This window comes from Trinickia symbiotica (genome assembly GCF_002934455.1).
In the GTDB taxonomy this organism is placed as follows: Bacteria; Pseudomonadota; Gammaproteobacteria; order Burkholderiales; family Burkholderiaceae; genus Trinickia; species Trinickia symbiotica.
Window position 1 is genome coordinate 1 of record NZ_PTIR01000003.1, and the last position, 114,052, is coordinate 114,052.

105 protein-coding genes and 6 pseudogenes (1 of these 111 cut by a window edge) are annotated in these 114,052 nt (G+C 62.4%); 42 read left to right on the forward strand and 69 right to left on the reverse strand.

Annotation, left to right across the window (positions count from 1 at the left end; translation table 11 throughout):
• Window positions 1-95: 95 nt before the first annotated feature.
• A pseudogene (locus B0G57_RS06135) lies at window positions 96-524 on the forward strand (diguanylate cyclase); the annotation flags it as partial.
• Between the two features lie 46 nt (window positions 525-570).
• Here the strand turns inward: B0G57_RS06135 and B0G57_RS06140 are convergent.
• Window positions 571-1,422 carry a helix-turn-helix transcriptional regulator gene (locus tag B0G57_RS06140; RefSeq protein WP_102606811.1) on the reverse strand — a complete coding sequence of 284 codons (852 nt, stop codon included), beginning with the start codon at window positions 1,420-1,422 and terminating at the stop codon, window positions 571-573.
• A gap of 182 nt (window positions 1,423-1,604) precedes the next feature.
• Between B0G57_RS06140 and B0G57_RS06145 the strand changes: the two genes are divergently transcribed.
• Entirely contained in the window at window positions 1,605-2,489 is an 885-nt protein-coding gene (locus B0G57_RS06145; RefSeq protein WP_102607073.1) for an SDR family oxidoreductase, read from the forward strand.
• A gap of 151 nt (window positions 2,490-2,640) precedes the next feature.
• Here the strand turns inward: B0G57_RS06145 and B0G57_RS06150 are convergent, their stop codons facing one another.
• The 3 genes from B0G57_RS06150 to B0G57_RS06160 form a co-directional block, all read right to left on the reverse strand.
• Window positions 2,641-3,651 carry an aldo/keto reductase gene (locus tag B0G57_RS06150; RefSeq protein ID WP_223258620.1) on the reverse strand — a complete coding sequence of 337 codons (1,011 nt, stop codon included), beginning with the start codon at window positions 3,649-3,651 and terminating at the stop codon, window positions 2,641-2,643.
• Window positions 3,652-3,719: 68 nt separating this feature from the next.
• On the reverse strand, window positions 3,720-4,784 hold the full coding sequence (locus B0G57_RS06155) for a LacI family DNA-binding transcriptional regulator (protein ID WP_102606812.1): 1,065 nt from the start codon (window positions 4,782-4,784) through the stop codon (window positions 3,720-3,722).
• 42 nt (window positions 4,785-4,826) lie between these two features.
• Window positions 4,827-5,699, reverse strand: coding sequence for a phytanoyl-CoA dioxygenase family protein (locus B0G57_RS06160; RefSeq protein ID WP_102606813.1), 873 nt, complete (start codon window positions 5,697-5,699; stop codon window positions 4,827-4,829).
• A 297-nt stretch (window positions 5,700-5,996) separates the two neighbouring features.
• On the opposite strand from B0G57_RS06160, the gene B0G57_RS06165 reads away from it, so the two are divergent.
• From B0G57_RS06165 to B0G57_RS06175, 3 genes are all read left to right on the forward strand, one after another.
• Complete coding sequence (locus tag B0G57_RS06165; protein ID WP_199189623.1) at window positions 5,997-7,013, forward strand: ABC transporter substrate-binding protein; 1,017 nt, start codon at window positions 5,997-5,999, stop codon at window positions 7,011-7,013.
• Between the two features lie 128 nt (window positions 7,014-7,141).
• Window positions 7,142-8,095, forward strand: coding sequence for an ABC transporter permease subunit (locus B0G57_RS06170; RefSeq protein WP_399276993.1), 954 nt, complete (start codon window positions 7,142-7,144; stop codon window positions 8,093-8,095).
• 2 nt (window positions 8,096-8,097) lie between these two features.
• Window positions 8,098-8,868: an ATP-binding cassette domain-containing protein gene (locus B0G57_RS06175; protein ID WP_102606815.1), complete on the forward strand. Its 771-nt coding sequence runs from the start codon at window positions 8,098-8,100 to the stop codon at window positions 8,866-8,868.
• A gap of 92 nt (window positions 8,869-8,960) precedes the next feature.
• On the opposite strand, the gene B0G57_RS06180 is transcribed toward B0G57_RS06175, so the two are convergent.
• Window positions 8,961-9,536 (reverse strand): TetR/AcrR family transcriptional regulator, encoded by a 576-nt coding sequence (locus B0G57_RS06180; RefSeq protein WP_102607076.1) that lies wholly within the window; start codon window positions 9,534-9,536, stop codon window positions 8,961-8,963.
• 145 nt (window positions 9,537-9,681) lie between these two features.
• Here B0G57_RS06180 and B0G57_RS06185 point away from each other — a divergent pair, with 145 nt between their 5' ends.
• Window positions 9,682-10,371: a glutathione S-transferase gene (locus B0G57_RS06185; RefSeq protein WP_102607077.1), complete on the forward strand. Its 690-nt coding sequence runs from the start codon at window positions 9,682-9,684 to the stop codon at window positions 10,369-10,371.
• A gap of 176 nt (window positions 10,372-10,547) precedes the next feature.
• On the opposite strand, the gene B0G57_RS06190 is transcribed toward B0G57_RS06185, so the two are convergent.
• The 7 genes and pseudogenes from B0G57_RS06190 to B0G57_RS06215 all read right to left on the reverse strand — a co-directional run bounded on the left by B0G57_RS06190 (window position 10,548) and on the right by B0G57_RS06215 (window position 14,066).
• Window positions 10,548-11,342 carry a hypothetical protein gene (locus B0G57_RS06190; protein WP_146013347.1) on the reverse strand — a complete coding sequence of 265 codons (795 nt, stop codon included), beginning with the start codon at window positions 11,340-11,342 and terminating at the stop codon, window positions 10,548-10,550.
• A gap of 158 nt (window positions 11,343-11,500) precedes the next feature.
• Window positions 11,501-12,196, reverse strand: a complete 696-nt coding sequence (locus tag B0G57_RS06195; RefSeq protein ID WP_102606817.1) for a glutathione S-transferase C-terminal domain-containing protein — start codon at window positions 12,194-12,196, stop codon at window positions 11,501-11,503.
• 332 nt (window positions 12,197-12,528) lie between these two features.
• On the reverse strand, window positions 12,529-12,633 hold the full coding sequence (locus B0G57_RS31580; protein ID WP_146013348.1) for a DUF1016 domain-containing protein: 105 nt from the start codon (window positions 12,631-12,633) through the stop codon (window positions 12,529-12,531).
• Window positions 12,630-12,773 (reverse strand): annotated as a pseudogene (locus B0G57_RS31585) (transcriptional regulator); the annotation flags it as partial. The gene B0G57_RS31580 and the pseudogene B0G57_RS31585, both read right to left, overlap by 4 nt.
• Before the next feature lie 38 nt (window positions 12,774-12,811).
• The gene (locus tag B0G57_RS06205; protein ID WP_102606818.1) at window positions 12,812-13,153 is read right to left on the reverse strand and encodes a 4Fe-4S dicluster domain-containing protein; all 342 of its coding nucleotides are present in this window, start codon (window positions 13,151-13,153) and stop codon (window positions 12,812-12,814) included.
• Between the two features lies 1 nt (window position 13,154).
• Complete coding sequence (locus B0G57_RS06210; RefSeq protein WP_102606819.1) at window positions 13,155-13,469, reverse strand: hypothetical protein; 315 nt, start codon at window positions 13,467-13,469, stop codon at window positions 13,155-13,157.
• Between the two features lie 12 nt (window positions 13,470-13,481).
• Complete coding sequence (locus B0G57_RS06215; protein ID WP_189595319.1) at window positions 13,482-14,066, reverse strand: RNA polymerase sigma factor; 585 nt, start codon at window positions 14,064-14,066, stop codon at window positions 13,482-13,484.
• Between the two features lie 241 nt (window positions 14,067-14,307).
• On the opposite strand from B0G57_RS06215, the gene B0G57_RS30825 reads away from it, so the two are divergent.
• Complete coding sequence (locus B0G57_RS30825; protein WP_146013349.1) at window positions 14,308-14,550, forward strand: hypothetical protein; 243 nt, start codon at window positions 14,308-14,310, stop codon at window positions 14,548-14,550.
• A gap of 3 nt (window positions 14,551-14,553) precedes the next feature.
• On the opposite strand, the pseudogene B0G57_RS06220 reads toward B0G57_RS30825, so the two are convergent.
• A pseudogene (locus B0G57_RS06220) lies at window positions 14,554-14,711 on the reverse strand (SAM-dependent methyltransferase); the annotation flags it as partial.
• A gap of 23 nt (window positions 14,712-14,734) precedes the next feature.
• A complete protein-coding gene (locus tag B0G57_RS06225; protein ID WP_102606821.1) occupies window positions 14,735-15,385 on the reverse strand; it encodes a TetR/AcrR family transcriptional regulator in 651 nt (216 codons plus the stop codon).
• 113 nt (window positions 15,386-15,498) lie between these two features.
• On the opposite strand from B0G57_RS06225, the gene B0G57_RS06230 reads away from it, so the two are divergent.
• The 3 genes from B0G57_RS06230 (at window position 15,499) to B0G57_RS06240 (ending at window position 18,260) form a co-directional block, all read left to right on the forward strand.
• Entirely contained in the window at window positions 15,499-16,392 is an 894-nt protein-coding gene (locus tag B0G57_RS06230; protein ID WP_102606822.1) for an NAD(P)/FAD-dependent oxidoreductase, read from the forward strand.
• Between the two features lie 140 nt (window positions 16,393-16,532).
• Complete coding sequence (locus B0G57_RS06235) at window positions 16,533-17,396, forward strand: class I SAM-dependent methyltransferase (RefSeq protein WP_102606823.1); 864 nt, start codon at window positions 16,533-16,535, stop codon at window positions 17,394-17,396.
• A 462-nt stretch (window positions 17,397-17,858) separates the two neighbouring features.
• Window positions 17,859-18,260, forward strand: coding sequence for a hypothetical protein (locus B0G57_RS06240; protein WP_102606824.1), 402 nt, complete (start codon window positions 17,859-17,861; stop codon window positions 18,258-18,260).
• An 83-nt stretch (window positions 18,261-18,343) separates the two neighbouring features.
• Here the strand turns inward: B0G57_RS06240 and B0G57_RS06245 are convergent, their stop codons facing one another.
• Window positions 18,344-18,763, reverse strand: a complete 420-nt coding sequence (locus B0G57_RS06245; RefSeq protein ID WP_102606825.1) for a DUF1810 domain-containing protein — start codon at window positions 18,761-18,763, stop codon at window positions 18,344-18,346.
• 184 nt (window positions 18,764-18,947) lie between these two features.
• Between B0G57_RS06245 and B0G57_RS06250 the strand changes: the two genes are divergently transcribed.
• The 5 genes from B0G57_RS06250 to B0G57_RS06275 all read left to right on the forward strand — a co-directional run bounded on the left by B0G57_RS06250 (window position 18,948) and on the right by B0G57_RS06275 (window position 23,829).
• Window positions 18,948-19,388: a hypothetical protein gene (locus B0G57_RS06250; protein ID WP_102606826.1), complete on the forward strand. Its 441-nt coding sequence runs from the start codon at window positions 18,948-18,950 to the stop codon at window positions 19,386-19,388.
• Between the two features lie 288 nt (window positions 19,389-19,676).
• Window positions 19,677-20,438: a DUF3348 domain-containing protein gene (locus B0G57_RS06260; protein WP_317615661.1), complete on the forward strand. Its 762-nt coding sequence runs from the start codon at window positions 19,677-19,679 to the stop codon at window positions 20,436-20,438.
• A gap of 10 nt (window positions 20,439-20,448) precedes the next feature.
• Window positions 20,449-22,530, forward strand: a complete 2,082-nt coding sequence (locus B0G57_RS06265; protein ID WP_102606829.1) for a DUF802 domain-containing protein — start codon at window positions 20,449-20,451, stop codon at window positions 22,528-22,530.
• Window positions 22,527-23,174, forward strand: a complete 648-nt coding sequence (locus B0G57_RS06270) for an OmpA family protein (protein WP_102606830.1) — start codon at window positions 22,527-22,529, stop codon at window positions 23,172-23,174. Before B0G57_RS06265 ends, B0G57_RS06270 begins: the two co-directional genes overlap by 4 nt.
• The gene (locus B0G57_RS06275) at window positions 23,167-23,829 is read left to right on the forward strand and encodes a DUF2894 domain-containing protein (protein ID WP_102606831.1); all 663 of its coding nucleotides are present in this window, start codon (window positions 23,167-23,169) and stop codon (window positions 23,827-23,829) included. The genes B0G57_RS06270 and B0G57_RS06275 overlap by 8 nt, the downstream gene beginning before the upstream one ends.
• 99 nt (window positions 23,830-23,928) lie before the next feature.
• Here the strand turns inward: B0G57_RS06275 and B0G57_RS06280 are convergent, their stop codons facing one another.
• From B0G57_RS06280 to B0G57_RS06290, 3 genes are all read right to left on the reverse strand, one after another.
• The gene (locus B0G57_RS06280; protein ID WP_102606832.1) at window positions 23,929-25,656 is read right to left on the reverse strand and encodes a pyrrolo-quinoline quinone; all 1,728 of its coding nucleotides are present in this window, start codon (window positions 25,654-25,656) and stop codon (window positions 23,929-23,931) included.
• 247 nt (window positions 25,657-25,903) lie between these two features.
• A complete protein-coding gene (locus B0G57_RS06285) occupies window positions 25,904-26,152 on the reverse strand; it encodes a hypothetical protein (protein WP_102606833.1) in 249 nt (82 codons plus the stop codon).
• Window positions 26,149-27,408, reverse strand: a complete 1,260-nt coding sequence (locus B0G57_RS06290) for an alkaline phosphatase family protein (protein ID WP_102606834.1) — start codon at window positions 27,406-27,408, stop codon at window positions 26,149-26,151. Before B0G57_RS06290 ends, B0G57_RS06285 begins: the two co-directional genes overlap by 4 nt.
• Window positions 27,409-27,590: 182 nt before the next feature.
• Between B0G57_RS06290 and B0G57_RS06295 the strand changes: the two genes are divergently transcribed.
• Window positions 27,591-28,268, forward strand: coding sequence for a J domain-containing protein (locus B0G57_RS06295; protein ID WP_102606835.1), 678 nt, complete (start codon window positions 27,591-27,593; stop codon window positions 28,266-28,268).
• A gap of 69 nt (window positions 28,269-28,337) precedes the next feature.
• On the opposite strand, the gene B0G57_RS06300 is transcribed toward B0G57_RS06295, so the two are convergent.
• Together B0G57_RS06300 and B0G57_RS06305 are read right to left on the reverse strand one after the other, a co-directional pair.
• The gene (locus tag B0G57_RS06300) at window positions 28,338-29,642 is read right to left on the reverse strand and encodes an MFS family transporter (RefSeq protein WP_102606836.1); all 1,305 of its coding nucleotides are present in this window, start codon (window positions 29,640-29,642) and stop codon (window positions 28,338-28,340) included.
• Window positions 29,643-29,955: 313 nt separating this feature from the next.
• A complete protein-coding gene (locus B0G57_RS06305) occupies window positions 29,956-30,336 on the reverse strand; it encodes a DUF5594 family protein (RefSeq protein ID WP_102606837.1) in 381 nt (126 codons plus the stop codon).
• 200 nt (window positions 30,337-30,536) lie between these two features.
• Here B0G57_RS06305 and B0G57_RS31590 point away from each other — a divergent pair.
• The 3 genes and pseudogenes from B0G57_RS31590 to B0G57_RS06320 form a co-directional block, all read left to right on the forward strand.
• Window positions 30,537-30,647 (forward strand): annotated as a pseudogene (locus B0G57_RS31590) (CoA transferase); the annotation flags it as partial.
• Window positions 30,648-30,907: 260 nt separating this feature from the next.
• Entirely contained in the window at window positions 30,908-33,307 is a 2,400-nt protein-coding gene (locus B0G57_RS06315; RefSeq protein ID WP_102606838.1) for a glucose/quinate/shikimate family membrane-bound PQQ-dependent dehydrogenase, read from the forward strand.
• A 167-nt stretch (window positions 33,308-33,474) separates the two neighbouring features.
• Window positions 33,475-34,164, forward strand: coding sequence for a response regulator (locus tag B0G57_RS06320; RefSeq protein WP_223258621.1), 690 nt, complete (start codon window positions 33,475-33,477; stop codon window positions 34,162-34,164).
• 166 nt (window positions 34,165-34,330) lie between these two features.
• Here the strand turns inward: B0G57_RS06320 and B0G57_RS32100 are convergent, their stop codons facing one another.
• The 3 genes from B0G57_RS32100 to B0G57_RS06335 all read right to left on the reverse strand — a co-directional run bounded on the left by B0G57_RS32100 (window position 34,331) and on the right by B0G57_RS06335 (window position 37,218).
• Window positions 34,331-34,462: a hypothetical protein gene (locus B0G57_RS32100; RefSeq protein WP_262984465.1), complete on the reverse strand. Its 132-nt coding sequence runs from the start codon at window positions 34,460-34,462 to the stop codon at window positions 34,331-34,333.
• A 124-nt stretch (window positions 34,463-34,586) separates the two neighbouring features.
• On the reverse strand, window positions 34,587-35,969 hold the full coding sequence (locus tag B0G57_RS06330; protein WP_102606839.1) for an LLM class flavin-dependent oxidoreductase: 1,383 nt from the start codon (window positions 35,967-35,969) through the stop codon (window positions 34,587-34,589).
• A gap of 10 nt (window positions 35,970-35,979) precedes the next feature.
• A complete protein-coding gene (locus B0G57_RS06335) occupies window positions 35,980-37,218 on the reverse strand; it encodes an SfnB family sulfur acquisition oxidoreductase (protein WP_102606840.1) in 1,239 nt (412 codons plus the stop codon).
• Window positions 37,219-37,478: 260 nt separating this feature from the next.
• Between B0G57_RS06335 and B0G57_RS06340 the strand changes: the two genes are divergently transcribed.
• The 4 genes and pseudogenes from B0G57_RS06340 (at window position 37,479) to B0G57_RS06355 (ending at window position 41,998) form a co-directional block, all read left to right on the forward strand.
• Window positions 37,479-38,516, forward strand: a complete 1,038-nt coding sequence (locus B0G57_RS06340; RefSeq protein ID WP_223258622.1) for a sugar ABC transporter substrate-binding protein — start codon at window positions 37,479-37,481, stop codon at window positions 38,514-38,516.
• Window positions 38,513-40,057 (forward strand): sugar ABC transporter ATP-binding protein, encoded by a 1,545-nt coding sequence (locus tag B0G57_RS06345; protein WP_102606841.1) that lies wholly within the window; start codon window positions 38,513-38,515, stop codon window positions 40,055-40,057. The genes B0G57_RS06340 and B0G57_RS06345 overlap by 4 nt, the downstream gene beginning before the upstream one ends.
• Window positions 40,045-41,010: pseudogene (locus B0G57_RS06350) on the forward strand (ABC transporter permease); the annotation flags it as partial. The gene B0G57_RS06345 and the pseudogene B0G57_RS06350, both read left to right, overlap by 13 nt.
• Complete coding sequence (locus B0G57_RS06355; protein ID WP_102606843.1) at window positions 41,003-41,998, forward strand: ABC transporter permease; 996 nt, start codon at window positions 41,003-41,005, stop codon at window positions 41,996-41,998. The pseudogene B0G57_RS06350 and the gene B0G57_RS06355, both read left to right, overlap by 8 nt.
• Before the next feature lie 32 nt (window positions 41,999-42,030).
• On the opposite strand, the gene B0G57_RS06360 is transcribed toward B0G57_RS06355, so the two are convergent.
• The 20 genes and pseudogenes from B0G57_RS06360 to glnT all read right to left on the reverse strand — a co-directional run bounded on the left by B0G57_RS06360 (window position 42,031) and on the right by glnT (window position 64,906).
• Entirely contained in the window at window positions 42,031-43,746 is a 1,716-nt protein-coding gene (locus B0G57_RS06360; RefSeq protein ID WP_223258623.1) for an ATP-binding protein, read from the reverse strand.
• A 16-nt stretch (window positions 43,747-43,762) separates the two neighbouring features.
• Complete coding sequence (locus B0G57_RS06365; RefSeq protein ID WP_102606845.1) at window positions 43,763-45,280, reverse strand: ATPase domain-containing protein; 1,518 nt, start codon at window positions 45,278-45,280, stop codon at window positions 43,763-43,765.
• A 268-nt stretch (window positions 45,281-45,548) separates the two neighbouring features.
• Entirely contained in the window at window positions 45,549-46,718 is a 1,170-nt protein-coding gene (locus B0G57_RS06370) for a porin (RefSeq protein WP_102606846.1), read from the reverse strand.
• Between the two features lie 145 nt (window positions 46,719-46,863).
• The gene (locus tag B0G57_RS06375) at window positions 46,864-47,949 is read right to left on the reverse strand and encodes an ABC transporter ATP-binding protein (protein ID WP_104489566.1); all 1,086 of its coding nucleotides are present in this window, start codon (window positions 47,947-47,949) and stop codon (window positions 46,864-46,866) included.
• Between the two features lie 15 nt (window positions 47,950-47,964).
• Window positions 47,965-48,759, reverse strand: a complete 795-nt coding sequence (locus B0G57_RS06380; RefSeq protein ID WP_102606848.1) for an ABC transporter permease — start codon at window positions 48,757-48,759, stop codon at window positions 47,965-47,967.
• A 66-nt stretch (window positions 48,760-48,825) separates the two neighbouring features.
• Window positions 48,826-49,707 carry an ABC transporter permease gene (locus B0G57_RS06385; protein ID WP_102606849.1) on the reverse strand — a complete coding sequence of 294 codons (882 nt, stop codon included), beginning with the start codon at window positions 49,705-49,707 and terminating at the stop codon, window positions 48,826-48,828.
• 54 nt (window positions 49,708-49,761) lie between these two features.
• Entirely contained in the window at window positions 49,762-50,793 is a 1,032-nt protein-coding gene (locus tag B0G57_RS06390; RefSeq protein ID WP_102606850.1) for an ABC transporter substrate-binding protein, read from the reverse strand.
• Between the two features lie 64 nt (window positions 50,794-50,857).
• The gene (locus B0G57_RS06395) at window positions 50,858-51,172 is read right to left on the reverse strand and encodes an NIPSNAP family protein (RefSeq protein WP_102606851.1); all 315 of its coding nucleotides are present in this window, start codon (window positions 51,170-51,172) and stop codon (window positions 50,858-50,860) included.
• Window positions 51,173-51,186: 14 nt separating this feature from the next.
• Complete coding sequence (locus B0G57_RS06400; protein WP_104489567.1) at window positions 51,187-52,659, reverse strand: aldehyde dehydrogenase; 1,473 nt, start codon at window positions 52,657-52,659, stop codon at window positions 51,187-51,189.
• Between the two features lie 41 nt (window positions 52,660-52,700).
• On the reverse strand, window positions 52,701-53,744 hold the full coding sequence (locus B0G57_RS06405; protein ID WP_102606853.1) for an LLM class flavin-dependent oxidoreductase: 1,044 nt from the start codon (window positions 53,742-53,744) through the stop codon (window positions 52,701-52,703).
• 67 nt (window positions 53,745-53,811) lie between these two features.
• On the reverse strand, window positions 53,812-54,768 hold the full coding sequence (locus B0G57_RS31300) for a flavin reductase family protein (protein ID WP_199189625.1): 957 nt from the start codon (window positions 54,766-54,768) through the stop codon (window positions 53,812-53,814).
• A gap of 18 nt (window positions 54,769-54,786) precedes the next feature.
• Window positions 54,787-55,653: pseudogene (locus B0G57_RS31305) on the reverse strand (alpha/beta fold hydrolase); the annotation flags it as partial.
• The gene (locus B0G57_RS06415; RefSeq protein WP_102606855.1) at window positions 55,643-56,230 is read right to left on the reverse strand and encodes an amino acid synthesis family protein; all 588 of its coding nucleotides are present in this window, start codon (window positions 56,228-56,230) and stop codon (window positions 55,643-55,645) included. The pseudogene B0G57_RS31305 and the gene B0G57_RS06415, both read right to left, overlap by 11 nt.
• Window positions 56,231-56,470: 240 nt before the next feature.
• The gene (locus tag B0G57_RS06420) at window positions 56,471-57,172 is read right to left on the reverse strand and encodes a GntR family transcriptional regulator (RefSeq protein WP_189595320.1); all 702 of its coding nucleotides are present in this window, start codon (window positions 57,170-57,172) and stop codon (window positions 56,471-56,473) included.
• A gap of 135 nt (window positions 57,173-57,307) precedes the next feature.
• On the reverse strand, window positions 57,308-59,050 hold the full coding sequence (locus B0G57_RS06425) for a bifunctional protein-serine/threonine kinase/phosphatase (protein WP_102606857.1): 1,743 nt from the start codon (window positions 59,048-59,050) through the stop codon (window positions 57,308-57,310).
• Window positions 59,047-60,480 carry an APC family permease gene (locus B0G57_RS06430; protein ID WP_102606858.1) on the reverse strand — a complete coding sequence of 478 codons (1,434 nt, stop codon included), beginning with the start codon at window positions 60,478-60,480 and terminating at the stop codon, window positions 59,047-59,049. The genes B0G57_RS06425 and B0G57_RS06430 overlap by 4 nt, the downstream gene beginning before the upstream one ends.
• Window positions 60,481-60,534: 54 nt before the next feature.
• On the reverse strand, window positions 60,535-61,896 hold the full coding sequence (locus B0G57_RS06435) for an FMN-binding glutamate synthase family protein (RefSeq protein ID WP_102606859.1): 1,362 nt from the start codon (window positions 61,894-61,896) through the stop codon (window positions 60,535-60,537).
• A gap of 18 nt (window positions 61,897-61,914) precedes the next feature.
• A complete protein-coding gene (locus B0G57_RS06440; protein ID WP_102606860.1) occupies window positions 61,915-62,604 on the reverse strand; it encodes a GltB/FmdC/FwdC-like GXGXG domain-containing protein in 690 nt (229 codons plus the stop codon).
• Window positions 62,592-63,500, reverse strand: coding sequence for a class II glutamine amidotransferase (locus tag B0G57_RS06445; RefSeq protein ID WP_102606861.1), 909 nt, complete (start codon window positions 63,498-63,500; stop codon window positions 62,592-62,594). The genes B0G57_RS06440 and B0G57_RS06445 overlap by 13 nt, the downstream gene beginning before the upstream one ends.
• 11 nt (window positions 63,501-63,511) lie before the next feature.
• A complete protein-coding gene (gene glnT / locus B0G57_RS06450) occupies window positions 63,512-64,906 on the reverse strand; it encodes a type III glutamate--ammonia ligase (protein WP_189595321.1) in 1,395 nt (464 codons plus the stop codon).
• A gap of 137 nt (window positions 64,907-65,043) precedes the next feature.
• Here glnT and B0G57_RS06455 point away from each other — a divergent pair, with 137 nt between their 5' ends.
• A complete protein-coding gene (locus B0G57_RS06455; protein WP_102606862.1) occupies window positions 65,044-65,646 on the forward strand; it encodes a helix-turn-helix domain-containing protein in 603 nt (200 codons plus the stop codon).
• 288 nt (window positions 65,647-65,934) lie between these two features.
• Here B0G57_RS06455 and B0G57_RS06460 read toward each other — a convergent pair whose 3' ends face one another.
• From B0G57_RS06460 to B0G57_RS06505, 10 genes are all read right to left on the reverse strand, one after another.
• Window positions 65,935-66,900 (reverse strand): LysR family transcriptional regulator, encoded by a 966-nt coding sequence (locus B0G57_RS06460; RefSeq protein ID WP_102607082.1) that lies wholly within the window; start codon window positions 66,898-66,900, stop codon window positions 65,935-65,937.
• A 380-nt stretch (window positions 66,901-67,280) separates the two neighbouring features.
• The gene (locus tag B0G57_RS06465; RefSeq protein ID WP_102606863.1) at window positions 67,281-68,069 is read right to left on the reverse strand and encodes an ABC transporter ATP-binding protein; all 789 of its coding nucleotides are present in this window, start codon (window positions 68,067-68,069) and stop codon (window positions 67,281-67,283) included.
• Between the two features lie 2 nt (window positions 68,070-68,071).
• Window positions 68,072-69,436: an ABC transporter substrate-binding protein gene (locus B0G57_RS06470; RefSeq protein WP_102606864.1), complete on the reverse strand. Its 1,365-nt coding sequence runs from the start codon at window positions 69,434-69,436 to the stop codon at window positions 68,072-68,074.
• Window positions 69,437-69,493: 57 nt separating this feature from the next.
• Window positions 69,494-70,549, reverse strand: a complete 1,056-nt coding sequence (locus tag B0G57_RS06475) for a branched-chain amino acid ABC transporter permease (protein ID WP_102606865.1) — start codon at window positions 70,547-70,549, stop codon at window positions 69,494-69,496.
• Window positions 70,550-70,556: 7 nt separating this feature from the next.
• Window positions 70,557-71,438 (reverse strand): branched-chain amino acid ABC transporter permease, encoded by an 882-nt coding sequence (locus tag B0G57_RS06480; RefSeq protein WP_102606866.1) that lies wholly within the window; start codon window positions 71,436-71,438, stop codon window positions 70,557-70,559.
• An 11-nt stretch (window positions 71,439-71,449) separates the two neighbouring features.
• Window positions 71,450-72,241, reverse strand: a complete 792-nt coding sequence (locus B0G57_RS06485; RefSeq protein ID WP_102606867.1) for an ABC transporter ATP-binding protein — start codon at window positions 72,239-72,241, stop codon at window positions 71,450-71,452.
• An 86-nt stretch (window positions 72,242-72,327) separates the two neighbouring features.
• Complete coding sequence (gene sfnG, locus B0G57_RS06490; RefSeq protein ID WP_102606868.1) at window positions 72,328-73,434, reverse strand: dimethylsulfone monooxygenase SfnG; 1,107 nt, start codon at window positions 73,432-73,434, stop codon at window positions 72,328-72,330.
• Between the two features lie 38 nt (window positions 73,435-73,472).
• The gene (msuE, locus tag B0G57_RS06495) at window positions 73,473-74,054 is read right to left on the reverse strand and encodes an FMN reductase (RefSeq protein WP_102606869.1); all 582 of its coding nucleotides are present in this window, start codon (window positions 74,052-74,054) and stop codon (window positions 73,473-73,475) included.
• A gap of 52 nt (window positions 74,055-74,106) precedes the next feature.
• The gene (locus B0G57_RS06500) at window positions 74,107-75,312 is read right to left on the reverse strand and encodes an acyl-CoA dehydrogenase family protein (protein ID WP_102606870.1); all 1,206 of its coding nucleotides are present in this window, start codon (window positions 75,310-75,312) and stop codon (window positions 74,107-74,109) included.
• A gap of 44 nt (window positions 75,313-75,356) precedes the next feature.
• Window positions 75,357-76,598 (reverse strand): acyl-CoA dehydrogenase family protein, encoded by a 1,242-nt coding sequence (locus B0G57_RS06505; protein WP_102606871.1) that lies wholly within the window; start codon window positions 76,596-76,598, stop codon window positions 75,357-75,359.
• 342 nt (window positions 76,599-76,940) lie between these two features.
• Between B0G57_RS06505 and B0G57_RS06510 the strand changes: the two genes are divergently transcribed.
• From B0G57_RS06510 to B0G57_RS06530, 5 genes are all read left to right on the forward strand, one after another.
• The gene (locus B0G57_RS06510) at window positions 76,941-78,128 is read left to right on the forward strand and encodes an NAD(P)/FAD-dependent oxidoreductase (RefSeq protein ID WP_102606872.1); all 1,188 of its coding nucleotides are present in this window, start codon (window positions 76,941-76,943) and stop codon (window positions 78,126-78,128) included.
• A 10-nt stretch (window positions 78,129-78,138) separates the two neighbouring features.
• Window positions 78,139-78,729 carry a HutD/Ves family protein gene (locus B0G57_RS06515; RefSeq protein WP_102606873.1) on the forward strand — a complete coding sequence of 197 codons (591 nt, stop codon included), beginning with the start codon at window positions 78,139-78,141 and terminating at the stop codon, window positions 78,727-78,729.
• A 27-nt stretch (window positions 78,730-78,756) separates the two neighbouring features.
• Window positions 78,757-79,506 carry an electron transfer flavoprotein subunit beta/FixA family protein gene (locus B0G57_RS06520; RefSeq protein WP_102607083.1) on the forward strand — a complete coding sequence of 250 codons (750 nt, stop codon included), beginning with the start codon at window positions 78,757-78,759 and terminating at the stop codon, window positions 79,504-79,506.
• Window positions 79,507-80,436 carry an electron transfer flavoprotein subunit alpha/FixB family protein gene (locus tag B0G57_RS06525; RefSeq protein ID WP_102606874.1) on the forward strand — a complete coding sequence of 310 codons (930 nt, stop codon included), beginning with the start codon at window positions 79,507-79,509 and terminating at the stop codon, window positions 80,434-80,436. It abuts the gene before it with no gap.
• Between the two features lie 428 nt (window positions 80,437-80,864).
• Entirely contained in the window at window positions 80,865-82,190 is a 1,326-nt protein-coding gene (locus B0G57_RS06530; protein ID WP_102606875.1) for an MFS transporter, read from the forward strand.
• A 73-nt stretch (window positions 82,191-82,263) separates the two neighbouring features.
• Here the strand turns inward: B0G57_RS06530 and B0G57_RS06535 are convergent, their stop codons facing one another.
• On the reverse strand, window positions 82,264-83,613 hold the full coding sequence (locus tag B0G57_RS06535) for an LLM class flavin-dependent oxidoreductase (protein WP_102606876.1): 1,350 nt from the start codon (window positions 83,611-83,613) through the stop codon (window positions 82,264-82,266).
• A gap of 138 nt (window positions 83,614-83,751) precedes the next feature.
• Window positions 83,752-84,975: an acyl-CoA dehydrogenase family protein gene (locus tag B0G57_RS06540; RefSeq protein WP_102607084.1), complete on the reverse strand. Its 1,224-nt coding sequence runs from the start codon at window positions 84,973-84,975 to the stop codon at window positions 83,752-83,754.
• 286 nt (window positions 84,976-85,261) lie between these two features.
• Between B0G57_RS06540 and B0G57_RS06545 the strand changes: the two genes are divergently transcribed.
• Window positions 85,262-86,107 (forward strand): MetQ/NlpA family ABC transporter substrate-binding protein, encoded by an 846-nt coding sequence (locus tag B0G57_RS06545; RefSeq protein ID WP_189595322.1) that lies wholly within the window; start codon window positions 85,262-85,264, stop codon window positions 86,105-86,107.
• A gap of 44 nt (window positions 86,108-86,151) precedes the next feature.
• On the opposite strand, the gene B0G57_RS06550 is transcribed toward B0G57_RS06545, so the two are convergent.
• A complete protein-coding gene (locus tag B0G57_RS06550; RefSeq protein WP_102606877.1) occupies window positions 86,152-87,051 on the reverse strand; it encodes a helix-turn-helix domain-containing protein in 900 nt (299 codons plus the stop codon).
• Between the two features lie 195 nt (window positions 87,052-87,246).
• Between B0G57_RS06550 and B0G57_RS06555 the strand changes: the two genes are divergently transcribed.
• Window positions 87,247-88,134, forward strand: a complete 888-nt coding sequence (locus B0G57_RS06555; RefSeq protein ID WP_102606878.1) for an NmrA family NAD(P)-binding protein — start codon at window positions 87,247-87,249, stop codon at window positions 88,132-88,134.
• Between the two features lie 42 nt (window positions 88,135-88,176).
• Here the strand turns inward: B0G57_RS06555 and B0G57_RS06560 are convergent, their stop codons facing one another.
• Window positions 88,177-88,767, reverse strand: a complete 591-nt coding sequence (locus tag B0G57_RS06560) for a hypothetical protein (RefSeq protein ID WP_223258625.1) — start codon at window positions 88,765-88,767, stop codon at window positions 88,177-88,179.
• 358 nt (window positions 88,768-89,125) lie between these two features.
• On the opposite strand from B0G57_RS06560, the gene tauA reads away from it, so the two are divergent.
• The 3 genes from tauA to tauC are packed head-to-tail and all read left to right on the forward strand — an operon-like array spanning window position 89,126 to window position 91,820.
• Window positions 89,126-90,127 carry a taurine ABC transporter substrate-binding protein gene (gene tauA, locus B0G57_RS06565; protein WP_102606879.1) on the forward strand — a complete coding sequence of 334 codons (1,002 nt, stop codon included), beginning with the start codon at window positions 89,126-89,128 and terminating at the stop codon, window positions 90,125-90,127.
• Window positions 90,128-90,169: 42 nt separating this feature from the next.
• Complete coding sequence (locus B0G57_RS06570) at window positions 90,170-90,952, forward strand: taurine ABC transporter ATP-binding protein (protein WP_102606880.1); 783 nt, start codon at window positions 90,170-90,172, stop codon at window positions 90,950-90,952.
• Between the two features lies 1 nt (window position 90,953).
• Window positions 90,954-91,820, forward strand: coding sequence for a taurine ABC transporter permease TauC (tauC, locus tag B0G57_RS06575; protein WP_223258626.1), 867 nt, complete (start codon window positions 90,954-90,956; stop codon window positions 91,818-91,820).
• 162 nt (window positions 91,821-91,982) lie between these two features.
• On the opposite strand, the gene B0G57_RS06580 is transcribed toward tauC, so the two are convergent.
• A complete protein-coding gene (locus tag B0G57_RS06580) occupies window positions 91,983-93,386 on the reverse strand; it encodes an FAD-binding oxidoreductase (RefSeq protein ID WP_102606881.1) in 1,404 nt (467 codons plus the stop codon).
• Window positions 93,383-94,366 (reverse strand): isopenicillin N synthase family dioxygenase, encoded by a 984-nt coding sequence (locus tag B0G57_RS06585; RefSeq protein ID WP_102606882.1) that lies wholly within the window; start codon window positions 94,364-94,366, stop codon window positions 93,383-93,385. Before B0G57_RS06585 ends, B0G57_RS06580 begins: the two co-directional genes overlap by 4 nt.
• 241 nt (window positions 94,367-94,607) lie before the next feature.
• Between B0G57_RS06585 and B0G57_RS06590 the strand changes: the two genes are divergently transcribed.
• The 5 genes from B0G57_RS06590 to hutC are packed head-to-tail and all read left to right on the forward strand — an operon-like array spanning window position 94,608 to window position 98,510.
• Window positions 94,608-95,435 carry a transporter substrate-binding domain-containing protein gene (locus B0G57_RS06590; RefSeq protein WP_102606883.1) on the forward strand — a complete coding sequence of 276 codons (828 nt, stop codon included), beginning with the start codon at window positions 94,608-94,610 and terminating at the stop codon, window positions 95,433-95,435.
• A gap of 37 nt (window positions 95,436-95,472) precedes the next feature.
• Window positions 95,473-96,123 carry an amino acid ABC transporter permease gene (locus B0G57_RS06595; RefSeq protein ID WP_102606884.1) on the forward strand — a complete coding sequence of 217 codons (651 nt, stop codon included), beginning with the start codon at window positions 95,473-95,475 and terminating at the stop codon, window positions 96,121-96,123.
• Between the two features lie 10 nt (window positions 96,124-96,133).
• Window positions 96,134-96,796, forward strand: a complete 663-nt coding sequence (locus tag B0G57_RS06600; RefSeq protein ID WP_102607088.1) for an amino acid ABC transporter permease — start codon at window positions 96,134-96,136, stop codon at window positions 96,794-96,796.
• Window positions 96,797-96,816: 20 nt separating this feature from the next.
• Window positions 96,817-97,686 (forward strand): amino acid ABC transporter ATP-binding protein, encoded by an 870-nt coding sequence (locus tag B0G57_RS06605; protein ID WP_102606885.1) that lies wholly within the window; start codon window positions 96,817-96,819, stop codon window positions 97,684-97,686.
• Window positions 97,687-97,688: 2 nt separating this feature from the next.
• Entirely contained in the window at window positions 97,689-98,510 is an 822-nt protein-coding gene (gene hutC / locus B0G57_RS06610) for a histidine utilization repressor (protein ID WP_189595326.1), read from the forward strand.
• 9 nt (window positions 98,511-98,519) lie between these two features.
• Here the strand turns inward: hutC and B0G57_RS06615 are convergent, their stop codons facing one another.
• Window positions 98,520-98,936 carry a CBS domain-containing protein gene (locus B0G57_RS06615; RefSeq protein ID WP_158256605.1) on the reverse strand — a complete coding sequence of 139 codons (417 nt, stop codon included), beginning with the start codon at window positions 98,934-98,936 and terminating at the stop codon, window positions 98,520-98,522.
• Window positions 98,937-99,506: 570 nt separating this feature from the next.
• On the opposite strand from B0G57_RS06615, the gene B0G57_RS06625 reads away from it, so the two are divergent.
• Window positions 99,507-99,992 (forward strand): universal stress protein, encoded by a 486-nt coding sequence (locus B0G57_RS06625; RefSeq protein ID WP_102606888.1) that lies wholly within the window; start codon window positions 99,507-99,509, stop codon window positions 99,990-99,992.
• Window positions 99,993-100,056: 64 nt separating this feature from the next.
• Here B0G57_RS06625 and B0G57_RS06630 read toward each other — a convergent pair whose 3' ends face one another.
• The 3 genes from B0G57_RS06630 to B0G57_RS06640 are packed head-to-tail and all read right to left on the reverse strand — an operon-like array spanning window position 100,057 to window position 105,181.
• A complete protein-coding gene (locus tag B0G57_RS06630) occupies window positions 100,057-101,709 on the reverse strand; it encodes an efflux transporter outer membrane subunit (protein WP_102606889.1) in 1,653 nt (550 codons plus the stop codon).
• 5 nt (window positions 101,710-101,714) lie between these two features.
• On the reverse strand, window positions 101,715-103,859 hold the full coding sequence (locus tag B0G57_RS06635; RefSeq protein ID WP_102606890.1) for an ABC transporter permease: 2,145 nt from the start codon (window positions 103,857-103,859) through the stop codon (window positions 101,715-101,717).
• Window positions 103,860-103,873: 14 nt separating this feature from the next.
• Complete coding sequence (locus tag B0G57_RS06640; RefSeq protein WP_102607090.1) at window positions 103,874-105,181, reverse strand: efflux RND transporter periplasmic adaptor subunit; 1,308 nt, start codon at window positions 105,179-105,181, stop codon at window positions 103,874-103,876.
• Window positions 105,182-105,509: 328 nt separating this feature from the next.
• Between B0G57_RS06640 and B0G57_RS06645 the strand changes: the two genes are divergently transcribed.
• Entirely contained in the window at window positions 105,510-105,701 is a 192-nt protein-coding gene (locus B0G57_RS06645) for a DUF2964 family protein (RefSeq protein ID WP_102606891.1), read from the forward strand.
• A gap of 141 nt (window positions 105,702-105,842) precedes the next feature.
• Here B0G57_RS06645 and B0G57_RS06650 read toward each other — a convergent pair whose 3' ends face one another.
• The 6 genes from B0G57_RS06650 to B0G57_RS06675 all read right to left on the reverse strand — a co-directional run bounded on the left by B0G57_RS06650 (window position 105,843) and on the right by B0G57_RS06675 (window position 113,447).
• Window positions 105,843-106,796, reverse strand: a complete 954-nt coding sequence (locus B0G57_RS06650; RefSeq protein ID WP_102606892.1) for a 1-phosphofructokinase family hexose kinase — start codon at window positions 106,794-106,796, stop codon at window positions 105,843-105,845.
• A 417-nt stretch (window positions 106,797-107,213) separates the two neighbouring features.
• Window positions 107,214-109,610, reverse strand: coding sequence for a phosphoenolpyruvate synthase (ppsA, locus tag B0G57_RS06655; protein WP_102606893.1), 2,397 nt, complete (start codon window positions 109,608-109,610; stop codon window positions 107,214-107,216).
• Between the two features lie 29 nt (window positions 109,611-109,639).
• Entirely contained in the window at window positions 109,640-110,116 is a 477-nt protein-coding gene (locus B0G57_RS06660) for a hypothetical protein (protein WP_102606894.1), read from the reverse strand.
• A 236-nt stretch (window positions 110,117-110,352) separates the two neighbouring features.
• Window positions 110,353-111,441, reverse strand: coding sequence for a hybrid sensor histidine kinase/response regulator (locus B0G57_RS06665; protein ID WP_399277000.1), 1,089 nt, complete (start codon window positions 111,439-111,441; stop codon window positions 110,353-110,355).
• Window positions 111,441-111,887: a response regulator gene (locus B0G57_RS06670; protein ID WP_102606896.1), complete on the reverse strand. Its 447-nt coding sequence runs from the start codon at window positions 111,885-111,887 to the stop codon at window positions 111,441-111,443. The genes B0G57_RS06665 and B0G57_RS06670 overlap by 1 nt, the downstream gene beginning before the upstream one ends.
• 27 nt (window positions 111,888-111,914) lie before the next feature.
• A complete protein-coding gene (locus B0G57_RS06675; protein WP_223258628.1) occupies window positions 111,915-113,447 on the reverse strand; it encodes a sensor histidine kinase in 1,533 nt (510 codons plus the stop codon).
• Window positions 113,448-113,977: 530 nt separating this feature from the next.
• On the opposite strand from B0G57_RS06675, the gene B0G57_RS06680 reads away from it, so the two are divergent.
• Window positions 113,978-114,052, forward strand: the 5' portion of a protein-coding gene (locus tag B0G57_RS06680) for a DUF3564 family protein (RefSeq protein WP_102607092.1). The gene runs 300 nt beyond the window's last position; the window shows 75 of its 375 coding nt (coding positions 1-75); the start codon lies at window positions 113,978-113,980; the stop codon falls past the right edge of the window.

Consider the following 114,052-nt stretch of genomic DNA (forward strand, 5'->3'; position numbering starts at 1 on the left):
CCGCATGATAGCGACGGCCGCGACCTCAGCAGGTCAGCCGCCGAACACCGGCAAATCTAGTTGTCGCCACCGGCAAAAGTAATTGTCGCCAGACAGACATCGATTTCTTCAAGTCGTACAACGACTATTACGGTCACGTGCAGGGCGACGAATGTCTCAAGCGCATCGCACGCGTGCTTGGCGAAGCTGCCGGTCCAAGCGCGTTCCTGGGCCGCTATGGCGGCGAGGAATTCGTGCTCGTGCTCGCGGAAACCGATGCCGATGAGGCCGTGCGCGTCGCAGAGCGTTGCCGCAAGCTGATCGCGGATGAGGCCATCGCCCATCTGCGCTCGCCACACGGTCAGCGAGTCACAGCGAGCTTCGGAGTGGGCACCGTTGCGCCTAACGAAGGTATTGACGTCACTTCGTTCATCAATCTGACAGACGCACAGCTCTATCAGGCCAAGGAGCAGGGACGCAATCGCATTTCGGCGGTGGACCGGGCACGTATCGGCGGCGAAGGATTCAAGCTGCAGTCGCGCTGATCCTTTGATAGCGACGCAACGTCCGATAGGTTTTGCGCTGGGCCGGTCAGCGGGATGCCTTTTGATGCTTTTCGATCAGCGAGCGAACCACGTCGGTGTCCGCGGGCGTCGCAGGGGAATAGATGACCATGCTGAGGTCGGGACGGCCATCGATGACGAAAGACGAATGCTCGAACACGAGCGGTCCGCCCTGTGGATGCAGCAGTTGTTTAGTGCCTTCACCGAAAGAGCGAACGTCATGGGTCTTCCACAGCATCGCGAACTCTGGACTGGCTCGGCTAAGCTCCTCTACCAGCGCCGCCACGCTCGCAGCCGCGTCGGTCGCTGCCGCGCGTGCCGCATCGGCCCGGAAGACCGACACCAGCAGCCGAGCAACGCTGTCCCAGTCGGATTGAAAGTCTCGGACCTGCGGATCGCAGAAGATGCGCCGCAGGATATTGCGCTGTGACGGGTCCAGCTCGTCGTAGTTGAAAACAACCCCTGCGGCGTGATTCCAGGCAACGAGATCCCACGTCAGCGTCTTCACGTAGGCCGGGCTATAGACCAGCGCGTCGAGGACACGCTGAATGCGTGGGGAAATGCTTTCGGTTTCCTGATAACGGACTTCCGGCGGTCGCCCCAAGGCAAGCAGGAAAAGATGCTCGCGCTCGGCATCCGTCAGCATCAGCGCGCTCGCGATCCGGTCCAGCACCGCGGCGGACGGCGGTCCGCCGCGCCCGCGTTCGAGCCAGGTGTACCAGGTCACGCTGATGTTGGCCCGCTGGGCCACTTCCTCACGACGCAAACCGGGCGTGCGTCGCCGACCGCCGGCAATCCCGAAGGCAGCAGGATCGAGCCTCGTGCGGCGATCCTTCAAATAGGCCCCAAGGGCGTTGTCGTTCGTGGCTGGTCTGCTCATCCGGTTAGGAACTACACCCGTATAAGTTAACTTCTTTACCCGGATCGATTATGAGCCGAGAGTTAGCCCCGGTCTAGTTTCGATCGGTTGCTTTCCATCTTTCGAACCTGTTCCCATCGCTGTTTATCGCCATTTTCAGCGTGGGCAACTTATTTCCGCAATTCCAGAAGGAGATTTTGATCATGCGTGTGTTTGTTACTGGTGCAACCGGCTGGGTTGGCTCGGCCGTCGTGAACGATCTCATCGCCGCTGGCCATCAGGTGATTGGCCTTTGCCGTTCGGAAGAGAAGGCGGCAGCGCTGGCCGCTACAGGCGCAGAAGTCCTGCGCGGCACGCTGGAAGATCTCGACATCCTGCGTCGCGGCGCCGCGGCTGCGGACGGCGTGATCCACACCGGCTTCAACCACGATTTCTCGAAGTTCGCGGAGAACTGCCTGGTGGACAAGCTCGCCATCGAGACGATCGGCGGTGTGCTCGAAGGTTCGGACCGTCCGTTGCTCGTGACGAGCGGCACCGGGCTGCTGGCGCCGGGTCGTCTCGTGACCGAGGACATGGTGCAGGCTTTGGATCCCGCATGGCCTCGCGCTTCCGAAGAGGCCGCCATCGGACTGGCGGCGCGCGGGGTACGCGCGTCGGCGGTGCGCCTTCCCCCGTCGGTGCATGGTCATGGCGATCACGGCTTCGTGCCGAGGCTGATCGACCTCGCACGGGAAAAAGGCGTCTCTGTCTATGTCGGCGATGGTTCTAATCGCTGGGCCGCGGTGCATCGCCTCGACGCGGCGCGGGTCTTCCGGCTGTCCCTCGAACGCGGCGCGCAAGCGGGCCCCTTCCATGCCATCGCCGAAGAGGGCGTACCGTTCAAGGCAATCGCCGAAGTGATCGGCCGACGCCTCAACGTCCCCGTCGTTTCGAAGTCGCCTGAAGAGGCGGCGGAGCATTTCGGCTGGTTCAGGTTCGCAATGATGGACATGCCGGCGTCGAGCGAGCGAACCCGGTCCCTGCTCCGCTGGAACCCGCAACAACCCGGGCTAATCGCCGATTTTGACCACCCGGCCTATTTTTCGTAGCAGCGCACTCGAATGGTGGCGCCATCAGCGTCTATTTCCATCTCGGCAAGCCGGGACTAGCCCCCATCATCCCCTGGTCCTACCGCTTGCCGGTGCAATGACATGTCCGCGCGCTGCGGGGTAGCCGTTAAGCTCTCGCCCCGAGGCGCTATCAACGAATGGGCTCCGGCGCGTGCGCCGGGATCAGTCCGTCAGCCTTCAGCATCCGCCAGAGGTCGGCTGGAATCTGCGCTGACATCTCTTTCACGTTTTCGCAAACCTCGTCCGGGTTCCGTGCGCCGGCGATGACAGCGCAAACCGCCTCCGGAGCGCTGCAAAACTGCAACGCTGCGGCCTTTAGGCTTACGCCGAACTGAGCACAGCGCGCTCCGATCAGAGCAGCCTTTTCGACCATTTCAACGGGCGCCGTCGAATATTCGAACGTCGTACCCCCTGCGAGAAGTCCCGAGTTGTAGGGGCCGCCGACTACCAGTTTTGCTCCGCGCTGTTCGCATGCGGGAATCAGGCTGTCCAGCGCCGATGTATCGAGCAACGTATATCGACCAGCAAGCAGGAACACATCCGGGTCCGAATCAATCAGCGCCCTGATGCAGGGTTCCACTCGGTTGACGCCCAAACCCCATGATCTGATCACGCCCTGCGCGCGCAGGTCGGACAGCGCTCGCGCCGCGCCGTCCATTGCGGTGCGATACTGAGTTTTCCAATCGGGGCCATGCGTGTCTTCCGCGACATCGTGGATATAGACAACATCGATCCGATCCATACCGAGGCGCTCGAGGCTGTCCTCGATGGAGCGATATGCGCCGTCCGATGAATAGTCGTACTCGACGCGGAAAGGCAGACCGAAGACATAGCCATTCTGGGCAGACGGCACTGAATCGTCCGGAACGAGGATTCGGCCAACCTTAGTGGACAGCACGAACTCCTGCCTCGGCAATTCGCGGAGTATTTGGCCCAGGCGTCGTTCCGAGAGGCCCGTACCGTAAAACGGCGCGGTGTCGAAATACCGGACGCCGCTTTTCCATGCCGCGGATATCGTCTGCGCCGCGAGCTCTTCGGATACGGGCGAAAACAAATTGCCCAGAGGCGCACCCCCAAACCCGATCGGTCCGGGAATCGTGACGCCGCTTGTGGGCTGCACCGCTTCTATTTGGCTTTCCACTATGTACTCCTTTCCGCGAGCAACTGCTCGGCGGCGCTGGCATTTTTAGAGCGAGACTTTTTCCGCGATTACTGGCCCGCGGTTACAGAGACCACCGGGCTTGCGGAACTAACCACCGAATCGCCCCTCGAGGGTGGACTTTTACATGACTGACGGACGACGAGCTCTGGCGAAAAGACCATGTGTCGGGGGCTGCGGTCGTCTCCATTGATGCGCTCGATCAGCATCCGGAGAGCGGCTTGGGCCATCGAGTCGACCGGCTGGCGTACGGTCGTCAGCGCAGGGGAAAATGCGCTTGCCCATGGAAAATCGTCAATTGCGGTAACCGATACGTCCTCAGGACAAGCAACGCGCTTTTCGGCCAGTGCTCGCATTGTGCCGATCAACATCTGGTTGTTGGCAACAAAAATAGCGGACGGCGGCTCCGGCAGATCCATGAGCTCAAGCGCGGCTTGGTAGGCTTCCGGCTCGCCGAATGCGCCTTGACGAACATACTCGGGCACGACCGGCACGTTTGCGGCTGCCAGCGCATGCTCGAAGCCGCGCAAGCGGTCGCGACCGGGCACGAGATAAGTAGGCCCGGCGATGATGGCAATGCGCTTGTGGCCGAATTTCAGAATATGTTCGACAGCAAGGCGTGCGGCGCCCATGTTGTCGAGCGCGACCGAGTCCCACTCATTGGAGAGCACCACATGGTCGACTACCACGATCGGCATGAAGCCAGAGTCGGAGCGGAGCTCGTCATACGACCGTTCAGGTGCCGAAGCACAGAGGATTGTGCCGACGGCCAGATGCGCGCGCAGCATGCGCAAGTAGGCACGCTCCTGTTCGAAATCCCGATCGCTGTCGAACAAGAGGACTGAGTAGCCCAGCGCATGCGCGCGTTTCTGGATACAGTGGACCAACTCGGTGAAGAACGGGTTCGTGATATCCGGCACGACAAGGCCTAGAAGCTTGGTCGTGCCTTTCTTCAGGCTGCTCGCGATCGTATTCGGGGCATATCCCAACGTCTTGACTGCGGAGCGAACACGCGCCGTCAGATCCGGGCTCACATATGTCGAGCCGGACAAGACCGCCGAGACGGTCGCCACGCTGACTTCCGCGAGGCGTGCCACATCCTTCATTGTTGCCATGATTCTTGTTCCACGAAGTGGTGCGCTGGGCTTCTCGCTCGTTTAGTTCCACCATCCGGCGTGCTCGCGCTTCGGCTGCCGAAGAACGCCATCCGGGGTACGGGGTGGCTCAATCTCGAGCAGGAACCGATGCGCCGGCGGCATGCGCTCATAGAGCTGAGACGTCAGGTGGTCAATCTGGACGAGTTGTTGGGGAAGATCCCGTCGAGTGTACGTCAGATGCAGCACGCGGCGGTTCGCATCGTTCTTTTTCAGCGTGCCGCTGTGCCAGCCTGACGCGTTCATGACGAACACGCTGCCTGCGCGACCAGTCAGATGAACTTCACCGGGATATGGCGCGTCGAGGTCCGCGGGAATTCGCTCGCGGTCCTCTTCCGAAATGGGCCCCGGCTCCCAGTCGCCTTGGTTGACGACGGGCACATTGATCGGCGCCCATTTATGGGAACCCGGCACGACTCGGGTCGGTCCGTTTTCCAGCGTCATGTCGTCAAAGAGAACGATGGCGTTGACCACCCACCAGTCGTCAGCGAAATACTTGGGCACGTCAACGTGCAGCTGTTGATGGCCGAACCCTTTTATCGGATCCCGCAAGTTGGCTCCATGCACCTTGATCTCGCCGAGTAGGCGGTGCGCCGCGGCCAACACCGGCTGAAGCTCCAGGCATTGATCGAACGCCGGGCTCTTATTGAAGATATTCGATATGCGACGTGCACCGGGCTCAACGTGCACTTCATGCCCCCCTGTCAGGCGCTCGATTTGATGGAGTCGCTCGAATTCCCTGGCCATCGAGCGACATTCGTCCGGGCTCAGAAGATCCTCGACGAGGAAGTAGCCTTTTTCGTCCAGGTCTCGCAACTGGTCACTCGTGAGCGCGTCGCTGACTCCGAGCTCCCGTATCGCTTGTTTTGTGTACATGAGGTCGCGTCTCCATTCGGCGTTGCGTTGCGTTGTCGGCGAAACGTTTAGCGAAACGTTTCGATGGGCCTTTTATAGCAAGTGAGCGGGTCCATAGACATCCGGGTTTTTACCGAAAACTCGCAAAAACCACCTGATAACGAGGGGTCGATTAGAGCAACAGTCTCCATGTTTACCCGACGGTTGATTGACATGTGCTGCAACGCTTCCTACAGTGGGCGAAACGTTTCGCTAAACGTTTAGCTGCGACCCCTAGCACGCAGCACCTCTTCGGAAACGCATTCACAGGAGACAGTGATGGCCAAAAAGCCTTCGGTTCCGGTTCGTTTTTTGCACATGCGCCGTCGCGCGCTGGGCGCCCTATTCGGCGCCCTCATGCTCTCGGTCATCGCCGCTCCTTCCGCTTATGCGACGAAGGACCACCCCGTTGTCGCTCTGCTGCCGGGCGTGGTTGACCCGTTCTACTTCACGATGTACCACGGCGCGCAAAAGGCAGCGGCCGAAGACGGTGTTCAACTGCTGTTTCAGTTGCCGAAAAGTTGGAATACGACCGAGCAGGTGCCCATCCTCAAGGCGTTCATCGCCAAGCACCCCGATGCGATCCTGATTTCGCCTGTCGACGCGCAGCAACTGATCGAACCGCTGACAGAGGCGAAGAATGCGGGAATCAAGGTGATCACCGTGGACACCTTCATCGGTACCGGCCGGTATCAGACCGGTAGCGGAAACGCGGATTTTCCGCGCTCATTCATAGCGTCTGACAACGAGGAAGGCGGACGCATCGCGGCACGAACGCTGGCAAAGGCGATCGGCGAGAAAGGCGTCGTGTTCTGCGAAAGCCTGAAGCCGGGCGTGTCGAGTACCGATGCACGCGTGCGGGGCTTCCAGGAGGAAATGAAAAAGTACCCGAAGATCAAGGTTCTGCAGACGCTCTACAGCGAAGACGACGCGAACAAGGCGGTCTCCGATGTGTCGGGGGTGTTGGCACGGGAGCCTGGACTTTCCGGCGTGTTCGGAACGAATACCTTCTCAGGCAAGGGCGTCTCGCAGGCATTACAGATGGCGGGAAAAAGCGGCAAGGTGAAGCTCATCGTGTTCGACGCCGTGCCGGGCATCGACAAAGACTTGAAGAGTGGCCTTGTCGACTATGCCATCGCGCAACGGCCAGCCGACATGGGTTACTACGGCGTCAAATACGCGGTTGACGCGATCCGTGGCAAACCGATCCCGAAGGAAAAAGACACGGGCTTCGTCGTCATGGATAAGTCGAACATCGACAATCCCAACGTGAAGCAATTCATCTATTCCAACTGATATTCGCCGGCGGCGGCCCGAAACCGCTGTCCGGTGTTTGCACTGAGGCATTCGGAGACATTGCAATGCAAAAGTCCCCTTCACTTCCGGGCCTGCAATCCGTAACGCGCTTACCGTGGACGGCGAGGATCGACTATGCAGACCTTGTCGGGCGCTTCTGGCCTTGGCTCTTTCTCGCGGCGCTCTGTCTCTTCTTTGAAGTCTGGTCACAAGTCACCCAGCACAGATCGTTTCTCGTCAATGCCTACAACTTGCAGTCGATCGCGCTCGCCGCGAGCGCACCGATGCTTCTCGCGATTGGGCAGACGTTCGTGATCGTCACCGCCGGCATCGATCTGTCGGTCGGCTTCGTGATGGGCCTCGCCGCGGTGTGCGCGGCACAGTTCACGCTGCTTGGCGGGGCATCGGCTTGGTCGCTTTGCCTTTCGGTTCCGCTAACGATTGCCGTGTCCGTCATTCCCGGTGCGATTAACGGCGTTCTTGTTGCACGCTATCGGGTACCCGCGTTTATCGGAACACTGGGCATGTATGGCATCGCCCGCGGCGTTGGGTTTCTCGCCGCCGGCAGCGGTATGACGGTATCGGTTGATAACCCGGGACTGCAATGGCTTGGCTCGGGCTGGAACCCGGTGATCGTCACAGGCGTGTTGTTGGGTTTGATGCACTTCATTCTGTCTCGTACCCGCTTCGGCCAATACACGTATGCGGTCGGCGGCAACGAACAGTCGGCCGCTCGCGCAGGCATCAATGTACGTCGGCATCTGATCGTGATTTACATGCTTTCAGCGGCCTTCGCTGCGGTCGGGGGCATCGTCTACACGGCGAGATTCTCCGCAGGCTCGGCCACCGCCAGGGAACCGATGTTGCTTAATTCCATCGCCGCTGTCGTGATCGGGGGCGCAAGCTTGTTCGGCGGCACTGGCAATCTCATCGGTACGTTAATCGGCGCGCTCATCATCGCCGTGATCGAGTTCGGGCTGGTATTCATCAACGTCGATGCGTTCTGGCAATTCATTGCGGTGGGCGTCGTCATCATTGTCTCGGTGCTGATCGACCAGTACAAGGAACGTCTCGGAGTTTAATCATGAGCCAACCGCTACTTGAAGTACGGAATGTGTCGATTCGCTTCGGCGGCGTCGAGGCGCTCAAGAAGGTGTCGATGGAGGTCTATCCGGGAGAGGTCGTCGCACTGTGCGGGGACAACGGTGCGGGCAAGTCGACATTAATCAAGATCATCTCAGGCGTTTATCAGCCCAGCGAAGGCCAAGTCTATTTTGATGGCGAACCACTCGATATGCGCGATCCGCATGACGCGCGTGCCAAGGGCATCGAGACGATCTACCAGGATCTTGCGCTTGCCGACAATCTCGACGTCGGCAGCAACATCTTCCTGGGGCGTGAACCGTTGAACCGACGGTTTGGCGTAAGCACGATCGATCGGCCGCGCATGGCCGCAGTGGCGCGCGAGGTGCTGGACCAGCTCGACATTGTGATACCGCAAAAGAAGATCTACGGTCCCGTCAAGATGCTCTCGGGCGGACAGCGCCAAGCCATCGCCATCGGACGCGCGATTTACTGGAACGCACGGGTCTTGATCATGGACGAGCCCACGGCAGCTCTTGGCGTGCCCGAGCAGAGAAAAGTGATGGAACTGATCCTTGGGCTCAAGAAGAAAGGCGTCTCCGTCATCCTGATTTCACATAATTTGCACGATATCTTCAGTGTGTCGGATCGAATCGTCGTGCTGCGGCGCGGTGAGGCGGTCGGAGAAAAACGTGTTTCCGAAACCGATGGCGAATCGGTGGTCAAGATGATGGTCGGCGACGAGTACGCCGCAACGAAGTCGGCTGCTTGAGAAAAAACGGCCGTCACGAGGTTCCCTCTTCAAGCCGGAACGTACGCCTGGCGGAAGCTGGTCGCGCAGCATTCTGAATTGGTGCTTCACTGCTACGCGGGCAAGAGGCCCGCTTTTCGATAGTTGTCGATCAGTGCGTCATAGAGGGAGAGATCGGAACGGCTCCTTGCGATGAGCTGAGCGCCGGCGATCGCGGCAAAGATCGCTCGAGCCCGGTGTTTGCTCTCCCGAGAACCGACTACTGCCGCCGCGGACAGAACCTTGCTCAGCCACGCCACATTGACGTCGGCGAAGGTCCGGACTTCTTTCATCACCACTTCCGGGAGGTCGTCGGTTTCGGCGGCCATGAAGCTGCAAAGGCATATGCGATTGCCGGTCTCGAGCGCCTTGCGGAATGTATCTGGATAGTGACGCAGGCAGTGCAGCGGATCCTGCGATTTTGTCAGCATGTCATCCAGAGCCGCCGCTGACTCTTCCCAGTAACGTCTTGCTACCGCTGCGCCGAGATCGGCCTTGCTCTCGAAGTGGTGGTAGATGCTCGCGGCCTTGATACCCACCTCGTCCGCCAGATCACGATAATTCAACCCGCCGTAGCCGTGTGTCTGCGCGAGCCTCGTCGCGGCTACGAGGATTCTCTCTCTCGAGTTCGGGCTCGCGTCATTCCTCACTGCTTCAGCCTCCGCAAACATGAAACGGGTGTTGACACCGCGTATTGTACCTTATATGGTTAACCTAACGAACGTTAGGTAGATGTGTGGGCGACGCGTCTTCGCGCTGCCCCATCCGATGCAACCGACTACGGAGCGGCCCGCAATGACTTCCAATATCGCCAATTTCGATGCAGTGTCACTGCCAGTGATGAAGGTCTACGACTTCCCGACAGGGCCCTATCCAACACGTGTCCGCATCGCCCTGGCCGAAAAAGGGCTGCAATCGCGCGTCGAGTTCGTGATAGTTGATCTTTACAAGGGAGAGCATAAAAGGCCCGAGTTCATCGCGGGCAAAAACTATTCGGGCACGCTGCCTGTCCTTGAACTCGATGACGGGACCTGTATTGCCGAGTGCACTGCCATTACCGAATACCTCGACGCGCTCGATGGCGTGCCTACGCTCACGGGAAGCACACCGCGCGAAAAAGGCATCGTCCACATGATGAGCAAGCGCGCCGAGTTGGAGCTGCTCGATGCCATCAGCGTCTATTTCCATCACGGCACGCCGGGGTTAGGCCCCACTGTGGAAACATATCAAAACCCCGAGTGGGGGTTCCGTCAACGCGACAAAGCGCTGAGGGGCATGCGCTACTTTGATGCTGTTCTGCAAGGGCAACCGTATGTCGCGGGCGAGACTTTCTCGATGGCCGACATCACTGTCATCGGTGGTTTGATCTTTGCGATGCTGGTGGAGCTGCCGGTGCCTGAGGAGTATGAGGCACTTCACGCCTGGTACGGAAGAATGCTGCAGCGTGAGAGCGTTAGGAATCAGCCGGTGTTCGCGAACCCCTGACCCGAGCCGTAACTGACCGGCACGAACCAGTGCTGCAACGAAACGCGCGGACGCAGCAATCTATCGCGGCCTAAGCCGGCTTTCGCCGAACAGTCGGCTCGATGCGACCTCAAAACTTACCGAGTTCGCAATGAAGCAATGGCGATGCGCGAGTTGGTGTCTTCTTCCAGGCATGGTCACGTGCGAGTTTCTCGCATCGAAGATCTTAGGTACGTTCCCGAAAGAAAGGCCACGCAAAGCGGAAAGAGAACGTATCGCGAGGCAATCGACAAAATCTGAGAAACGAGTCCGTATGAACCGTCAATTCCGGCAGCACCGAAGAACGAGAAGTACCAGAATGCCGTGAAGGCGATGACGACGGCCAAGTTCACGACCGAGCCCTTCGCAATTTGCGCATGGGCTTTGGCGAACATGCGGGCGAAAAAATGCCAGGTGATGAAACCGGAGACCGCCATCACGAACGGAAACAATGTCCAAACCGAAACTCCGAAGCCGCGCGCCCCCAAGGCGATGTCCGCATGCGTGGTGATGGCTCGAATCGGCACGTAGCTCCACACGTTGGCTGCGCACATCAGTGACAGCCAATAGATGAACATCAGAAGGTAGCGCCGCGACATGAGAGCGGATCGCGATGCGATTGCATAGAGAAGGAAGTAGAGAGCCCCGTTACCGACGAACGGGCCCGCGAGGGCGATGACGGCCGCGCTGGGCCCGTGACCTCCGGCGAAGATAGTGCTGTATTTGACGTTGTCGTCGACATCCCCGAGCAGGATCACGTTGGAGAAGGTTGCGGGGCCGTAGTTGATACCGAAGGGCTCGCTCATCCACCCCAGAGACCAAGCCATGAGGCTGTGCGTGTATTCGTGCACCAAGTAGGCCACCGCATGGGCTAAGAGTGCGAACAGAAGTGTTGCAGTAGCGAAAACGAAATGCGCTCTGTCGACGGTAGCCTGCGATGACGATTCAGTCACGATTGCACCTTCCTTGGAAAATTACCGCAGCCTGGATGCTGCGCGCTGGCGTCTGTCCTGCTCACCCGAGAGAATATCCGGGTCATGCCGACATCACGCGCCCCCGGCGCAGACTCATGAATGCCACCAGGATCCCCTGTCCAATGCCGGCGCGCAAGTTAGCGGCTGTCGATCCTCTCGTGTATCGCCTCGCAATGGCGAACGAGGTTCCGCCGCGACAGCACATACTGCTTCAGCGGCGTATCGATTTCGTAGAAGTAGATGTTGGCGACAAAGCCATAAATCGCGGCATCGACCGAGGCTGGCTCAGGCCCAAACACGAACCCGCTGTCGCCGAGCAGATCGGCCACGACGCGCAGATCGCCGATGCCGCGCTCGTACACCTGTTCCGGTTCGTAGCGGCCGATGCCCTGATAGTAATACCGCAGCCGGTTGTACTCGCTCGCGGCCTCGAGGTCGCTCGCGGCGACTTCGGGGTGAGCCGCCATGAAGGCGTTAAAAAACTTTGGACGGAAGCGCTCGTCGCGCCAGCGCGAAAAGCTCATCGGCCAGTAGAGGTCGTCGAGGGTGCGTCGCACCAAAAAGTCGAGATTTGCTTGACCTGGGGAAAGCGCGCTATCAATGCGCAGGCCGTGCTTGCGCTTCAGGTATGCGATGATGGTATCGCTGTCGCCGATCGCTTTGTCGCCGTCGGCCAGATACGGCAGTTGTCCGCGCGGCGCGTGCTTCGGGTCGAGAATGTGCCCGTGCTCGAACCCCAGCGCGCATAGGCGCATGAACGCATACACCTTCAGACCAAACGGATTGTTGTCGGCCACGCCGAACAGGTTCGGATAGGAGTAGAGCGTCGGCATGTGCCTCCCCAAGGATGGCGACACGCGGCCGCCTATATGATCTTAGCATACGAATCGCCGATCGATAGTGGCCCAGCGAATGCAGGAAGCTTGCTCCACACTGGACGCTACCGCCTACCGGACTTGATCATAGCTTGTCCGGTCTCTCGTACATAACCCTTACGCGGCGACCTGATGTCCGATCAGTGCTTCGGCCGAAAGGAACAATCCATCAAGATGATGGGGCCAATAAAATGGTGCACCGGGCGTCCCATGTCTGGGTGAAGCCGACCTTAGAATGTCATTGCGGGGCGCTGCTTAAACAGCAGTTCCTGGCCAAACCCGGAAGCCCATCATTGAGCGACGAACGTGAAGCCCGCGCCGAGTTCGAGCAGGAATTGCCAACGGTGGAATTTGCATTGTTTGAGATAGCGGCTTGCCGGCTCTACCGCGTTCATGAACACATCCCCTCGCGCTCAAGCCAAGAACGGAACATCACGACCAGTTCATCGCCAGCCTTCGCGTCGGCGACATAAGTGCAATAGCTGCGCGACGGGAGCCGAGGGCCGTCGAACGGTGCGACGAGCCGGCCCGCGGCGAAGGCGCGCAAGGCGTTGAGCGGAGGCAATACCCGTTTCATCGATATGACGCTGGCAAGACCGTGGCAAGAGTTTTTCTAACGCGGTCCGCCAATTTATCTGGTTTGTTGTGGCCGGGGCAGGCCGTCACGCACAGTCCGCACGAACGGCATGCGTCGGCGTTCGGCGTGTAGGCGACCTGCATGCCGTGCACGCGCAGCTTGAAACGATGCAGCGCGCCGAGGCCGCGGTAATCGGCCTCGTCGATACGCCGGATCTCGAATACTTTCTCGGGGCAGACTGCGAGGCAATCTCCCTTACCCTCGCAGCGGCGCAGATCGACAGTCGGCACGATCACGCCCGGCGGCTGCTTGCAGGCAGTAGTCGACGTATCGCTCATGTCATTCCCCTTTCGGCGCTTCGCGCCGCGCATGCCATGCCGAGCGGAAACGCTCGCGCTCCTCGGGCGTCATCGCTTCCCACTTGCGCCAATGGTGCTTGTGGCGCCAGCCGCCGCCGTGGCCGCGAAACCCGCCGAAGAGGATCCGGCTCAGCACGAGCAAGCCGAGCGCATGCGCGAAATCGATCGTACGCGCGCCGACGAAGAGCGCGGGCATAACCCAGTTCCACAAGAGCGTGACCCCCCATCCAAGCGCGCCGATCGCCACGAGTACAAGCGCGGCCTTGCCGGCACATCTGATATTGCGGTAATTCATCGATCGGCTCCGTTAGAAATCGAGTTCCTCATAGGTGTCCTGTAATCGCGCGCGCAGGTGCAGCACCGCGTAGCGCTTGCGTGCGAGCAGCGTGTTGATCGCCACGCCGGTTTGCGCCGCCATGTCCTTAAAACTTCGCCCTTCCAGTTCATGCGCGATAAACACCTCGCGCTGATTTGCGGGCAATTCGTCGAGCGCTGCTTGCAGCGCCTCCAGCAAGACGCTCCGTGCGTAGAGCGCTTCGGGGCCGGCATCGTGAGCAGGCAGCGCCAGATCCAGCCTGTAGTCGTCCTCGTCCGAGGTGGCGTCGCCCTCGAACAGCTCGACGAGCGGCTGTTCTTTCTTCTTGCGGAAGCGGTCGATGATGCGATTGCGGGCGACGCGAAAGAGCCACGCGCTTGCCTGCTCGATCGGCGCGGGCAGACGGTAGGCTTGCACGAATTCGTGGAACACGTCCTGCAGGATGTCTTCGGCGTCGCTCGGGTCACGCACACGGCGCCGGATGAAATTCCCGAGCCTGGTGCGCTCGCGCATGAACGTCGCGGTCATGTCGCGGTCTCGTTCGTTCATCGGGTCCAAAGTGAATGGAGGGTCCATGCGCTTGAAGACGAATGGGGCGGGTGGATATTGTGGATGGCCGGAGGAATTTTTTCGGGAAATGTCGTGGCCATTGGGACCGCCGCAAAAACATCAGCGAGATAGCATGGTCCTTGCGTCCTTTGCCTTACGCCACTAGGCCGCCGTCCACGGTGGCTTCCGCTTCGGCGCACTCTCGGCTTGGCGTCAGCGTATGCTTTGACGAGCGATCATGGGCCAATATGGCAGGAGGGAGGCAATCATGGATCTTTTGAAGGAGCAGGCGGCACTCGCCAAGGCTGATGCTGATCTGGTGGATGCAAACGAGCGGATCCGTAGACAAGCGTCGTTGATCGCAGACCTTCAGCGCGATGGTCACGACACGGCCGCTGCAGCGGAACTCCTCAGAACTTTACAGTCGACACGGGAGGCCATGATCGCGCATCGGACGCTGATCGTTCAAACCATCGAAGACATCAAAGCGGGGAAGTTTCGTGATTTCTAGCGGGGCCACGCGCCCCCGGTCGCGAGCGAGAATGGGCCGGGCGCTTCGGGATCGGGCGGCGCCGTCGGCGGGACGATGTCCTTGATCGCGCCCATCGGCAAGCGCCGCCAATCGTTCTCGGCCATGCCGCGCCAGCAGAAAGCGACCCGCGCGCCCGGCTTGTCCTAATCCGTCCTTAACTAGACTATCCGTCCGCGTCGTCGTTGCCACCGTGCGCGGCGATGAACATGGCGACGGCCGACCGGCAATAGGATTCGATTTCGTTGTCGTCCTCCGCTCTCGCCTGATCGAAGCGAGCGATTACCAGGAGATCGGATCCTTTGAAAAGCGCGGCAAACAAGCGGGCGGACCGGAGAGGATCGGGCACGTTCAGAACCGCCTTCGCGTGCAACTGACGCAACAGGGCCTCGATTTGGGCGATGACATGGGCGGGGCCGGCTTCGTAATGGAGCTTACTTAACGACTTTTGATTCGTCTTGTCGGCCGTGACCATGGCTTCGACACTGCGGACGTCTGATCTCAACAGCGTGCGAAGCAGTAATGATCCCACCGCCATGAGCTGATCTTCGACCGAACCGTCGACGCCTTCAAGAAGGGTCTGTGGTGCAAACAGCTGATGGCAGCCGGCCGCGATGGCCGCGCTGAACAGCGCCTCCTTGTTCTCGAAGCGCCGATAGATGCTGAGCTTGGATATCTTCGCCCGCTGGGCGACTTTGTCCAATGTCGTCGCTTGAAAACCCAATTCCACAAAGAGTTCGCGCGCGACGTCGACGATCGTTTGGCCAAGCGCCTCGTTGGCGGGCCGGCCGCGCCGGGCCTGGCTATTTTTGGTCACGGCAATTCCAGTACTTGACAGTATCTCAACTCTTCGATTAGGATACCACACAGTATCTAAATTATGCAAGCGAGCCCCAACCGAACCCTCATCCACACACGGAGGCCATCACCATGGATGACGTCATCATCATCGGCGGCAGCTTTGCCGGCCTCGCCGCCGCCCTCCAGCTCGGCCGTGCCCGCCGCAAGGTCACTGTTCTAGATACCGGCCTGCCGCGCAATCGCTTCGCCGGCCACTCGCATGGCCTGCTCGGCCACGATCACAAGCCGCCGCTGGACATCCTGGTCGAGGCGCGGCAGCAGCTGGCGCGCTATCCAACGATTAGCCTCGTCAATGCCCGGGCCGAGAGCGCGTCTGGCGCCATCGACGATTTCTGCGTTGTCACTGACGATCAGGAAAGCCTGAGGGCGCGCCGCCTGATCCTGAGCTATGGCGTCGCCGACCAGATGCCTGATGTTCCGGGCTTTGCCGAAAGCTGGGGCACGTCCATCGTGCCGTGCCCCTATTGCGATGGCTTTGAAGTCGCCGACCAGCATTGGGGCCTCGTCTGGTCCGGCCCGCAGTCGCACCAGTCTGCCAGGCTGTTCCGCGATTGGACCGACAAGTTGACTGTCTTCGCCGATGGCCATGACATTCCGCCCGATATCCAGGCCGATCTGGCGCGCCGCAACATACCTGTCGTCGATGGCCGGATCGTCGAGATCGCCCATCACAACGGCCATATCGCCACCGTCAATCTCGATACCGGCCGCAATGTCGCGGTCGACATCCTGTTCGCCCAGCCGCGCAACAAGCCGTCCGCAAGCCTACACGAATCACTGGGCCTCGACACGGTCGATACGCCCACCGGCATCGTTCTCAAGGTCGACGAGCGCCGCCAAACCAGCATGCCCGGCATCTACGCCGCCGGCGACCTCGCCACGCCCTTCTTGCCCTCGGTCACCCAGGCATCATCGCAGGGCGCGATGGCGGGTATCTTCGCCCAGCAGTCGATGCTGGTTTGAGAGCACAGACTCATAGTGGACGCTTAACTCCTGGAACGCTGGCGTGTGTGGGGTTCCTTGAACAAGCGGGGGCTGTGACTGTGATGCGCGCTTTGGCATCGGACAGCTTAGTTAAGAGCAAATCAGAACACGGAGATATCATGGCAAAGCAAAGTGCCGATCATGTCGGCGACTGGAATGGCCAAAGCGGGGAGCGTTGGGTCGCAAACCAGGCCCGGCTCGACGCCATGGTGGCGGAGTTCGGCCAGGCCGCGATCGAAGCCGCCGCGCCCGCGAAGGGCGAGCGCGTGCTGGACGTCGGCTGCGGCGCGGGCGCGTCGAGTCTGGCACTGGCCGCCCGCGTCGGTCCGTGGGGCCAAGTGCTGGGCGTGGACATATCCGAACCGCTGATCGGCCGGGCGCGCGCGGTTGCGCCACAGGATACGCCGGTCCGGTTCCTAGTGGCCGACGCCAGCAGCGCCGAGTTGCCCCAGGGCGCGTTCGACATCCTGTTCTCGCGTTTCGGCGTGATGTTCTTCGACGATCCGACAGCGGCGTTCGCCCATATGCGACGCGCGCTGCGGCCGGGCGGACGGGTCGCTTTCGTCTGCTGGCGCGGCGCGGCCGAGAACGATTGGGTGCGCCTGCCGATGGGCGCGATCAAGGGCATCCTCCCGCCGAGCGCGCCGCCCGATCCCGAAGCGCCCGGCCCATTTTCGTTCGGCGACCGGGGGCGGGTGTCGCGCATCCTGACGGCAGCCGGCTTCACCGATATCGCTATCGCGCCCTTCGATGCTTCCGTCCCGTTTGGCGAGGGCGGGACGCGGGACGCTGCGATCGACGACGCGGTGAAGATGACGCTCGAGGTCGGCCCGCTGTCGCGCGCGCTCGCTGATCAGCCCGACGACATCCGCGCCCACGCGTCGGCCGCGGTTCGCGCCGCCTTCGCGGGCCTTCCCGGCGAGCGGTCGGTGATGATCGACGGCGCGGCGTGGATCGTCATGGCACGCAATCCCGCAAGCTGACAGGGATTAACAGGAGAGACGCCCCGTTGGGTGGAGTTGGGCGTCTTTGGCCGCTCAGATTGATGTCCCTTCTGGCCGACACCCGCGCGTTGAGCATCGGGCGGGTTTCGGAGCGGAGCAGCGGTTCGAGTGACCATTGCATGGCTTAGGCGAGCGGCAGAAAGTGGCCAAATCCGGAAACCGTCATTGAACGACGGTCGATCCTCCCGGCGCGACCCCGAACCTCCGCTGTCGACCCACAGCGGTCTTTCCTGATTCCCTAAAACGGACATACACGGGCTGCGATTCCACGAGGCACGCACTCTCAGTCCGTGAAGGACTTCCATTCTTTCGCGCGGTAGCCCACCTGCGCAACTGTGCAGAAGCAAATCGGCTTTGTGATGTCCCTTTCGATGCTCGCGTTTAGCTTATAGCCGCTGCCGTTACAATCCCCTACTTCGTCTCCACAACCCACCACGCATCGTGAAACTTCCCCTTGCGGCAACACTCGCAGTCGCCATCGCAGCCACAAGCACGGCGGCGATAGCCCAGACGTCCGGCGCCAGCGATACATCCGAGCAGCAGTGCGCCATCGGCTACGTCACAGGCATCGGCGGATCCGCGGAGAGCGTTCGCGAATATCTCGCGACGCCGGACAACAGCAAATATCGCTATCTCGCGGATAACCCGATCCAATGCCGGATTTCCGACGAGGGCCGCGCTTCCGCCTGCACCGGACTCACAAACCTTCGCAATGAAAGAGTCAGCGTGTATGACGACTCCGGCGGCGCAACGATGGCCGTCGTCGCCCGTGTCGAGCTCGACCAGGGAACATACCCTGTGATTATCGTTGTGCGAAAGCAGGATGTGCGGTGTGAGCACTGAATGTGCGCACTCCAGGGTTCCTCTGCCCACTAACTGAAGCCGTCGCGCCGATAAGCGACGCATAGGTAAACGTCTGCATGCGCCTAAATCCGCTGCAGCGTCTTAGTATCAGCCTCGCCCGCGAAGTACTTACGCAGCGCTTCTAGAAAGATTTGGTTATCTTCCGTCGCGCGCGAAAACAGCGTCATCGATGAGCGAAACTTCATGTAGTCCGGATAGCCAAAAATCTCCTCGATCGAACGACGCTCCACGTCGTTCACGAGCCGCGTCGCCTCGCGCAGGCGCTCGCTCAACACCGGATGCTTCAGATAAGCCTGCGCTTCGGCAAGCGACGAAATCGCGAACCGCTCCGCCGTTGGGCTGCTCCCGAGGCCCTCGATTTGCGGAAACACGAACCATATCCAATGAGTGCGCTTGTGGCCCTCGCGCAGTTCCTCGAACACCTGCGTGATCACCGGATTTTGCGCGTCGACGAAGCGCTGAAGGTCGTAAGGGTCGTCCATCTCGCTCTCCTGCGTGCCGGGCGGGCGGCAAATGCTCTCAGCCCATTCTCGTCCTGCCGACGGAGGCGTGGCAAGTCAACTTTGTTACACCTCTTACTGAAGCCGAACCGGCGTGTTACAGGAGCCTTTCGACTCTCCGCTATACTCCGCGCTGCCTCAAACAAGTACACGTCAGGCCTCTAACATGTCGAAGAAAATCATTCAGATCGTTGCTGCCGCGGCGTTGAGCGCCGCAGTGTCGTTGCCCGCGCTCGCGAGCGACTTGAACAATGCGCTCGGTGGCGCGCTCGGCGGCGCCGCCGGTGCGGCTGTCGGCGGTGCGCTAGGCGGGAGCACGGGCTCCGTCATCGGCGGCGCGGTAGGCGGCGGCGCCGGCGGCGCGCTCACCTCGAATCGCAGGGAGCGCACGGGCGCCATCATTGGCGGTGCGCTCGGCGGCGGCGCCGGCACCGCTGCCGGAAATGCGATGGGCGGACGCAGCGGCGGCATCATCGGTGCCGCGGTAGGCGGCGGCGCGGGCGCGGCGGTCGGCGGCAACATCTCGCGATCGAACTCGTACTCCAACGACTACCACCGCGGTTATCGGAGAGGCAAGCACCATCGCCGCCATCACGACGACGATTGATAAGCCACCCGCTTCTCCCGCGCATTTGTCGCAAGCGCGGCATCTGCGGGAAGCGTGCAAGCAGTCGCCGTCTGGCGCCATGCACGCTTCACCGCCCCCGGTTGCATCGATTCGCCTGCGGCACCTTCGCCGCAGTGATGATGTCGACCCCGCCTCATCGGCTGCCCCACTTCGGCCATCATGGCCTCGAATTCTTCCGCCTGCTCTCAGCGCATCTCGACGAATCGGCCAGGACATCGCGTCGGCGTGTAAACTGCTGCCTTTTTCGACTTAGATGGTGCAGTGGTAGTGAAAGCCCCGCAGCGCACGGCTTTTAGCAGCCAGACCCTTATTCGCTTGCTCGCTCGCTTGGCGGACGCCCGTATTCCCGAATCGACTCAATCGCTGTCGGAACGGCTGAGCCAATGGCTCGACTGGACCGACGCCATTGCGATGTCCACGGCGTTGGCTGCGACGCCGGCCCCTGTCTCGGATACGCAAGCCGCCATCGCCAGCGACGAGAACGAGTGTTCACGCGTGCGCGCATCGCTAGCCGACGCGATCGCTCGCGACAGCGTGCTCGCGATCGAGAAACGCAGCAGGTCGACGCACGGGGCTCGCCGGGAAGGCCTCGTCGACGCCGACGAGGTAGTCGACTACACCGTCTTTCGCCATTGTTATCTGTCGATGCAGCAGGCGATGGACGCGAGCATCGGTAAGCTGCGTGAACGCCTGCGCCGATCGCTGGCTGCGAAACGGCCCGCGCTGGCCCAGCTCGCGGCTGTCGATGCGGTCATGGAGCGCGCGCTGAGTGCGCGCGAGCACAACCTGCTGACGGCGATCCCCGACTTGCTCAATGTTCGTTTCGAGCGTCTGCGTCAGGCCAGTCAGGATGCGGCCGCCGCCCACGACGACGACCGCGAGGGCCATGCAGAAAGTGGCAACCCGCCCGCCCCGCACGATGCGTGGCTCGACGCATTTCGTCATGAGATGCGCAGCGTGCTGCTCGCCGAACTGAGCCTCCGTTTTCAACCGGTCGAAGGGTTGCTCGCGGCCCTTCGCACGAGCTGACCGAGACGTTATGTCCAGAAATTTGATCAATCTTGTTGTGTTCCTGGCGGGACTTTGCGTTGCATGCTGGATCGGCTTCGGCTATATCGGCACGAATCCGCTCGCCTTCGCTGTCACGTTCCTGATCGTTGCGTCTTATCTCGCAGGCGCATGGGAGTTGCAGCGCTATCAGCACGCGACGGCTACGCTCGTGCGTGCCGTGATGGAGCTCTCCGGCCCACCGCCGAGCCTCGCTGCATGGCTCCAACGATTGCACCCGAGCCTCGGCAACGCGGTGCGTCAACGCATCGAGAACGAACGCGCAGCGTTGCCGGGACCGACGCTCGCGCCGTATCTTGTCGGCTTGTTGGTGTTGCTCGGCATGCTCGGTACGCTCCTCGGCATGGTCACCACATTGCACGGCACCGGAACGGCGCTCGAAAGCGCAATGGACATCGAAACGGTCCGCGCAACCCTCGCCGCACCGGTCAAAGGATTGGGGTTCGCGTTCGGCACTTCCATCGCGGGCGTGGCTACATCGGCCATGCTGGGGCTGCTTTCGGCGCTCTGCCGGCGCGAGCGCATTCTCGCGGCACAGAGGCTCGATCAGAGGATAGCGACGACTTTGCGGACCTATTCGCAAACGCATCAGCGAGAGGAAACACTGCGGCTGCTGCAGCGGCAGGCTGAAGCCATGCCGGTCCTCGTCGATCGGCTACAGGCCATGATGGCCACCATCGAGCAGCAAAACGAAACATTGAGCGAGCGACAGGCCGCCCATCAAGAGGCGTTCTACAACAGAGTCGAGGCCGCTTACGATCGCTTGGCTTCCTCCGTGGCGCAATCGTTCAAGGCGAGCGCCGCCGAGAGCGCGCGCGTGGCCAGCACGACGCTGCAACCGATCGTCGACACGACGATGCAGAGCCTCGCGCGCGAGACCATTTCATTGCACGGCACCATCCGGCATGCCGTCGAGCAGCAATTGCAGGGTCTAGCGGCCGGCTTCGAAGCTTCGACCGCCGCCGTCGCGAACGTATGGAGCCAGGCGCTCGCGGAGCATCAGAAGTCGAGCGAGGCGCTTGCCGCGCGCCTCAGCCTGTCGCTCGATCAGTTCAACGAAACGCTCACGCAGCGCACGAGTAATCTGCTCGAGGGCGTCTCGGCTCGCCTCGAAGCGGCAGCGGATAGCGTGTCGGGCACGTGGAATCAGTCGCTGTCGCAACAAGAACGAATCAACGAGCGGTTGGCGGACCGCAACGAGCGGGCGCTCGCCGTCGCGGCCGCCACTTTCGAGCAGAATGCGGCATCGCTGATTGGCGGCGTGGATCAGTCACATCGGAAGTTGCAAGAGGACTTGGCATCGCAGGATCGGCAACGACTCGCGGATTGGACGCAAACGTTGGGCTCGATGGTCACGACGCTGAGCGCGCAATGGGAGCAGATCAACGCGCTGACGGCAAGTCGGCAAAAGGAGATCTGCGATACGCTCGCGCGCACCGCGCGGGACATTTCGGCTCAAACCAAGGCGCACGCGAGCGACACCATCGCTGAAATCTCCGGGCTCGTGCAGGCGGCCTCGGAAGCGCCGAAGGCAGCGGCGGAAATCATCGGCGAGCTGCGCGAGAAGCTTTCGGAGAGCATGGCCCGCGACACGGCGATGCTCGAAGAGCGCACCCGCTTGCTCGAAACGCTTCAGACGCTGCTCGATGCCGTCAATCATGCCTCCTCGCAACAGCGGGAGGCGGTCGACTCGCTGATTGCGACGTCTGCCGGCCTACTCGATCGCGTGGGCGCTCAGTTCTCTGACAACGTGCAGGCCCACGCCGAAAAGCTAGGTGCGGTGACGGCGCAAGTCACGGCGAGCGCCGTGGAAGTAGCGAGCCTCGGCGAAGCGTTCGGCGCGGCCGTGCAGTCGTTCGGCGAATCCAACGACAAGCTGCTGACGCATCTAAGCCGAATTGAAACGGCGCTCGACAAATCCCTCTCGCGCAGCGACGAGCAGCTCGCCTACTACGTCGCGCAGGCAAAGGAGGTCATCGAGCTCAGCATGCTGTCGCAGCAGCGGATCGTCGAAGAGATGCAGCAGCTCTCCGGGCGGGAGACGGCGGCATGATCGACGAAATCGACGGAGGCGTAGAACCGACGACGCCCGTCTGGGCCGCCTTCGGCGATCTGATGTCGGTGCTGCTCGGCATTTTTGTGCTGATCCTCGTCTGCGTCATCGGCGTTCAGTTGCAGCTTTCGGCGAAGCTGCAACAAGCGGTGAAGGAGCGACAGCTGGAAGCGGCGCGCCGACACGCCTTGGAGCAAGCGCTGGCCGGGCCGCTGGCGGCCGGCCGCGTCACGCTCGTCAATGGCCATATCGGCATCAGCGGCAGCCTGCTTTTCGCGTTGAACTCCGATCAATTGCAGCCGCAGGGCCGCGACATTCTGAAGAGTCTGGCCGGCCCGCTCTCGGCGTATCTGCACGATCACGACGAGATGCTGATGGTCAGCGGCTTTGCCGACGACCGACAGGTGCGCGAGGGCAATCGGCGCTTCGCGGATAACTGGGAGCTGTCGGCGAAACGCTCATTGACGGTGACGCGTGCGTTGATCGACGAGGGCATCCCCGCCTCGTCCGTCTTCGCGGCTGCGTTCGGCTCCGAACAACCCGTGAGCTCGAATTCCGACGACGTGGGCCGGGCCAAGAACCGCCGCGTGGAAATTGCGCCTGTTCCCAGGCCCTCGAAGGCAACGTCGATGTCCCATGAATAGCGCCGCAACTGAGGCACGCGCGAGGCTCGAGCAATGGAAAGCGCGTGGCGCCGATGGCCTTGATCCCATTCGCTTCAGATTCATCGAGGCATTGGAGAGACGCACCGCCGAACAATGCGGCGAGGCGCGACGCATCCTTGAAGAGAGGCTCTCCGTACTGATCCAGGCTTACGCGGACGAAGTCGGAAGCGCCGCGTCCCAGACAACCCATAGCGAGGCAGCAATGTCGCCGCGCGAGCCTGCACGTGGGCTACTCGCCCAGCTCGTCGATTCCATTGCCAATCGGTCGTCGGTTAGCGGCATGAGCTTGCGCACAGGCGACGCCGTGCACTGGCGCCACCCCGGAGCGGAGTTCGAGGCACTCGGGTACTTCAGAGAAGTATGGTCCAAGGTCAACGTCGAAAGCCAATTGAGGCAGTCGCTCGAGCAGGTACCCGACAATGCGGGCCCGCTCAATTCGGAGAGCCTCGTTCACCGGGCGCTCGCGCTGATGCAAAAAGCATCGCCGGGCTATCTGAGGCAGTTTTTGTCGTACGTCGAAGCATTGACGTCTATGGAACGGATGAACGTCGGCGGCGTCTCTGCAAGCAAAGAACCATCGCGTTCGGGGAGCATGAGGAGCGCGACGAAGAGCACAAGGAGCAAGCCGCGCTAGGGGGTTTCTTGTCTGCCAAGCTACTTCCTGGGAGCTTCATCGAGCAACGACTGCTTGCTTTGATCGGTTGTCGTCACCGCTCGTCGATGAACCAAATGGCTACTGAGTGCCCAATAACCCGAACACCGCCACACCGTTCGTCGCCCCTACGTACACCTTCCCGTTCGCGATCATCGGCGTAATGAACTTGTTGCCCGCGCCGAACTGATCGCGTCCATTCGGAGCTTGATTGCTGTTATAAAGCTCGTTCGCGAGATTCGTCGCATCGTACGCGTAGAGCCCCGCGATGTTGCCGTTTTGCGCGGCCCAGACAATCGCATTCGAGGAGCCGTTTGCCGATACGCTCGGCGTCGTGCCCGGCGCGCCGAACGTTTCCGGTGACTGGCTCGTCGGCGTTGCGGAAAAACGCGCATTCGACACGGTGAATGCTTTGACGTGATCGTCGACCGAGCCGTAGTACACCGTGCCGCCAAAGTACGCCGGCATGCCGAATTCCCGGCCGATTAGTTGCCCGCTGATCTGCTGATAGATGTTGTTCGCGCCTGGACTGAACTTGCCCATCGAATCGCGATCGACGACGTAGATGTTCCCATCTTTCCCCGCCCCTATCGCGAGATGGTGAACGACGCCCGATGCGTCAGCGAAGTCCGGCAGCACGAGCGCCCCGCCCGAACCGAGATCGACGTCCGCTTGCGATTCGGTAACCGTGTCGAACTGGTTGAAGTAGTCGGCGACCGCGAGCCCGTTCGTCGTACTGAGCTTCAGGAAACCATTGCCGAAATCTCCTAGCGCCGGAAAGCCGTTCGCATTCAGCGTCGCGTCAAACGTGCCGTTCGCATCGAGGAAATAGATCGATTGTCCGTCCGACGCCATGCCGGCACCGCTCATCCATATCGCCCCTTCTGTGCCGTTTGGCGTGAGGTTCAAAACGCTCGTCTGCTTCAACGTATCCGCGCTGTAAGCAATCACCCACCCGTTGTATGGGTCATGGTCGCAATGGGAAGTCCAACCCGTGTAGATGTTGCCGTTCAGTTCGAGCAACGACTGACGCTCCGCGTATTGCTTCGGGTCGAAAGTCAGAACCCCGCCCGCGCTGTTCGGTCCGTTGCCCGGGAACGATGCGGCGATTTCGGTCGGGCCGCCGAACAGCTCGGCCCCCGTTGTCATGTCGAGCGCGTGAATACGCTGGTGATAGTTGCCCGATGCATCCTTCGACATGCCGACCACATAGATTGCACCGTGCGGTCCGCGAGAACGGTCGATCACCGGCGTAGAGGTGATGCCGATTTCTGGAGAGATCTGGAAGCAGCCGAAGTCGTCGCTCGGCGTTTCGTTGGCACCGAGCGTCGAGACGTGCCATAGGGGCGTGCCGCTATCGGCATCGAACGCGTAGACGCTCGCGTGCTCTGTCTCGACGTAGAGCACGTTGTGGGATCCGCCCGCGATCGGCACTGAAGCAAGGTAGAGAGGTTCCGCGTCGACCTTTCCGTCCGTGGCGAAAAAACCGATCTTGCCGAACGTCGTCGCATTCACGTTGGCAAGCGTCAGTGTCTTCTCGGCCAACTGCTGGCCCGTGCGGGCGATATCGTTGTGATAAGTCGCGACATCGACGGCCATCGCACTCGACGATCCCGAGGAACCGCCTCCCGGAGAAGCCGCTCCAGGCGAAGCCCCTCCCGACGAAGCCCCTCCCGACGAGCCTCCTCCCGAGCCCGCCCCGGAGCCTGTGCTCGAAGTCGAACTCGAACTGCCTCCGCCGCCGCAACTGGCAAAGAGCACGGCAAACAGCAGCGCATAGATGCGGCTAAGGCAAGGTGAGAGTCTCATTTGCCCACTCCCCCCGCGCAGCTGACCGGGCCGGTGAAGTCGATCGCGGTAGCGCGATTATCGCGCCACGCCACGCGATCGCGCGCATTGACAGTCAGGTTGGCGGGAAAAGCGGAAGCTTTGGCGGAGCCGACACGCCGTTGCCTCGCTGCCGCGCGGCATCATGATCGGATGGCTCGCTGTATTGCCCGAGTCGACGGGGCGAGCCGTGTACAGTGACGTTGAGTCAGTGCGAATGCACGGCCGGCTAAGGCCGACCATGATGGCCCCGCCGATGGCGATGTTTGGCGCGCTCTGCCAGCAGTAGCGGCATCAGCTCCTCAATGTATTGCTTCGCGTGGCCACGCGTAGCCAATTGGCGGAAACGCGCATGCGCCCTCTCGCGCCCCACCAGCGCGATGTGCGCCTTCCTCAGCACATGGAGATAGGCCATCAGGCTGGTACCGTCGCGCAAGGGCTCGTCGTCGCGCCTATCCGGGGCGGAATTTTGGCTCATGATCCTATCCTTTGCGGGCAGTCCGTGCGGCAAGTCGTCGTGACGAGCGACAGCAGATCGTTCGCGTTTTTGTCCCGATCAGTCAACGGGGCGAGGCCGAACAGACGCTCGACGGTTGCAAGAACGGAACTATGGTCATAAACGGTGTGCTCCACGTGGCCGCGAGCAACCCATGGCGAGACGACGATTGCAGGCACGCGCACGCCATAGACGTTGAACGAGAAGCCACTCGCGTTCAGCGTGTCAGGCGCGCCGTCGTTCGGCGGTGCCGCAGTGCCGGGCGCGACGGAATCGTAGAAGCCGCCATGCTCGTCGTACAGGATGACGAGCAGACTGCTCTGCCAAATCGGTGAATTGCGAATCGCGTTATAGACGCGGGCCGCGAGTTGATCGCCACCGGCCAAACCATCCATGGGATGCTGCGATGTACCGCCCTCGTACGTATCGTGGACGATGTCGCCATACGCGGGCTCGATAAACGTGTAGCGGGCCGTATAGCCGGCCGCGAGATCGTCCGCGAAGTGCGACAGGTCATCGACATCGAAAAAGCTGACGCCTCTGAGCGATGCAACTTGCGGCACGCGTCCCAGGAGCGTGCCCGTTTCGTCCTGATAGAGGCGGTAGCTATCCCCACCGGTCTTGCGGAGCGCGTCGAAAATCGAACCCTTCGGATAGCCGAAGCCGTCCACGGTCTCCCATTCGGCCAGCTCAGCGCGAGTCGGCGAATGGTCCAGTCCGGCCGATGACGCACCGTGCAAGAAGAATCGGTTCGGCCACGTCGGGCCCGGCATCGACGAGTGCCAGCCATCGCAGAGTACGAACTCCGTCGCCAGTCGATAGAGAGACGGCGCCTGCTTCTCGATGTCGGCGCCGAGCATGATCTTGCCGACGTCGGCCGGCTGCGGCGGCGAGCCTTCCGTCTGCGTCGTCGCGTAGTTCGCGACAAAGCCGGAGTTGTTGATTGCGGGGTACGCCTGGCCCCTTTGAAATCGCGCACCGGCGCCGCATAGTTGTTCGACGACGTCGGCAAATTCATGCCCGGGATCGGTGGGCATCTGATCGGGCGCACCTCCGCCGAACGCGTATGTCGCGTTCGCGTACGGGTTGGAATCGTTGGAAGTCGCTGCGACGATGCCGGGCATGCCCGACAACGCGAACATGTGGTCGAACGATCGGTTTTCGAGCATCAGCACGAATACGTGCTTGATACGCTCCGGGAGCGGCGGCGCGGATTCGGCCGTTGCTTCGTCGGTCATGTTCGCCCCTTATCGTCAGATGGTAACCGGCCTGATTCTAGCCACCTTTTCGCGCAAGCCAAAGCCAATCGTGGGTCACTACGCCGAACGGACAAGGCCTACGCAAAGTCGGTCGTCGCGTGACTCGGCGCTGCCGAACAAATGCTACGATCGATGGCATGCATATTTGATCCAGGCGAACGATGGCGACGTTGTACGAGACGTTGGGTGTGCGCGAAGACGCCACTGATGATGAAATCAAGCGCGCATATCGAAGGGCCGCGATGAAAGCGCATCCCGACCGCAATGTCGGGCGCGAAGCGTCGGCACACGCACGATTTCAGGAAATCAAGGAAGCTTACGCGATCCTGTCGGACCCGGTGCAGCGCCGCGTCTACGATTCGGTCTATGCCGAGGAGGTGAGCCGTCTCGCTCGCCGCCGCGACGAAGAAGAGCGCTTAAAGGCCAAGCGTGAGGCGGCGCGCCAGGCCGAGTACGCGCGCTTCGTGAGGCTCGCGATGCGCTTCGCCGAACGCGGCTATAACCGCGACGTCCTGTTTGGTGTGCTATTGGGGCGCGATTGCGAAGTCGAGCTCGCCGGACGCATCGCTGATAGCGTTGCCGCGCTGCATGCCTCGCGACAATCGGCCCCATCTCGGGATGCGAACGAGGATGATCGAGCGCCCCTCGACGAGGAAGCTGTGACGCAGGCGGCGGCACCCGAGAATCCAGACCCGCAATCGGAACCACAATCGAAACCGGACACCTCGCGGCGGGACCCGGAGCCAACGCCGAGCGAGGACGCCGATACGCGGGGTGAACGCGCGCATGCCAACTTGTTCAGTACGTTGTGGCATGGCGTTTTCGGGCTGCGCCAGTAAGAAACACCATTGGCGATCCCGCAACGCGGAGACACCGATTCGGCAATCGCATTGCGCTCGCACCACCGCCTAGGGCTCGTTGCGCAGGTACCCCTCCTTCGAAGGATCGCGCATGCGTAGCGCGACGATGCCGGCGAATGCGCACATCGCTGTCACGTACCAGTAGAACATCGACTCGCTACCCGCCTGTTTCAGCCACAGTGCAACGTACTCGGCCGAACCGCCGAAGATCGCGTTGGCAACCGCATACGAGAGGCCGACTCCGATTGCGCGAACCTCGGGTGGGAACATTTCCGCCTTGATAAGGCCGCTAATCGACGTATAGAAGCTCACGATCGCGAGCGCGGTCACGACCAGGGCAAACGCCGCATAAGGGCTCGTTACGCCAGCGAGTGCATGGAGCAAAGGCACCGTACCGATAACCGCGAAAGAAGCAAACAACAGCATCGATCGACGCCGGCCGATGCGATCGGACAGCGCACCGAAAAGCGGCTGCATCAGCATGTAGACAAAGAGCGCGCCGGTCATCACCGTACTCGCGGTCTTTGCATGCATGCCCGCGGTATTCACGAGGTACTTTTGCATGTAAGTCGTGAACGTGTAGAAGACGAGCGATCCGCCTGCCGTGAAACCGACGACAGTCAGAAACGCACCGCGATGCTGCCACAATCCGCGGATCGTACCGGCCTCCCGGCGCGAGCGGGTTTCCGTGGTGGCGGTTTCGTCGAGGGACTTGCGCAGATAGAGTGCGACCAGCGCTGCAACGGCCCCCATGACGAACGGAATTCGCCACCCCCAGGCCTTCAAGTCCTCGGTGCTCAGCGTCTGCTGCAAGACAACGAGCGCGAGCACGGCGCAAAGTTGGCCGCCGATGAGCGTCACATATTGAAACGAAGCGAAGAAACCGCGCCGCCCTTGCATCGCGACTTCGCTCATGTAAGTCGCGCTAGTCCCGTACTCGCCGCCAACGGACAGCCCCTGGAAAAGCCTTGCGACCAGCAGCAGCGTGGGGGCAAGCACACCAATTTGAGCGTAGGTGGGCAGTACGGCGATCACGAGCGAGCCGCCGCACATCATGAACACGGACACCATCATCGCCGTGCGTCGGCCGTGCCTGTCCGCCAGCCGCCCGAAGAACCAGCCCCCGATCGGACGCATGAGAAAGCCGGCCGCGAACACGCCGGCAGTGTTGAGCAGTTGTGTTGTGGTATTGCCGCCCGGGAAAAAAGCGGGGGCGAAATACAATGCGCAGAACGAATAGATGTAGAAGTCGAACCACTCGACCAAGTTGCCCGATGATGCCGCCACAATGGCAAAGATGCGCCGCCGCGTATTGCTTTCGGCGATGAGAAGCTGAGTCGACTGGTCCGTCATAGAGATTTCGCTATTGCCTTTTTCAAGAAATGGAGAATTCCGCGCCCTGCTCGCACGCCGGGAAGAAAGACCGCCCCTCGCGAGTTTGATGTCGCGATAATGTAATTATCTTGAAAGATTTATGCAATGTAGGGGCAATCGCTCATTGCGCGGCAGGGTGCTGCGGCTGCACCGCAACTGCGAGCCGGACCGGATAGGCCAGATTCGGTGCGGCAAATAGACACCGGAGCGAAATATTGAAAGGAGCTGCGAGGAATAGCCGGCTCCAGGCATGTTCGATGCCCGTCAGCCGCGCCCGCCAAATTTCGGATGCTTATCCTTCGAAGTCCAGATTGCCGAGCAGGATGGCGGGCTCCGCTTGCGAGCGTGACGCGAAATCGATGTCGCGTGCGGCCTCCCATGCCGACAGCTTGCGCGGCAAGGCTTCGAGGTAATGCGCGAAGCGTGCGCGGCCATGGGGACCGACAAGCGTTTTGATTTCGTCAGGGTCCCACGTGAACCGGATGTTGAGCGGATGTTGATAGCCGCGTATATGCTCGTGCGGCGCACTGCGCAACACGATGGCGGTGGGATGCTCAGCATCGCCACACGGAACCACCTCCGCGCGTGCTTTTCCTTCGAAGATCTGAGCCAGCGTCTGTGCGATACGCGGCGCGAATTCGATATCGAATCGGCGGGCCAGGTCGGCATCCATCAAATGTCTCCAGACGAACGCCAATCGTAGCACGCGGGTCCATTGAGTCGCAGGAGCGCTCGAGCGAGGCGATGACCGGCACAAGAGCACGGCGCTTTTCCGTCCAGGAAAGCCTGCTTGATAATCCGTCGATTTTCGCGCGCGTCGAACTCCCGCAACATGTCTCCACGATGTCAATCCAATCAACGGAGACAACTGCCATGAAGCGTCCTTTGGAAGGCGTTCGGATACTCGAAATGGGACAGCTCATCGCCGGACCCTTCGCCGCAAAAATGTTGGCCGAGTTCGGTGCCGACGTCATCAAGATGCAATCGCGTGACGACTTTCTTCCATTTCGCGGAGCCGTCGCTCGATCGCACCGATCTGCTCGCTCAATCGCTGCGGCCCGTTCCACTGCATACGCGTGGTATCGATCAGTACCCCGGCAGACGCTCTGACACGCCGGCCAGCACTTCCGGCAGCGCTTTATCGAGCGCGGCACATAGGATGCTGGAAGCCAGGCACCGATTGGCATCCGTCTGCCCGTGATGACGGCGCTCCATACCCCGCCCAACGTATCGGAGGTCCATGCATGAACACGCCTTCCTCGCCACGACGCTTCGCAACGTGGCTGACTGTCCTGTTTGCCGGGATATCTGGTCTCTACCTCGTTGTGGGCGGTATCTGGCTGATCGCGGTCGGCGGGTCGCCTTACTACCTGATCGCCGGCATCGTCATGCTCGTGGTCGCGGCTCTCGTGTACCTTCGTCACGGATTGGCGTTGGGGCTTTATGCGCTGCTGCTCATCGGTACGTTGATCTGGGGGATCGCGGAAATCGGATTCGACTTCTGGGCGCTCGTGCCACGCATCGATGTCCTCGTGATTTTCGGCATCTGGTTATTGCTGCCGTTCGTCTATCGCTTTTCCACGACTCCATCCGCGCGCCCTGGCGCGATTGCATTAGCGATCTGCCTCGTGCTGACCGGCGCCGCACTCGCGTACGCATCGTTCAACGATCCGCAGGTAATCAACGGCACAATCACGGCGAGTGCGACAGGCTCGGGCGGCGGACAAGCTCCGGCGCATCCTGACGACTGGCGGGCCTACGGCCGCACACAGGCCGGCACGCGCTATTCCCCGCTCGCGCAAATCAATCAGCAAAACGTAAAAGACCTGCAACCCGCGTGGACGTTCGAAACCGGCGACAAAAAGGGGCCCCACGACCCCGTCGAAATCACGGACGAAGTCACACCGCTCAAGGTCGGCGACATGCTTTATCTCTGCTCGCCTCACCAGATACTTTTTGCGCTCGACGCGGCAACGGGCAAGGAAAAATGGAAGTTCAATCCCGGTCTCAAGCCCGACCCGAGCTTTCAGCACGTGACGTGCCGGGGCGTGTCCTATCACGAAACGACCGCGGCAGCGTCAGCCGCGAACGGCAAGGACCAAGCCACCTCGGCTCCGTGCGCGCGCCGCGTCATCCTGCCCGTCAACGATGGTCATCTCTTCGAGCTCGACGCCGAAACCGGTCAGCGTTGCGCCGGCTTCGCCGATAACGGCGACCTCGATCTTCAGCATCTGCAGCCCGTCACGACGCCAGGGCAGTTCGAGCCGACCTCTCCCCCCATCGTGACGAATAAGATCATCGTCGTCGCCGGTTCGGTGACGGACAACTATTCGACGCGCGAGCCGTCGGGCGTCATACGCGGCTTCGATGTCGACACCGGCAAGCTCGTCTGGGCGTTCGATCCGGGCTCCGATACGCCCAACGCGATCCCCGACGATCAGCACACCTTCGTGCACAATTCGCCGAACGCATGGGCACCCGCCGCTTACGACCCGAAACTCGATCTTGTCTACCTGCCGATGGGCGTCACGACGCCCGACATCTGGGGGGGCGATCGCACGCCCGAAGACGAACGCTATGCGAGCGGGCTGCTGGCCCTCAACGCATCGACGGGCAAGCTCGCCTGGTTCTATCAGACCGTCCATCACGACCTGTGGGACATGGATCTGCCTGCTCAGCCGACACTCGCCGACATCACCGACAGCAACGGCAAAGTGACTCCGGTCGTCTATGCGCCCACCAAGACTGGCAATATCTTCGTCCTCGATCGTCGCACCGGCGCGCTGGTCGTGCCCGCTCCAGAGCGGCCGGTTCCACAAGGCGCGGCGAAAGGCGATCATGTTTCGCCGACGCAGCCGTACTCCGAGCTGACGTTTCGCCCCACCAAGAATCTGACGGGAGCCGACATGTGGGGCGCGACTATGTACGATCAGCTCGCATGCCGCGTCATTTTTCACCGCCTGCGCTATCAGGGTCCGTTCACGCCGCCGTCGGAACAGGGCACGCTCGTCTTCCCCGGCAATCTCGGCATGTTCGAGTGGGGCGGACTCGCCGTCGATACGGATCGGCAGATCGCGATTGCCAATCCCATCGCGCTGCCATTCGTTTCGCGCTTGATCCCGCGCGGCCCTGGCAACCCGATCGAACCTCCCGCAGCCGGGCAAAGCGGTACCGGCACTGAGGTCGGCATTCAGCCGCAGTACGGCACGCCTTTCGGCGTGACGCTCAATCCTTTCATGTCCCCGATCAATCTGCCGTGTAAAGAACCGGCATGGGGTTACGTCGCGGCGATTGACCTGAAGACGAACAAAATCGTATGGAAAAAGAGGATCGGAACAGTACGCGATACCGCGCCCGTGCCGCTGCCGTTTAAGATGGGAATGCCGATGCTCGGCGGTCCCGTCACGACCGCGGGGCATGTCTTCTTCATCGGCGCCACGGCGGACAACTACATCCGTGCATACAGCACCGATACGGGAGAGGAACTCTGGCGCGCGCGGCTTCCCGCGGGAGGCCAGGCCACGCCGATGACCTACGAGGTCAACGGCCGGCAGTTCGTCGTCATCGCGGCGGGCGGCCATGGCTCGTTCGGTACGAAGCTCGGCGATTATGTGGTTGCTTATGCGCTGCCCGCTCACCAATGAACGATTGGGCATAGCAGATTCGGATTTGCGCCAGCATTTGCGCGACCAGGCACGCGCGATGTTTCAGTAGTGATACAAGCGCAACACTCTCGTTTTCGTCGGTTTTGGGGCGCGACCGCCTGATATCGCAGCGGCCGGTCGCCGCCGAGCCGGCGAGGGAAACCGTAATGATACGCAATCGCCGCGAATCATCTGATCTGACGGTGGCCGACAAGCATATCGAACGATGCCTCGAATTGATACGGGCCCAGGAAGGCCGCGTACAGCGTGCGAAGAACCGCAGCATTGATGACGGCACATCTGAACGACTATTGACGCTCCTTCGGGAGACCGCCGACGTGATGGCGTTTCATCGCGCGGTGATGCAGCGGGAAACCGCCGATGGTAGCGGCTGGACGGGGCGGCCTGAAGCTGAGGCGTTCGATGCTGGAACGTCGCAGCCGCGTCCGCTCCTTTCGACGCAATCCCCTAAACCGGTCATCGTGTTACTCGTCGACGACGACCCGAACGTGCTTGGCGCGCTCGAAGCGATCGTCGCGGAGGGCGGATACAAGGTTCTTACCGCGGAGAATGGCAAGGATGCCCTCGAAAAAGCGCGGGGCCAGCCTCCTGACGTAGTCGTGTCAGACGTGATGATGCCGGTCATGGATGGGCCGGCGCTCGTCGACGCAATGGCAGCCGATGGCCGACTGTCCGACGTCCCCGTCGTCCTCAACTCCGCGCAGGCGGCTCCGCCGCCGGTGCACGTCGATGCTTTCCTGAAAAAGCCGTACGCGCCGGGGCAGTTGCTCGATCTGATACGGCATCTCGTCGAGGAACGTCTGCGCCGCGTCGCCGGAGCGATGGGCAGGCGATGAGACGACGAACGGCATACCGGACATTCGCTTACAAATGTCACTTTTTCGAGGGGGCTTCGGCCAACGATGGCGGTTATATTCAACCTCAGAGAACCAACACGAAGAGGAGGTCGCCATCATGAGTGCCTTGATGAGCGCGCGGAAATCGACATCGATACGGACGTGGTCAATCGTTGTAGTCGCCACTATGTTGCTCACCGTCGCGTGCGGCACTGGAGCCGCCGCGTTCGCCGGGCTGCTGCCTTCGTCGAAAGGCGTCGCCATGGCTGTCACCGCCATACCGTTGATCGATGTTCAATTCGAGACCTCCGCGAGGGCGGACCATCATCGCGCAGTCAACCTCGAAGGTCGCGCACTGCTTCACGCTTGATTTCACCGGGATGGGCGTTCGCGCATGTCATGTCAAGTGTCGCGCCGTGAAGTCAAAGCGCTGGCTCGGCCCGTCTCGCTCGGTAGCCCGCGCCAGGATGCGGCTCCGATAACCGCGCGCCGCGTCGGTGCAGCTTCTCACGCAACGTGCCCGGCGCATAGTCAGTCTTGTAGATGCCGCGCCGCTGCAGTTCCGGCACGACGAGCTCGACAAAGTCGCGGAACGTCTCGTGCGTCAGCGCATAAGCCAGGTTGAAGCCATCCACGTCGGTTTCCTCGACCCACGACTGCAGCTCGTCCGCCACCTGCACCGGATCGCCTACGGTGAGCGGCCCCAGGCCGCCTATGCCGCCCCACTTCGCGATCTCTCGCACGGTCCAGACACGTGTCGGGTCCGCGCTCGACAACGCTTCGACGGCCGACTGTACCGCGTTGCTCTCGACGTATTGGAGCGGTTCGTCGAGGTCGTACTTCGAGAGGTCGATGCCGGTCCAGCCGGACATCAGCGCGAGCGCACCCTCGTCGCTCGCATAGCGCCGATAGTCGGCATGCTTCGCGTGCGCCTCGGCCTCGGTTGCACCCGTGATCACGGTGTGCAGGTTGAAGATCAACACGTCGTGCGGGTCGCGGCCGAAGCGCTTCACACGCGCGCGGATGTCGGCGACGAACGCCTTCAGGATGACGCGCGATGGCGCAGCAATGAAGATGCATTCGGCGTGCTGCGCAGCGAAATCCTTGCCGCGCTTCGATGCACCCGCCTGGTAGAGCACCGGCGTGCGTTGCGGCGACGGCTCGCTGAGATGAATGCCGGGCACGTCGAAATAGCGGCCGCGATGACCGATCGGATGCACTTTCGACGGCTCGGTGAACACGTGCCGCGCCGCATCGCGCACGACCGCGTCGTCTTCCCACGATGCTTCCCACAGCTTATAGCAGACCTCGAGGTATTCGTCGGCGAGCGCATATCGTTCGTCGTGGTTCGCCTGTGCGGGCAGGCCGACGTTGCGCGCGGCGCTGTCGAGATACGACGTCACGATGTTCCACCCGATCCGGCCGTTGGTCAGGTGATCGAGCGTCGACATTCGGCGCGCGAACGGATAGGGATGCTCGTACGATAGCGAACACGTCACGCCAAAGCCGAGATGCTCGGTGACGTGCGCCATCGCCGAGACGAGCAGGATGGGATCGTTGACGGGCACCTGTGCGGCCTGGCGGATCGCCGCTTCACCGCTGCCCTGATAGACGTCGTAGATGCCGAGTACATCGGCAATGAATAGCCCGTCGAACTTGCCGCGCTCGAGCAGCTTGGCGAGATCGGTCCAATAGCCGAGCTCGCGGTAGCGCCATGAGCTATCGCGCGGATGGGCCCACAAGCCGGGCGACTGGTGCCCGACGCAGTTCATGTCGAACGCGTTGAGGCGGATCTGTCTCGTCATGACGCGCGCCTCAGTTCCAGGGATGGCGCGCGGGTTTCACGCCGTTCAGGTAGTAGTTGCCGACGAGGTGGTATTTCCAGCGCACGGGATCGTGCAGCGTATGCGTGCGTGCGTTGCGCCAGTGGCGGTCGAGATTGTGCTCGGAAAGCGTCGCCTGGGTGCCGGCAAGCTCGAACAGTTTCTCGCCCGCGAGGAGCGCGATTTCGGTGGTCAGCACTTTCGCCTCGCCAACCGCGACCGACGCCCGCGCGACGTCGTCCTCGCTCGTCTCGGGCTTGGCCGTAATCTCGTCGAGCACGCGTGCGGCGCGCTCGAGCAGCGCATCGGCCGCGTGCAATTGGATATGCAGGCGACCGATCTCTCGGACGATGAGCGGATCGTCGGCAGCGCGCTCGACGTTGCTGTCGATCCACGGACGCGTGCGCTCACGTACGAAACGCAGTGTGTCCGCGAGCGCCGCGTGCGCAATGCCCGCATCGATCGCCGCCTGGATGATCTGTGAGATCGGGCCGTTCAGCGTCGGCAGATCCGATACGCGATGAGCGGGAAACACGTGTGACGCGGGCACGCGCACATTCTCGAGCACCACGGTGCCGCTTGCGGTCGTGCGCTGACCAAAGCCCGACCAGTCGTCGATCACCGACAGACCTGGCGTGCCCTTTGGGATATAGGCAAGCCAGCCCTTGCTGGCTTCGTCGAGGCCGAGTACCGGGACGTAGTGCGCGAACAGCGCTCCCGTCGAATAGAATTTGGTCCCTTCGACCAAGTAGCCGTCGCCATCGCGCGTCACGCGTGTCTTGAGGTCGAGGACATGCTTCGTTCCCTTCTCCGAGAAGCCGTTGCCGAAGCGCTTACCCGCGAGCACCTCCGCGAAAAAAAATCGCTTCTGTTCGGGTGTCCCTGTCAGCGCGATCACGTCGACGAGACCGAAGTGATTCTGCGGCAGTTGTCCGAGCGATGGATCCGCCGCGGCAACGATCTTTACGACCTCGGTCAATGTGACGAACGATACGCCAGCGCCTCCATAGGCTTTCGGCACGGTGATGGCCCAGAGACCGGTCTGCGAGAACCACTCAACCTCATCGCGCGGCAACCGCCGCTCGCGATCGCGCAGCCCGGCTTCTTCGGCGAGGCGCTTCGCAAGCTCGTGCGCGATGGCGACCGCCTCTTCGTCGCTTGCAATGATGCGCGTGGCGTTCGCCGCCGGCGCATCGTCATGCGGGGAAACGAGTTCGTCGATTACTGTCATGCAAAACTCCGCCTCGGTGATTGTGTGCACAAACTATCAGCGACCTTTGGCGAGGCCAAACGAGGCTTCGGAAGATCTTTATTCATTCGGGCAACGAATCGATTTCAGCGCCGCGGTAATTTGCTAATTGCGTCGCAAGCAATATCGATAGCGAAAATCCATTGTTTCGGTCGGCGGGCATTGTTGAGTAAAGTCACAGCGGAATGACCCTTCTTTCACAACCACAGCGTCTTTACTTTCACCACATCATGGTCCACCGAATGCTCGCCTCGGTCCCGCGCATGCGCGGACACATTTTTTCGCCGCTCGTCGCAGTCGCAGCGCTGGCAATCGCACTAGCCGGTTTTGCTACGGCCGGTCACGCGCAAGGTCCAGACGACGCGAACGGCAGCGACAGTAATATCCCCTCGCTCAAAGGTAAGCGAATCGGCATTACCGCCGCCGGCACGGACCATTACTGGGACCTCAAGGCATATCAAGGCGCGATAGATGAAGTGAAGCGACTCGGGGGCACACCGATCGCGCTCGACGCGGGCCGCAACGACAACCGCCAGATCGCGCAGATCCAGACGCTGATCGCTCAGAAGCCGGATGCGATCGTCGAGCAGCTCGGCACGGCATCGGTGCTCGAACCGTGGTTGCAGAAAATCCGTCAGGCAGGCATCCCGCTCTTCACGATCGATACCGCGTCACCGTCCAGCATCAACGACACGACATCCGACAACTTCTTCATCGGCGAGCAACTGGCTCTCAAGCTCGTCAACGATATCCACGGCGAAGGCAACATCCTCGTCTTCAACGGCTTTTATGGCGTGCCTGTCTGCGCGATCCGTTACGATCAGTTGAAAGCCGTGCTCAAGTACTACCCGAAGGTCCATATCATCGAGCCCGAGTTGCGCGACGTGATACCGAATACGGTCCAAAGCGCCTATGCACAGGTGAGTCAGCTTCTCGCCAAGTATCCGAAGGGACAGGTCGCCGCGATATGGGCGGCGTGGGACGTGCCGCAGGTAGGCGCCACGCAGGCGGTCGACGCCGCGCATCGCAGCGAAATCAAGACCTATGCCGTGGACGGCAGCCCCGACGTCGTGACGCTCGTCAAAGACCCGAAATCGAGCGCGGCCGCCGTCGTCGCGCAGCAACCCGCGCTGATCGGCAAGACCGCCGTCGACAACATCGCGCGCTATCTCGCCGGCAACCGCGGTCTGCCGCCGTACACCTACGTGCCGTCGATTCTCGTCACGAAGGACAACGCGGCATCGCTGCAGCAAACGCTCGGTCAGATCGCGTCGCAATGAGCGCGGTCGCCACCCCCGCAGCGCTCGCGCTCTCCGGCATCGTCAAGCATTTCGACGGTGTGCCGGCACTGCGCGGAGCGTCGCTCGAGATAGCACCGGGCACGGTCCATGGTCTCGTCGGCCAAAACGGCGCGGGCAAGTCGACGCTGATCAAGATCCTCGCGGGCATCCACGCAGCCGATGCGGGCACGGTCAAGGTGCATGGCGTGCCTCAGCCCGGTGGCGTTGCCCCGGCCGAGATTGCGTTCATCCATCAAGAACGCCTGCTGTCACCGACATCCACAGTGGCCGAAGCCCTCGCGCTCGGCAACGAACCGGCGCTCGGACCGCGTATCGCGGGGCCTCTGCGGTTGATCGACGCCCGCCGCCTGAAGCAGCAGGCGCGCGATGCGCTGCGCGAGCACTTCGGGATCGAACTTCCGCCGAACCGGCTGATCGGTGAACTCAGCGTGGCCGAACAACAGATCGTGCAGATCACGCGTGCGCTTTCGCGCGCGCCGCGGATCCTCGTGTTCGACGAGCCGACGGCCGCGCTCGTCGCACGCGAAGTGGATCGCCTGCTCGCCACGATCGACACGCTGCGCGCTCGGGGTATGACGGTCGTCTATGTGTCGCACTACCTGAACGAGATCGCGCAGATTTGCGACAAGGTGAGCGTGTTGCGCGACGGTCTCGATGTTGCGCACCTCGATGCGCGCGCGACACCGATCGAGGCACTCGTCGAGGCGATGATCGGTGCGCCCGTCGTCACGCACACGCGGAGCTCGACGCGCACACCCGGCGACCTGGCGCTCACCGTGCGCGATCTCGCCGCGCCGGGCCGTTTTGAAAACGTCTCGTTCGACGTGCGGCGCGGCGAAGTAGTCGGCATCACCGGCTTGCTCGGCTCCGGCGGCAAGGGCGTGCTGCGCGCGCTATTCGGCCTGGAGCGCGGCGTCGCGGGCGCGATCGGCGTCGCCGGCCGGCCGGTGCGACTGCGCCGGCCGCTCGATGCCGTGCGCAACGGCATTGCATTCGTGCCGGAGGACCGGCGCACGCATGGCGTCGCGACGGCGCTCTCGGTGCGCGAGAATACGTCGCTCGCAAGCCTGCGGCGCGTGAGCCGCTTCGGCCTGCTGGCGCGGCGGCGCGAGACAGATCTCGTGAAGCGGCTCGTCGCGGCGCTCCGGATCCGCACACCGGGCGCCGAAACAACGGTGCGGCATCTATCGGGCGGCAATCAGCAGAAGGTCGCGCTCGCGAAGTGGCTGAGCCGTTCGTCGTCGATCTATCTGCTCGACGAGCCGACGGTTGGCGTCGACGTCGGCGCCAAAGGAGAAATCTATCGGCTGCTCGACGAGTTGGTGCAAAACGGCGCTTGCGTACTCCTGTTCTCGAGCGATCTCATCGAGCTGCTCGGCGTCACGGATCGCGTGCTGGTGATGAAGCGCGGGCGCATCGTGCGCGAGCTCGTGTCGCGCGAGACGAACACGCAAACGGTGCTCGCCTGGGCGGCCGGTGCCCGTGAGGCTGTCGCGGAACGCGAAAGGGAGGTGGCGTAATGCTGCGCAGCGGTGCCGTCCTCGCGTTCGCCTTGGTGTTGGCCGTGTTCGCTGTGACTTCGCCACTCTTCCTGACCATTGCCAACCTCGCGAACGTACTGCAGCAGTCGATCGTGGTCGGCCTGCTCGGCTTCGGCCTGACTATCGTGCTGATCGCGGGCGGCCCGGATCCGATCCGCGGCGGGCTCGATCTCTCGGTTGCCGCGAACCTTGGTTTCTGCGCAGCCGTCTATGCCGTGACGCAGCGCAGTGGGTGCGGCCCTGCCCTGTCGGCCGTATTCACGCTCGCAGCGGGCGCAGCGGTGGGCGCGCTCAACGCGATTGCGGTCATCGTGCTGCGCATCGTGCCGCTGCTCGCGACGCTGACGACGATGAATATCGCGGCCGGCTTGGAACTCGTGCTCACACAAAACACTTCAATATCGGCGAGTGGGACGCTGACGAACTGGCTACTCGACGATGGCTCTTTCGGCGTCCCGCACCTCGCGTATGCGCTGTTGCTTGCCGCGACTCTCTTTACCTTGCTCGTGCACTACACGCCGTTCGGCCTGCGGCTCGCGGCGGTGGGCGCGCATCGCGATGCCGCGCAAGCGGCCGGCTTGCGCACGCGGCGCTATCTGGCCGCGAGCTACCTGCTGAGCGGCATCGCGGCAGCGCTGGCCGCGCTTGCGTCGACTGCGCTGCTGAGCGGCAGCGCCCCCGGCGCCGGCGACAATCTGCTCGCGGTAGTCGCGGCGGCACTGCTCGGCATCGTATTTTCGCGGCGGCTCGTGCCGACGATCCCGGGCACACTGTGCGCGGTGCTGTTCGTGGGCGCGATCGTCAACGGCTTTCAGCTCGACAACGTGTCGAGCTATTACGTCAACGGCGTCGAGGGCGCGCTGATCCTTTTTGTGGTCGCGACGACCGCGATCGTGCGACGCAGGCGTGCCGGGAGCAACGTCTATGACTGACTCTGACAAACGCCACTTCACCCGACGACTCATCGCGCGCCTTTCGCAGCTGCGACGCTTCGGGCTCGTCGCCGCGCTGCTCGCCGTCATCGCATTCTTCGCGGCATTTGCGCCGGGTTTCGCGCGGCCCGGCAACGTCGCGGACGTGCTCCTCAACAATTTTGCACTGCTGACGATTGCCGCACTCGGCATGACGCTCGCCGTATCGCTCGGCGCGGTGGATCTGTCGCTGGGCACGTCGATCGATGTCGCGAGCCTCGTGTTCGTGCTGCTATGCGCGCATCAAACGAACGTGGCGCTCGCGGCGCTCGGCGGCCTCGCCGCCGCATTCGTCACGGGCGCACTGAACGCGGTGCTGGTTGCGCGCATCGGCATCGCGCCGTTTCTCGCGACCCTCGGCACGCTTTTCATCGGGCAGACCGTTCAGCAGCTCGCGACCGACGGCGGCCAGCCGGTCTATCTGCTCAACGTGGCAGTGCCGCCGCTTTTCGGCGCGCTCGCTCACGGAGAAATCGCGCATATCCCCGTGCCGTTATGGATCGTTGGGGGGCTCGCGCTCGCCCTGCACGTCGTCCTCTCGCATTCGGTTTTCGGCCGCCAGATTGCGGCGCTCGGTGCTCAACCGGGCGTTGCTCGCTACTCGGGCCTCCCCGTGCCGGCGATCGTCAGCGTAACGTTCATCGCCAGTGCGCTGCTTTATGGTGTGGTGGGGCTGCTGCTCTCGTCGACGGTGAAAGCCTATGTGCCGCAGGCGGGCAACGGCTACCTCATGAATGCGATTGGCGCGACTTTCATCGGCACGACACTGTCGGCGTCGGGCCGGGCAAATGTCGCAGGCACGCTGCTCGGTGTGCTGCTCTTGAGCCTGGTCGCGAACGGGCTGCTTTTAATCGGCTGGAACTTCTACTGGCAGCAAGTTGCGACGGGCGTCGTCATTTTTCTCGTGCTCGGAATCAGTTTCGCGCGGCGCGAGGCGCGACATGCGTAAGAGTCGGCGCGGCAAGCCCGCGCGACGTCGACTCAACGGTAACCGCTACCGCTCGGCGACTGTTGGCGCTCGTCAACGGCGCTGGATCGAGCACCGCCAAGTGCTTTCGCTATTTCCGCGACAAGTTGCTTCTGTTGATACGGTTTTCTTAGTCGTGGAATATCCATGCTCATCGCCTGCGGCAAATCGGCGTATCCAGTGGCGATGAGGATCGGGAGGCCTGGCCTCAGTTCTCGCGCGGCGCGCGCCAACTGCGCACCGGTCATTTTGGGCATCGCATAGTCGGTTATCAGGAGATCCACGTTGCGCCCTTGCTCGAGCACACTGAGCGCATCGGCGCCCGAATTGACTTCGATGACTTCATGCCCCATGTCCTCGAGAAGATAGGCGGTGCTCGTCGAGATCAGGGCATCGTCGTCGACAAGCAGGATCGTGGCTCGCGCGGCAACTGCCGGTTCGATTACCGGTGATTCCGGTTCCGCGGTCGCCGGCACCGAAAGCGCTTGCGAAGTCACGGGCAGCCATAACTCAGCCTGCGTGCCGCGGCCAGCCGCGCTACTGAGCCGCAACGCGCCGTTCAATTGCAGAGCCAACCCATGAATCATGGAGAGCCCAAGGCCCGTTCCCTTGCCGACTTCCTTGGTCGTAAAAAAAGGCTCCGTCGCGCGCGAGAGCGTCTTCGGATCCATTCCGTGTCCTGTATCGCTAACGGTGAGGCGCACATAGTCGCCAGCCTCGAGGTCCGCGCATTTTGACGAGTGAACCGCGTCGACGGCTATCGAGACCGCTCCGCCATCGGGCATGGCGTCACGCGCATTAACCACGAGATTGAGCACCGCGAGCTCGATCTGGTTGGCATCCACGAGCGTAAGCGGCAGATCTTCAGGCAACGCGAACTTCAGTTCGATGCTCGCCCCCACGGAGCGCTCCAGCAGATCGATCATTCCGCGAACGAGATGGGACAGGTGAGTCGGTTCAATCCTGAGGTCTTGCTGTCGCGTGAATGCAAGTAGACGCTGAGTCAACGATGCGCCGCGCTGGGCGCCCCGAAGCGCGCCATCGATCAGTCGCACGATCCTTTCGTTGGACGCTTGCTTGCGCAACAGCTCGAGGTTGCCCATGACCGCCATCAGCAGGTTGTTGAAGTCATGTGCTACGCCGCCCGTCAGCTGCCCGATCATTTCCATTTTTTGAACCTGGCGCAGCGCCTCTTCCGTGCGCTCGCGTTGCCGCATCTCCTCGAGCACCGCTTCATGCGCGCGCTCGAGCTGAGCCGTCCGCTCGGCCACCTTTGCCTCGAGCGTCTCGTTGAGGCGCCGCAGTCGCGCCTCGCTTTCGTGCAACTCCTCCATGCGGGAACGGGCTTCATATTGGCGGTAACGGCCCCGTCGCGCGTTTTGTACCACGCTCACGAACGTCATCGGGTGAAACGGGCGTTCCAAAAAGATGACGTTACGGAGCGCTTCCGATAGGCTTTGCGCGTCGGCGATGCGATCGGAAAGGCCTCCGCGCTGCGTAAGCACGATGAATGGAAGATCCGACCAGGGCGGCTGTCTCGCCACCCAGGCCGTCGCCGCGCCCAGATCCGCATCGCACAGCGCTTCCTGGGTCAGGACAGCGCATCCGATGTCATCGCCCAGCAGCGCTGAAAGGTGCGTGAGATCGCTGCATATGATGGACTCGGTCTCCGACTGCCGCAGCAGCGCAGCCGCGATCGCGGCGTCTCGCCCGTGTGGCGCCAGGATCAAAGCTCTTCCATCAATTTCAGTCGGCGTTGTCATTGCCGGCGACGACAGATTTGAGCAGTGGTCCGGTCGTTCCGACAAAGGTCGGCACGCCGTGCAGTACCCCCTGGAAGCCGTCGAGGGGTGCCCCCACCGTCAGCCCCGCCTGGCCGATACGGAACTCACGGATCGTTTCTTCGTGGCGCCCCATGCGCTTCTTGATGACTGACACGGCACGCCGGACTCGGCCGAGCGCCTCGAAGTAACGCAGAAGAATGACGGTGTCCGCAAGGTAGGTGACTTCCACGGGAGCCCGCATGTCGCCGACCAAACCATGCTGAGCGACCGTCAGAAACGTCGTCGCGCCTTGCCGATTCAAATACTGCAGCAACTCGTGGATGTGAAGCACGAGCGCGTTTTCCTGCGGCATGGCCGCCTGGTAACCGTTGAGACTGTCGATCACCACCGTTTTCAGCTGCACGTCGTCCACGACGGCGCGGACCCGCTGGGCAAACTCGCCGGGAGACAACTCGGCCGCATCGATCTGCTCGAGGTAAAGATTGCCCGCCTCGGACGCGGCGTCGAATTCGAACCCCATTTTTTGTGTGCGATCGAGCAGCAAGCCGAGTTCTTCGTCGAAGACGAACAATGCCGCTTTCTCTCCACGCTTGAGCGCCGCGGATGCGAACTGCAGCGCAAAGGTGGATTTGCCCGCTCCGGCCGGCCCGAGGATCAACGTGCTGGAGCCCTGTTCGACGCCGCCGCCGAGTAGCGAATCGAGCTCCGCGACGCCACTGCTTACATCAGCGCGCGCAAGCCGCCTGCGGTGCTCCGCGGCGACGAGACGCGGAAATACCGAAACGCCCCCCGCTCGAATCGCGAAATCGTGATATCCGCCGCGAAAAGCCCGGCCGCGATATTTCGAGACCTTGAGCCGGCGCCGCTGCGCCCCGTAGTCGGGTGAAAGCTCCTCCAATTTGATCACGCCATGAGCGATGCTATGAACCGTTTTATCGGCTGCCTCCGAGCTCAGGTCGTCAATCAGGAGGACCGTTGCACCGTACCGGGAAAAATAGTGCTTCAAGGCCAGGACTTGCCGACGGTAGCGAAGGGAGCTCTGGGCAAGCAGGCGGATCTCCGACAGGCTGTCGAGGACAACCCGCTTCGGCCGGGCGCGTTCGAACGCGCCGAGAATGAGCTCGGTGGTCTCCCCCAGTTCGAGGTCGGACGAATACAGCAGAGTCTGGTGTTGATCGGCATCGAGCAGACTCTCGGGAGGGACGACTTCGAACACCACGATGTTGTCGTCGAGAACCCATCCGTGCGAGGCCGCGCCGTTGCGCAACTCCTTTTCCGTCTCGGACAACGTGATGTAGAGGCCCGGCTCGCCCGCCTGCGCACCGGTGATGAGGAATCGAAGCGCGATCGTCGTTTTTCCCGTCCCGGGAGTGCCCTCCAGCAGAAAGAGGTTTCCTTCCGTGAGTCCTCCCATCAACACATCGTCGAGCCCGGGCACACCGGTTCGCGCAGTCCGCGTGCTTGCCGCGTCAGTACTCATCGATCACTCCCAGCTGTTTTAAGGGTCCTGGGGGAAAGACAATTTTTGGCATTGTGGCAAAAACGTCCGCTAACGAAGTCTGGCAGGGTGAAGCGTTCGTGATGGAGCAATTTTTGGACCCGCTCGCGTCGCGCGTCGTCGCCCAGCGGAAGCATTCCGGATAAATGCAACGAGGCTGGCCGGCGAGAACGCCCCGTTCCAAATGACAAAGGGCGCCGAAGCGCCCTTTCGCGGTGGGTGGCAGGCTTTTCATCGCCCTTTTTGCCGACTAGAACTTATGGAGGACGCCGACACGGAACATCAATTGTCGGTTGGTCGACGATGCGTCGGCGATGGAGAAATCGAAGATATCGGCTCGCTTAGCGTCCCCTGCCGCCTGCTGTAATGCGCCCATCGCATACAACGTGGTGCGCTTCGACAGCGAATAGCTGCTCATGAGTGAGAACTGATGGTACTTGGGCTTGCTGCCGCTGTAATCCACCTTGCCGTCGGTATAGGCGTATGCGGCGGCGACCGTCGCGCTCGGCGTGAGGCTGTACGAGCCCCACACCTCGTAGTTGCTGAACCTGACGTCGCTGGTCGTGCCGTTCGCATCCTCGAACTTCGTGTTGGTGTAGTCGACGCCCGCCGTTGCCGCGCCGAAGGCGTAGTCTGCGCCGATCCCGATGATGCGTTCATTATGCGGATTGCCAACGTAGCTGAACGGCCCGCTCGCGCCGATTGCGGCGCCGGTCGTATTCCCTATGAAATCGCCGTCAGTGAAGAGGCTCGCCGGGTTTTTCGCATAAAAATAGGCCGCCCCCGCGTTGAATCCACCGCGCGCATAAGCGGCGCCCAGGCTCCACATGCCCGTGGTGCCCGCCCCCGGCGCGGTCGAATTCGTGAACGAGTACATCCCGCCGAACGTGAAGCCCGCGATCGACGGGCTCGCGTACTTGATGGCGTTGTCGACACGGAACGAGTTGTCGGTGTTGTCGATGTCTCCGCCGCGCACGAACGGCCCGCCGAATTGGCCCACGGCCGTGACCGGCTGAACATAGTCGACGACGGAGTCATACTGCCGGCCGAGGGTCACGGTGCCGAGCCCCTGCTTGGAAAGCCCGACGTACGCCTGCCGTCCGAACTCTCTGCCGCCCTGACGCATCTGACCGTTCTCCAGGCTGAACCCCGCTTCGAGCTTGAAGATCGCGCTCAGGCCATTTCCAAGATCCTCGCTTCCCTTGAGACCCCAGCGGCTGCCGTACATGCCGTCGTAGGTTCCGTCGCGCATCCGCCAAAGCGAGTGGCCGCCGCTGTTGTTGACGTAATCGATACCCTCGTCGATGACCCCGTACAGCGCCACGGACGACTGTGCGGCGGCGATGCCGGGCAGCATGATTCCAAAAACCGCGCACACGCCGGTTAGGACTACTAATTTATTTCCACGATATGTTTTCATCCAAAGCTCCAAACTCACAATCAGTCTTTTCGTTGAACTTCCTATGGCACTACAAAAATCGGTCTTGCGAAGATCCATGCGGACATCATCGCAGTCCTCCAACGGCCAGGCGAAGGAAGCACATCACGCATTGCCTTTGCCATGCTTATGCAAAAAGGCGGACGTCGCGCGCATCCCATTCGACGAGCGCTTGCGTGCCGATCGACAACCCGCTGTCGTGGCGATGGGCGGCCGGCATACGAATCGAAATCTCCTGTTGCCAGGGCGTCGCCACGGCGTAGTGCATCGCATCGCCGAGATAGGTGATGTCGCGCACCGTCACCGGCAGCCCTTCCCTACCGTGCACGCTTTGCAACGCGCGAATGCGCATCTGCTCCGGGCGAATCATGAGCGTGCCGTCGAGCCCCGCCGCGAGCACCGGAGAAAGATGGCCGGTCGTCACCACATGGCCGCTCGGCAATACGCCGTTCGTGCCGCCCTCGCTGTCCGAAGTCACGCGGACCGGCAAGAAGTTTGAATTGCCGATGAAGCTCGCGACGAAGCGCGATGCGGGATTGGCATAGAGCTCTTCCCCGGTGCCGACCTGTTCGATTCGCCCTTTGTTGAATACCGCGATGCGATCCGACAGGCGCAGCGCTTCTTCCTGATCGTGCGTCACATAGAGAATCGTCACGCCCGTCTCATGATGGATACGGCGCAGTTCGAGCTGAATTTCCTCGCGCAGCTTTTTGTCGAGCGCGGAAAGCGGTTCGTCCATCAAGAGCACGGGGGGGTCGTAGGCCAATGCCCGTGCGATCGCGACGCGTTGCTGTTGACCGCCCGACAACTGCGCCGGCATGCGATCGCGGCAGTCGGACAAATGCACGAGCTTCAGCATCTGCTCGACCTTCGCCTTGACTTCGCCGTCGGGACGCCGACGTACGCGCAACGGAAACGCGACGTTCTCTCCGACGCTCAGGTGCGGGAATAGTGTGTAGCGCTGAAATACCATGCCGATGTTGCGCTTGTTCGGGACGACTGACAGCAACGGCTTGCCGTCGAGCAATACACGCCCTTCGCTCGGCTCCTGAAAGCCCGCGACGATGTAGAGCGTCGTACTCTTGCCCGAGCCCGACGGCCCGAGGAAAGTCATGAACTCGCCCCTGCGCACGTCCAGAGAGACTTGGTCGATGGCTACGACGTCGTCGTACGTTTTGCGCAGGCGCTGAATTTGAAGAAATGCGGCAGTCATGGCTCATCCACCTCTTTATCGGGCACGGCGCAACAACGCACCAGCCAACATCAATACCGTCGTCAAGCCGACGAGCAGCGAAGACGCCGCCGCGATGACCGGCGTCAGGTCCTGCCGCAGCGTGGTCCAGATTCGCACGGGTAAGGTCTGCAATGTCGGGCTCGCCATGAAGATCGAGATCACCACCTCGTCCCATGACGCGAGAAACGAGAAGATCGCGGCGGCGAACAGCCCGAGCTTGATGGCGGGCAAGGTCACGCGCAGCTTCACCTGAAGCGGCGACGCCCCGCAGACGAGCGCCGCGTCCTCGAGCGCCGTGTCGAAACTCACGAGGGAGTTGCTGATGGAAATGATCGAGAACGGCAATGCGATGATGAGATGACCGATCACGAAGCCCGTCATCGTGCCGTTCAAGCCGATGTGCAGCGTAAAGGCGTACAACGCAACGGCCAGCACGACGACGGGCAGCACCATCGGCGTAAGAAAGAACGCCTGCAACGCACCGCGCCCGCGAAACTTGCCGCGCACGAGTGCGAGCGATGCGAGCAAACCGATCACGACCGAAAACGCCGTGACGATCACGGCGAGCTTCGCGCTCGTCAACAGCGAGTCGATCCATCCGGTATCGGTGAAAAGCTGCCGATACCATTCCAACGTCCAGCCGGGCGGCGGAAAGATCAGCCATTGAGAATCGCCGAAGGACAATGCGACGATAAATGCGATCGGCATCAGCAAAAACACGGCGACGGCCGCGCCGACGGCCATCAGCCCCCAGCGCAGCGCGCCCAGGCGGTCGAAATCGAGTAGCATGTCAGCCTCCCGCGCCCGTGTGGGAGGCGGCAGCGAACGATAGTGAGCGTGGCGGTCGTTTCATTCCTAGTCTCCAAGACTGGCACGCGCACCACCGGTGAACCGCAGTTGCAGCGCATACAGCCCAAGCGTCACGGCGAGCAGCACGAGCGCGGCTGCGCCCGCGAGCCCCCAGTTCAACAGTTCCTGCACGAGCTGCGCGATCAGCTCGGCGAGCATCATGTATGACGGCCCGCCGAGCAGCGCCGGCGTGACGAAGTAGCCGAGCGCCATGACGAACACCATCAAAGCGCCCGACGCGACGCCCGGAAGTGCGAGCGGCACCAGCACGCGCCAGAACGCTTGCCAGCGACTCGCGCCGCAGATCGCCGCCGCCCGCAGCGTCGACGGATCGATGCTGCGCAGCGTCGCATGGAGCGGCATCACTAGAAACGGCAGCATGATGTATGTCATGCCGATCGTGACGCCGACGAGATTGTTGACGAGCGCGATCGGCTCGCTGACCACACCGAGCGCCATCAACAGCCGGTTGATAGGCCCCGTCGCTTGCAACAGCACCATCCACGCAAACGTGCGGGCCAGCAGATTGGTCCACATGGACAGCAGCAAGATAGCGAAGAGGACGGAACTTACCCTTCGCGGCGCGATCGCGAGCAACCAAGCGGTCGGAAAACCGATCGCAACGGTCACCACCGTCACCACGGTCGCCACGAGAAAAGTGTTGCCGAACACGCGCAGATACGTCGTCGAGCCCAGCAGTTGCGCGTAGTTCTGAAGCCCGGGCGTAGGTTCGAGCACGCTGCGCAACAGCAGCGAAAGCACCGGCAGCAAGAAGAAGATCGCGAGCAGCAGCAGCGCCGGCGCGAGCAGACGCAGGCGGCGCCAATCGCGTCGCCGCCGCGCGGCCGGCGCCGCCGGATGCGCAACCGAACTCAGAACGTCAGGCATGGTGACTCCCAATCCGAACTTTGCGGCGCCTGTCTGGAGACGCCGGCGACACGCTCACTTCGATTGCCATGCGTACCAGCGCTTCGCAATCTCGTCGCGGTGCTCCGCCCAGTACTTCATGTCGAGATTGATCTGCGAGGTCTTGTACTGGTCGGGCAGCGTCTTGGCGGCCGCCGCGGGCATCAGCTCGGGCGCTTTCACATTGACTGGCGCGTAGCCCGTATCCTCGGCGAACTTCGCCTGTGCTTGCGCGCTCGTCGCGGTGGCCAGATACTTCATGGCCTCGTCGCGATGTTTCGCGCCCTTCGGAATGACGAGCATGTCCGCGGCCGTCAGGTTTTCATTCCAGGAGATACCCACGGGAACGCCAGTTTGCTCGAGCGCATGCAAACGTCCATTCCAGAACATGCCGATCGGTGCCTCGCCCGATGCGAGCAGCTGCTGCGATTGGGCCCCGCCGCTCCACCAGACGATGTCGCTTTTGATCGTGTCGAGCTTTTTGAACGCACGGTCGAGATCGAGCGGATAGAGCTTGTTCGGCGGCACGCCGTCGGCGAGCAACGCGAGCTCGAGCACGCCAGGCGCGGACCACTTGTAAAGCGTGCGCTTTCCAGGAAAGCGCTTCATATCGAACAAGTCCGCCCACGTCGACGGTTGCGCGCCCGTGAACTTCGACTTGTTGTAGCCGAGCACGAACGAGTAATAGAAGCTTCCCACCGCACCCGGCGACGTAAAGCGGGGATCGAGGTCGTCCTTCTTGACGATAGAGAAGTCGATCGGCTCGATCAGCCCGGCCTTTTGCGCGGCATAAGCGAAGTCCCCTTCCACATCGACGACATCCCACGTCACGTTGCCGCTATCGACCATCGCCTTCAGCTTGCCGTAATCGGTCGGGCCGTCCATCAGCACGTGAATGCCTGTTGCCTTGGTGAATGGCTGCGCCCAATCCTTGTCCTGCGACGATTGGGTAGTGCCGCCCCAGCTCGTGAAGACGATCGGCTCGGCCGCGCGAACGCTTGCCGTTGCGAAGGCTGCCGCGCACGTGGCAATCAGCACTGCCGTGCAAAAGACGCTCTTGCTGTTCATGTCTCTTTCCTATCCTCAGTGGTAATCGATGGTCGAGCGACGATCCCGGCGAATCGCCGAATATTCATTGCAGCGGCGAGAATTGCGCCGGCTTCATGATCTTGCTTTCCATTTCCTCCATCAGTGCCTGAATCTTCGGCGCGAAATCCCGCCAGGCGGGGTCTTCGGCAAGCGCCGCGCGCCGACGTTCGCGCTCATCCAAACTCGGATAGGCCCAGATGTGGACGATCTGATTGAGCGGGCCGATCTCGGAATGGAAATAGCCGATCAATTGCCCGAGATACCGCTTCTGCAGCTCGATGCCTTCTTCTTCCACCAGCTTCAGATAGGTGGGCACTGCGCCCGTCTTGATGCGATATGTACGGATTTCGTAGAACATGCGCGTGCTCCCTCTTAACGCATCACGAACGGATCGGCGATCGGCTGGTCCGACGTGCGAATCCAGACCGACTTGGTGCGTGTGTACTCGAGTACGGCTTCGAGTCCGCCTTCGCGGCCCAGACCGCTCAGGCCGTACCCACCGAACGGCACGATCGGCGACACCGCGCGATACGTATTGACCCAGACGATGCCCGCGCGCAGTGCACGCGTCAGCCGATGCGCACGAGTCAGATCGCGCGTGAACACGCCAGACGCGAGCCCGTAGCGCGTGTCGTTCGCGAGCGCGATCGCCTCGGCCTCCGTATCGAACGTCACGACGCTCAGCACGGGACCGAACAGCTCTTCGATCACGCTGGGCACCTGCGCATGCGGACAATCGACGATGGTCGGCAAAAAATAGTGGCCCGCCGTCAATGCCTCCGGACGCGATCCCCCGACGACGACGCGGCCCCCCGCTTCCACGCTCGCCTGCAGTACTCGTTGAATGTGTTCGAGCTGGCGGAGAGTCGCGAGTGGCCCCATCTCCGTTGCGGCATCTTGCGGATCGCCGATGCGGATGGCGCGAGCGCGCGCAATCAAGCGCTCGAGGAGCGCGTCGTGGGTGCCGCGCTGCACGAGGAGGCGCGAGCCGGCCACGCAGCTCTGGCCAGTCGCCGCAAAAATGCCTGCGACGACGGCGTTGCATGCGCTATCGAGATCGGCATCGTCGAAGACGAGGACGGGCGACTTGCCGCCCAGCTCGAGCGACATCGCCGCCAGGTTGTCGGCTGAGTTGCGCACCACGTGGCGCGCGGTTTCCGGTCCCCCCGTGAACGCGATGCGCGAGACGAGCGGATGGCTCGTGAGCGTGCGTCCGCAGTCGTTACCGAAGCCGGTCACGATATTGACGACACCCTTCGGAAAGCCGGCTTCATGAACGAGCCGGGCGAATTCGAGCAGAGGCGCGGGGCCGTCTTCCGAGGCCTTCAGCACGACGGTGCAACCCGCGGCAACCGCGGGGCCGAGCTTCACGGCCGAGAGAAACAACTGCGAATTCCAAGGGACGATCGCGGCGACGACGCCGACCGGCTCGCGCCGCAGCGTGACTTCCATATCGGGCTTGTCGACGGGCAGCCATGCCCCCTGGATCTTGTCCGCCACGCCCGCGTAATAGCGGTAATACTCGGCGACATAGCCGATCTGGCTGCGCGTCTCGCGGATGATCTTGCCCGTGTCGCGCGTTTCGAGCTCGGCGAGCCGCGGCGCATGCCGTTCGATCGACTCGGCGAGCCGGTACAAGAGCTTTCCGCGTGCACTCGCGGTGAGATTGGCCCACGCGGGATCACTCAATGCGCGGTGTGCCGCGCGCACCGCACGGTCGACATCCTGCGCGCTCGCCTTCGGCATCTGCGCCCAAACGCTGCCGGATGACGGGTCGATGCTATCGAAATGCTCGTCAGCATCTTCGAACATACCATCGATGTATTGCTGAAACCGTTGAGACATTTTCAGCCGCTCCCTTCATGAAAATGGCCGAAGGCAATACGTCAGCGTGCGCTAAATGCAGGCATCACTTCGGAGATGAACAGCTCGACCGACTTGCGCTTGCGCTCGAAGCTCATATGGCTGTCGAGCCAGAAGCTGTATTGGTCGTAGCCCAGTTCCTCGTAGCGCTTCAGCCGCGCGATGACTTCTTTCGGCTCGCCGATGACAAGGTTCTTGCGGATTGCGTCAGGCGAATACTGCGGGAACATTTCGACGTCCGCATCGGTGAGTGGCTCCATGAATCCTTGCGCGATCGGGCGTTCGTTCTTGAACCATTTGCTGAAGTACCGGTAAAAGCGCGCGAGATCTTCCACGGCCGCATCGACCTCGGCCGCATTGGCGCCGACGAACGTGTGCATCAGCATCATCACTTGCGGGCGCGGCACGTCGGGATTCGCGGCACATGCCGCATCGAAGCGCTCCATGAGGCTAGCGACTTCGGCATCGCCCGCGGCCAACGATGTGACCTGTACGTTGCAGCCGTTCGCCACGGCGAACGCATGCGAGTTCGGATCGCGCGCGGCGAGCCACATCGGCGGATGCGGCTGCTGAATCGGGCGCGGGACGGGTGTCGCGGCGGGCCACGACCAGAATTCGCCTTGATGTGCGTAATCACCCTCGAACAGCTTGCGCAAAGCCGGCACGAGCTCGCGCATGCGCGCTCCCGCGCTCATCGCATCGAGCCCGGGCAACAGGCGCTCGTACTCGAACGAATAGGCGCCGCGCGCGATACCGAGATCGAGCCTGCCGTTGCTCGCGACGTCGACCATGCCGGCTTCGCCGGCAAGTGCAATCGGATGCCAGAACGGCGCGATGACAGTACCCGTGCCCAGACGAATGCGCTCCGTTTTCGCGGCGAGATACGACAAATTGACGAACGGATTTGGCGCGATCGTGAATTCCATCGCATGATGCTCGCCGATCCACGCCGTCTCGAACCCTCCGCGCTCGGCAATCTGCACGAGCTCGGTCATCTGATCGAACAGTTCGCGATGCGACGTCTTCGTGTCGTACCGCTCCATGTGTAGAAACAACGAGAACTTCATGATCTTGAATCTCCATTGGGCACGTCCGGAGCATCGTTTCGCCGCGCGCCTCGATCGATGAACGCGTTCAGTGAGCCGGCGCGAGAGGTTGGACCATGCCGGCCTCGGTATCGCCGACATAGATGCCGAACGCATCTTCGCTACGCTCTCGCACATAGCGTTCGAGCATCGAGCGCACGGCGGCGTCGGGCAATGCATCCCAGGGAATCTGATGCAACGGGACGATTCGAAGCGCACCGCCCGACTGCGGTCCGATATCGTTCTTCACGCGGCCGCGGTAGTAGATGTTCACGCCGGGCGTCGGCCCTTTGCCTGATTCGAATACGGCGAAAAGAAAGTCCAGATGCACCTGGAGGCCGAGCTTCGCCAAGGCGCCATGCAGGCTCGCAGGGTCGCTTTCCGGTTCGAGCTTGGCGCCGGTCGGCAGTTGCAATCCCTCGGGCGTATCGAGCATGACGAGCCCATGGCGATGCTCGAGAATCGCGCCGACTCGCGCACGCGGTCCCGCCGCGGCCAGCGCGTCGAGCGACAGGCTGAAGTTCACGTAGGCGCCGCGGCAGTAGCCAAGCGGCGACGAGGGCGTATGAATGAAGTCCAGGACGCGACCGATCAAAATGATGTGGTCGCCCGCATCGACGACTTCGTGTGTTGCGCAATCGAAGCTGGCCGCCGCCCCATCCATGACCGGCGCGCCGGTGATGCGCGCATGCCAGGCCACTTGCGAGAACTTGTCGGCCGCCTTCGAGGCGAATACACCCGACACGGCCTTCTGGTCCTCGGCCAGCACGCTCACAGCGAAATGACGCGTCCGCGAGAACACCGGAAAGCTCGATGCCGTCTTTGCGATGCAAACGAGAATGAGCGGCGGATCGAGCGAAACCGACGTGAACGAGTTTGCCGTGAAGCCGCGCGGGGACCCGTCTGGCTGGATCGTCGTCACGACCGTCACACCCGTCACGAACGCGCCGAGCGCACGGCGAAATTCGGCGATATCGATGGCCTGTTCGTTGGTTGGCTCACTCATTGCGTCCCTCCGACTTCGATCCGCTGCTCGCCCACCGCACTTGCTGTCGGGCGCCCCCGCTCCGAGCAGAAATGCGAGCAGCCGTTCGTTCACTTGCGCCGGATTGGTCACGTTCATCATATGGCGCTCGTCAGCGATGATTTCCGCGCGGCCGAACGGCGCGGCAGCCGCCATGGCGCGCGACATTGCGGGATTCGAATTCGCGTCGCATTCGCCCGTAAGAAAAAGCGCGGGCATGGTCAGACTCGCCAGCCGGCCGACATGCGCGTCGTCCGATCGCGCAAAGAGGCGATACGTGCGCGCGTATCCTTCAGGATCGACATTCGAGAGCAGCGCACGCACCGCTTGCGCCGCCTTCGTCAGATGCGCCGGAACCGGATCGCCGAACCACCTTGCGAGCGTGGCCTCGATACCCGCTTCGTCGGGCGTATTGCCAAGCATGGCCGCTCGGCCCATGACTGCTTCGCGTTGGCTGGGCGTGCGGTCGTACACCGCGTTCAACGCCGCGACGCTGAGCGCGCGGTTCGGATGTGTCAGCGCAAACTCGAGTGCCACGAGCGCGCCCATCGAATGACCAACGACATGCGCGCGCTCGATTAGCAACGCGTCGAGCAGACGCTCGAGCTGCGCGGCGTATTCGCCGAGCGTAGGCTCGGGCGCGGGCAAAGCGCTGCCGCCATGTCCGAGCATGTCGTAGGCGATGACGCGATAGTGCGTCGTCAACGCATCGATCTGCGGAGACCAGACGCTTTGGTTCATGCCTACGCCATGGATCAGCACGACTGACTCGCACGCGCCACCCGCCCGCGGCGGAAAAACGCTGTAGCTCGTGCCCGCGACGACGCCGCACATCATGGCAGGGTCGAGCGCGCGGTCAGCCTTCATTGGCCTCGAGCTCCTTCAGGTCCTGATAGCGGTCGCCGATGCGGTGGTGCGGCCGTCCGCCGATCGATGCGCCCAATGCGATCACGACCTCGTCCGGAGCGGGTGCATCGCCGATTGAGAATTGCACAGTCAGGTAATGCGAACGCATCCCTTCGTCGTGCTTGTGCATCAGCGGAATCGAAATCGGGCAGTTGGGGCCGCCGCGCAAATTCGTGAAGCTCAGGTAGCTCTTCGCGCCGACCGCCTGGCGGAACTTGTTGCCGAAGCGCAGCGTGTGGATCAGCGCGGATGCATGCTCGACCTCACCCGAAGTGCCGACGATCGCTGCCTTGCCGTACCCCTCGACAGCCTCTCCGCCGCCGGCGAGACGGAGCACTTCGGCGGTCAGAATTTCGCCGAGCTGCGGCGCGAGCGCATGGATTTCCGGCTTCAGGTCTTCAACGAAACCGCGCCCCGCCCATGGATTGCGAATCACCGCGGCGGCGCCAAACAACTTCAATGGCTGCGCCGCCTCCTTGCCGCCTTCGATGAACGTCGTCTCGGCGTAGGTGACCAGCTTGCGCATCTCCAATTTCATACCCGTTCTCCTTGCGAAGTGCCCGTTGGTGTCGCTTTCGGAGATTATGGTATGCCATCAATTTGGCCGCACCAAGCGTTTCAATATTATGGAATACCATGATATGGCAGACGGAACCTCAGCGCGCCATGGGACGAGACGCGGCGCTCAGCCAAGCCCAAAAACAACGGCCGTCGGGTCGATTGCACCCCAAAAGTCGGACGCCGATCCAACCTTTGGGCGAATCGCTTGCGGCAGTCGTCAGGCGCGGCGGCTCGCTGGCTCTTGCTGTTGCCGTTCCTGCTCTGCGAGCGCATCCAACGCGAGTTCGGATGCGCGACGGATATGCGCCGCCGACGCCGCCGATGCCGCCTCTCCGTCGTGCCGCTCGATTGCGTCGAGCAGCGCATTCATCTCCCGGTTCGACTCCGCGCCGCGGCCGGGCATCGCGATCGTCATCGCGCGAAGCCGGTTGATTCGCGCGTTCAGCGACTTGACGACGGTGAGCGAGACCTGTTTGCCCGCCCCTTCGAACATTGCGTCGTAGAAGTGCTCGGTGTATTCCAGGACGCGCGAGAGGTCTTCCTTCTCGAATGCGTCCTCGATCATCTTGCGGATCTTGCGCAACCGCTTGACGAGCTGGGGTGTGGCCAGCTCGGCGCACGCACGCGCCGCGTTGGCCTCGAGCAAGCCGCGCAACTCATACATCTCGCCGATCAGCGCAGGATCGAGCCGCGCGACGATCGGCCCGTGCCCCGCCGCAATTTCCACGAGTCCCTCCGTCTCCAGATGCCTCAACACTTCCCGCACGACGGTGCGGCTCACGCCGAGCTCATCGCACAGTGTTCTTTCGACAAGGCGGTCGCCCGGACGGAAATAACCTTGGACGATCGCGCCCCGCAGTTTGTCCAGGGTGAGCTCGCGAAGCGTCTTGGCGTTGCGGTCGATTTTGAGGTCTGGCATAGGGAGCACAAATAATAGAGACGAAGCCACGCGTCGCATCAAGCCGACCGAAGTCCACGCGTTGGAATGCCATATTATCGCCCATCTTCCATTGCCTCTTTTGTCGATCTGTCCGAAGGCCGCTCCCAGCGTCGTTCAAGTTCCCCCTAAACCGTGCGCCAGCGCGATCAGCAACAGAATCAGAAGAACCAGCGCCACGGTCTTCCAGAACATCACCGGATTGCGCGCGATCAACGGCAGCCGCGCCGCGGATTCCGTTTCGCCGCCGCCCGCGGCGAATCGATCGAGGTCGGCGCAGACCTCGATTGCATCCTGATAGCGGCGTTCGGGATCGCTCTGCGTCGCTTTTTCGAGCACGAGGTCGAGCCACACGGGAAGGCCGGGCCGGTGTCGATACAGCGGCACTCGCCCATTGAAGCCGTAGGGCGAGCGTCCGCCGCTGAACATGCGATACAGGGTGACGCCGAACGTGAAGACCTCGGAGCGCGCATCGCCCTGCGCGCCCTTGATGAGCTCGGGCGCCATGTAGGCGGGAGTACCCGGCGCGGTGGACGGCCCCGGCGCAAGCATTCCTGGCATATAGGCAAAGCCCAGATCGAGGAGCCTCACGCTGTCGTCGGGCAGCACCAGGACATTATCGGGTTTGATGTCGCGATGGAAAATGCCCAGCCGATTCAGCGCGTGGACCGCATGGCCGAGTTGCCGTGCGATCGCCAGCCCGCGCATCAGCGATATCGTCGTCTGGGTCATCAGGGTCTCCAGTGTCGAGCCGTCGAGGAACGGCATCACGACATAGAGGCGGCTCTGCCGCGCGGGATCGATCGCGCTCGGCGCAAGAATGTACTCGTCGTCGATCTTCCCCGCGAGCCACCGTTCCCGCACGATCGCCTGGCGCACGTTCGCGTCCTCGTCCACGCGCGGCTTCGGGAACTTGAGCGCGAGCCGCACATTCGGCTCGGCTAGATCGTGGCCAATGAAGATGCGGGAGTAGCGGCCGTCGCTCAGGATCGCGGTCAGCACATAACCATCGACCACATCCCCGCACGCGGGAACCGCGAGAATCGGCAGATCGCCAAGCACGCCTTCGAGATAGCGATAGTCGAGTACCGGAATCTTGCGCACGTCGACCACGACCGCCGAGATGTCGTCGATGGAGCCGCGCGAGCGCGCAGTCTGAACGAGCCGACGGGCTACGATGTCTGCGGACGCCTGCGCCGACAGCGTGGCCCGCAGCTCGCGCGCCGGCATACGTCGATAGAGACCGTCGGTGCAGAGCAGCAGGCGGTCGCCTTCCCGAAGCGCCCAGCGCTCGATGCGCGTCACGAGCTCGCACTGCAGCCCCACCGCATGGGCGACGAAGGCACCGAACGGCACGTCCATGACGTCATCTACGCCGAGTTGCGACAGCTCGCCCCCGCGCATCCGGTAGAGCCGCACATCCCCTGCGCCGATCAGCCAGGCGGCGCCGCCCCTGATCATGAGCGCCGCGAAGCACGCCGCCATCTGGCTCAGCTCGGCATCGCCGCGGCCAATTTGGTGCAGCCAGCGGTGAATCGCATCGAGCGAGCGCGATGCGGCGGCATCGGGCGCCAGCGTGTCAGGAGGCGCGTAGTAGCCGTCGATGAAGCTGCGCACGGCGAGCTCGGCGGCCACGCGCCCGCCCCGCCCGCCGCTCATCCCGTCGGCCAGCGCCACCACGCTGCCGCGCGTCGTGCGTTGCGTGACGTCGCCCAGCATCACGCCGACGTAGTCCTCGTTGCGCGCGCCGCGGCCCGCTTCCGAAACGAAGGCAATGTCGAGCTCGGGGCATTCGCCGCGCTCTGGCCGCAGCGTCATACCCCCTTGCTCGGCGAGGTTCGCGAGGGGAACGTCGTTCATTTCCTGTCGAAAATCTCGGCCTCGCTCGATTCGAGGTCATGCTCGATCTTATCGAGAACCTGCGGCGCACGCTTCTTCAGCATCGCGAGCCAGCCCATGCCGAACGCCATGTAGGCAGCGAACAGATACGGCAGGATGTTGTACGGCCAGGCCGGCACCGGATACACACTGCCGAAGAACCCGCCGATCATCGCGACCGCGCCGAGGATGCCCACCACGAGATTGGCGAGCTTAAGCTGTCCTTGCTTTTTCAAATAAATCGGGGCCGAGACCGAGATCAAGAAGTAAGCCACGATGAAGCCGAAGGTCGCGAAGGTGCTCGTATAGCCGAACGTGTTCAACGCACCGGTGCCGAGCAACGCGAGATTCACGGCCAGCGAGAGGAGCGCGGCAAAGGCCACCGCATAGTGCGGCGTCTGATGCTTCGTATGGACCATGCCCATCGAGCGATGAACGAATTGATAGCGGCCCATCGAAAACAGCAGACGACTCGCGGCGTTGATCGAGGCCAGCACGCAGGCGAACGCGCTCACCGATGCAATCAGATAGAACAGCGGGGCCAGCGCCGGCGCGCCGAGCCCGTTCAGCAGCGTCTGCAGCGGGGCGGTGTCGTTGCCAAGCTTGTTCACGTCTCCGCCATACGCGACGACCATCGAGTAAGCAACGAACATAAAGAAGCCGCCGGCCACCACCATGCTCCAGATGATCGCGCGAGGAATCGCCTTCAACGGGTCCTTCGTTTCCTTGCCGAGGGACGCGGCGCTCTCGAATCCGACGAATGAGAAGATGCCGAGCACCATCGCCTCCGCCATGCCTTTGGGCGTCGTGCCTTGCAGCGATAACTGCGCATGATCGACGACGCGTTCGGGATGCTGGTAGAACACCACAAACAGCACGCCGCCGACGATCGAGATCGAGGCGGCTTCGATCGCTAGACTCAAGCGCGACGACAGCTTGATGTCGCGCGACGAGAGGAACCAGGCCAACGCCGCGCTGACCAGATAGATGAGCCAGATCGGTACGGCGATGCCGAACGGCGCGAACGCATTTTGGACGAAGATGGCCTCGCCGGCGAGCACGCCCATCGCCGTGCCGGTGTACGCCGCAATGAGTCCCCATCCCGCGATGCCGCCCGCAATCGGACCCAGCGCCCGCGAGATGAAGATGAAGAACGACCCGGCCGCCGCAAAGCGGCTCGCCAGCACAGCGATGTTGAGACTCACGAACATGAGCCCGAGCGTCGACAGCCCGTAGACGAGCCAACTGCCCGCGCCGGCGAGCGCCGCGACCGCCACGACGTTGATCGACGGCGTCAGGGTGGGAGAGATGTTGGCCAGTGACTGGCCGATGGTCTCCATGAAGCCCAGGCTCGATGATCGAAGATTGGCGGACTGCGAAGGAACCGACGTGGATTGCTGCGATACGCTCATGCTGACTCTCCATAGATCGAAGTGCCTGGCGCGCCGCGCCAGGTCTCGGGGTGCTCAAACGTTCGCCAGTCCCGGAATCCACGAGGTGCCGGCGAGCGGCACACGCGCCATCGCGGCGGCCTCCACCGTCAACGCCACGAGATCCTCCGGTTCGAGGTGATGCACGTTCTGCTTGCCGCAGGCGCGTGCGATCGTCGTCAATTCGATATTCAGCGTCTTCAAGTAGTTGCGTACCCGGCGCGCGCCTTCTTCCGGCTGCAGTCGCTGCTCGAGCCCGGCGTCCTGCGTCGTCACGCCGACCGGGCACTTACCCGTGTGGCAGTGGTGGCAATAGCCGGGCGCCGTATTGAGCGCTGCGTACTCCGCGGCGGCCGGGTGCAGCGCGCCGTCCTTGAAATAGGTGTCGCTGTTGCACCCGAGCGCCATCAGCACGCCCTGCCCGATGGCCACGGCATCGGCGCCGAGCGCGAGCGCCTTCGCCACGTCCGCCCCCGTGCGGATGCCGCCGGATACGATCAACTGCACCTGCCCCTTCATATTCAGGTCCTCGAGCGCGTCGACGGCCTGCCGCACCGCGGCCAGCGTCGGGATGCCGACGTTCTCGATGAAGCACGTTTGCGTCGCCGCGGTGCCTCCTTGCATTCCGTCGATCACCACGACGTCCGCCCCCGCATGCACCGCGAGCTTGACGTCGTTGAACGTGCGCGTCGCGCCGACCTTCACGTAGATCGGCTTTTCCCAATCGGTGATTTCGCGCAATTCCTGAATCTTGATCGCGAGATCGTCGGGACCGGTCCAGTCCGGATGACGGCTCGCCGAACGCTGATCCACGCCTGCGGGCAGCGTGCGCATCGCGGCGACCCGCGGGTTCACCTTCTGCCCGAGCAGCATCCCCCCGCCGCCCGGCTTCGCGCCTTGGCCGATCACGACTTCGATCGCATCGGCACGACGCACGTCGTCCGGATTGAAGCCATAGCGCGACGGCAGACACTGGTAGACGAGCGTTTTCGACGAGCGGCGCTCTTCTTGCGTCATGCCACCATCACCGGTCGTCGTCGAGGTGCCGGCCGCCGTCGCCGCACGGCCCAGCGCTTCCTTCACATTCGCCGAAAGCGCGCCGAAGCTCATGCCGGCGATCGTGATCGGAATATCGAGCGCGACGGGTTTGCTCGCAAAACGTGTGCCAAGCAGCGTCTGGGTCGTGCATTTCTCGCGATAGCCTTCGAGCGGGTAACGCGAGAGGGACGCGCCCAGGAACAGCAGATCGTCGAAGTGGGGCACACGCCGCTTCGCGCCGAGGCCGCGGATTTCATAAAGGCCGCGTTGCGCGGCCGCGTGGATGTAGTCGATCGTCTTGCGGTCGTAGCCTTGCGACTCTTCCTGCTGCAAGCGGGCGAAGTGAACGGGTTTTTCCATGAGGGCTTTCTCGATGATTTAGTATTCCTGGTCGGCTTCAGCGTTCCAGTGATAGAGCGTGCGGGCCGAAGCGATGCGCCTGAATGCACGCGGATCGTGCTGGAGCCCGGCCGCATCGAGCAGCGCGGCGACGGCCGTCAGATCCGCATCGGTCATCGGCTCGAAGCGGGCGTCAGCCCCGAGCGATTTCACTTCGCCTTTCACGTAGAGCACCGCTTCGTAAAGCGAGTCGCCAAGCGCGTCGCCCGCGTCTCCGCAGATCACCATGCGTCCCGCTTGCGCCATGAAGGCCGAAAAGCTGCCCACCGATCCGCCGACGACGATGTCGCCCCCCTTCAGCGAAATCCCGCAACGCAGACCCGCATCGCCATCGATGACGAGCAATCCGCCATGCGCCGAAGCGCCTGCGCCGTTCGACGCAAAACCCTTCACGTGCACCTTGCCGCTCATCATGTTTTCGGCGACTCCGGTGCCCGCGCTCCCCTCGATGACGATCGTCGCGTGCTGGTTCATGCCGCCCGCGTAGTAGCCGGCATGACCTTCGATCGTGATGCTCACGTCGGCATCGACGCCGACCGCGATGTTGTGCGCGCCGTTGGGCGAGCTCACTTTGATGCGCCGGCCGGCCAGCGCGGCGGCATCGCCGTGCAGGTACTGGTTCAATTCCCTGACCGGCGAGCGCTCAAGGTCGAATGTCACGCTTTCCATACATACATCTCCTCGGGGGCGGGTTCGAAGACCTTCGCGTTCTTGATATCGGGCAAATGAGCAAGCGAACGGAATTCCGACGCGATCGCCACATACTCGTCGCTCTCCGCGACCACGGCAGGCTTGCATGCGAAGGGATCACGGATTAGCGCCAGTTCCGTCGTGGTGCCCATCAGAAACGTGTAGAACCCGTCGAGCTCCTCGAATCCTTTTTGCAGCGCGTCCGGCAACGCGTCGCCTTCGCGCAGACGCCACTCGAGAAAGCGGCACGCCGCTTCCGTGTCGTTGTCGGTATCGAAGTGGATGCCCTCGGGTTCGAGCTTGCGCCGGACACCATGCGCATTCGAAAGCGATCCGTTGTGCACGAGGCAAAAGTCCTCGCCCGCCGTGAACGGATGCGCGCGATCCGGCGTGACTGCCGATTCGGTCGCCATCCGCGTGTGCCCGACCAGATGCGAGCCCTTCATGTCCGCGAAGCCATAGCGTTGCGCGACTTGCGCGGGCGAGCCGATGTCCTTGTAGAGGTCGATCGAGCGGCCCGTCGAGAGCAGATACAACTGCGGATAGTGCTCGCGCAGCCAGCGCTTGACGTTATCGACATTGCCTTGCAGCGTCAGTACGGCATGGTTGCCTTTCGCTTCGATGCGCGCCGTGACGTCCATCGCGGCGTTCAGCGCGTCGACGAGCGGCTGCCAGGCAAAGCGCTCACCCTCTTCCGTGAAGCCCGAGTAGAGGCTCAGTTTGCGCTGGTGCGCATCGACAGCCTTGCCGAAAACGGCCAGCCCCGCCGAATCCGGGCCGCGCTCCGTCATGCCGATCAGCATCGGCACCATCAGTTCGCCGAGCCGTTCACGTAGTGCCGGCGTCTTGACCAGCAAACCTACGATTCCACACATAGTGCGTCTCCTTAGAAAAATTCGAGGTAGCTCTTCAGCTCCCAATCCGATACATGGCGCATGTACTCGAGCCACTCCATGCGCTTCAACTTCAGGAATTCGCCGGCGACGGGGCCGAGCGCGTCACAGATCACGCGGTCGGCTTCGAGCGCGTCGAGCGCCTGCTCGAGGTTCTGCGGCAGCACGCCGATCGCGTGCTCGCGCAATTGCCGCGGCGTCCAGTCGTAGAGGTTCTCGTTGGCGGGCGCGCCCGGCGACAGCTCACGCTCGATGCCGTCGAGCCCGGCCGCGATCACGGCGGCAGTCGCCAGATACGGATTGCACGAGCCGTCCGGCAGGCGCAGTTCGATGCGCTCGCCCGGCATGCGCACCATCGTCGAGCGATTGTTGTCGCCGTAGCTGATGTAGGCGGGCGCCCACGTCGCCCCCGTCAGCGAGCGGCCCACCACGAGCCGCTTGTACGAATTGACAGTCGGATTGCAGAGCGCGGCCAGCGCCGGCGCGTGGGCGAGCAGGCCGGCCGTGAACTGATAGCCGAGCGTCGAGAGGCCCATGCCGAGCGGATCGCTTTTGTCCGCGAACAGATTGCGCTCGCCATCGCCGATCGACATATGCATGTGCATGCCGTTGCCCGGGCGGTTCGCGAACGGCTTCGCCATGAATGAGCAGATCATGCCGAGCTCGTTTGCGATCTCGGACGCGGCCATCTTGAAGAACACGTAGTGATCGCACGACGTCAGGCAATCCGTATACGTGTAGTTGATCTCGAACTGGCCGTTCGCGTCTTCGTGGTCGATCTGATAGACGTCAATACCGACGGCGCGCATCGATTCGGTGAGCTTTTCCAGGAACTCGCGGGTACGCGAGAGGCCTTTGTAGTCGTAGCACGGCTTCGCGAGGGTATCGCTTGGATCGCACGGCTCCAGTACGCCCGCGGTGGAGCGGCGCAGCAGCGAAAACTCCGGCTCGAGCCCTGTGTAGAGCGTCCAGCCGCGCTCGGTCATGCGCGCGACCTGCTTTTTCAACGTCACACGCGAATCGAACGCCCACGGCATGCCGTCGACATGGCCATCGCACGCGATACGAGCGATGCCGGACTGCCAGGGCACAGGCGTGAGCGTCGACAAATCGCCGACGGCCATGAAGTCGGGACCGTTCGGCTCGATCCCGACTCCCCAGATCGCAAAGCCGGCGAAACCCGCTCCCGCGGTCAGTACGCTCTTCAGATGCGCTACCGGTACGGACTTCGCCTTCGCCACACCGTGAATATCGACGAACTGCGCCAGCACGTATTTCACGCCCTGCTGCGCGAGCCAAGCCTGCGCGCTTTCAGCCGTGTCGAAGCGCGGCACGCTCCCGAGCTCGTTCACCGCGGCCGGCAGCTTGCTCGCATCGTTCAGGTTCATTGTCACTCCTTGCCATATTTATTAAGATGCAACGAAATTTCCTGTCAGGAAACGCGCCGCGCGCAATCATGCCCGCTCCCGAGGCGGTTAGACCCGGGCGCTCTGTCAACCTTGCTACCCTTTACCGAGGCTTACCCATGCAAACCGCGGACGACAGCAAATCACCGCTCGAACGCCATCTCGGCACGACCATCCGCGAACTGCGCCAGTCCCACGGACTGACCATCGCGCAGGTCGCCGAACAGGCCGGCATCAGCCGCGGGATGCTCTCGAAGATCGAGAACGCGCAAACCTCGGCCGGCCTCGACGTACTCCATCGCATCGCCATGGCCCTCGGCGTATCGATGTCGGCGCTCTTTCGCAACTTCGACGTCCCGCAAGGCGGCGCCCAACTGGTCAAGAAGGGCGCCGGCATGGAGGTCGTCCGCAAGGGCACGCAGCGCGGCCATACGTACCACCTACTCGCCTACGACCAAGGCCCGCGCAAGCTCTTCGAACCGTTCCTGATCACGATGGACGACGAGTCGGAGCGCTTTCCCGTCTTCGAGCACCCGGGGACGGAGTTCATCCACATGCTCAAGGGCGTGATCGAATACCGCCACGGCCAGCACACCTACATCCTGCATCCGGGGGACACGCTCACGTTCCGAGGCGATATTCCGCATGGCCCCGAACGCTTGATCAAGACGCCGATCCAGTTCCTGTCGATCTTCGTCTATTCGCAGCCCGCCGCCGAATGAACTGCGCGACCCAGTCAACTATCCAGCCCTGATGCAACGTCCATGCCACGTTTATCGATAAGAATCAAAAGTTCCTGTCAATAAACAACGGCGGCGCACCACGGTCCTTCTCGTCATCCTGCTCAACTTGTTGCTGCTTGCCCGCGGTGCGACCGAATCGTGAATGCGGTGCAAACGCGCACTGAAACGGCAACGCGGGTTACGACGGTGTATCAGCCCAGCTTATGAAGCCGACGACGCACATAGCGCACTCTCGGTCATCCGACGCAACATCGGCCGCACGTGCCGCTAGCGCAACGCGTCGGCGGGGAGCTGCGGCAATGCACGCGCCAGCGCCGGCTGAATCGAGCGATCGATGACCGTTCGCGTCAACGTAACGATTTCGCTCGCGAAATCGTCCCACTCGCCCTGCCGGTGCAGCAGGAAAAAGTCGCGCTGCCCGAGCCGCCCGGATGGCAGCGGCAGAACGGCGATTTCCTCCAGATAGTGCCGCGCCTGCCATAGACACAACGGCGTCGAGATCGCAAAACCGAGCCGGGCCGCCACCAGGCTCAGCAGCGGATCGGTCGCGTCGAATTCGTAGCGGCGCGGGCTGTCGATGCCGAGATGCCTCGCGAATCGCTCGACTTGCTGGCCGATCACCGAGCGCGCCGTGTAGCGGATCAGCGGCAGCTCCTTGTTGAGCGTGCGCCAGTCGACCTGCGGACGGCCAGCAACATGGCTTCGTGCGACGACGGCAACGAACGCTTCGGAAAAGAGCGGCACTTCGACAATGCGCGCGTCGTTTAGCGTCGTCTGCGTGCAGACGGCCAGGTCGACCTCCCGGTCGTGCAACTGCTTCGACAGCCCCGGTGTGAGCCCCGACCACAACGCGATCTGCCGCGACGAATTCGACACCGCGCGAATCAGTTCCGGCCCGACCGTCGCCGCGAACGAATCGACGCAACCAAGCCGCACCGGCAGCGTGCCCGCGTGCGACGCGTCCCCGATCCGCGTGCTGACCATCTGCGCATGCTCGAGCAGCGCACCCGCGAGCTCGAGCAACGCGCGCCCCGCGGTGTTCGGCCGCGGCGGGCGGCTCTCCCGATCGAACAGCGTCATGCCCCGATCGCGCTCGAGCGCCGACACGGCTTGGCTGATCGCGCTCTGGCTCACGCCCAGCTGCTTCGCCGCGCCCGTCATCGAGCCCGTTTCGCACACGGCGACGAAGGCCTGCAGCGCGCGCAGATCGATCGGCGTTTGAGATCGTCTCATCGTGACTCCTGTGTCCGCGGCATTCGTCGAATGGCGCGCGACGATGTCGAATGCTGCATGGTCAAAATCCGCCCGCACTCACAATGAGCGATTTCGGGGGCACACGATAAGTTTGCCTAATTCAAAATTGCCGCGCATTTCCGCGGCGAGGGCGCCAGAGGGAGGGATCGAGAGCGTGCTGGGGAACGCTCAATGCGCGGAAACGGAAGAACCGGGCGAGATGTCGATCAACTATGACGCCGAGCTCGTGCGCGCAAGTCGCCGAGCGTTTTCCCGCCTATGAGACGGCGAGACTCGCGTCGTCGTGGACGGGCGTCTTCGACGCGCGAGGCGGTGAGGAACGATCGTTTTCAGCTTTTCTATTGTCTATTGCCTATTGTCTAATGTTCGATCGTCAGTTCGTCATATCGCGCCCCGGCGGCGGCCGCTGCACCGAGATACGCATCGAGCAGCACGTCGGCCTGACGCAGCTCCTCGGGCGTGCCGTGCGCGACGACTCGCCCGCTTTCGAGCACGTACGCCGCCTTCGCATGGCGTAGCGCGACCGCGGCATTCTGCTCGGCCAGCAGAAAACTCACACCTTCGTCCCGGTTGAGTTTGCCGACGATCTCGAAGATCTCCTCGACCAGTTGCGGCGCCAGCCCCATCGACGGTTCGTCGAGCAGCACGAGCGACGGCCTGGACATCAACGCGCGACCGATCGCGATCATCTGCTGTTCGCCGCCGGAGGTGTACCCGGCTGCCTTCCGCCGGCAAACTTTGAGCCGCGGGAAGACCGTATAGATGCGTTCCAGCGCTTCAGCGATCCCCCGCGCGGACGGGCGGCGCACGAACGCACCGATGCGCAGATTATCCTCGACGCTCAGGTGCGCGAAGCAGCGCCGCCCCTCCAGAACCTGCACGAGCCCTTCCTCGGCAAGCCGCCACGGATCGGCGTCGGTCACATCCATGCCGCGGTAGAGGATCGTCCCGCGCACGAGCGCGCCGCGCTCGACGCGCAGCAGGCTCGAGATCGCCTTCAACGTCGTGGTCTTGCCCGCGCCATTTCCCCCGAGCAGCGCGACGATCGCACCATCGGGCACGGTCAGCGACACACCGCCCAGCGCGCAAGCCTGCTGGTTGTAGACCACCGCGATATCGTCAACCTGCAAGATCGGCGCTTGTCCCATGGTCAGCTCTCCTTGCTGCAGTCGCGCGGCGTAATGCCCTTTTCCTTCGCGTAGCCGATTGCCGACTTCTCGATGATCGGCCGCAGCAGCGCACGGTCGGCCTGCACCCAGCCACTGATGACCTTCCAGTGCGCACCGTCCCACTGCTGGAACCGCACGGCACCACCGCCCTCATGATCCGCGCACGACAGCTTCAGTTGCTGCACCAGCCCATATGCGCCGAGCTGCTTCAGCCGCGCATCGTCGAGATTCAGGTGCTCGAAACCCCATCGCACCTGCTCGCCCGTGAGCGGCTTATCGCCAAAGTGCGCCTGGGCGACGCGCAGCGCCTCCACGTTCAGAATGCCGTTGACGACGCCGAGGTTGTAGTAGACCGTGCCGAAGCGCGCGGGATCTTTCAGGTTGCCGTTACCGGTCTTGATCACATACTGGTCGATCGACTGCAGCACGGGAAAGTCGGTACCGGACGGATGTGTCGTGATCGAAATGAAGCCTTTTGCCGCGTCGCCTGCCGGTCGCACGTCCTCCTCGGAATTGCTCCAGATGTTGCCGATGATGTGATCGGCCGGGTAGCCCACTTTCTGCGCCGACTTCAGTGCGACCGGGTTCATCACGCCCCAGCCGCGCAGGATGACCCAGTCAGGATGGATTCTGCGGATCGTCAGCCACTGCGAGCCCTGCTCGTTGCCCGGGTGCGGGACCTCGAGCTGCGTGAGCTCGAAACCGTACTTCTTCGCGAGGATGTCGAGCACTGGAATCGTCTCGCGTCCATAGGGCGAACCGTGGTACAGCACGACGATCTTCTTGCCTTTGAGCGCCGCAGGGCCACCGGACTGTTGCGCGATATAGTTGACGATCGCGGATACCTCGCTGTAGGGATTCAGCTGCAGAGGGAACACGTAAGGGAACACGGCGCCGTCCGTCGAATCCGTCCGTCCGTGGTTGATCGTGATGAGCGGAATCCTGTCGGCAGTCGAGCGGTCGATCGTCGCGTACGCGATGCCGACGGACAGCGGATTCGTCGCCGCGGCCGGCGCGCCGTTCAATCCATGCTTGAGCCGCTCGTAGCACTCGACTCCCTTTTCCACGACATATTCTGTTTCGCATTCGCTCCACGTGAGCTTGACGCCATTCACGCCGCCGTCTCGCGAATTGACCAGTTGCAGGTAGTCGATGAAGCCCCCGAAAAAGCCGCTTCCGCCCGCAGCGTACGGGCCGACCCGGTAACTCTGCAGCGGGAAATACTGCTCGCCCGCCGCCTGCGCGGCCCCCACGCCACCCGCGATCAGCGAAAGGGCCGCACCACCTACCGCAATCAGCCGCGCGATAGCTTGCAACCAGCGGCGATGCTGTGCTGTCGATTTCATGTATTTAGAACTCCTAATTGATTGTCGTGGAAAAACTGAGGCAGCACGTTGGAGAGATCAGGCATCTGCTTGCCGGCCGCGCAATCGCCGGTGCGCATATCCCGCGAGTCGAGCGAGCCCGTCTGGTTCCCTGATCAGAAATACGATGACAAGCACACCGTAGATGATCTTCTGCAGGTTCTGGAGTTGGCCGGCCTCGATACCGACATGCGCGAACCATCCTGCGGCATTGGACAGCAGGATCGGCAGCAATACGATGAATGCGGCGCCGAGGAAATTGCCGCCAATGCTGCCCATGCCGCCGATGATCACGATGAACAGCACCTGGAACGACAGATTGAGATCGAAGCCGTGGGGCTCGACGGTCCCGAGATAGGCAAACGCCCAGAGTGCGCCCGCGATGCCGAGCACGCCCGAACTGAACGCGAACGCGAGCAGCTTGTCCTGGCCGACCCGAAATCCCATCACGCGGGCGGCCGTCTCCATGTCGCGGATCGCCATCCAGCGTCGCCCGAGCTCGCTGCGTACGAGCCTCGCGGCGACCGCGAACGTTGCGGCCACGACAGCGAGCACCAGCAGATAGTGAGTGCCCGGCGTGTCAATCCGGTGCCCCAAGACCGTCACGGCGGGCGCGCTCAGCACGCCCGATGCATCGTCGTTCGAAAACCAGCTCACGCGTGTGAAGAGCCATTCGATGAAAAACTGCGCGGCGAGCGTCGACACAATCAGGTAAAAGCCCCTGATTCGCAGGCTCGGCACCCCGAACACCGTGCCTACCGCGGCGGCAGCGAGCGCACTGAAAGCGAGATCGATCGCGAACGGCAGCGCCGGTACGCGCACCGCGAAGTTGTATGCCGTATACGCGCCGACAGACATGAACGCGGCGGAGCCGAGCGATAGCTGCCCCGCGTAGCCGGTCGCGAGATTGAGCCCGAGCGCGGCGAGCGACAGGATCAGGAATGGCACGAGGATCGCGCTTAGCCAGTAGTCGCTGCCAACGCGAGCAAGCGCAATGAGCACGGCGACCGCCAGGATCACAAGCGCGCGGCGCGGCCAAGACCTGCGCGCGAACTCGGGGCGCGTGGACAGTGGTTCAATCTGAATCGACGACATCGGCTCCTCACACACGTTCGACCGGGGTTTCGCCGAAAAGGCCCGCCGGCCGGATCAGCAGGAAAAGCATCGCGAGCGCGTAGGGAAACCAATTCTCGATTCCCCCACCGATCGCCGTGCCGACGTACACTTCGGCGAGTTTTTCGGCCGCCCCGACCAGCAGGCCTGCCACGATGGCGCCGCCGATCGACGAGAAGCCGCCGATGATGAGCACCGGCAGCGCCTTCAATACAACGAGGGACAGCGAGAATTGGACGCCGAGCCGCGCGCCCCACAGCAGGCCCGCAACGAGGCTCGTGAAGCCGGCGAGCGCCCACACCGCTGCCCAGATGCGCGGCAGCCGGATACCGACAGCGAGCGCTGCTACGGGATCATCAGCGACCGCCCGCAGCGACAGCCCAAAGCGCGTGAAACGCGTCAACAGCGAGAGTCCAGCGACGAGCACCGCCGCGGTGCCGGCGGCAAAAAGGTCGAACTGGCTGACCATCACGCCGCCGATGGCGAGCGGCCGGTCATCGATACCGAGATCGAGACCATGAACCTGCGCGCCCCACAGCAGTTGGGCCCCGCCTTCGATAATCAGGCTCAGCCCGAGCGTCGCCATGAACAGCACGATCGGTGGCCGGTTGACGAGCGGCTTCAGGACCCATTGGCCGATTGCGAGCGCGATCGATGACAATGCAATGAGCGTGAGAGCGAATGCAAGCCACGGTGCCACGTGCCGCTCGACAAGGCTCACGAACGTGAGCGCGCCGAACAGCACGAGCGCGCCATGAGAAAAATTGAATACGCCCGACGCCTTGTAAATCAGCACGAAGCCGATTGCGACAAGCGAGTACATGACGCCGGCAAGCAGTCCGCCCACGAGCACTTCGGTGAAGAACGTCATGATGCGGTCCCTCAATGTCGCGTGCCGAGGTAAGCGGCCAGCACGTCCGGGTTCGCGCGCACCTGCGCCGGCGCGCCATCGGCGATCTTGCGTCCGTAGTCGAGCACGATGACGTGATCGGACAGGCTCATTACGACGCCGATGTCATGCTCGATCAGCACCACGGTCACGCCGAAACGCGCATTGGCGTCGCGGATGTAACCAGCCATTGCGCGCTTTTCTTCCGCGTTCATGCCGGCCATCGGCTCGTCGACCAGCAGCATCCGGGGTGCGCCGGCCAGCGCGCGTGCGAGCTCGACGCGCTTGCGGATGCCGTACGGCAGTGTGCCGACCTCGGTCTCGCGATAGCGCTGCAGATCGAGCGCATCGAGCACCGCTTCCGCGTATCCGCGTTGCTCGGCATCATCGCGGCGGGCGGCGGGCATGCCGAGCGTCTGGGCAAGCCATCCGCCCCGCCGGTGAAGGCTGCGCCCCGTCAACACGTTGTCGAAGACACTCATCCGCGCGAACAGTGCGATATTCTGGAACGTGCGGCCGATTCCCGCGCGCGCCGCGGCGTACGGGGTGATACGCCGGTACTCGCGGCCGTCGAAATGCAGCGTCCCGCGTTGCGGCCGATAAATGCCGCTGATCACGTTCAGCAATGAGCTCTTGCCCGCGCCGTTCGGGCCGATCAGCGCGCTGATGCGGCCCGCGACGACGTCAAAGCTGATGTCGGTCACGGCCGGCACGCCGTTGAACGACAGCGAGATACGATCGAGCGACAGCAACGGCCGCGCGTTCGTCGGGGTTGAAAGCTTCATCGGAGATCCGTTAGGTGAAGGAATGGCTGGAATGGCGAAACGCGCCGCGGCAGCGTGATGCCGCCGACGGCCACGCGCGTTCCGCCTCAAGCCGCGGCCTTCTCGCGCTGACGTGCTTCCAGCTCGCGCACGAGCGGCAGCACCTTGTTGCCGAAATACTCGACTTCCTCGACGAAGTGCAGGAAGCCCGCAAGGACGAGATCCACGCCGATGGACTTCAACTCGACGATCCGTTCCGCGATCTGCTCGGGCGTGCCGATAAGATTCGTGCGGAAGCCGTCGTTGTACTGGACCAAGTCCTCGAACGTCGATTTCGCCCAGTTGCCTTCCCCTTCCGGCGATGCTTTGCCCGCCTGCTTGACGGCATCGCCGAATGCGTTGACCGCTTCGATGTGTGCGTTTTCGATGATGTCATCGAGCACGGCCTTCGCTTCTTCTTCGGTATCGCGCGCGATAATGAACGCGTTCACGCCGATCCGCACCTGGTGATTGTTCTTAGCCGCCTTGGCCTTGATGTCGTCGATTTGCGCCTTCAGGTTCTCCGGCGTGTTGCCGTTCGTGAAGTACCAGTCCGAGACACTCGCCGCGTTGTCGCGTGCCGCGCGGGAGCTTCCTCCTTGAAATACTTCGGGATGCGGCTTCTGCACGGGCTTCGGACTCAGCGTGTAGTTCGTGAAGCGATAGAAGTCGCCCCTGAACGTGAAGTTGTCCTGCGTCCAGATGCCCTTGAGCGCCTGGATGAACTCCTTCGAGCGGCGATAGCGCTCGTCATGCTCGAGCCAAGGCTCCCCGATCGCGGTGAATTCGTCCTTGAACCAGCCGCTGACGACATTGATCGCGATGCGCCCGTTAGAAATATGATCGATCGTGGCGAGCTGCTTCGCCACGACGGCCGGATTCCACGGGCCGGGAAGAATGGCCGCGAGCACCTTCAATTTCGTCGTGGCATGCAACAGCGCCTGGCTGAAAGAAACCGACTCGTGCTGGTATTCAGCGCCGTAGCCCGCCGTGAACCGGATCTGGCTCAATGCATACTCGAATCCCGCACGCTCCGCCGTTTGCGCGAGCTTCTGGTTGTATTCGAGGCTCCAATCCGTGCGCTGCTCGATCGTGCTGACGACGAGGCCGCCACTCACGTTCGGCACCCAGTAGGCGAATTTGACGGCATCGCCAGAAGATGTGTTGTTGCTCATGAAAATGTCCCGCTGATCTAGAGTCAAGAGAAAGGCACTTACGCGGCGAGTGACGTCGCCTCGCGCGACGTATCCGCGGAACGAGCCGCGAGCGCGATCGGCAATGCTCGCGTCACCGCGAGGTCGATGCGTTCGAGCAATGCATCGCTGCCGATGTCGTAGCCGCTGAAGTCCTGCTCGGATGCATAGACGCCGATGGGCAGGGTGCGCGCCTGGAAGAAGCTGAAGAGCGGACGGAGTTGATGATCGATGACGAGCGCATGCCGGTCGCTGCCGCCCGTCGCCGCCAGCAGGACGGGCACGTCGATCAGCGCTTCATGATGGACGAAATCGAAGAGATGCTTGAAAAGACCGGTGTACGAGGCGCGGAAAACAGGACTCGCCACGACGAGCAGATCGGCGGATTCGATCAGGCGTATTTTTGCTTCGACGTCCGCCGGGAGCTGTGTCCGGTATACCGCCCCTGCAAGCTGAGGAGCGATCTCGCCGAGCTCGATCAGATGAGTCTCGATCGGTAGCGCCTTGCCGAGTGTACGCAACAGTGCCTTCGTCAGCACCAAGGTCCGCGAGGGGCGTTGCAGCCCGCCCGAGACGGCAACGACGTTCAACTTACTGCTCATAATTGGGACTCCTAAATTGTGAATACGTTGATTTCGAGTTAAACGAGCGATGTCAGGAATAGAAGGACGGCGTGGGGAACCGCTCGTTGAGCGCCCAGTCGCCGAGCTCGCGCACCTTGTAGTCGAGCGGGTCATGAAGCGTATGGACGCGCAGGTTCCGCCAGTACCGATCGAACCTCAGCCGGGCTGTGGTCGCACGCGGGCCCGTGACTTCGAACATCCGATTCGCAACGTCAAGCCCCGCCCGCGCCGCCGACACCTTCGCGGCCGCCACGGCGATAGCAACCTTGCCTCGTTCGCTTTCCGTCAGCGCGGTGCCGCGTTGCCATGCTTCGTCAAAGAGATCGGCAGCCCGATCGGCCAGTAGCCGCGCACCTTCGAGCGCAAGCCAGAAATCGCCGTAATGCGCAAGCACGTATTGATCCTCGCGAACACTCGGTGCCGGCGATGCGACCCAGGCTCGCCCGCTCTTCAGCGTGAATTCGCGAGCCTCATGCAAGGCACCCACGCCCAGCCCCAGATAGATATTCGCGAGAATCAGTTGGGCGAGCAGCGGCCGCAGGCAGGCAAACGGTGTCGATAACGGCCCCGGGTCGAGCAGCAGTTCGCCTCGCTCGATTTCGACATTCTCAAAAACGACCGTTCCGCTGTCTGTTTGACGCTGGCCCATGTTGTCCCAGTCGTCGATGACCGAGATGCCTTTTCTCGCAGTCGGCACGACGGCAATCAGCAGGCGTCCGTTCGAATCGAATGCCGACGCGAGCAATCTGTCCGAATCGGCCGCCCCCGAGCAAAACGTCTTACGTCCTGTAAAGACATAGCCGCCGCCCGAGGCCGGCTCGCCGGGGGTTGCCGTCGTGCCCCTGTCGAGTGGATTGAGCGCATTACCCCAGAACCAGCGGTGCTCGACGGTTTGCTCGAGCCACGGGCGCCACTGCGCAGGTTGTCCGAACAGGCGCGCAGTGGCGAGCAACAGGTGATGAAAGGCGAACAGGTGTGCGATCGAACTGTCGACGCGCGCGAAGCGGCGAACGACGTCGAGCGTCGAGCGCCAGTCGGCGCTCAACCCTCCGAGGTCGGCTGGAACCGTGAGGCTCAGGAGCCCGCTGCTGCGTAGAAGATTTCGCTCATTGATAGCCGTCCCCCCGACCTCATCACGAGTCGCCGCAGTTTCAGCGAGCGAGTTCGAAACGGCATCCACGACATCGCTCCATGGTGGTGTCGTTGCGTTTGCGCGATCGATAGAAAGAAGTGTCATTAACGCATGCGGAAAAAAATTGACGGGCTGCTCCCCGGCGGAACCTACTGCGACTTGCCCTTGCCGATCTGCCAGACGTATGGCGGCTCCGTGCGATTGATTTCCCAGGCGCCGACGATGCGCTCCTTGTAGATGATCGGATTGTGCGATGCCACTGTGCGGGCGTTTCGCCAATGCCGATCGAGCAGCCTGGACTCGCTTGTCCCGGAGGCGCCTAGCGCATTGAAAAGATCGGTTGTCGCTTGAAGGACGAGTGACGTCACGGCAATCTGACCTCTTGCGGAATCGAGCTCCGCGGCGATATTCGCGTCGCGCTCCTCTCGCTCGTCGCCACCGAAACGCGCTTCGTAGGCCCGCTGTGAGGCCTGCGCCGCGCTGACTGCCGTTGCGTCAGCGGCAAACACCCGCGCCGCGACCTGGCCGACGACCTGTTGAACCTGCACGTCCTGGCTGACCGATGACGCGTTTCCGTGACTGAAGACGCGCCGGCGCTCGCGAACTTCGCGCGAGATGTCGCGCAACGCTGCGCGCCCCGCTCCAGCGGTAGTCGCAAGCAGGACCAGCTGATAGAACGCCGTCTGATATTTGAAGCGCGTCGAAAAGTCGATGATGTTCTCTTCGTCGACGTGCGCGGCTTCGAATACCGTCGTTCCACTGCCTGTCGTACGTTGCCCGAATCCGTCCCAGTCGTCGGTCGTTCTCACGCCCGGCTGATGCGTGCTCACCGCCGCAATCACGTCGGTCCCATCCGGGTCGCGGCGTGCATAGACGTCGATCCAGTCCGCGAAGATGCTGCCCGTCGTGTAGTACTTCGTTCCATTGACGACCCAACCGTTTCCGTTGCGCGAAACACGGGTGATGACGTCGCCGATCGCCACATCTCCAACCTCCGTCCACGCGTTACCGAAAATCTCACCGGCAACGAAGCGCCGGAACCATGTGTCGCGGTTCGCGCTTGCCGGCGCATTGAGACGATCCTCGACGAAAGCGAAATGACCGCGCAGTGCCTGCGGCAATGCCGAGTCCGCTTCCCCAAGCTCGATGAGCAATTGCACGAGTTGCGGCAGCGACAAACCGGCACCACCGTACTCGACGGGGACTCGCACCGCGCCGAAGCCAGCCTGCTTGAGCCAGGCGATTTGCTCATGGGGAAGCGAGCGTTCGCGTTCGCGCTCTATTGCGCCCTCGGCAATACGATCGAAGATCGGGCGAAAACGCGAAGCAACCTGCTCGTAATCGGCACCTCGCGAGAGAATGGGCGCGTCGTTGGAGTGGGAAAAAGTCATGGAATGCGTGAGCGTGAGTTGAAAGTGAGCCCGTCAAAGTGACGCTACGCATAAACTATCAGCGACCCGCGGCGCGACCAAACGAGGTTTTGGCACATCGTTATTCCTTCGGACAACGAATAGATTTCAGTGTGGTTCATTCAAACCCGCCCTCCGATATCACATGTTCGGGTGCGAAGCGCGAATAGGCATCAACGCGCGAGAACCGCCTGCGCTGCGGCGGCTCTTGCCTCGCGATGGCAAGGTTCGCTTCTGCTAAGCATCGATTCCGCTTATATTCTCGTGCCCCGGATTTCCTCGCCTCACACTTCGTCCATGCCTTGCTCGAAAAGGGAACGGACCGTGAACACTTATGACGTTGTTGTGATTGGCGCCGGTGTCATTGGCAGCTCGGTGGCTTTCCAACTGTCCAAATTGGGCGCGAAGAAGGTCCTGGTCGTCGACCGGGGAACCATCGGTGCCGGAACGACCTCGCAATCGTCGGGCATTCTGCGGACCCACTACTCGGTCAAGGAGAACGTCGAGCTCGCTCGCAAATCGTGGGAGGTGTTCAACGATTTCTCGACGTACCTCGGCGACGACGAAGCTTCATGCGGCCTAGTGAAGTGCGGCTATATGATCGTGGCTAGCGAGGGGGACAAGGTCGAACCGCTGCGCGCGTCGCTCGCCCAGCAAAAGGCTCAAGGCATCCCGCTCGAGTTGCTCGATGCGAAGCAGGCGAACGAACTGCTGCCAATCGCACAGTTCGACGATGCGGCGCTCATCGGCTATGAACCGGAAGCCGGCTTCGCCGATGCCTATCTCGTGGCCACGAGCTTCGCGCGCGCCGCGCGCCGCGGCGGCGTGACAGTCCGGGAAAACGTCACGGTGAACAAGATCCTGTTCGATAACGACAAGGTTGTCGGGGTATCGACCAGCATCGGCGATTTCGCCACTTCGACGGTCATCAGCACGCAGAACATTTGGACGCCCGAGCTGGCAGGCTGGACGGGGCGCGACCTTCCGCTCATGCCCGAGCGCCACGCCGTCCTCGCGCTCGAATGCGAAGCCGCCAAGTACACCTATTCGATGCCCGTCTTCAAGGACCTGGCATCGACCGGCATGCTCTATTACCGCAGTTACGGCGGCAATCAGATGCTCGTCAGCGAAGGCGTCGTCGGTGAAAAGCTCAACACGGCCGAAACTGAGCAAGGCGACATTCCGATGGATTACGTAGTCGAGGTAGGCGCGCAAGTGGCGGAACGCTTCCCCGAATACGAGACGGCCGGGATCGCTTCGTCCTGGACGGGCGTGTATGACGTCACGCCCGACTGGAACCCCGTGCTCGGCAAGCTTCCCGGCATCGAGGGCCTCGTCGTGGGCTATGGGTTCTCCGGCCACGGTTTCAAGCTCTCGCCAACGGTTGGCCGTGTTCTCGCGCAAGAAGCGCTCGGCCTGCCGACTGACGTTTCGCTGAAGCCGTACTCGATCGAACGGTTCACGACGGGCGAATTGTTGACGGGCAAGTACGGCCTGGGCGCCGTGTCCTGAGACGCCAACGATGTCTGCCATCGAGATCCGTCCGCTCTCCGCGGTACCCGCGGAACCATGGCGAAACGGCGGCGGAATCACGAGAACCCTCGCGGCAAAAGATGGCGAGTGGCGAATCAGTCTCGCCGAGGTCGAGCGCGATGGTCCTTACTCCCGCTTCGACGGCATCACGCGCGTTTCTTTCGTCGTGCGCGGCAGCGGCGTGACGCTGCGTCATGAAGCGTCGGCCGTCGCGCTGAAGCCGTTCGAGGCCGCCGAGTATGACGGCGGAACGGCGTGGAATGCAGCGCTCATGAATGGGCCGGTCACGGTATTGAACGTGATGAGCTCCTCTGGCCGGTATCGAGCGAAAGTGCTTGCGATCCGGGAGGCGACGATCGTTCCGCCCGGTTGTGCGGCCGTCGTTGTTGCGCTCGACAGCGCGTGCAGCTATAGCGAGCAGCCGACCTCGGCGGCCGGCACCTGCGAGCCGGGGCAGGCGATGGTCGTATATCTGGTCGATCGGCCTCTGTGGCTTGCGCCTGCCGTGTGCGCGTCAGTGCCAGCCCATGAGATCAGGCCGCCTGTGCTCGTCGTCATCGAGCGGGCCGTGATTCGCTGAACGATTGAAATAGTGGAGATCGCAAAAATGAAGGTGATTACGGCAGTCAAGCGCGTTGTCGATTACAACGTCAAGGTTCGCGTCAAGTCAGATCAAAGCGGCGTCGATATCGGCAACGTAAAAATGTCGATGAACCCTTTCGATGAGATCGCCACGGAAGCGGCGACCCGCCTCAAGGAAGCGGGGAAGGCGACGGAGGTCGTTGCCGTCTCGTGCGGCGTCGCGCAAAGCCAGGAAACGCTGCGCACGGCGCTGGCGATCGGCGCCGACCGGGGCATCCTGGTCGAGACCGATGTCGAGCTGCAGCCGCTCTCCGTGGCGAAACTGCTCAAGGCGGTCATCGATCGCGAGCGCCCTGAGCTCGTCATTCTCGGCAAACAGGCAATCGATGACGATGCGGGACAAACGGGCCAACTGCTCGCCGCCCTGCTCGACTGGCCGCAAGCCACGTTCGCCAGCAACATCGAGATCGGCGACGGCACGGCAACGGTCACGCGGGAAGTGGACGGCGGACTCGAGGTCGTCTCTCTGCGTCTTCCCGCCATCGTCACGACCGATCTTCGCTTGAACGAGCCTCGCTACGTCACGCTGCCGAACATCATGAAGGCGAAAAAGAAGCCGATCGAAACGATCAAGCCCGCGGATCTCGGCGTCGACCCGGCACCACGCCTGAAGACGCTCAAAGTCGTCGAGCCGCCGGTTCGCAAGACGGGTGCCCTCGTTGCGAACGTAGCCGCGCTCGTCGAGAAATTGAAAACCGAAGCAAAGGTGATCTGAATGCCTACCCTCGTCATTGCCGAACACGACAACGTCCAACTGAAGAGCTCGACGCTCAATGCGATTTCGGCCGCACGTGCGCTGGCGAACGGCATTCACGTGCTGGTTGCGGGCAGCGGCGCGCGCACCGTAGCCGAGGCGGCGACAAAGATCGAGGGCGTGGACAAGGTCGTCCTCGTCGATGCTCCGCATCTCGCCGACGGCCTCGCGGAAAACCTCGCTGCACAGGTGATCGCCCTTGCGAAGGACTACACGCATGTCTTCTTTCCCGCCACGGCCGCGGGCAAGAATACGGCACCGCGTGTTGCCGCGAAGCTCGACGCATCGCAGATTTCGGACGTCATCGCGATCGACTCGGCCGATACGTTCCAGCGCCCGATCTACGCCGGCAACGTCATTGCGACCGTGCAGTCGCCGGACCCCATCAAGGTCGCGACGATTCGCACCACCGCTTTTGAAGCAGCGGCCAAGGAAGGCGGCAACGCTGAAGTCGAGGAAGTCGCCGCCGTGGCCGACACGGGCTTGTCGACGTTCGTGCGCCGCGAGATTGCCGCGAACGAACGCCCGGATTTGACGGCGGCGCCCGTCGTCGTTTCGGGTGGCCGTGGCCTTGGCAGTGCGGAGAGCTTCGCGCTACTCGATCCGCTCGCCGAGAAGCTCGGCGCGGCGATCGGGGCCTCGCGCGCCGCCGTGGACTCGGGCTATGCGCCCAACGATCTGCAGGTCGGCCAAACCGGCAAGATCGTGGCGCCCGAACTCTACGTGGCGGTGGGCATCTCAGGCGCCATCCAGCATCTGGCCGGCATGAAGGACTCGAAGGTCATCGTCGCGATCAACAAGGATGCGGAAGCGCCCATCTTCGGCGTCGCCGATTATGGCCTCGTGGCCGACCTCTTCGAAGTCGTGCCCGAACTGACGAAATCGCTCTGATCAGGCAGGCAGGAGCAATCCCTCGCCGCGGCAATGCACGGACTGCCTGCATCGCCGCGGATACCATACTTCCACCACCGGCTGCGCACGCTCAGCAACGTCCGGCCGGTAATCGAACGGCGCGTTTCGCCCATCAAGGTCGAGTGATACATCTCGAGCTGCCTCGAGCTGCACCGCGTTCACACCTTGGTCGGGCTACCCTCCCCCGTTCGTCTCACGAATTCGTACCCCATTTTCCGCGACGATAGAGAGCCGCCCCATACGCGGCCGAACGCTCACTGTCTCTTACCATCTCGATAAGAGCCCGTTATCCTGATGACTTTGCGCCCGCTCCGGGGAGATGCTGTCTCCTCGCGCTGTGCGGATCGAACGCCCCTTGAACAGAGCAAGCCCGGCGTCGCAAAGACGGCGGTGACCAAGAAGGTGTCATGTCAGAGTTTCGCGAGGAATCGATTTCAGAGCCCGGCACCAGCCGGGAAAAAACGGACCTGCCCCCTCAGGAGCCCATGCGAACCGGGCCACTCTCCGAGGCCAAGCTTCTCGGGCGGCGAACGCCACCCGCCGCCGCGACGACACACCGGCCCGGCGCCCAAGCGCTCGGCGGCTATCAATCGCTCGCCGGACTGCTAAGCGGTTATGCGTTGCTCATTGTCGGCAACGGGCTTTTCCAGACGCTCATTCCCTTGCGGATGCTGCATGCCGACGTATCGACGTTCGTCGTCGGGCTGGTGCAATCGTGCTACTACGGCGGATTCGTGGTCGGTGCGGTATGCAACCGCCGGCTCATCGACAGGATCGGCCAGCACCGGACGTTCGTTGCTTTCTCAGCGGCCGTGGCCATCCTTGCACTGGCGTTCAACGTCTTCGAGTCGCCCTTGGCATGGGCGCTCATCCGGTCGCTGACCGGTTTTGCGTTCATGGGACTGTATACGTCGATCGAGAGTTGGCTCAGCGGAACATCCCGCAACGAGAACCGGGGACAAATCTTTGGCTTATACGCGGGCCTCAACTATCTGGCGGTCGGGACAGGGCAATTCCTGCTGCACCTCGGCGACGGTCCCGACGGCCGCCTGTTCTCGCTCGTTGCCGCCCTGTTCGCCGCCGCGGTCATGCCCGTTTCGCTGTTCGAAGGGTGGCCAGTCCGCGTGGCCGACGAAAGCCTCGATCGCTTGCCGGCTCATAGCTGGCGCAACAGTCTTCGCTCGATGGCGCACGCGACGCCGCTTGCGATACCGGGCTGCATACTGGCCGGCTTTCTTTACAGCACGTTCTATTCGATGACGCCCGTGTTCCTCGCGCGCACGGGGTTCTCGACTTCCGAGCTATCGACGTTCATGGGCGTGGCGCTAATCGGTGCGCTCATTCCGCAGTGGCCGATGGGACGGCTGTCCGACCGCATCGACAGGCGGCGGCTCGTCTATACGACGGCGCAGATATCCGCGGGTCTTAGCCTGGCGCTCGTTGTTTTTCACGTGCCTGCGGTCGTCTGGGTGGCCATGCTCGCGTTTGTCGCGGTGACGTTCACGCAATATGGATTGATCGTCTCGCACGTCAACGACCGCACCGAACCCCGCCTGCGCGTCGCAGTCTCCGCCACACTTTTACTACTGTTTTCGATCGGCGGTCTGATCGGCCCCGCTATCGCTTCCCTGCTGATGACCGTCATCGGTCCGAGCGGGCTCTTTGTCTTCAACGCCCTCTCGAGCCTGTTGATGATGCTGAGCGCGAAGCGGGCCCTGCGGGCGATTCGCTAGGTGAGTGCTCGTGAGGGTAGCACCTGCCGATGGTACCTCTGCTCGACCTGCGCATCGGTACGGCGGGGGTGGGCTAGGCGCGCTTGCGCCATGACTGCGAATGGTCGGGACGCGTCAGCCCAAGGTGTTCGCGCAGCGTTGTACCTTCGTATTCGCTGCGGAAAATGCCGCGTTTCCGAAGGATCGGCACGACGCCGTCCACGAAGTCGCGCAGGCCGCTCGGCAGAGCATCCGGCATCAGATTGAAGCCGTCGGCCGCGCCGCCATTGAACCATCGCTCGATGTCGTCCGCGATCTGCTCGGGCGTACCGACGATCACACGATGGCCGGTTCCGCCCGCGAGCGAGCGGATCAATTCGCGCACGGTGTAGCCATGCCGGCGAGCCTGAGCGATGGTCGCGTGAAAAAACGTATGGTTCCCATTGCCGCCCGCGGGCAGCGTGAGGTCGTCGGGCAACGGCTCGTCGAGCTTCAGCCGCTCCACGTCGATACCGAGCGTGCCGGCCAGGCGGTTGAGGCTGTAGCGCCATGGAATCTGGTCGATCAAATCGTCTCGGCGGCGCACAGCTTCGGCTTCGGTCGAGCCAATGATCGTCGTGAGACCGGCCAGCACTTTCACGCCCTGCCGACCGTATGCAGCAGCGCGTGCATTGAGGTCTCGCCGGTACGCCGCTGATTCCTCGAAGGACTGCGAAGCCGAAAACACGGCTTCCGCATGCCGTGCGGCCAGATCGCGTCCATCCGGCGAGCCGCCCGCCTGCAGCACGACGGGATGTCCTTGCGGTGATCGCGGCAAATTGAGCGGCCCCTGCACATCGAAGTACCGGCCCCGATACCCAACGGCATGCACTTTCGACACGTCGACGAAACGGCCACCCGCCTTGTCGCCCACGAACGCATCGTCCTCCCAGCTGTCCCAAAGCACCTTCACGAGCTCGGTGAATTCGGCGGCACGCTGATATCGCTCCGCATGGTCGGGTACGGCATCGCGGCCGAAGTTGCGCGCGGACGGTAAGTCTGCCGTCGTTACGACGTTCCACCCCGCACGCCCATTGCTCACGTGATCGAGCGTCGCGAATCGCCGCGCGATGTTGTACGGCTCGTTGTAGCTGGTCGATGCTGTCCCGATGACGCCAATGTGCGTCGTCGCGGCCGCAATGCTGGCGAGCAGCACCGTCGGCTCGAGCGCAGTGATCGGGCGGAAATCGATCTGGTCGACAATCGCCGCATTGTCCGCGAGAAAGACCGCATCGAGTTTGCCCTCCTCTGCGATCTGGGCGACGCGCACGTAGTGATTCACGTCGACGAACGCGCGCGGGTTCGCATCGTCGAGCCGCCACGCCGACGGGACAAAACCCGAGTGAAGGATGTTGACGTTTAGATGCAGGCGACGCGGCACTGCCTCTGTCTTGACACGGCTCATCGTCTAGCAAACCCCGGTTGAACGCAACGCGGATATTGTCGAATGCCGGCCCACCCGCCGCCACTAAGAAATCGGCACATCGATATGCGGTTGCGCGGTATGCATCGTGCGATGCCTCGCCGCGCGTACCGTTCTTCTTTAAAAAACCCGGCCTTCCGTCAAATGCGTCGTCACGCCGTTCAGCTCGTAGTCGCCGATCACGCGCGCTTTATGCGTCAGCGGATTGTGGCTGAAGATCGTACGCAGGTTGCGCCAGTGACGGTCGAAGTTGTGCGCGCGCGAGGTTGCCGATGCGCCGCCTGCTTCGAACATGCGCTCGGCCGCATACAGCGCCAGTTTGCTGACGACCAGTTGCGTGCGTGCCGTCGCGAGCGCACCTTCGAGCACGAGCGCTTCCGCACCGGGATCGCCGTTGCGGATTGCCTGCGAAGAGCGCTCCAGCACGCGGGCGTTGTCGCGCACGAGTGCGTCGATCGTATGGCTGTGAGCTGTCAGCTCGCCGATGACCTGCTGGATGAACGCGTCTTCTCGCGCGAACGGCGCAGGGCTATGCAGCACGGGGCGGCCATGCCGCAGTACGTAGTATTTGGCGTCCGCCACCACGTTGCGCACGATCCCCGCGCCCACCGCCACAAGATGCAACTGTCGCAGCGCGCTGCAGTGGCGGCCAACCAGTGACGTCTGCACGCGAGGCGTCACCTCTTCTTCGCGAACAAGCATGTTGTCGAATTCAAGGCTGCCGCTTGCCGTCATCCTCTGGCCCATTCCGTCCCAGTCGTCGAGCACGCTAAAGCCTTCACGTTTGACGGGGACGATGGCGATCACGGCGTTGCCGTTCTCATCGTGCAGGTTCAGGCGTGCGAAGTCGGAGAACGCCGTGCCCGTCGCATAGTATTTGCGGCCGCTCAGCCGAAAATGCTGGCCGTCGCGGCGCAGTTGCGTCGTAATTTCACCAGGGCGCGACGTCCCCAGTTCTGTCGATGCACCGCCGAAAATCGCGCCGTCCGCGATCCTCTTGATCTGCGCTTCGTTGAACGGTGTGCGCGGCGAAAGAAGCAACGTCTCGGTCTGGTCGAAATGAATGCGCAACGCGTGCGCAAGGTTGCTCTCCTGCGCAGCGAGCGTGGCAATCACATGAAACTCGTCTTCGAGCAAGCCGCCGAGGCCTCCCCATTCAACAGGCAGGCGTAAACGCCCGAGGCCCGATTGCCGGAAAAGCGCGAAGGCATCGAACGGCAGTTCGCGTCGTGCCTCGCGCGCCGCGGCGCCTTCGCCGATGGCTTTTGCGAGCGCCGGCAGCCCGGCGAGTGATGCCTGGAGCGGCGCACGCGCGGCAGAATTCGAGAGGTGTTGAGCGGGCATCAGTTGTTCCTCGTTTTGTGACATGCAGGCCGGCACGCGCACCGAACAGCGAAGCTTCGACGGCAGACAAGCGTTCGAGTATAGGGACGCGCCTTCGCTCGAGTAACAACGGATTTGCGCTTACGTTATTCGCGTGGCGGAAATGGCGTGAGCACATTCGATACGTACAGCAGGCAGCGATCCGGATAACACTAAGACGGCTATCGATTGATGGATTCGTTCTTTGACCACGGCAAACGCGCTTCACGATAATCGGCATCAGATAAATATGATGAGGAAGGTCTTGATGCACAGGCTCACCGTTTTCACGCGCCTCGCCACGATCGCAATCAGTGCGGTCCTTTTTTTGTCCTCAAACGCAACACATGCCGCCGACGATACAGCAGCGACACCACATCAGACGCTGCGTATCGGTTTCGTTCCCGGCCCGTATGCCGACGAGTTTCGTCAGGGTATCGAGCCGCAACTGCTACGCAGGGGCTATAAAGTGCAGTACGTTGAATTCAGCACTGGCCTCGAAGCGAATCACGCCGTCTATAGCGGCGAAATCACCGCTGATGTGATGCAGCACAGCGTGTACCTCAAGTCGTACAACGATCGCAACGGCACCGATCTCGTCCCTGTCGTACAGGTGCCGACGCCGCCGATGGGCCTTTATTCGACGAAGCATCGTTCGCTCGCCGAGGTGAAGCGCGGTGCGACGATCGCCGTGCCGAACGATCCCGTCAACATGGAGCGTGCGCTGAAGATCCTGCAGAACATCGGCTGGATTCGCATCCGACCGAATCCCAATCCTGTCGATGTGACCGAGCACGATGTCATCGCGAATCCGGGCGGCATCCGCATTGTGCCGCTCGAATCCGCCCAGGCGCCGCGCGCGCTCGAGGATGTCGACTATGCGGCGATCCAGGGAAACTTCGCGATTGCGAGCGGTCATCGCCTCGTCGACGCACTTGCGCTGGAGCAGATGACATCGCCGTATGTCAATCAGGTCGTCGTGAAGGCGACCAACCGCAATTCACGCGCGACGGCCGATATCGTGGCCGCTTACCAATCGGATGAATTCCGCCATGCGATTCTCGACAATCACGCTTTTGACGGCTTTCGCCTGCCCGACTATTTTCATCGGTAAGCGATGCCGCAAAGCACGATCCGCATACCCCATTCTCCGCTTATCTAGCGTGACACGATCAGCGGCCTCCCACCTTGCGCTGCGTCTTCGCGCGCGATATCGCGCGGCGTGACGCCGAGCAGCCGCTTCATCCAGCTCGCCATGTGGCTCTGATGCGCGAAGCCGACTTCGAGCGCGACCTGGCTCGCGCTCAGCCGGCCGTCTATGAGCAGCGCCTTCGCGTGCTCGACACGCCGCTCGACGACATACCGATGCACCGGCAAACCAAATGTCTCGCGAAACAGCACTTTGAAATGCGGCACGCTCAGTTGGACGAGCGAGGCAAGGCTGGCGAGCGTCAACCGTTCTTCCAGATGCGCCTCGATGTAGTCGGTGACACGCGCCGCCGCGCGTGGCATCAGCGTGCGCCGTCTTTGACTGGGTGACGCAGTCGCGGCCGCGAGCCGCACGACGATCGCCGTGCAGAGGCTCTCGGCATAGAGCGGATCCGACGCGTCTTCGGCTTCGAGTTCGGCGCGCAACGCCCACGTCAAATGCTCAAGGCGCGGATCGCGTACCTGGTCGCGATACCGGATCTGTGCGTCGGAAGCGCGCAGGCCGAGCTGGTCGAACGTGTTGCGGACGAACTCGTCCGTCATCCAGATCTGCAGGACCGTACAGCTCGCGTCGTCGCGCCATTCGCCCTCGAGCCCCGCTGGAATCACATTGGTGTCGCCATGCGCCTGGATGCGCATAGAGCGCTTGCCATCGCACCGGCAGTCCGCTCTGACCGGTGCGCCCACATGCACACCGATACGGTGCACATCGAGCGCCGGAATGCGATGCAAACCGGCCGCAATGCCCAGCAATTGCGCGCCGAAGCCCGACCAGCCGAGCGATGCGCTCGAGTGCAGGCTCACGCGGGTCGCAGAGTCCGGAATCAACGAGGAAGTGACGGCTTTCATTGGTTATGCCTTTCGATCCATCGAATCGAAGCATTGTGCTGCGGTTTGCGATTTTTTGCCGAGCCCTGCATGGTGCCTGCCGTCTCGCGTGCGCCGATCGTCATCCAAATCTGCTCTTGAGTATCCTTACCTGCGCGTTTGGGCAAGCACAGCGGCTTACGCTTGAAGTCCTCTCATCGATCGAGGAGTCGAGCAATGTTCGTGATTTTCGGAGCGTCGGGCAAAGTGGGGCGCACATCAGCGGCGGAACTGCGGCGCGCGGGTCAGCCCGTGCGTGCGGTAGTGAGAAATGCGGCCCAAGGCGAACCGCTCGCACGCATAGGCTGCGAAATCGTGTTGGGCGATTTGACGGATGGCGCGTCGGTGAGTCGCGCGCTCGATGGCGCGCACAGTGTACAGATGCTGTGCCCCGTGCCGCGTGGCGAAGCCGCGCCCGCCGAAGCGATGCGGCGCATGATCGATACTGCCGCGCAGGTGCTGCGCGTCTACCCGGATCTGCATGTCGTCGCACTGTCCGACTACGGCGCCGAGCTCGATGCGAACACGGGCATCACGATGCTCTTTCATCATCTCGAAGCGCGCTTCAAGGAAGCGGTGCGGCACCTCACGCTGCTGCGCTCGTCCGAGCATATGCAGAACTGGGCGCGCGTCGTGCCCGTCGCGCTGGCGACGGGCGTACTGCCGAGCCTGCATCATCCCGTGGACCGGAAGTTCCCGATGGTGTCGGCCCATGACGTCGGCGTCGTAGCCTCTCAAGTGTTGCTCGATCGAAATACGGGCAATACGGCTCGCGTGGTGAGTGTCGAAAGCAATCAGCGTTACAGTCCGAACGATGTCGCTGAGGCGTTAAGCGAAGCGATCAACCGCGATGTCATCGCGCAGGCGTTGCCACGTGACCAATGGGCGCCAGCCCTGCTACGCGCAGGGCTGGCCACGAACCATGCCCAGCTCATCACCGATCTTTACGACGCGACCAACGCCGGGCGGATCGATGTCGAAGCCGGTATCGGCGAGCGGCGTTTCGGCGCGACGACGCTGCGCGAGGCGATCGCCGCCCTCGTGCCGGCACTCGGAACGCATTGAGCCGGATGACGGAGCGCCCTCGTTCGCGAGCAGCAATTTGCGTCAGTCTCCGTATCTGCGCTCGCGTGTGTCGTCCGCCGCCGGGCCGACAAACCGCTTGTACGCACCGATCCAGTCGCTCGCGATTGCGCTCTGCGCATCGGCCAGCGGCAGGCGCCCTTTGCATACCAGACTTTTCAGCTTGTTTTCGAGGCGGTCCTTTGCGTACGAGCCCCATCCTCCGACGACGTGGTGCGGTTGGGGCCAAAGGTTGCGCGGATCCGTCGGCGAGCCGCCGAGTTCGAGGCTCACTAGGTGGTCTTCCTCATAGTCACGCAGCCGTCGGTCGGTATAGCCGTATGCGGCGATTTGCTCTCGCTTGAGGCGCCGCGTGTAACCTTCCTCGGGCCGAATGGTGCGCGTATAGCCCTTCACGCAAATCGTAGAATGTATCGTCGCCTGTGTCACATCGGGATTCAGTACGCCCGGCGTCAATCGCGGCTTGGGTACCGCCTGCGCCAGCGGAAACAACACGGCGTAAGCCCCCTCGGCATCATCCACACCGCCAGCGTTACGGGTGGCATGTGCGTTCGCACACAGCAAGCTCGCGGTTGCGAGAACAGCAATCGAGATCGTCTTCATTTTTTGGTTCATGCGTTTCCTGCACAGTTAGTACGCCGTGCAGTATGCCATCTGGACGACGGGTATACACGTCCAGTTGTTCCATGTCGGCGGTGACGATGCTCATCGCTTTGCCAACCTCGTCTCTGCAGCCTTTCGTGGTTGTGTCTCGGGTCTACCGTTGCTGTCACGCCAGGTTTATCGACCCAGCCGACCATTTCTTGAGCTCGGCACAGACCAGTGCAGGCGGACGACGTGCGTCACGATATCCGGGAACGTCTGCCCGAATTCTCTCTAATTGCCCATACATATATGCAATTGATGTTTCGTTGGTTAGCCGTAATCGGCCTCAGCGATAACCTCTTTATTCCGACCGGAACGACATACCACAATGACAATCAAACGACTCTTTCATGGCATTGCCGCCCAGGCGGCCTTGGCGACACTCATTTCTCACGGCGTCGCCGCACACGCGGAAACCGTCAACATTGCCTATCAATACGGCGCCGATCCTGCAAAGCTCGCTCAGGCAAGCGCTGCCTACGAAAAGGCAACGGGCTGGACCATCAACTGGCGGCGTTTCGATACCGGCGCCGATGTCGTAGCGGCCCTCGCGTCCGGGGACATCCAGATCGGCGACGTCGGTTCCAGCCCGTTCGCCGCGGCAGTAAGCCGCGGCGTTCCCGTCGAGGCGGTGGCGCTAAACGCAATCACGGGTGGCTCGGAAGCGCTCGTTGCGCGCAACAGCGCGCATATCGACAAGCCGCAGGATCTCATCGGCAAAACGATTGCCACTCCATTCGTCTCGACTTCGCATTACAGCCTCCTCGCGGCGCTTCAGCATTGGGGCATCCGTTCAGACCAGGTCCACATCGTCAATCTCGGCCCCACGGAAATCATCGCTGCATGGACGCGCGGGGAAATCGACGCCGCGTATACGTGGGATCCAGCACTCGGCAAGGCCAAGGAAACGGGACACGTACTCGTCGATTCCACGCAGGTTGGCAAATGGGGCGCGCCCACGTTCGACCTATGGGTTGTGCGTAAGGACTTCGCGCAGGCGCATGCCGATTTCGTAAAGAAGTTCGTGGGTGTGACACTGCATTCGATCGCCGATTACCGCGCGAACGGAAGATCGTGGACAAGCGCGTCGGGTCAGGTAGCGGCCATAGCCAAGTTGAGCGGCGCGAGCGCGGCCGACGTGCCGCAATTGCTCGCCGGCAATCAATACCCGGACGCGAAGGAACAGGCTTCGTCCGCTCTTCTGGGCGGCGGCACCGCCAAAGCGGTTGCCGCGACCGCGCACTTTCTCCGTGAGCAGAAGAAGATCGACCAGACACTGCCGGACTACAGCACTGCGATCAATTCCAGTTTTGTCACGGCGACCAAATGAGCGACTCGCATCTCCCGACGCCACCCAGGTAAGGAACCAATCATGGCTGAACTGAAAGCCCAAAACGTGAGCGTAGTCTACGAAACAGCCCGTGGTGCACTGACAGCGCTCCGGGACGTGTCCGTGTCGGTGCGCAGCGGCGAGATCGTTGTGGCGTTGGGCGCGTCGGGCTGTGGAAAGAGCACCTTGCTCTCCGTGCTCGCGGGCTTCCAGACGCCGACCTCGGGGACGGTGGCGAAAGATGACGTGGTTGTCACCGGTCCTGATGCAAGCCGCGGCGTCGTCTTCCAGGACGACGCACTGATGCCCTGGCTCAATGTGATCGAGAATGTTTCGTTGGGCCTGCGGCTACGCGGCGCGGGTCGTGCGGAACGAGTGGCGCGCGCGGCAGAAGTACTCGAACTCGTCAAGCTCGGCGGTTTTGAGCAGCATCGCCTGAACGAGATTTCGGGCGGTATGCGTCAGCGCGTCGGGCTCGCGCGCGCGCTCGCCGCCGACCCGGCATTTCTGCTGATGGACGAGCCGCTTGGTGCGCTTGACGCCCTCACGCGCGAGCGCATGCAGAGCCTGCTTCTCGAAGTCTGGAACAAGACGAGCACTGGCGTATTTCTCATCACGCACAGCGTCGAAGAGGCCGTGCTGCTCGCCACTGAACTCCTGATCTTGTCTCCTCGACCAGGCCGCGTGGTTGCGCGCCATCGCCTCGACTTTTCGCGACGCTATGCGCAGGGTGAATCACTACGCTCGATTCGCAGCGATCCCGCGTTCATCCAGATCCACCTGGAACTGCTCGATCAACTCGTGCGCGAGACCGAAGGAGCGTGACATGACGATGCATTTTCCGAACTCCCCAGTTGCCGGGGCACCGGCCGGACAACCCTGGAACGACGAGCCTGAGAGCGCCGACCAAACTCGCACCGAGGCACGTTTTCATGCGGGACACGCCGCGACAACTGCGACGGTGGCGATACTGCTTGGCGCGTGGTGGACCGCAAGTCACTTGCAGTGGCTGCCGCCCGTGCTATTGCCAACGCCCGAGGTGACGCTCAGAAAGCTAGTCGTGCTGTACACCGACGGCTTCGACGACGCGACGCTTTCACAGCACCTTTTTGCCAGTCTCGGACGCATTGCGCTCGCGTTCTTTCTCGCGCTCGTCACGGCAATTCCCGCAGGGATTGCCATCGCAACCAGTCGAATCGCGCGTGGCGCCCTCGATCCCATCATCGAGTTTTATCGGCCTGTGCCACCGCTCGCCTACTTGCCGTTGATGGTGATCTGGTTCGGCATTGGCGAGCTTTCGAAGGTCCTGCTGATTTACCTGACGATCTTCGCCCCTCTGACAATCGCCACCGCTTCAGGCGCGAGCCGCGTGACGAAGAGCCGTCTTCTTGCGGCGGCGACGTTCGGCGCAACACGTCTGCAACTGCTTTGGTTTGTCGTACTGCCGAGCGCATTGCCGGAAATTCTCACGGGTGTGCGTATCGCTCTGGGTGCGGGCTGGTCGACGCTAGTCGCGGCCGAACTGATTGCGGCGACGCGCGGGCTGGGGTTCATGGTGTATTCGGCTTCGCGCTTTCTCGTCACCGATGTCGTGATCGCCGGCATCTTGCTGATAGGAATGATCGCGCTCTCGCTCGAACTCGGCTTGCGCGCGTTGCAGCGCAAGCTCACGCCCTGGCATACGGCTGAGTGACATCGCTCGAGATACCGCAACAATACTCTTTCCTTTCGTGCGATCTCTGGCGGCTCGGTTCGAAAGAGTTTTTCCGATCGGAGCGTAGCGCACGATTGCGTCCGCGGCAAAAATCATAACCCGCAGAGCCGTGCAAGCGGCTCTGCTTTCGGATGCGGCAGCTCAGATCACCTTGCCCGGATTGAGAATGCCCTTGGGATCGAGCGCCGCCTTGATCGCGCGCATGGCCGCAAGCTCTTCGGGCGAACGCGAGAACGGCAAGTAGGCGCGCTTGAGCAATCCGATGCCATGCTCCGCCGAAACCGATCCGCCATACGGCGCGAGCATCTCGTAGACAAAGGCGTAAACGTCGTCGTGCGCGACGCCCGGAATCGAATGGCCGTCCACGGTGACATGCAGGTTCGAGTCGCCGATATGCCCGAAGAAGTAGCTGCGGTTCGAAGGCCAGCGCTTATCCAGCGCCGCGCGGCACACATCGACGAACTCGCCGATGAGACCGATGGGTAGGCTCACGTCGAAGTTGACCGGATCCATGCGCGCGGGAAACTCGGCGGTGCATTCGCGCACGGCCCAAAGCGCGCGTGCATCGGCGACCGACTGCGCCAGCACCGCGTCGCGCACGAGGCCGGCATCGAGCGCCTCTGCCAGCACGGCAAAGAACGCTTCACCCTCGTCTAACGTATCGAGCCCGGCATGCTCGATCAGCGCATAGAGCGGGTGCGCCGCCGGGAACGGCGAGCGCGCGTGCGCCGTCAGGGCAACGCCGAAATCGAAGAAGTCCGGCCACATGATCTCGAACGCGCCGATGTCGTTGCCGAACCGAGCGGACAAGGACCGCAACAACTTCACCACCGCATCGTAACCATCGACCGCGACGAGCGCCGTATGGCGCCGCCCGCGCGGCGGATTCAGACGCAGCACGGCCCGCGTGATGATGCCGAGCGTCCCTTCCGAGCCGATGAAAAGCTGCTTCAGGTCGTAACCCGTGTTGTTCTTCGTCATCTTGGTCATGGAGCTCAGTACCGCGCCGCTCGCGAGCACCACTTCGAGACCGAGCACCTGATCGCGCGCCGTCCCCGACTGGATGACGCGATTGCCGCCGGCATTCGTCGCGAGGTTGCCGCCGATCTGACACGAGCCGCGCGCGCCAAGATCGAGCCCGAGTTCGAAACCCGCCGCGCTCGCGGCGTCCTGCGCGGCCTGCAGCGTGGTGCCCGCGCGCACGATCATCGTGGCGGAGGCCGGATCGATTTCGTCGATGCCCGCGAACCGCGCCAGCGACAGCGCAATATCATCGGCACGGGCGATCGCGCCGCCCGCAAGCCCGGTCATGCCGCCTTGCGGCACCACGGGCTGACCCGCTTCGTTGCAGATGGCAAGCGAGCGCGCAACCTCATCGGTCGAGCACGGCAGCAGCAGCGCCGCGGGACGCATCGGCGCATGGCCGGTCCAGTCGGTCATCGCCTGCTCGGGTATCGCCTGACCGGTGCGCACAGCCTCATCGCCGAGCGCGCCGCGCAGCGCGGCGATGACGCGCTCGAGCGTCTTTGACGATGCACCGCTCATGCAGCCGTGCCCCGCTCTGCCGCGCGCTTCTTGCGGTAGCCCATGGAGTCGTTGATGCGCCCGAGAATATAGTCGCCTGCCGCGACCGGCGCATAGCGCGACTCGGCGGCAGGCGTGCGGAGATCGACCGGATCGACGACGGCGTCGTAAGTCGGGTCATAGAACGTCGCGATCGAATAGCGTTCGCGGCCCGATGCGTTGATGACGCGATGCAACGTCGATCTGAAGCGATCGTTCGTCCAGCGCGCGAGCAAGTCGCCTACGTTCACCACGAAGCTGCCCGGCATGGGCGGCGCATCGATCCATGTGTCGCTGGCGATTTCGCGCACCTGCAGGCCGCCCACGTCGTCCTGCCACAGGAGCGTGATACAGCCGTAGTCCGTGTGCGGCGCGACGCCGAACTGGTCGGCGTCGGACTGTGGAGGTTGCGGCGGATAGTAGACCATCTGCGTGCGCTGCATGCGCTTGCCATAACGTGCCGCGAAAAACTGTTCGTCGATGCCGAGGCTCGCCGCCACGGCGCGCAGCAGATGCGCGCCGCATGCGCCGATCGCTTCGTAATAGCCGTAAAGCACCGGGCGCAACGCGGGCATGAAGTCCGGCCAATTGTTCGGCCCGCGCAGCGCCTGACCCGCCAGCACGTCGGGATCGTCTTCCGGCAGTTCCAGGCCGATGCTGAAGAATTCCTTGTAATCGGGCTTCTTCGCCTGATACATGGTCGCATCGCCGAGCGAGTTGAACCCGCGATGACGTTGATTTACCGTTGCGCGCCGCTTCGTCTCCACCGGAAACGCGAAGAACGTGCGCGCCGCCTCGGCGGCCGCGTCGATGACGGTTTGCGGCACGCCGTGGTTCACGATGTAGAAAAAGCCGATCGTGGTGCACGCCTGATGGATTTCACGCCCCGCGCGCGCAAGTGCGGCGGCATCGCCCTCGATCACGCCGGCGAAGTCGATCACGGGAATTCGGGCAGCGGGCATCGGCGGTTCCTCGCGGGTGGGGCGTGCGGCATGCACGCTTCTTACGTTGTATATACCGCCAAAACAGCACATGCAAGTTGCAATGCAAGGCGTTTTTGTCGGCCTTTTCATTGATCGGCGGACGAGCCCGCATTAGTGAAACCGAGCATCGCTTTTTTGTTCCCGTACGCAAATTTTCGCGGTATATACTGAGCCCAACGCTCGACCACCGCGCCCTCTCGCGCGCCACCGGAGACGTCTCATGAAGATGCTTGCAGGCTGGAAACGACATGTACTGATGGTCGCGCTGTGTGCCGCGAGTGCGTGCGCCTACGCTGAGGATCAGCTTGCGAAGGTGAAGAAGGCAGGCGAGCTCGTCGTCGGCACCGAAATGCAGTTCGCGCCGTTCGACTTTTTGGAGAACGGCCAGCAAGCAGGCTTCAACAAAGACCTGTTCGCCGAGATCGGCAAGGAACTCGGTGTAAAGGTGCGCTTCATCGACCTGCCGTGGCCGAGCGTGCTGCCCGGCCTCGAAGCGGGAAAGTTCGACATGGTCGGCGGCCCGCTTACGGTGACGAAGGCGCGCATGGAGCGCTATGCGTACACGCTGCCCATCGCCGATGCCACCGATGCCTTTCTCAAGCGCGCCAACGATTCGACCATCAAGCAATCATCTGATGTATCGGGCAAGGTGGTGGGCGGCGGCAAGGGTTCGGCGCAGCTCGATCAGTTGAAGGCCTACGTCGCCACGCTGCCGAAGCCGCCGGAAGTGCGTGAGTACATCGACAACAATCAGGCGTATGCGGATCTGGCGGCCGGCCGTATCGTGGCCGTGGCGAACTCGATGACCAACATCGCCTACGTGGCCAAGCAGCGGCCCGAAACGTTCGCCGTGGTGCAGCCGCCCTTCGGCGCGAAGGTGTACTTCGCCTACTGCCTACGCAAAGATGCGGACAGCAAATCGCTCCTCGATGCTTTCAACGCAGCCCTCGTGAAGCTGAACAAGGACGGCCGTCTCGCCACGCTGCAGAAGAAGTGGTTCGGCGTAGCGATGGACGTGCCTTCCACGATGCCCGTCCCGAACTACTGAAGCACGTTCCCGGATTTTTTTCAGGGAAACCGATGCCATGTTCAGCCTGAGTGTGTTCGCTCAAGGCGTGCCGCTCTTGTTGCACGCGGCGCTCGCCACGGTTGGCATTTCGCTCGCGGGCCTGTTGATCGGTTTCTTCGTCGCGGTTGCGGTGTGTAGCGCGCGGCTATCTTCCATCAAGATATGGAAGATGGCGGGCGGCGCTTACGTATTCTTCTTCCGCGGCGTGCCGATGCTCGTGCAACTGCTGCTCGTGTATTACCTGCTGCCGTTCGTGGGCATCAACGTGCCGCCGCTCGTCGCAGCCATCAGCACGGTGGCGCTCTGCTCGGCTTCCTATGTTGCTGAAATCCTGCGCGGCGGCTTCCTGAGTATTCCGCCGGGGCAGCTCGAAGCCGCGCAGATGCTGGGGCTTTCGCCGCTCGACATGTTGCGCCGTATTCAGGTGCCCCAGGCGTTCCGGCTCACGCTGCCCTCGCTGGTCAACGAGATGGTGCTGCTCATCAAGGCGTCGTCGCTGATCTCCGTCGTGGGCGTGGCCGAAATCACGCGCACCGCGCAAAACATCGCAGCGAGCAGCTATCGTCCGCTCGAAGCGTATGCCGCGGCGGGCCTCATCTACTTCGTGATCTGCGGCGCGCTTTCATTTGCCGCGCACGCCGCCGAATTACGCTTGCAGCACGCCTGAGACGGTCGACATGCAGCAATTCGATCCCACCATTCTCACGCACAATCTACCCGCCATCGGCGCGGGATTCGCGACGACGCTCGGCACGTGGGTGGTCGGTGTCGCGCTCGGCATCGTCATCGGTTTCTTGATCGCGCTCGCGCACCTCTTTTGCGGACGATGGGTGCGCGGCGCGCTGCGCGTCTATATCGAGCTCTTTCGCGGCACGCCGTTTCTCGTGCAGCTCTTTCTGCTCTATTACGGTGGGCCCTCGTTCGGCCTTACGCTCGAGCCGCTCACCGCCGGCGTTCTCGGCCTCGGGCTCTATGGCAGCGCGTATTTCGCCGAGGCCTTCCGCTCGGGCTTCGGGGCGGTGCCTCGTGGCCATCTGGAAGCGGCGTCGTGTCTCGGCCTCACGCGCTGGCAGACCGTTCGGCGCATCCAGATTCCCCAGATGCTGGTGCTGATCGTGCCCGCGTTGATCAACCTCATCATCGTGCTCAGCAAGGAAACGGCAGTGCTCTCCATCGTCACCGTGCCGGAGCTGACGTTCGTGCTGACGGGCATCGGTTCGGCGACGTTCGCATTCGTCGAGACCTTGCTTGCACTGTGCGTCTGCTATCTCGTGCTCGTCGAGCTTGCCTCGCGCGCCGGGATCTGGGTCGAAGCACGCGTGACCCGCTTTCTTGCTTGAACGTATCGGACTCGCCTGCCATGATCGATTCCCCGCTTTCTCCCTCCGAAGTCAACGAGGGGCCGATCTTCGTGAATGCGTCCGTTGCGCCGCTCGTGGAAGTGCGCGGCTTGCATAAGCGCTTCAACGAAACCGAAGTACTGCGCGGCATCGATCTCGACATCGGCAAGTCGGAAGTCGTCTGCGTGATCGGCCCTTCAGGCTCGGGCAAGAGCACGCTGCTGCGCTGTCTCGCCGGGCTCGAAACCTATGATGAAGGCGAAGTGCGCATCGAAGGCGAACTGCTCGGATACCGCGAGCGACACGGGCGGCGCGTACGCGCATCGAGCGCAGAGATCAATCGCGTGCGGCGCAATATCGGCATGGTGTTTCAGCAGTTCAATCTATGGCCTCACATGAGCGCGCTCGACAATGTAATGGAGGCGCTGCTGCGCGTGCGGCGGTTCTCGCGCCACGAGGCGCGTGCGCGCGCCGACCTGATGCTCGAGACGGTCGGCCTGTCGCACAAGGGCGATGCTTATCCGGCGAAGCTGTCCGGCGGCCAACAGCAGCGCGTGGCGATCGCGCGCGCGCTCGCGATGGAGCCGCACATCATGCTCTTCGATGAACCGACTTCGGCGCTCGATCCCGAGCTCGTCGGTGAAGTTTTGCAGGTGATGAAGCAGCTCGCGCGCGATGGCATGACAATGGCCGTCGTCACGCACGAAATGGGTTTTGCGGCGCAGGTGGCGGACAAGGTCGTGTTCATCGATCAAGGGCGCATCGCGGTGCAAGGCAAGCCGCGCGAAGTATTCCACGACGCGAAGCATCCGCGCCTGCGCCAGTTTCTGCAGAACTACTTCGATCGCAATGCGTTCTGGTCGCGGGGCGCGCAAGACGAGCCCGCTTGATGATGTCTGCCACGCTACCCCGAAGAGCGAGGAGACCAGGCATGCCGGCACCGACGTCGGTGAAGCCCACCCCCACCGCGGACAATGCAGGCGAGTCCGACATGCCGATGGCGCGCTACGCGCGGGTCAAAAGCTTCATTCGCGGAAAGATCGAATCGGGTGCCTGGCAACCCGGAGACCGCATTCCCTCCGAGCTGGATCTCGTCGAATCGCTCGGCGTCTCGCGAATGACGATCAACCGCGCGCTGCGAGAGCTGACCGGGGAAGGATGGATCACGCGGCATTCGGGCGTGGGCACTTTCGTGGCCGAGGCAAAGCCGCAGTCGACGCTGCTCATGATCGCGCATATCGGCGAGGAAATTCGCGCGCGGGGTCATGAATATGACTACCAGACTGTGGTCGCGCAACGCGAGAGCGCGCCGCTCGCCGTCTCGAACGCGCTCGGCTTGCCGCCCAGTTCATCCGTGTTTCATCTGATCGGCGTTCATCGCGAGAATGGCGTGCCGGTGCGGCTCGAGGATCGCTATGTGAACCCAGCTGCCGTGCCGGATTTCCTGGAGCAGGACTTCAATGCGATGCAGCCATCGGAGTACCTCTCCGCGACCCTGCCCGCGCACGAGATCGAGCACGTCGTCGATGCTTGCCTGCCGACGCGCGCCGAAGCGACGCTGCTCGAAATCAGCCTTGATGAGCCATGCCTCGTGCTCGTGAGACGCACGTGGATGACCGGCGCGGCAGTGACGTTCGCACGTTTCGTGCATCCGGGTTCGAGATATCGGCTCGGGTGTCGCTTTCGGCCGGGAGATGCGCGGTTTCAGGGATGATGACGCCAGTCACTCCCGACTGCCGTTGCTGATGCGACGATTTCGAACGGACGGCGCCGCGAAGGATTGTCCGCTCAGGTCGGTGATCGAGACGATGCCAGCTATGCGCCGTCGATGATCGAGAACGACGAGTCGCCTCACATGTGCATTCTTCATCAACGTTTCGGCGGTCTGCACCGTATCGTGCTCGAAGCAGTAGAGCGCCCCGACGGACATGGCTTCGCGCACGGTCATCGTCTCGGCGCTGCGTCCGTCCGCGACCGCTCTCATGGCAATGTCGCGATCCGTCAACATGCCGAGTACTTGTGTTCCGGAACAGACTGGCATACAGCCGATATTGAGTTCCTTCAATCTGCGTGCAGCCACGGCGAGCGTCACGTCAGGCTCCACACAGACCGCTTTGCGCATGATGTCTTTGACGAACATCTGCATTCCCGGGCAACGATCTACGGCGAGCTCACAAGCAACCATCCTGTTCTCCTGTCAATCCAGACGATATTCAGATGCCCGATATCGACTGATGTCAGGCACGACTGTCTCCATCCGCTCTAGTCCATCGCTTCGCAGCAGCACATACGCTTGCTACGCGTTCGAGCGGGCCCGATATACCTGCCAGTTGCACGAGTTCCCTTCTCACCCACGGGTGAACGCAGGCAACGCCCAGAACGACGAACGATCCTGGCAGCGTCAATAGAACGATGAATAGCGCTCTCTTGAACATGGTGTCACCTCATTGGCGAAAGGCTTTCCATGCCTGCATGATTACAAGCGACCGCATGGCGGCGGTTGATGCCCATCAACAAAGAATCTCGCCAGAGAATCTTTACAGAGCGGCCTGCACGCGCTCACGCTGTACGGCGCGCCGAAAAGGACGCGCATCTCGAAGCGCGCTCAGTTGATTGGCGTCAACCTGGCAAACAGCTGCCGCTCCTACACTGCAATCAAGCGCAGCGCTCCGGTTGCGCCGTTCTCAACGCCCGCACAGGTGGATCGATCATGTACCAACGCATCCTCGCGCCGATCGATGGCAGCGAAACCGCGCAGCGCGCCCTCGGCTTCGCACTTTCGCTCGCACGCGAAACGGGGGCCGAACTGATACCGCTATTCGTCATCGACGTGCCAATCGTGGCTTATGAAGCCCCGGGCTTCGATCCATCGATCGTGCGCGACGCACTTCAACAACAAGGCGAACAACTGAAAGCCGAGTCGCAAGCGCTGATGCAGAGCGAGAATGTCAGGGGTACCGCGCGCGTAGTCGAAGCCGATGCGCCGGGCGGCACCGTCGCCGAGCGCATTCTCGAAGAAGCGCGCGCGACCGGCTGCGACCTCATCGTCATGGGCACGCATGGGCGTCGCGGCGTCAAGCGGTTCCTGCTCGGCAGCGTTGCCGAACGGCTCGTGCGGATGTCGTTCTGCCCGGTGTTGCTCGTTCCCGGTGGCGTCGAGGCGGCCGCGCCGAAGCACGAAGTGATGGCAGCTTGATCGGTACCGCGTGAGTCGATCGTCGCGCATGCCCGCGCGCAGGGAAAACTTCTCGATTCGCCCTTCAACAGGAACGTTCAGATGGGCATGTGAGCGTTCGACCCGACGCCGACATCTTCCCACCCGGACTGTCGCGCTCTGCCCACGCTTGCGCCGCTCCCCCCATCGCCACGAATAGCTGCGCCGTGTCAACATAGCGCTGCCCTTTCGCCCTGGCATAGCCCAGGCGTGCCTGTGCATAAAGGCGTTGCGCCTGAAGAATATCGAACGAGGTTGCCGTGCCGATACGGTAGCTCTCCTGCACGAGCCGAAGCGATGCCTGAGCGGTGTCGAACGCTTCGCGCTCCGCCGCGAGCGCCTGGGCGTCGTGCTCCAGTGCGCGCAACGTATCGGCGACCTGCCCGAACGCCTCGAGCACCGTCTGACGGTAGACGCCCAATTGCGCGTCGAAGACATCGATGGCCTCGCGCTGCTGCGCTTTGAGCGCGCCGCCATGAAAGAGCGGCGCCGTTAAGGCGGCCGCGACGCTCCAAAGACCGTTGGCGGATTCGAAAAGCGGCCCCATCGATGTGGCCACTTGTGCCCATGACGCGGTGAGCGTGATGTTCGGGTAAAGGCGGGCCGTCGCCACCCCGATCTGAGCGCTTGCCGCATGCAGTTGCGCTTGCGCCGCCCGAATGTCCGGGCGGGCAAGCAGCCATGCGGACGGCAGCATCACCGGCACGTCGATCGGCAGCGCCAGCATATCGAAATCGAACTGCGGTGCTTGCCATTGCGCGGGCGTCTTCCCAACGAGTATCGCAAGCGCATGATCGGCCGCGGCAAGCTGTTGTTCGAGCGGTGGGGCAAGCGCGAGGTCTGCTGCAAGCTGGCTGCGGGCGGCGAGCACATCGCTTTGCGCCGCGCGGCCGACTTGCCGCTCGATTCCGACGAGTTCGAGATTGCGCCGGTCGACGGCGACGATGTCGTCGACCGCCCGCAACTGCTCCCGCGCGCTCGCGGCAGTCAGCGCCTGGATGACGGTGTTGCCGGTCAGCGCCAGATAAGTGGCGGCCAATTGATCGTGCTGATACTCCGCGAGGGCCGTTTGCGCCTCCACCTGCCGGCGCACGCCACCGAAGAAATCGATGTCGTAGCTGACCGTCGGGCCGATGGCGATCAGATTGCTGACCGCATGGGCCGCCCCGCCGCCGAGTCTCGTACGACTGCGCTCGGCGCTCGCGGCTAGATCCAGTTGCGGATAGAGTCCGCCACGTGCCGCGAGGATCGCCTCTTGCGCCGCCTTTAGCGTCGCGCGCGCGGTGTCGAGAGTCGGGCTTTGCGCAAAGGCGAGTGAGACGGTGTCATCGAGTTGCGCGGAGCGAAACGACGTCCACCAGCGATCGATGATCTCCGCCCCTGATTGCGCATGCTGTGTGGGATCCGCGGACCCAGCCTGTGGAAACACCACAGGTGTCCGCACGAAGGCAGCGTCGGACTGCATCAAAGGCGGCACGTAATCCGGTCCCGCCGCGCAGCCCGCGAGCATCAGCGCTACCAGCCCTACCGCAACGGTTGGCCATCGTCCAGTCCGCCGCCCGGGGAGCAGCCCGGTGCTCGATGCAGGGTTTGGCCACCTGCTTCCAATGAGGCGCTGGCGCGCAATGGGGGAAGCCCCGAGCAGCGTGCGGAATCGCCGGCCGAAACATCCGCGCAGGGTTGAGGTGATCGAGATCATGCGGATTACTCGTAGCGCAGCGCTTCGATCGGGTTGAGACGCGATGCTTTACGGGCCGGGTAATAGCCAAAAAATATGCCCACAGCCGCGGAAAATGCAAAGCCGCCTGCAATGGCCGCCGATGAAAGCAGCGTCGGCCAGTGCGCGACCATCGTAATCAGTTCGGAGACGGCCACACCGAACACAATGCCGCCAAGCCCGCCGGTAACGCTCAAAAACACCGCCTCGACGAGAAACTGCAGCAGTACGTGAAGGCGCCGAGCGCCGATCGCCATGCGCAAGCCGATTTCTCGGGTGCGCTCGGTGACCGAAACGAGCAGGATGTTCATGATTCCTATGCCGCCGACGAGCAGCGAGATCGATGCGATCGTCGCGAGCAATAACGCCATGATGCGGCTGCTTCCTTCGGCTGTTTCGGCGATCTGACTCAGGTTACGCACCGCGAAGTCGTCGTTGTCCCCTGGCCGGATTCGATGTCGGCGCCGTAGTGTGTCATTGACCTGCGCAATCGCCGCCTGCACGAGCAGCGGGCTGGCTGCCTGAACGTAGATTTGATTGACGTAGCCGGTCAGTCGCGGCACGGTGCCGTAAGGATTCGCGACGGGCGGGAAGTACGGGTTGAGCGCTGTTTGCGCCTGGCTCGGCACAGCAACGCCAAGCACTTTGCGCTCAGCGGCACTGAAAGGGATGATGACTACGTCGTCCTGGTCCTGGCCGAAGGCGGTCTGCCCCTTCGCCGAGAGCAAGCCCACCACGCGCAGTGGCGCACCCTTTACGAGAATTCGCGCCCCGATGGGATTCTCGCCCGGACCGAATAGCTGCCGATAGACGGTCTGCCCGATCAGCACGACCATCGATGCGTCGCGTATGTCGCTTTCGTCGAGGGTACGTCCCGATGCAATATGCCAGCCCGTCGTATCGAGGTACCCCGGCGAGATGCCCTGGATGCTCGTCGACCAGTTCTGCCCGCCATACTCGACTTGGCCGAGTTGGCGAATCAAATAGCTGACCGCGCTCACTGCCGGGTCCTCGCGCCGTATGGCGAGCGCATCGTCGACAGTCAGCGTCGAAGCGCTGCCAGTGCCCGCGCGCACGCCTGTCGCCGTCGTTGCGCCGGGAACGATGACGACGAGATTCGTGCCGAGGCTTTCGATCTGCTTACGCACCGCCGCGTTCGCGCCGCGCCCCACCGCGACCATGGCGATCAGCGCGGCAACGCCGATGAATACGCCGAGCATGGTAAGCGCTGAACGCATCTTGTTGCGCCATAGCGCGAGTGCGGCCGTAAAGACCGTCATGGACGTAAAACCCGTAATGGGGCTCGCGCGCAGCGTGCCGAGCAGGCTAACGGACACCCGGGGTGCCGGTACAGGGAGCGAGGGTTCGCCTGGCAGTGGCGTTCCTATTGGCGCCGACATCTCGGGCTTTGCCTGTCCTTGTCCCGTAGCCAGCGCGCGACGCTCGTCCGAGATGATCCGCCCATCGCGCATCGTGACGACGCGGTCGGTATAGCCTGCAATGTCAGCCTCGTGCGTCACGACGACGATCGTCATGCCGTGGTCGCGATTGAGCGCACGCAACATGTCCATGATTTCGTGAGACGTGCGTGTATCGAGGTTGCCCGTCGGCTCGTCGGCCAACAGGATGCTGGGGTTGCCTATGAGCGCCCGGGCGATCGCGACACGCTGTTGTTGCCCACCCGATAGCTGACTCGAGGTATTGCGTTCACGTTGCGTGAGCCCGACGAATTCGAGCACCTGACGTGCGCGCGCGTTGCGTTCAGCCCGCGTAGCCGGCCCGGTTGCCGCATAGAAGAGAGGGAGCGCGACGTTCTCGAGCGCACTCGTGCGCGCAAGCAGGTTGAAGCTCTGAAATACGAAGCCGATATGGCTGCCGCGGATGCGTGCGAGCTCGTGCTCGGCGAGCTCCGCGGTATCGGCGCCGTTGAGCAGATAACGTCCGGCGCTGGGGCGGTCCAGACAGCCGAGCACGTTCATCAGTGTGGATTTTCCCGAGCCGGACGAACCCATGATCGCAACGAATTCGCCGCGCTCGATAACGAGGCTCACCGAATCGAGCGCGCGCAGATCCGCGCCCCCTGCCGAGTAGATCTTCGTCACCGCTTGCAATTCGACCACGATGTCGCGCATTCTCGGCCCCGCGCTCACATATGCAGCCGAGGCGCGGTCGCGGCGCTCGCGCCGGCGCCTGCAACGGCTTGGTTCTCGCCGACGATCACCGCGTCGCCTTCCGTGAGCGGGCCGCCCGTTACTTCGGAATAAACATCATCGTCGAGACCGGTCGTGATCAAAATGGCGGTAGGCCGACCGCGGCGCAGCACCCAGACGCGCGCAGAAGACGTCGGCTTCGCCGTGCTCGGCGCCGATGCCTGTCCCGTCGCCGTTGCCGCGGCTCGCAGCGACGTGAATCGCAGCGCCTGATCGGGCACACGCAGCACGCCATCTCGTTGATCGATGACGATACGGGTCGTCGCGGTCATGCCAGGCTTCAGGCTCAGATCGTCGTTCACCACCCCCACTACGACATCGTACGTGACGACGTTCTGCACTGTCTGCGGCGCCTGCCTGACCTGCACGACGCTCCCGGTGAACTGCCGCTTCGGAAAAGCTTCAACGGTGAACTTAGCCGCGTTGCCCTCCCGCAGATCGCCGATATCGCTCTCGCTGACGTTCGTATCGACCTGCATCCGTGTGAGATCGGTCGCGATGAGGAAGAGTGTCGGCGTCTGAAAGCTCGCCGCTACCGTCTGTCCGATCGTGATGTTGCGCGAGACGACAGTGCCGTCCACCGGCGAGACGATATTGGTGTAATCGAGATTGACTTGCGCGGCGTCGAGGGCGGCCGAGCGCTGTTCGATGGCGGCGTCGTCGACAAGCACCTGCGCGCGCGCCTGATCATATGCGCTGCGCGCATTGTCCGCGGCATCTTGCGACACGATGCCGTGGCCGAGCAGCTCGGCGTCACGCTCATAGGTGCGCTTGGCGTAGGTGAGCTGCGCGCGATCCTTGACGATCTGCGCGCGCGCGTTGGCAAGCTCCGCGCGAGCTTGATTGACGACCGTCTGATAGGGTCGGGGATCGATCTTGGCGCAAAGCTGGCCCTTGCGCACGCGCGTGTTGAAATCGCAGTACTGACTCTGGACGACGCCCGAGACATAGCTGCCGACGATGATCGTCAGCACCGGGTTGACGGTACCCGTCGCGGTGACGACGCGCGCAATCGAACCGCGCGTGACTGGCGCGGTGACATAGCGGACGGGTTCGGGGCGCCCTATGCCGAACCACCATGCGAAGGCGAGTGCGCAAACGAGCAGTGCCGCGATGCCGGCGAGCAACACCGCCCGCGGCAATCGGCGCGAGACGCGCGCCCTGCCCGCAGATTCTGGCCTTGCCGCACTCCCTCCACCCGGCCGCGTGTCGATTCCATCGCCGCGCTTCGGCGAATCTGCCATGAACGTACTCGCTTGTTTGGCCGATCGGGAACGCGCGAGCGCCCCGGCCGTCCGACGCTCATCGTGATTCATCATCGACCGCCACCACTGGCCGCGGCTTGATCGGCATCAAAGGCGAGAGTGTATTGCCGCGCCGCGGCCATTTTGGCTTCCTGCGCAAGCTTGACCCAGGTCAACGATCGCAGGCCGCGTGCGCGGATGATGAAGGTTGCGCCGCGCGACGCATTGGGCGAAGACGGCCCTACGACGAAACCGGAGTCGCGGCCGACGATGTTTCGCCTATGGAGTCGCGGCGCGAGTCCGTGCGCATAACGACGAGGAAAGGGCCATGGTACGAAGCAGGGTTCGCATCGCTCTCGCGACAATTTCGGTATTCGCGGTGCTGGCCGGTCTTGGCATGGCCATTCGCGGTCTTGCGTTCGATGCGGATGAAGCGTTTCGCTACGGCATTGGCGCGATCGTGGTGGGAGTCGCCGCCTTCGTCTTTCTGCTCAATCCTGCGCCAGAGGACGACGCTTGACCGAAGACTCCGAGGCAAACGTCAGCGGCTGCCAACTCGTGAGCGTTGACGCCGTCAATCTAATTTGGCTGCTGAGTCGCCGACTGGTATCGGCGCCGGCATGACATCACCTGGGACGAAGCAATGCGAGCCTCCACTTGTTCATAAACCGACCTCGCACGGCATCACACCATACGACTCCCGATACATGTGGATGACATCAGCGGGATTGCAAAGCGCCGTTCCGGACCTCATCACCGCGGCGCAACCGGCAGCTATCGCGTAGCGCAACGCCTCTTCCGTGTTCGCGTCGTGGTCGAGCGCCCAGACCATCGCGGCAAGGAAGCTGTCGCCCGCGCCAACGGCGCTGACGACGTTCACGGGTATGGCGGGCAGGCTGACAACGCGATCTTCCGTGGCGAGGATCGCGCCACGTCCACCGAGCGTGAGCGCCACGTTGCGCGCGCGGCCGCACCCCACCAGATGCCGCGCCGCATCGCGCCACTCCGAGGCGTCCGCGAGCGGCGCACCGGTAAGCTCGCGCAGCTCATCGAGGCTCGGCTTGACCAGAAACACCCCGGCCTCGAGCGCCGCCGCGAGCGCATCGCCCGACGCATCCAGGACCATTCGGACACAATTGTTTTGCGCCCACCGCGCAATTCGTGCATAGAAGTCGCACGGCATGCCCTGAGCCAGGCTACCGCTTGCGACGAGGTACCGTGGCTGCGGATCGATCACGTCGAGGTAACGGAGGCAGCGTCGCCATTCCACCTCCGTCACGGTCGGGCCCGGCATGATGAAGCGAAACTCGCGGCGACTCGACATCTCGAGCACCGTGACGTTCTCTCTTGTCTCGTTGCCGATAAAAATGCACTCGTAGGGCACGCGCTCCTCGTCGAGCAGCGCATCCAGGGCCAAGCCGGTGCGCCCACCTGCAAGATGAATCGCCAGGCACTCGCTTCCAAAGCGTCGCAAGACGCGCGCAACGTTGATCCCGCCTCCGCCTGCATCCTTTCGGGGCTCACCGCACCGAAGCTTCACCGTGTCGACGAGACGCTCGACTGAAAACGAAAGGTCGATGCTGGGGTTAGGTGTGATAGTGACGATCTCGGCCATGAATGGCCTCCTCTCGGTGCGCTCATCCGAGCTTCGTTGCTGACGTTGTCAGGCACCGGCGGAAGGCGATGCCCCGTGCTCGAGACATCGCCCGCGAAAAGATCGCGACGGTTTCTCGCATACGCAGTTAGTCTCCTCCCCGGCAGTGCTTTGGGCGTTGATGTCGATCAACTGGTTACAGGAGATCGTTTCAATTCCCACCCTTCATGAATCTGCGTAGCGGTAGACGCCGTTGGGCAGAGCGGCATAGATGTCGCGTCGACGGCGTGCGCGGCCACGAGTCGCTAGAAATCGCTATATCCGATCGCAACGGTTGGCGCGCGCAGCATCAAGGCCTGAAATACGATGAGCGCGATGACCGCGGTAGCGATAAGCGTGTTGGCAAGTTCGGCTTTTCGTTCCACTATCAATGACCGCTCATCGTGCCGCCCGTGAAGCTTCCGCCTCCGCGATCCGGCGCTTCACGGCAACAAAGCTGTCCGGGGTGACCGACACCGAATCGATGCCGCACTCCACGAGAAACTGCGCGAACGCCGGACGGTCGCTCGGAGCCTGGCCGCAAAGACCGACTTTCGCGCCCGACCGATGCGCACTCTCGATCACGTGTGCGATCATCCACTTGACCGCGGCGTCCTCTTCATCGAAGAGCACCGCGAGGTCCGCCGAATCTCGGTCGACGCCGAGCGTCAATTGCGTCAGATCGTTGCTGCCGATCGAGAAACCGTCGAAGCGACGCGCGAAGTCCTCGGCCAAAATCACGTTCGACGGAATCTCGCACATCACGTAAACCTCGAGACCGTCCTCGCTCCGCTTCAAGCCGCTTTCGGCCATCACCGCCAGAACACGGTCGGCCTCTGTCGTCGAACGGCAAAACGGAATCATGACCACGACATTCGTGAATCCGAGCTCCCTGCGCAACCGCGCGATCGCGCGGCATTCGAGCTCGAACCCCGCACGATAGCGCGGCGAATAGTAACGGGCAGCGCCGCGAAAACCGAGCATCGGGTTTTCTTCACTCGGCTCGAACGTCTTGCCGCCGATCAGATTCGTGTACTCATTCGTTTTGAAGTCACTCATTCGGACGATGACGGGATGCGGGTACTGGGCGGCCGCAATGCGCGCAAGCCCACGAGCGAGCCGCTCGACGAAATACTCGGTCTTGTCTTCATAGCCCGCTGTGAGGGCCGCAATCGTGTGTTTTGCCTCGTTATCAGCAAGCGTATCGTAGCAAGCGAGAGCCATCGGATGAATCTTGATGTGATTCCCGATGACGAACTCCATGCGTGCCAATCCCACGCCATCCGCCGGCAGCCTCCACCAACGAAGCGCCGCCGCGGGATTGGCCAGGTTAAGCATGACTTGGGTACGAGTCGAGGGCAGGCTCGCGAAGTCGATTTCTTCGACGTGGAACTCGGCGTGACCTTCATAGACAAACCCGTCGCTGCCTTGCGCGCAGCAAACGGTGACCTCTTGCTCATCGTGGAGCATGTGAGTCGCGTTGCCCGTGCCGACGATGGCGGGAAGGCCCAACTCCCGGCTCACGATCGCCGCATGCGAAGTCCTTCCGCCATGATCGGTGACGATCGCCGCGGCTCGACGCATCAGTGGCACCCAGTCGGGATCGGTCGTGTGCGTGACCAAAATGGCTCCGTCGACAAAATGCTCAGCTCTTTGGGGACTGTCGATGACGCAAACGGTACCCGTGGCGATCGCATCGCCGACGGCGACGCCGGTGAGCAGCTTCCGTCCTGCCCGCTCCAGTTGATAAGTCTTGATCGCACCCGCGTCGCGCCGCCGCGATTGAACGGTTTCGGGGCGCGCCTGAACGATGAAGAGTTCGTTCGTCGCACCGTCCTTTGCCCATTCGATATCCATCGGCTGACCATAGTGGCGCTCGATCGCGCATGCCCAGCGCGCAAGTGTGAGAATCTCGTGATCGGCCAGCACGAACGTCGCACGTTCAGCTTTAGAGGTTGGCACGTTCCTCGTCGGACGTTGCGGATCGCGCGCGTAGATCACTTTGAATTTCTTTTCGCCGAGTTTCTTTTCGATGATCGGCCGAAACGCGGCCTGCCCCAGCAGCGGTTTGAACACTTCATACTCGTCCGGATCGACAGCGCCTTGCACGACGTTCTCTCCCAGTCCCCACGCCGCATTGATGACGACCACTCTGTCGCAGCCGGTCTCGGTGTCGATCGAAAACATGACGCCCGCGCCGCCGAGATCGGATCTGACCATCCGCTGAATGCCGATCGAGAGCGCCACCTTCGATTGATCGAATCCCTTGGCGTCGCGATAGCTGATGGCGCGATTGGTAAAGAGCGAGGCGTAGCAGCGCCGGCAGGCTGCGAGCAGCGCGTGCTCGCCGCGCACGTTCAGAAACGTCTCCTGCTGTCCGGCAAAGCTCGCGTCGGGCAAATCTTCGGCCGTGGCACTCGAGCGCACCGCCACATCGACGGCAGCCTCGCCAGCGCGCTCGCTCAGTTGTCGATAGGCGTGACAGATTGCGTCGGCGATGGCGGTCGGCCATTCGCCGTGCAATATCATTCCACGAATCGCGGCACCCGCCTCCGCGAGCATCAGCTTGCCCTTGGAGAGGTCATCGAGCGTCGATGAGATCTTCTGCCGCAGATCGTTCGCGTCGATGAACGACCAATAGGCGTCGGCCGTCGTGGCGAAACCCGATGGCACGGCGATACCGGCATCGGCCATCGCGCCCGTCAACTCGCCGAGTGAAGCATTCTTGCCACCGACGCGCGCCACATCCGCTCGCCTTACGTCTTTGAACCAGAGAATCGATGCACGCTCAGCCATTTCTCGCTCCTCTCGAATGGAACCATCTTTCAGATGCTGAGATAGCCTTGAAAGAACCACGGCAACCCCACGATGGACGGATCGCGCGCCGATGACGATGACGCCATCGCGACCCCGAAAAATGCGGGGCTACCGTCCACGGCAAATGTGGGAACGAAAGAAAAGTCGTCGTTGATCTTCACGAGGAATTCCGGATTGAAGGTCGACGGGGCGTAGATCGAAATTCGTTTGAAGAAACTCTCTTCACGCACGTCGACGTCACGCCCGCCGATCACCGGGGTCTCGAGCGCGGCAACCGTGTCGTAGTGCGCCGGCAAAGAATGGGGACGGCCCGCACGTTCAACGACGACGCCGGGGGTGAAGACAAGTTCGATGCCCGGGTACGGCGACGCATAAGTCCGTTGCGGCAGAGGACCGTCCGGCCCGATCGCGAACGGCGGTTGGGCCCAAAGCGACAACATGATGGGACTCGCGCGCTGCGCGAAATATTCAGCCAACCAATTCATGCAGGCCTCCGCTTGCGTTCGTCAGCGACTGCCTCGAAGAAACGACGAGGCACTCACGAGTCGAGGCTACATCCGACGACGACGGACACATTGACGCGCATCAACCGGGATTGACAGCGTCGAGCATGCGCAAACGGTCACGGCTTGACCAGGGGAAATGAACGTCGACCCTTCGGATCGATCCGTACGGTTACCGTACAAACGAATCGGCGCCGCTGGCCGGGCGCCCTTGGACTTCACTCCGGGTCTACTATCGCCGCGAGGGGCAATGAAACGGACAACGCAAAGCCCTGGCCAGGCGAGGTCCTGATCGATAGCTCGCCGTTGAGCCCTGCCGCGCGTTCACGCATGCCCAGCAGGCCGAACGAATTGGGCGACGGGCGCTCATCGCTCGGACAGCCATGACCGTTGTCCGTGATGGTCACGACACAGTTCGCTCCCTTGCACTCGATTTCGAGTGTCATCTCGGTCGCACCCGCATGCCGCACGACGTTCATCATCGATTCCTGAACAATCCGGAATATTGCAGTCGCGCTCCTGCGGTTGAACTCGATATCGTCGGCTGAGATACGTCGGATGACGCGCACGCGATGCCGTGCCGAGAACTGGTCTGTGAACCATTCGATCGCGGGAAGCAGACCGAGCTCGTCGAGAATGGCAGGACGCAAATCGGCTGCGATTCGCCTCACGGATACGACGAGCCGATCGATCAAGTCGTTGATATTGCCAAGGTCGGCTCCGCTTATTGCGGTCCGCGCGCCTTCGGCACGGTTTTCGATCTTGCCGACCTCGATCTTGAGCGCGGCCAGTTGTTGGCCGAGGTCGTCATGCAGCTCGCGAGCGACGCGTGCCTTTTCTTCTTCGCGTACGTGCTGAATGTTCGCGGAAAGGCGCTGCAGTTCCGCGCGGGACTCCTTGAGCGCCACGGCCTCACGATGACGCTCGATCGCATAGCGAATCGCGCGGCTCAACTCGGAAGGGCGAATATCCCGCTTCTGCAGATAGTCTTGCGCGCCATGGTGGATCGCTTGCAGGCCCACCGATGAGTCATCGAGACCGGTGAGCACGAGCACCGGCAACTCCGGTGCCTGAAGATGAAACGCTTTGAATGTGTGGAGGCCCTGCGCATCGGGTAAGCCCAAGTCGAGGAGCACGACGTCGAATGGCATCGAGCGGGCTTGCGCAAGCGCCTCCGACAACGATTGAGCGTGAACGAGCCGGTGCTGAAAATCCAGCACGTCCGCGAGCACCTCGCCGATCACCAGCGCATCGGTCGGATTGTCCTCGACCAGCAGGGTCCGAAGCTGCTGCACGGTGTCCATGATTACACGCGAGGCAACGTCACGACGCCAAACCAGAAGTCGTTGATACTGCGCACGACCTCGACGAAACTGCTGAAGTCAACGGGCTTCGTGATGTAGCAGTTGGCGTGCAGACCATATGATTTCGCCACATCCTCCTCGGATTTGGACGTGCTAAGCACGACCACGGGAATGCTCCTGAGATCGGGATCCGCCTTCAGTTCCTCGAGCACTTCCCGCCCGCTCTTCCTCGGCAGATTGAGATCGAGCATGACGAGGCCCGGCCGTGGCGCATCGCGATGCTTGCCTTCTCGCCGCAGGTATTCCATCGCTGCCACACCATCTTCAACGACGTGCAACGGATTGCGCACCTTATAATCCTCGAGAGCCTCACGTGTCATCATGACGTCCGTGGGACTGTCCTCGACCAGGAGGATAGGGATCAGACTGTCCGTGACTTCAGAAGGCATGGGTTTCTCCCGTGAGTTGTGTCGAGCTCAAACGTTCCGGCCCGCCTTGGCACTCAGCGTAAAAAAGAACGTGGTACCGCTGCCAGGCGCTGACTCGACCCAAATGCGGCCACCATGCTGCTCGACAATTCGCTTGCACAACGCAAGTCCTAATCCCGTGCCCGGATATTGGGCCCGCGAATGCAGGCGCTGGAAAATGAGAAATATGCGCTCGAAGTATTGAGGATCGATTCCGATCCCGTTGTCCCTTACCGAGATCACCCAATCGTCGCCTTGACGCTGCGCGCCGATGTCGATTTGCACTGGGCGGTCCTCGTATCGAAACTTGAGCGCATTTCCCACCAGATTCTGAAAGAGCAGCGTGAGCTGTGTGGGAATGGCCATTGCGGTGGGAAGCTCCCCGCGATTGACTACGGCGCCCGACTCCTGAAGAACGACGCTCAAGCTCTTGAGCGCCTGATCCAGGGCCTCCCCGCAGTCGGTCAACTGGTGCGCGGTACCGGTTCGGCCTACGCGCGAATAAGCGAGCAGATCGTCGATCAGCTTCTGCATACGCGTCGCGCCGTCCACCGCGTGCGCAATGAATTCGTCGGCACGTGCATCCAGTTGCCCTTGATATCGGCGTTGCAGAAGTTGCAAAGGCCCCGCGACGGCGCGCAGCGGTTCCTGGAGATCATGCGAGGCCACGTACGCAAACTGTTCGAGATCGTGATTGGAGCGGGCCAGTTCCTCCGTCCTTTTCAGCAGTTCGTGCTCCGCGCGCTTGCGCTGCGTGATGTCCGCGATGGCAGCGAGGACGAACACCTCCTCCGAGGTCCGCACGGGATTCAGCCCGATTTCAACCGGAAATTCCGAACCATCCTTGCGACGTCCGTAAAGATCGCGGCCCGAGCCCATCGGCCGAGGCTGCAACTCGTCGAAATACGCTTCGCGATAGCTGTGGTGTCCGCCACGCAAACGCTCTGGTACCAGTATTTCGATAGGCTTCCCGAAGAGTTCCTCGCGGGCATAGGCGAACAGCTTCTCCGTCTGCGAATTGACGAGCACGATCCGCCCCTCGCGATCCACCATCACCATTGCGTTGGGTGCCGCTTCCACCACTTGACGGAAACGCTCCTCCAGCCGCCTGCGCTCGGTAATATCGGCGATTGCGGCGAGGATGAATACTCCCTCGTCTGTCGTGACCGGATTCAGTCCGATTTCGACCGGGAATTCCGAGCCGTCTTTGCGCAGGGCGAAGAGATCGCGGCCGATGCCCATGGGGCGACTTTTCAGATCGGCGTAAAACGCACGACGGTATCCAGCGTGGGCGGCACGAAAGCGCTCCGGCACCAGGCGATCGACGCTGATCGCGAGCAGCTCCTCGCGTGAATAGCCGAAAAGCTTCTCCATCTGTGCGTTACCGAAGAGAATACGGCCGTCTTGGTCCGCCATCACCATGGCGTTAGGGGCCGCCTCCACGACCTGTTGGAAGAGTTGCTGGGGCAGACCGGCCAGCGGCTTGCGGGGATCCAATTCAGTCTCCGGCGATTCATATTCGGCTTGACTGTCGTAACGCACAGTCGGCAACCTTCAGTTCAGCAAAATTGACGCTGTCACGCGATTTTATAACCGCGCTGAACGCAGCGGTGTGCTGACTCGTACAGAACCCGGTCAACATAGGAAGGCGACGGGCGACCGCGCGGAACCGACTGTCAGGCCGGCTTTCCTCCACCCTTTCGGAAGGGATTTATACCCCTCGCAAGGGGTCGCCGAAACCCCGGCCATCAGGCCGGCATCCCAGCTCGCCGCCCTGACCGCCAGGTTTCAGGGAGGCTGGCATAAGTATGACGAAGGACCCTAGGTGCGTCCGATGACGCCCCAGCCCGCTTTCGGCGGACACGACGCGCTCCCATAGTTGATTGACGCCGGTCAATCGGATCGAGATGGCCACCCCTAAACTGAATTGTGCGGCATGCCAATGCCGATCGGGCGGAGCGAAAAGGCGATAGTTGCTTCCAAAGCGCGCATTCGCCGACCGACCGGATCTCGAGTCATTACGCGCATGGAATCGGCGGGATCGCCGCTCTTGCGAGCAGGAGGGCAACATCATGCGAATTACCATCCATCTCGGGATGTTCGATCGTATCGACCCGACGAGCTATGCCATTCTCTGGCTAGATGAC

Coding starts and splice junctions, on each gene's coding strand:
- B0G57_RS06140 (WP_102606811.1), bottom strand. CDS start 1,422: ATGAGCAGACCAGCCACGAACGACAACGCCCTTGGGGCCTATTTGAAG.
- B0G57_RS06145 (WP_102607073.1), top strand. CDS start 1,605: ATGCGTGTGTTTGTTACTGGTGCAACCGGCTGGGTTGGCTCGGCCGTC.
- B0G57_RS06155 (WP_102606812.1), bottom strand. CDS start 4,784: ATGGCAACAATGAAGGATGTGGCACGCCTCGCGGAAGTCAGCGTGGCG.
- B0G57_RS06160 (WP_102606813.1), bottom strand. CDS start 5,699: ATGTACACAAAACAAGCGATACGGGAGCTCGGAGTCAGCGACGCGCTC.
- B0G57_RS06165 (WP_199189623.1), top strand. CDS start 5,997: ATGGCCAAAAAGCCTTCGGTTCCGGTTCGTTTTTTGCACATGCGCCGT.
- B0G57_RS06175 (WP_102606815.1), top strand. CDS start 8,098: ATGAGCCAACCGCTACTTGAAGTACGGAATGTGTCGATTCGCTTCGGC.
- B0G57_RS06185 (WP_102607077.1), top strand. CDS start 9,682: ATGACTTCCAATATCGCCAATTTCGATGCAGTGTCACTGCCAGTGATG.
- B0G57_RS06195 (WP_102606817.1), bottom strand. CDS start 12,196: ATGCCGACGCTCTACTCCTATCCGAACCTGTTCGGCGTGGCCGACAAC.
- B0G57_RS31580 (WP_146013348.1), bottom strand. CDS start 12,633: ATGAACGCGGTAGAGCCGGCAAGCCGCTATCTCAAACAATGCAAATTC.
- B0G57_RS06205 (WP_102606818.1), bottom strand. CDS start 13,153: ATGAGCGATACGTCGACTACTGCCTGCAAGCAGCCGCCGGGCGTGATC.
- B0G57_RS06210 (WP_102606819.1), bottom strand. CDS start 13,469: ATGAATTACCGCAATATCAGATGTGCCGGCAAGGCCGCGCTTGTACTC.
- B0G57_RS06215 (WP_189595319.1), bottom strand. CDS start 14,066: ATGGACCCTCCATTCACTTTGGACCCGATGAACGAACGAGACCGCGAC.
- B0G57_RS30825 (WP_146013349.1), top strand. CDS start 14,308: ATGGATCTTTTGAAGGAGCAGGCGGCACTCGCCAAGGCTGATGCTGAT.
- B0G57_RS06230 (WP_102606822.1), top strand. CDS start 15,499: ATGGATGACGTCATCATCATCGGCGGCAGCTTTGCCGGCCTCGCCGCC.
- B0G57_RS06235 (WP_102606823.1), top strand. CDS start 16,533: ATGGCAAAGCAAAGTGCCGATCATGTCGGCGACTGGAATGGCCAAAGC.
- B0G57_RS06245 (WP_102606825.1), bottom strand. CDS start 18,763: ATGGACGACCCTTACGACCTTCAGCGCTTCGTCGACGCGCAAAATCCG.
- B0G57_RS06250 (WP_102606826.1), top strand. CDS start 18,948: ATGTCGAAGAAAATCATTCAGATCGTTGCTGCCGCGGCGTTGAGCGCC.
- B0G57_RS06265 (WP_102606829.1), top strand. CDS start 20,449: ATGTCCAGAAATTTGATCAATCTTGTTGTGTTCCTGGCGGGACTTTGC.
- B0G57_RS06270 (WP_102606830.1), top strand. CDS start 22,527: ATGATCGACGAAATCGACGGAGGCGTAGAACCGACGACGCCCGTCTGG.
- B0G57_RS06275 (WP_102606831.1), top strand. CDS start 23,167: ATGAATAGCGCCGCAACTGAGGCACGCGCGAGGCTCGAGCAATGGAAA.
- B0G57_RS06280 (WP_102606832.1), bottom strand. CDS start 25,656: ATGAGACTCTCACCTTGCCTTAGCCGCATCTATGCGCTGCTGTTTGCC.
- B0G57_RS06285 (WP_102606833.1), bottom strand. CDS start 26,152: ATGAGCCAAAATTCCGCCCCGGATAGGCGCGACGACGAGCCCTTGCGC.
- B0G57_RS06290 (WP_102606834.1), bottom strand. CDS start 27,408: ATGACCGACGAAGCAACGGCCGAATCCGCGCCGCCGCTCCCGGAGCGT.
- B0G57_RS06295 (WP_102606835.1), top strand. CDS start 27,591: ATGGCGACGTTGTACGAGACGTTGGGTGTGCGCGAAGACGCCACTGAT.
- B0G57_RS06300 (WP_102606836.1), bottom strand. CDS start 29,642: ATGACGGACCAGTCGACTCAGCTTCTCATCGCCGAAAGCAATACGCGG.
- B0G57_RS06305 (WP_102606837.1), bottom strand. CDS start 30,336: ATGGATGCCGACCTGGCCCGCCGATTCGATATCGAATTCGCGCCGCGT.
- B0G57_RS06315 (WP_102606838.1), top strand. CDS start 30,908: ATGAACACGCCTTCCTCGCCACGACGCTTCGCAACGTGGCTGACTGTC.
- B0G57_RS06320 (WP_223258621.1), top strand. CDS start 33,475: ATGATACGCAATCGCCGCGAATCATCTGATCTGACGGTGGCCGACAAG.
- B0G57_RS06330 (WP_102606839.1), bottom strand. CDS start 35,969: ATGACGAGACAGATCCGCCTCAACGCGTTCGACATGAACTGCGTCGGG.
- B0G57_RS06335 (WP_102606840.1), bottom strand. CDS start 37,218: ATGACAGTAATCGACGAACTCGTTTCCCCGCATGACGATGCGCCGGCG.
- B0G57_RS06340 (WP_223258622.1), top strand. CDS start 37,479: ATGCTCGCCTCGGTCCCGCGCATGCGCGGACACATTTTTTCGCCGCTC.
- B0G57_RS06345 (WP_102606841.1), top strand. CDS start 38,513: ATGAGCGCGGTCGCCACCCCCGCAGCGCTCGCGCTCTCCGGCATCGTC.
- B0G57_RS06355 (WP_102606843.1), top strand. CDS start 41,003: ATGACTGACTCTGACAAACGCCACTTCACCCGACGACTCATCGCGCGC.
- B0G57_RS06365 (WP_102606845.1), bottom strand. CDS start 45,280: ATGAGTACTGACGCGGCAAGCACGCGGACTGCGCGAACCGGTGTGCCC.
- B0G57_RS06370 (WP_102606846.1), bottom strand. CDS start 46,718: ATGAAAACATATCGTGGAAATAAATTAGTAGTCCTAACCGGCGTGTGC.
- B0G57_RS06375 (WP_104489566.1), bottom strand. CDS start 47,949: ATGACTGCCGCATTTCTTCAAATTCAGCGCCTGCGCAAAACGTACGAC.
- B0G57_RS06380 (WP_102606848.1), bottom strand. CDS start 48,759: ATGCTACTCGATTTCGACCGCCTGGGCGCGCTGCGCTGGGGGCTGATG.
- B0G57_RS06385 (WP_102606849.1), bottom strand. CDS start 49,707: ATGCCTGACGTTCTGAGTTCGGTTGCGCATCCGGCGGCGCCGGCCGCG.
- B0G57_RS06390 (WP_102606850.1), bottom strand. CDS start 50,793: ATGAACAGCAAGAGCGTCTTTTGCACGGCAGTGCTGATTGCCACGTGC.
- B0G57_RS06395 (WP_102606851.1), bottom strand. CDS start 51,172: ATGTTCTACGAAATCCGTACATATCGCATCAAGACGGGCGCAGTGCCC.
- B0G57_RS06400 (WP_104489567.1), bottom strand. CDS start 52,659: ATGTCTCAACGGTTTCAGCAATACATCGATGGTATGTTCGAAGATGCT.
- B0G57_RS06405 (WP_102606853.1), bottom strand. CDS start 53,744: ATGAAGTTCTCGTTGTTTCTACACATGGAGCGGTACGACACGAAGACG.
- B0G57_RS31300 (WP_199189625.1), bottom strand. CDS start 54,768: ATGAGTGAGCCAACCAACGAACAGGCCATCGATATCGCCGAATTTCGC.
- B0G57_RS06415 (WP_102606855.1), bottom strand. CDS start 56,230: ATGAAATTGGAGATGCGCAAGCTGGTCACCTACGCCGAGACGACGTTC.
- B0G57_RS06420 (WP_189595320.1), bottom strand. CDS start 57,172: ATGCCAGACCTCAAAATCGACCGCAACGCCAAGACGCTTCGCGAGCTC.
- B0G57_RS06425 (WP_102606857.1), bottom strand. CDS start 59,050: ATGAACGACGTTCCCCTCGCGAACCTCGCCGAGCAAGGGGGTATGACG.
- B0G57_RS06430 (WP_102606858.1), bottom strand. CDS start 60,480: ATGAGCGTATCGCAGCAATCCACGTCGGTTCCTTCGCAGTCCGCCAAT.
- B0G57_RS06435 (WP_102606859.1), bottom strand. CDS start 61,896: ATGGAAAAACCCGTTCACTTCGCCCGCTTGCAGCAGGAAGAGTCGCAA.
- B0G57_RS06440 (WP_102606860.1), bottom strand. CDS start 62,604: ATGGAAAGCGTGACATTCGACCTTGAGCGCTCGCCGGTCAGGGAATTG.
- B0G57_RS06445 (WP_102606861.1), bottom strand. CDS start 63,500: ATGTGTGGAATCGTAGGTTTGCTGGTCAAGACGCCGGCACTACGTGAA.
- glnT (WP_189595321.1), bottom strand. CDS start 64,906: ATGAACCTGAACGATGCGAGCAAGCTGCCGGCCGCGGTGAACGAGCTC.
- B0G57_RS06455 (WP_102606862.1), top strand. CDS start 65,044: ATGCAAACCGCGGACGACAGCAAATCACCGCTCGAACGCCATCTCGGC.
- B0G57_RS06460 (WP_102607082.1), bottom strand. CDS start 66,900: ATGAGACGATCTCAAACGCCGATCGATCTGCGCGCGCTGCAGGCCTTC.
- B0G57_RS06465 (WP_102606863.1), bottom strand. CDS start 68,069: ATGGGACAAGCGCCGATCTTGCAGGTTGACGATATCGCGGTGGTCTAC.
- B0G57_RS06470 (WP_102606864.1), bottom strand. CDS start 69,436: ATGAAATCGACAGCACAGCATCGCCGCTGGTTGCAAGCTATCGCGCGG.
- B0G57_RS06475 (WP_102606865.1), bottom strand. CDS start 70,549: ATGTCGTCGATTCAGATTGAACCACTGTCCACGCGCCCCGAGTTCGCG.
- B0G57_RS06480 (WP_102606866.1), bottom strand. CDS start 71,438: ATGACGTTCTTCACCGAAGTGCTCGTGGGCGGACTGCTTGCCGGCGTC.
- B0G57_RS06485 (WP_102606867.1), bottom strand. CDS start 72,241: ATGAAGCTTTCAACCCCGACGAACGCGCGGCCGTTGCTGTCGCTCGAT.
- sfnG (WP_102606868.1), bottom strand. CDS start 73,434: ATGAGCAACAACACATCTTCTGGCGATGCCGTCAAATTCGCCTACTGG.
- msuE (WP_102606869.1), bottom strand. CDS start 74,054: ATGAGCAGTAAGTTGAACGTCGTTGCCGTCTCGGGCGGGCTGCAACGC.
- B0G57_RS06500 (WP_102606870.1), bottom strand. CDS start 75,312: ATGACACTTCTTTCTATCGATCGCGCAAACGCAACGACACCACCATGG.
- B0G57_RS06505 (WP_102606871.1), bottom strand. CDS start 76,598: ATGACTTTTTCCCACTCCAACGACGCGCCCATTCTCTCGCGAGGTGCC.
- B0G57_RS06515 (WP_102606873.1), top strand. CDS start 78,139: ATGTCTGCCATCGAGATCCGTCCGCTCTCCGCGGTACCCGCGGAACCA.
- B0G57_RS06520 (WP_102607083.1), top strand. CDS start 78,757: ATGAAGGTGATTACGGCAGTCAAGCGCGTTGTCGATTACAACGTCAAG.
- B0G57_RS06525 (WP_102606874.1), top strand. CDS start 79,507: ATGCCTACCCTCGTCATTGCCGAACACGACAACGTCCAACTGAAGAGC.
- B0G57_RS06530 (WP_102606875.1), top strand. CDS start 80,865: ATGTCAGAGTTTCGCGAGGAATCGATTTCAGAGCCCGGCACCAGCCGG.
- B0G57_RS06535 (WP_102606876.1), bottom strand. CDS start 83,613: ATGAGCCGTGTCAAGACAGAGGCAGTGCCGCGTCGCCTGCATCTAAAC.
- B0G57_RS06540 (WP_102607084.1), bottom strand. CDS start 84,975: ATGCCCGCTCAACACCTCTCGAATTCTGCCGCGCGTGCGCCGCTCCAG.
- B0G57_RS06545 (WP_189595322.1), top strand. CDS start 85,262: ATGCACAGGCTCACCGTTTTCACGCGCCTCGCCACGATCGCAATCAGT.
- B0G57_RS06550 (WP_102606877.1), bottom strand. CDS start 87,051: ATGAAAGCCGTCACTTCCTCGTTGATTCCGGACTCTGCGACCCGCGTG.
- B0G57_RS06555 (WP_102606878.1), top strand. CDS start 87,247: ATGTTCGTGATTTTCGGAGCGTCGGGCAAAGTGGGGCGCACATCAGCG.
- B0G57_RS06560 (WP_223258625.1), bottom strand. CDS start 88,767: ATGAACCAAAAAATGAAGACGATCTCGATTGCTGTTCTCGCAACCGCG.
- tauA (WP_102606879.1), top strand. CDS start 89,126: ATGACAATCAAACGACTCTTTCATGGCATTGCCGCCCAGGCGGCCTTG.
- B0G57_RS06570 (WP_102606880.1), top strand. CDS start 90,170: ATGGCTGAACTGAAAGCCCAAAACGTGAGCGTAGTCTACGAAACAGCC.
- tauC (WP_223258626.1), top strand. CDS start 90,954: ATGACGATGCATTTTCCGAACTCCCCAGTTGCCGGGGCACCGGCCGGA.
- B0G57_RS06580 (WP_102606881.1), bottom strand. CDS start 93,386: ATGAGCGGTGCATCGTCAAAGACGCTCGAGCGCGTCATCGCCGCGCTG.
- B0G57_RS06585 (WP_102606882.1), bottom strand. CDS start 94,366: ATGCCCGCTGCCCGAATTCCCGTGATCGACTTCGCCGGCGTGATCGAG.
- B0G57_RS06590 (WP_102606883.1), top strand. CDS start 94,608: ATGAAGATGCTTGCAGGCTGGAAACGACATGTACTGATGGTCGCGCTG.
- B0G57_RS06595 (WP_102606884.1), top strand. CDS start 95,473: ATGTTCAGCCTGAGTGTGTTCGCTCAAGGCGTGCCGCTCTTGTTGCAC.
- B0G57_RS06600 (WP_102607088.1), top strand. CDS start 96,134: ATGCAGCAATTCGATCCCACCATTCTCACGCACAATCTACCCGCCATC.
- B0G57_RS06605 (WP_102606885.1), top strand. CDS start 96,817: ATGATCGATTCCCCGCTTTCTCCCTCCGAAGTCAACGAGGGGCCGATC.
- hutC (WP_189595326.1), top strand. CDS start 97,689: ATGTCTGCCACGCTACCCCGAAGAGCGAGGAGACCAGGCATGCCGGCA.
- B0G57_RS06615 (WP_158256605.1), bottom strand. CDS start 98,936: ATGTTCGTCAAAGACATCATGCGCAAAGCGGTCTGTGTGGAGCCTGAC.
- B0G57_RS06625 (WP_102606888.1), top strand. CDS start 99,507: ATGTACCAACGCATCCTCGCGCCGATCGATGGCAGCGAAACCGCGCAG.
- B0G57_RS06630 (WP_102606889.1), bottom strand. CDS start 101,709: ATGATCTCGATCACCTCAACCCTGCGCGGATGTTTCGGCCGGCGATTC.
- B0G57_RS06635 (WP_102606890.1), bottom strand. CDS start 103,859: ATGCGCGACATCGTGGTCGAATTGCAAGCGGTGACGAAGATCTACTCG.
- B0G57_RS06640 (WP_102607090.1), bottom strand. CDS start 105,181: ATGGCAGATTCGCCGAAGCGCGGCGATGGAATCGACACGCGGCCGGGT.
- B0G57_RS06645 (WP_102606891.1), top strand. CDS start 105,510: ATGGTACGAAGCAGGGTTCGCATCGCTCTCGCGACAATTTCGGTATTC.
- B0G57_RS06650 (WP_102606892.1), bottom strand. CDS start 106,796: ATGGCCGAGATCGTCACTATCACACCTAACCCCAGCATCGACCTTTCG.
- ppsA (WP_102606893.1), bottom strand. CDS start 109,610: ATGGCTGAGCGTGCATCGATTCTCTGGTTCAAAGACGTAAGGCGAGCG.
- B0G57_RS06660 (WP_102606894.1), bottom strand. CDS start 110,116: ATGAATTGGTTGGCTGAATATTTCGCGCAGCGCGCGAGTCCCATCATG.
- B0G57_RS06670 (WP_102606896.1), bottom strand. CDS start 111,887: ATGCCTTCTGAAGTCACGGACAGTCTGATCCCTATCCTCCTGGTCGAG.